This window comes from Burkholderia sp. AU33545 (assembly GCF_020419685.1).
Taxonomy (GTDB): domain Bacteria; phylum Pseudomonadota; class Gammaproteobacteria; order Burkholderiales; family Burkholderiaceae; genus Burkholderia; species Burkholderia diffusa.
Genome location: NZ_JAIZRQ010000007.1, coordinates 228,061 through 343,403, shown reverse-complemented (window position 1 = coordinate 343,403; position 115,343 = coordinate 228,061). Strand labels below are relative to the sequence as shown.

Annotated in this window: 101 protein-coding genes and 5 pseudogenes (1 of these 106 running past the window's edge); 58 read left to right on the top strand and 48 right to left on the bottom strand. The window is 66.7% G+C overall.

The features are described from left to right. Nucleotides 1-5,576: the 3' portion of an excinuclease ABC subunit UvrA gene (uvrA, locus tag LGM71_RS24390; protein WP_226116856.1), read on the top strand. 319 nt of this gene lie to the left of the window's left edge; 5,576 of the gene's 5,895 nt are visible here — the last part of the coding sequence; the start codon falls outside the window, past its left edge; it ends in the stop codon at nt 5,574-5,576. A gap of 86 nt (nt 5,577-5,662) precedes the next feature. On the opposite strand, the gene LGM71_RS24385 is transcribed toward uvrA, so the two are convergent. The 3 genes from LGM71_RS24385 to LGM71_RS24375 all read right to left on the bottom strand — a co-directional run bounded on the left by LGM71_RS24385 (nt 5,663) and on the right by LGM71_RS24375 (nt 9,436). Next, nucleotides 5,663-6,604: an amino acid ABC transporter substrate-binding protein gene (locus LGM71_RS24385; RefSeq protein WP_226116855.1), complete on the bottom strand. Its 942-nt coding sequence runs from the start codon at nt 6,602-6,604 to the stop codon at nt 5,663-5,665. Between the two features lie 13 nt (nt 6,605-6,617). Continuing rightward, nucleotides 6,618-7,925 (bottom strand): dicarboxylate/amino acid:cation symporter, encoded by a 1,308-nt coding sequence (locus LGM71_RS24380; protein WP_059605468.1) that lies wholly within the window; start codon nt 7,923-7,925, stop codon nt 6,618-6,620. A 572-nt stretch (nt 7,926-8,497) separates the two neighbouring features. Further along, complete coding sequence (locus LGM71_RS24375; RefSeq protein ID WP_226116854.1) at nt 8,498-9,436, bottom strand: LysR family transcriptional regulator; 939 nt, start codon at nt 9,434-9,436, stop codon at nt 8,498-8,500. A gap of 129 nt (nt 9,437-9,565) precedes the next feature. On the opposite strand from LGM71_RS24375, the gene LGM71_RS24370 reads away from it, so the two are divergent. Further along, a complete protein-coding gene (locus LGM71_RS24370; RefSeq protein ID WP_124627359.1) occupies nt 9,566-9,964 on the top strand; it encodes a RidA family protein in 399 nt (132 codons plus the stop codon). A gap of 169 nt (nt 9,965-10,133) precedes the next feature. On the opposite strand, the gene LGM71_RS24365 is transcribed toward LGM71_RS24370, so the two are convergent. The 3 genes from LGM71_RS24365 to LGM71_RS24355 form a co-directional block, all read right to left on the bottom strand. Further along, nucleotides 10,134-10,577, bottom strand: coding sequence for a hypothetical protein (locus LGM71_RS24365; protein ID WP_151050040.1), 444 nt, complete (start codon nt 10,575-10,577; stop codon nt 10,134-10,136). Between the two features lie 30 nt (nt 10,578-10,607). Beyond that, on the bottom strand, nt 10,608-11,060 hold the full coding sequence (locus LGM71_RS24360) for a pyridoxamine 5'-phosphate oxidase family protein (protein ID WP_124627363.1): 453 nt from the start codon (nt 11,058-11,060) through the stop codon (nt 10,608-10,610). Nucleotides 11,061-11,394: 334 nt separating this feature from the next. Then, entirely contained in the window at nt 11,395-12,300 is a 906-nt protein-coding gene (locus tag LGM71_RS24355) for a LysR family transcriptional regulator (protein ID WP_226116852.1), read from the bottom strand. 118 nt (nt 12,301-12,418) lie between these two features. Here LGM71_RS24355 and LGM71_RS24350 point away from each other — a divergent pair, with 118 nt between their 5' ends. The 3 genes from LGM71_RS24350 to LGM71_RS24340 all read left to right on the top strand — a co-directional run bounded on the left by LGM71_RS24350 (nt 12,419) and on the right by LGM71_RS24340 (nt 15,706). Continuing rightward, nucleotides 12,419-13,009: a flavodoxin family protein gene (locus LGM71_RS24350; RefSeq protein ID WP_226117064.1), complete on the top strand. Its 591-nt coding sequence runs from the start codon at nt 12,419-12,421 to the stop codon at nt 13,007-13,009. A gap of 70 nt (nt 13,010-13,079) precedes the next feature. Further along, the gene (locus tag LGM71_RS24345; RefSeq protein WP_226116850.1) at nt 13,080-14,135 is read left to right on the top strand and encodes an aldo/keto reductase; all 1,056 of its coding nucleotides are present in this window, start codon (nt 13,080-13,082) and stop codon (nt 14,133-14,135) included. A gap of 131 nt (nt 14,136-14,266) precedes the next feature. Beyond that, nucleotides 14,267-15,706: a DEAD/DEAH box helicase gene (locus LGM71_RS24340; RefSeq protein WP_226116848.1), complete on the top strand. Its 1,440-nt coding sequence runs from the start codon at nt 14,267-14,269 to the stop codon at nt 15,704-15,706. A gap of 381 nt (nt 15,707-16,087) precedes the next feature. Here LGM71_RS24340 and LGM71_RS24335 read toward each other — a convergent pair whose 3' ends face one another. From LGM71_RS24335 to LGM71_RS24310, 6 genes are all read right to left on the bottom strand, one after another. Continuing rightward, nucleotides 16,088-16,372, bottom strand: coding sequence for a hypothetical protein (locus LGM71_RS24335; protein WP_059605444.1), 285 nt, complete (start codon nt 16,370-16,372; stop codon nt 16,088-16,090). 89 nt (nt 16,373-16,461) lie between these two features. Next, nucleotides 16,462-16,677, bottom strand: coding sequence for a hypothetical protein (locus LGM71_RS24330; RefSeq protein ID WP_226116846.1), 216 nt, complete (start codon nt 16,675-16,677; stop codon nt 16,462-16,464). Between the two features lie 637 nt (nt 16,678-17,314). Then, nucleotides 17,315-17,527, bottom strand: a complete 213-nt coding sequence (gene rpsU / locus LGM71_RS24325) for a 30S ribosomal protein S21 (RefSeq protein WP_082728854.1) — start codon at nt 17,525-17,527, stop codon at nt 17,315-17,317. A 279-nt stretch (nt 17,528-17,806) separates the two neighbouring features. After that, nucleotides 17,807-18,091 (bottom strand): hypothetical protein, encoded by a 285-nt coding sequence (locus tag LGM71_RS24320; RefSeq protein ID WP_124627369.1) that lies wholly within the window; start codon nt 18,089-18,091, stop codon nt 17,807-17,809. Nucleotides 18,092-18,305: 214 nt separating this feature from the next. Further along, nucleotides 18,306-18,647: a hypothetical protein gene (locus LGM71_RS24315; RefSeq protein ID WP_159086616.1), complete on the bottom strand. Its 342-nt coding sequence runs from the start codon at nt 18,645-18,647 to the stop codon at nt 18,306-18,308. Between the two features lie 145 nt (nt 18,648-18,792). Continuing rightward, nucleotides 18,793-18,996 (bottom strand): cold-shock protein, encoded by a 204-nt coding sequence (locus tag LGM71_RS24310; RefSeq protein WP_124627371.1) that lies wholly within the window; start codon nt 18,994-18,996, stop codon nt 18,793-18,795. A gap of 1,099 nt (nt 18,997-20,095) precedes the next feature. Here LGM71_RS24310 and LGM71_RS24300 point away from each other — a divergent pair. Beyond that, nucleotides 20,096-20,320 carry a hypothetical protein gene (locus LGM71_RS24300; protein ID WP_124627374.1) on the top strand — a complete coding sequence of 75 codons (225 nt, stop codon included), beginning with the start codon at nt 20,096-20,098 and terminating at the stop codon, nt 20,318-20,320. A gap of 271 nt (nt 20,321-20,591) precedes the next feature. Here the strand turns inward: LGM71_RS24300 and LGM71_RS24295 are convergent, their stop codons facing one another. Next, nucleotides 20,592-20,906, bottom strand: a complete 315-nt coding sequence (locus LGM71_RS24295) for a hypothetical protein (RefSeq protein WP_174909728.1) — start codon at nt 20,904-20,906, stop codon at nt 20,592-20,594. A gap of 914 nt (nt 20,907-21,820) precedes the next feature. On the opposite strand from LGM71_RS24295, the gene LGM71_RS24290 reads away from it, so the two are divergent. Beyond that, nucleotides 21,821-22,108 (top strand): hypothetical protein, encoded by a 288-nt coding sequence (locus LGM71_RS24290; RefSeq protein WP_059599691.1) that lies wholly within the window; start codon nt 21,821-21,823, stop codon nt 22,106-22,108. Between the two features lie 131 nt (nt 22,109-22,239). Here LGM71_RS24290 and LGM71_RS24285 read toward each other — a convergent pair whose 3' ends face one another. The 10 genes and pseudogenes from LGM71_RS24285 to LGM71_RS24240 all read right to left on the bottom strand — a co-directional run. Then, on the bottom strand, nt 22,240-22,581 hold the full coding sequence (locus tag LGM71_RS24285) for a cytochrome C oxidase subunit IV family protein (protein WP_059599690.1): 342 nt from the start codon (nt 22,579-22,581) through the stop codon (nt 22,240-22,242). 8 nt (nt 22,582-22,589) lie between these two features. After that, on the bottom strand, nt 22,590-23,297 hold the full coding sequence (locus LGM71_RS24280) for a heme-copper oxidase subunit III family protein (RefSeq protein WP_124627380.1): 708 nt from the start codon (nt 23,295-23,297) through the stop codon (nt 22,590-22,592). Next, on the bottom strand, nt 23,294-23,908 hold the full coding sequence (locus LGM71_RS24275; protein ID WP_226116844.1) for a cytochrome c oxidase subunit 3: 615 nt from the start codon (nt 23,906-23,908) through the stop codon (nt 23,294-23,296). The genes LGM71_RS24280 and LGM71_RS24275 overlap by 4 nt, the downstream gene beginning before the upstream one ends. Then, nucleotides 23,905-25,665 carry a cytochrome c oxidase subunit I gene (gene ctaD, locus LGM71_RS24270; protein ID WP_226116842.1) on the bottom strand — a complete coding sequence of 587 codons (1,761 nt, stop codon included), beginning with the start codon at nt 25,663-25,665 and terminating at the stop codon, nt 23,905-23,907. The genes LGM71_RS24275 and ctaD overlap by 4 nt, the downstream gene beginning before the upstream one ends. A 13-nt stretch (nt 25,666-25,678) precedes the next feature. Beyond that, complete coding sequence (locus tag LGM71_RS24265) at nt 25,679-26,833, bottom strand: c-type cytochrome (RefSeq protein WP_124901852.1); 1,155 nt, start codon at nt 26,831-26,833, stop codon at nt 25,679-25,681. Between the two features lie 316 nt (nt 26,834-27,149). Continuing rightward, complete coding sequence (locus tag LGM71_RS24260) at nt 27,150-27,662, bottom strand: hypothetical protein (RefSeq protein ID WP_044846926.1); 513 nt, start codon at nt 27,660-27,662, stop codon at nt 27,150-27,152. A gap of 56 nt (nt 27,663-27,718) precedes the next feature. Then, a complete protein-coding gene (locus LGM71_RS24255) occupies nt 27,719-28,228 on the bottom strand; it encodes a DUF1269 domain-containing protein (protein WP_124627389.1) in 510 nt (169 codons plus the stop codon). A 446-nt stretch (nt 28,229-28,674) separates the two neighbouring features. After that, nucleotides 28,675-29,359: pseudogene (locus LGM71_RS24250) on the bottom strand (CoA transferase); the annotation flags it as partial. Between the two features lie 90 nt (nt 29,360-29,449). After that, nucleotides 29,450-29,752, bottom strand: a pseudogene (locus LGM71_RS24245) (acyl-CoA dehydrogenase family protein); the annotation flags it as partial. 46 nt (nt 29,753-29,798) lie between these two features. Further along, nucleotides 29,799-30,200, bottom strand: a pseudogene (locus LGM71_RS24240) (acyl-CoA dehydrogenase); the annotation flags it as partial. On the opposite strand from LGM71_RS24240, the gene LGM71_RS24235 reads away from it, so the two are divergent. The 14 genes from LGM71_RS24235 (at nt 30,124) to LGM71_RS24170 (ending at nt 48,106) form a co-directional block, all read left to right on the top strand. Further along, on the top strand, nt 30,124-30,294 hold the full coding sequence (locus LGM71_RS24235; protein ID WP_226117079.1) for a hypothetical protein: 171 nt from the start codon (nt 30,124-30,126) through the stop codon (nt 30,292-30,294). The pseudogene LGM71_RS24240 and the gene LGM71_RS24235 overlap by 77 nt on opposite strands. A 503-nt stretch (nt 30,295-30,797) precedes the next feature. After that, on the top strand, nt 30,798-31,760 hold the full coding sequence (locus LGM71_RS24230; protein WP_226116840.1) for a sigma-54 interaction domain-containing protein: 963 nt from the start codon (nt 30,798-30,800) through the stop codon (nt 31,758-31,760). 161 nt (nt 31,761-31,921) lie between these two features. Next, complete coding sequence (locus tag LGM71_RS24225; RefSeq protein ID WP_124627392.1) at nt 31,922-32,320, top strand: DUF3467 domain-containing protein; 399 nt, start codon at nt 31,922-31,924, stop codon at nt 32,318-32,320. A 9-nt stretch (nt 32,321-32,329) separates the two neighbouring features. Next, entirely contained in the window at nt 32,330-36,112 is a 3,783-nt protein-coding gene (locus LGM71_RS24220; protein ID WP_226116838.1) for an N-acetylmuramoyl-L-alanine amidase, read from the top strand. Between the two features lie 19 nt (nt 36,113-36,131). Beyond that, nucleotides 36,132-37,292, top strand: a complete 1,161-nt coding sequence (locus LGM71_RS24215) for a hypothetical protein (protein WP_226116828.1) — start codon at nt 36,132-36,134, stop codon at nt 37,290-37,292. Beyond that, on the top strand, nt 37,289-37,552 hold the full coding sequence (locus LGM71_RS24210; RefSeq protein WP_226116825.1) for a hypothetical protein: 264 nt from the start codon (nt 37,289-37,291) through the stop codon (nt 37,550-37,552). Before LGM71_RS24215 ends, LGM71_RS24210 begins: the two co-directional genes overlap by 4 nt. A gap of 41 nt (nt 37,553-37,593) precedes the next feature. Next, nucleotides 37,594-38,370, top strand: coding sequence for a hypothetical protein (locus LGM71_RS24205; protein ID WP_226116824.1), 777 nt, complete (start codon nt 37,594-37,596; stop codon nt 38,368-38,370). Next, on the top strand, nt 38,367-39,839 hold the full coding sequence (locus LGM71_RS24200; RefSeq protein ID WP_226116821.1) for a S8 family peptidase: 1,473 nt from the start codon (nt 38,367-38,369) through the stop codon (nt 39,837-39,839). The genes LGM71_RS24205 and LGM71_RS24200 overlap by 4 nt, the downstream gene beginning before the upstream one ends. Before the next feature lie 58 nt (nt 39,840-39,897). Next, nucleotides 39,898-41,691, top strand: coding sequence for a hypothetical protein (locus LGM71_RS24195; RefSeq protein ID WP_226116819.1), 1,794 nt, complete (start codon nt 39,898-39,900; stop codon nt 41,689-41,691). Between the two features lie 11 nt (nt 41,692-41,702). Continuing rightward, on the top strand, nt 41,703-42,794 hold the full coding sequence (locus LGM71_RS24190) for a hypothetical protein (RefSeq protein ID WP_226116818.1): 1,092 nt from the start codon (nt 41,703-41,705) through the stop codon (nt 42,792-42,794). A gap of 33 nt (nt 42,795-42,827) precedes the next feature. Continuing rightward, the gene (locus LGM71_RS24185) at nt 42,828-44,210 is read left to right on the top strand and encodes a hypothetical protein (protein ID WP_226116815.1); all 1,383 of its coding nucleotides are present in this window, start codon (nt 42,828-42,830) and stop codon (nt 44,208-44,210) included. 3 nt (nt 44,211-44,213) lie between these two features. After that, nucleotides 44,214-45,515 (top strand): hypothetical protein, encoded by a 1,302-nt coding sequence (locus tag LGM71_RS24180; RefSeq protein ID WP_226116807.1) that lies wholly within the window; start codon nt 44,214-44,216, stop codon nt 45,513-45,515. Between the two features lie 3 nt (nt 45,516-45,518). Next, on the top strand, nt 45,519-46,514 hold the full coding sequence (locus LGM71_RS24175) for a hypothetical protein (RefSeq protein WP_226116806.1): 996 nt from the start codon (nt 45,519-45,521) through the stop codon (nt 46,512-46,514). A gap of 113 nt (nt 46,515-46,627) precedes the next feature. Beyond that, entirely contained in the window at nt 46,628-48,106 is a 1,479-nt protein-coding gene (locus tag LGM71_RS24170) for a hypothetical protein (RefSeq protein ID WP_226116805.1), read from the top strand. Between the two features lie 170 nt (nt 48,107-48,276). On the opposite strand, the gene LGM71_RS24165 is transcribed toward LGM71_RS24170, so the two are convergent. Together LGM71_RS24165 and LGM71_RS24160 are read right to left on the bottom strand one after the other, a co-directional pair. Beyond that, nucleotides 48,277-49,011: an ABC transporter substrate-binding protein gene (locus LGM71_RS24165; RefSeq protein WP_059599684.1), complete on the bottom strand. Its 735-nt coding sequence runs from the start codon at nt 49,009-49,011 to the stop codon at nt 48,277-48,279. 111 nt (nt 49,012-49,122) lie between these two features. Next, on the bottom strand, nt 49,123-49,416 hold the full coding sequence (locus tag LGM71_RS24160) for an antibiotic biosynthesis monooxygenase family protein (protein ID WP_226116804.1): 294 nt from the start codon (nt 49,414-49,416) through the stop codon (nt 49,123-49,125). A gap of 229 nt (nt 49,417-49,645) precedes the next feature. Here LGM71_RS24160 and LGM71_RS24155 point away from each other — a divergent pair, with 229 nt between their 5' ends. Further along, a complete protein-coding gene (locus LGM71_RS24155) occupies nt 49,646-51,052 on the top strand; it encodes an HD domain-containing phosphohydrolase (RefSeq protein WP_174909716.1) in 1,407 nt (468 codons plus the stop codon). Nucleotides 51,053-51,134: 82 nt separating this feature from the next. Continuing rightward, nucleotides 51,135-52,907: a histidine kinase gene (locus LGM71_RS24150; RefSeq protein WP_226116803.1), complete on the top strand. Its 1,773-nt coding sequence runs from the start codon at nt 51,135-51,137 to the stop codon at nt 52,905-52,907. A gap of 18 nt (nt 52,908-52,925) precedes the next feature. On the opposite strand, the gene LGM71_RS24145 is transcribed toward LGM71_RS24150, so the two are convergent. The 5 genes from LGM71_RS24145 to LGM71_RS24125 all read right to left on the bottom strand — a co-directional run bounded on the left by LGM71_RS24145 (nt 52,926) and on the right by LGM71_RS24125 (nt 58,438). Continuing rightward, complete coding sequence (locus LGM71_RS24145; RefSeq protein WP_226117062.1) at nt 52,926-54,008, bottom strand: PHB depolymerase family esterase; 1,083 nt, start codon at nt 54,006-54,008, stop codon at nt 52,926-52,928. Between the two features lie 345 nt (nt 54,009-54,353). Then, nucleotides 54,354-54,737 (bottom strand): GtrA family protein, encoded by a 384-nt coding sequence (locus LGM71_RS24140; protein ID WP_124627419.1) that lies wholly within the window; start codon nt 54,735-54,737, stop codon nt 54,354-54,356. 15 nt (nt 54,738-54,752) lie between these two features. Then, entirely contained in the window at nt 54,753-55,796 is a 1,044-nt protein-coding gene (locus LGM71_RS24135; protein WP_059599679.1) for a glycosyltransferase family 2 protein, read from the bottom strand. 27 nt (nt 55,797-55,823) lie between these two features. Next, the gene (locus LGM71_RS24130) at nt 55,824-57,203 is read right to left on the bottom strand and encodes a glycosyltransferase family 87 protein (RefSeq protein ID WP_226116802.1); all 1,380 of its coding nucleotides are present in this window, start codon (nt 57,201-57,203) and stop codon (nt 55,824-55,826) included. Next, nucleotides 57,200-58,438 (bottom strand): glycosyltransferase family 87 protein, encoded by a 1,239-nt coding sequence (locus LGM71_RS24125; RefSeq protein ID WP_124627571.1) that lies wholly within the window; start codon nt 58,436-58,438, stop codon nt 57,200-57,202. The genes LGM71_RS24130 and LGM71_RS24125 overlap by 4 nt, the downstream gene beginning before the upstream one ends. Nucleotides 58,439-59,149: 711 nt before the next feature. Here LGM71_RS24125 and LGM71_RS24120 point away from each other — a divergent pair. The 19 genes from LGM71_RS24120 (at nt 59,150) to LGM71_RS24030 (ending at nt 77,378) form a co-directional block, all read left to right on the top strand. Then, the gene (locus LGM71_RS24120) at nt 59,150-59,377 is read left to right on the top strand and encodes a hypothetical protein (protein ID WP_151051307.1); all 228 of its coding nucleotides are present in this window, start codon (nt 59,150-59,152) and stop codon (nt 59,375-59,377) included. Nucleotides 59,378-59,474: 97 nt separating this feature from the next. Next, nucleotides 59,475-59,657, top strand: coding sequence for a Flp family type IVb pilin (locus tag LGM71_RS24115; RefSeq protein WP_059599676.1), 183 nt, complete (start codon nt 59,475-59,477; stop codon nt 59,655-59,657). Nucleotides 59,658-59,824: 167 nt separating this feature from the next. After that, nucleotides 59,825-60,031, top strand: a complete 207-nt coding sequence (locus LGM71_RS24110) for a Flp family type IVb pilin (RefSeq protein ID WP_059599675.1) — start codon at nt 59,825-59,827, stop codon at nt 60,029-60,031. Nucleotides 60,032-60,062: 31 nt separating this feature from the next. Further along, nucleotides 60,063-60,602, top strand: coding sequence for a prepilin peptidase (locus tag LGM71_RS24105; protein ID WP_226116800.1), 540 nt, complete (start codon nt 60,063-60,065; stop codon nt 60,600-60,602). A gap of 32 nt (nt 60,603-60,634) precedes the next feature. Next, nucleotides 60,635-62,035, top strand: coding sequence for an ATP-binding protein (locus LGM71_RS24100; protein WP_124627428.1), 1,401 nt, complete (start codon nt 60,635-60,637; stop codon nt 62,033-62,035). A 35-nt stretch (nt 62,036-62,070) separates the two neighbouring features. Next, complete coding sequence (gene cpaB / locus LGM71_RS24095; protein ID WP_124901871.1) at nt 62,071-62,916, top strand: Flp pilus assembly protein CpaB; 846 nt, start codon at nt 62,071-62,073, stop codon at nt 62,914-62,916. A 115-nt stretch (nt 62,917-63,031) separates the two neighbouring features. Beyond that, the gene (locus tag LGM71_RS24090) at nt 63,032-64,993 is read left to right on the top strand and encodes a type II and III secretion system protein family protein (protein ID WP_226116798.1); all 1,962 of its coding nucleotides are present in this window, start codon (nt 63,032-63,034) and stop codon (nt 64,991-64,993) included. Between the two features lie 20 nt (nt 64,994-65,013). After that, nucleotides 65,014-65,313 carry a hypothetical protein gene (locus tag LGM71_RS24085; RefSeq protein ID WP_059599670.1) on the top strand — a complete coding sequence of 100 codons (300 nt, stop codon included), beginning with the start codon at nt 65,014-65,016 and terminating at the stop codon, nt 65,311-65,313. Between the two features lie 25 nt (nt 65,314-65,338). Next, nucleotides 65,339-66,610, top strand: a complete 1,272-nt coding sequence (locus tag LGM71_RS24080) for a pilus assembly protein TadG-related protein (RefSeq protein ID WP_226116796.1) — start codon at nt 65,339-65,341, stop codon at nt 66,608-66,610. Nucleotides 66,611-66,623: 13 nt separating this feature from the next. Then, nucleotides 66,624-67,157, top strand: coding sequence for a TadE/TadG family type IV pilus assembly protein (locus LGM71_RS24075; RefSeq protein WP_124627436.1), 534 nt, complete (start codon nt 66,624-66,626; stop codon nt 67,155-67,157). Beyond that, nucleotides 67,154-67,597, top strand: coding sequence for a TadE/TadG family type IV pilus assembly protein (locus LGM71_RS24070; protein WP_059599667.1), 444 nt, complete (start codon nt 67,154-67,156; stop codon nt 67,595-67,597). Before LGM71_RS24075 ends, LGM71_RS24070 begins: the two co-directional genes overlap by 4 nt. 21 nt (nt 67,598-67,618) lie before the next feature. Further along, on the top strand, nt 67,619-68,827 hold the full coding sequence (locus LGM71_RS24065) for an AAA family ATPase (protein WP_226116795.1): 1,209 nt from the start codon (nt 67,619-67,621) through the stop codon (nt 68,825-68,827). A 19-nt stretch (nt 68,828-68,846) separates the two neighbouring features. Continuing rightward, nucleotides 68,847-70,214, top strand: a complete 1,368-nt coding sequence (locus LGM71_RS24060) for a CpaF family protein (RefSeq protein ID WP_226116794.1) — start codon at nt 68,847-68,849, stop codon at nt 70,212-70,214. A gap of 33 nt (nt 70,215-70,247) precedes the next feature. Then, nucleotides 70,248-71,225: a type II secretion system F family protein gene (locus tag LGM71_RS24055; protein WP_124627442.1), complete on the top strand. Its 978-nt coding sequence runs from the start codon at nt 70,248-70,250 to the stop codon at nt 71,223-71,225. A 38-nt stretch (nt 71,226-71,263) separates the two neighbouring features. Further along, nucleotides 71,264-72,238 (top strand): type II secretion system F family protein, encoded by a 975-nt coding sequence (locus tag LGM71_RS24050; RefSeq protein ID WP_124627444.1) that lies wholly within the window; start codon nt 71,264-71,266, stop codon nt 72,236-72,238. A 311-nt stretch (nt 72,239-72,549) separates the two neighbouring features. After that, nucleotides 72,550-72,801: a hypothetical protein gene (locus tag LGM71_RS24045; RefSeq protein WP_226116793.1), complete on the top strand. Its 252-nt coding sequence runs from the start codon at nt 72,550-72,552 to the stop codon at nt 72,799-72,801. Between the two features lie 424 nt (nt 72,802-73,225). After that, nucleotides 73,226-75,874 carry a xanthine dehydrogenase family protein molybdopterin-binding subunit gene (locus LGM71_RS24040; RefSeq protein WP_226116792.1) on the top strand — a complete coding sequence of 883 codons (2,649 nt, stop codon included), beginning with the start codon at nt 73,226-73,228 and terminating at the stop codon, nt 75,872-75,874. Further along, nucleotides 75,871-76,389 carry a (2Fe-2S)-binding protein gene (locus LGM71_RS24035; protein WP_226116791.1) on the top strand — a complete coding sequence of 173 codons (519 nt, stop codon included), beginning with the start codon at nt 75,871-75,873 and terminating at the stop codon, nt 76,387-76,389. The genes LGM71_RS24040 and LGM71_RS24035 overlap by 4 nt, the downstream gene beginning before the upstream one ends. Next, the gene (locus tag LGM71_RS24030; protein ID WP_226116790.1) at nt 76,386-77,378 is read left to right on the top strand and encodes a hypothetical protein; all 993 of its coding nucleotides are present in this window, start codon (nt 76,386-76,388) and stop codon (nt 77,376-77,378) included. Before LGM71_RS24035 ends, LGM71_RS24030 begins: the two co-directional genes overlap by 4 nt. Nucleotides 77,379-77,601: 223 nt before the next feature. Here LGM71_RS24030 and LGM71_RS24025 read toward each other — a convergent pair whose 3' ends face one another. From LGM71_RS24025 to LGM71_RS24005, 5 genes are all read right to left on the bottom strand, one after another. Next, nucleotides 77,602-78,561: a transporter gene (locus LGM71_RS24025; protein ID WP_226116787.1), complete on the bottom strand. Its 960-nt coding sequence runs from the start codon at nt 78,559-78,561 to the stop codon at nt 77,602-77,604. A gap of 33 nt (nt 78,562-78,594) precedes the next feature. Then, entirely contained in the window at nt 78,595-79,122 is a 528-nt protein-coding gene (locus LGM71_RS24020) for a flavin reductase family protein (protein ID WP_226116786.1), read from the bottom strand. A gap of 5 nt (nt 79,123-79,127) precedes the next feature. Continuing rightward, nucleotides 79,128-80,366 carry a styrene monooxygenase/indole monooxygenase family protein gene (locus tag LGM71_RS24015; protein ID WP_175815434.1) on the bottom strand — a complete coding sequence of 413 codons (1,239 nt, stop codon included), beginning with the start codon at nt 80,364-80,366 and terminating at the stop codon, nt 79,128-79,130. 63 nt (nt 80,367-80,429) lie between these two features. Further along, the gene (locus LGM71_RS24010; RefSeq protein ID WP_226116784.1) at nt 80,430-81,215 is read right to left on the bottom strand and encodes an SDR family oxidoreductase; all 786 of its coding nucleotides are present in this window, start codon (nt 81,213-81,215) and stop codon (nt 80,430-80,432) included. A gap of 67 nt (nt 81,216-81,282) precedes the next feature. Further along, complete coding sequence (locus LGM71_RS24005) at nt 81,283-82,512, bottom strand: dienelactone hydrolase family protein (protein WP_226116782.1); 1,230 nt, start codon at nt 82,510-82,512, stop codon at nt 81,283-81,285. A 354-nt stretch (nt 82,513-82,866) separates the two neighbouring features. Here LGM71_RS24005 and LGM71_RS24000 point away from each other — a divergent pair, with 354 nt between their 5' ends. Together LGM71_RS24000 and LGM71_RS23995 are read left to right on the top strand one after the other, a co-directional pair. Then, a complete protein-coding gene (locus LGM71_RS24000) occupies nt 82,867-83,892 on the top strand; it encodes an AraC family transcriptional regulator (RefSeq protein ID WP_226116780.1) in 1,026 nt (341 codons plus the stop codon). 176 nt (nt 83,893-84,068) lie between these two features. After that, nucleotides 84,069-85,262 carry an NnrS family protein gene (locus LGM71_RS23995; protein WP_226116778.1) on the top strand — a complete coding sequence of 398 codons (1,194 nt, stop codon included), beginning with the start codon at nt 84,069-84,071 and terminating at the stop codon, nt 85,260-85,262. A gap of 207 nt (nt 85,263-85,469) precedes the next feature. On the opposite strand, the gene LGM71_RS23990 is transcribed toward LGM71_RS23995, so the two are convergent. The 3 genes and pseudogenes from LGM71_RS23990 to LGM71_RS23980 all read right to left on the bottom strand — a co-directional run. Next, nucleotides 85,470-86,579, bottom strand: a complete 1,110-nt coding sequence (locus LGM71_RS23990) for an S-(hydroxymethyl)glutathione dehydrogenase/class III alcohol dehydrogenase (protein ID WP_059599651.1) — start codon at nt 86,577-86,579, stop codon at nt 85,470-85,472. A gap of 55 nt (nt 86,580-86,634) precedes the next feature. Next, the gene (gene frmR, locus LGM71_RS23985) at nt 86,635-86,910 is read right to left on the bottom strand and encodes a formaldehyde-responsive transcriptional repressor FrmR (protein ID WP_059599650.1); all 276 of its coding nucleotides are present in this window, start codon (nt 86,908-86,910) and stop codon (nt 86,635-86,637) included. A gap of 83 nt (nt 86,911-86,993) precedes the next feature. Next, nucleotides 86,994-87,152: pseudogene (locus LGM71_RS23980) on the bottom strand (LysR family transcriptional regulator); the annotation flags it as partial. Here LGM71_RS23980 and LGM71_RS33335 point away from each other — a divergent pair. Beyond that, nucleotides 87,148-87,246 (top strand): annotated as a pseudogene (locus LGM71_RS33335) (porin); the annotation flags it as partial. The pseudogenes LGM71_RS23980 and LGM71_RS33335 overlap by 5 nt on opposite strands. A 205-nt stretch (nt 87,247-87,451) precedes the next feature. On the opposite strand, the gene LGM71_RS23970 reads toward LGM71_RS33335, so the two are convergent. Further along, the gene (locus LGM71_RS23970) at nt 87,452-88,465 is read right to left on the bottom strand and encodes a LacI family DNA-binding transcriptional regulator (protein WP_226116774.1); all 1,014 of its coding nucleotides are present in this window, start codon (nt 88,463-88,465) and stop codon (nt 87,452-87,454) included. A gap of 234 nt (nt 88,466-88,699) precedes the next feature. Here LGM71_RS23970 and LGM71_RS23965 point away from each other — a divergent pair, with 234 nt between their 5' ends. The 6 genes from LGM71_RS23965 (at nt 88,700) to LGM71_RS23940 (ending at nt 96,344) form a co-directional block, all read left to right on the top strand. Continuing rightward, a complete protein-coding gene (locus LGM71_RS23965) occupies nt 88,700-89,854 on the top strand; it encodes an ABC transporter ATP-binding protein (RefSeq protein WP_226116772.1) in 1,155 nt (384 codons plus the stop codon). Nucleotides 89,855-89,917: 63 nt separating this feature from the next. Continuing rightward, nucleotides 89,918-91,156 carry an ABC transporter substrate-binding protein gene (locus LGM71_RS23960; protein WP_226116770.1) on the top strand — a complete coding sequence of 413 codons (1,239 nt, stop codon included), beginning with the start codon at nt 89,918-89,920 and terminating at the stop codon, nt 91,154-91,156. A 97-nt stretch (nt 91,157-91,253) separates the two neighbouring features. Continuing rightward, complete coding sequence (locus tag LGM71_RS23955) at nt 91,254-92,171, top strand: carbohydrate ABC transporter permease (RefSeq protein WP_059679901.1); 918 nt, start codon at nt 91,254-91,256, stop codon at nt 92,169-92,171. An 11-nt stretch (nt 92,172-92,182) separates the two neighbouring features. Continuing rightward, on the top strand, nt 92,183-93,034 hold the full coding sequence (locus tag LGM71_RS23950) for a carbohydrate ABC transporter permease (protein WP_226116768.1): 852 nt from the start codon (nt 92,183-92,185) through the stop codon (nt 93,032-93,034). Between the two features lie 36 nt (nt 93,035-93,070). Beyond that, nucleotides 93,071-95,041, top strand: a complete 1,971-nt coding sequence (locus LGM71_RS23945) for a beta-galactosidase (RefSeq protein ID WP_226116766.1) — start codon at nt 93,071-93,073, stop codon at nt 95,039-95,041. 4 nt (nt 95,042-95,045) lie between these two features. After that, nucleotides 95,046-96,344: a sugar efflux transporter gene (locus LGM71_RS23940; protein ID WP_226116764.1), complete on the top strand. Its 1,299-nt coding sequence runs from the start codon at nt 95,046-95,048 to the stop codon at nt 96,342-96,344. A 44-nt stretch (nt 96,345-96,388) separates the two neighbouring features. On the opposite strand, the gene LGM71_RS23935 is transcribed toward LGM71_RS23940, so the two are convergent. From LGM71_RS23935 to LGM71_RS23925, 3 genes are all read right to left on the bottom strand, one after another. Then, nucleotides 96,389-97,549, bottom strand: coding sequence for an arabinogalactan endo-beta-1,4-galactanase (locus LGM71_RS23935; RefSeq protein ID WP_226116762.1), 1,161 nt, complete (start codon nt 97,547-97,549; stop codon nt 96,389-96,391). Between the two features lie 170 nt (nt 97,550-97,719). Further along, nucleotides 97,720-98,808, bottom strand: a complete 1,089-nt coding sequence (locus tag LGM71_RS23930; RefSeq protein WP_226116760.1) for an aldose epimerase family protein — start codon at nt 98,806-98,808, stop codon at nt 97,720-97,722. 27 nt (nt 98,809-98,835) lie between these two features. Then, the gene (locus LGM71_RS23925) at nt 98,836-100,029 is read right to left on the bottom strand and encodes a XylR family transcriptional regulator (RefSeq protein WP_226116758.1); all 1,194 of its coding nucleotides are present in this window, start codon (nt 100,027-100,029) and stop codon (nt 98,836-98,838) included. A 266-nt stretch (nt 100,030-100,295) separates the two neighbouring features. Here LGM71_RS23925 and xylA point away from each other — a divergent pair, with 266 nt between their 5' ends. From xylA to LGM71_RS23900, 5 genes are all read left to right on the top strand, one after another. Further along, complete coding sequence (xylA, locus tag LGM71_RS23920) at nt 100,296-101,618, top strand: xylose isomerase (RefSeq protein ID WP_124901890.1); 1,323 nt, start codon at nt 100,296-100,298, stop codon at nt 101,616-101,618. A 4-nt stretch (nt 101,619-101,622) separates the two neighbouring features. Further along, nucleotides 101,623-103,101: a xylulokinase gene (xylB, locus tag LGM71_RS23915; RefSeq protein ID WP_226116756.1), complete on the top strand. Its 1,479-nt coding sequence runs from the start codon at nt 101,623-101,625 to the stop codon at nt 103,099-103,101. Nucleotides 103,102-103,210: 109 nt separating this feature from the next. Continuing rightward, nucleotides 103,211-104,239 (top strand): D-xylose ABC transporter substrate-binding protein, encoded by a 1,029-nt coding sequence (xylF, locus tag LGM71_RS23910; RefSeq protein ID WP_059599639.1) that lies wholly within the window; start codon nt 103,211-103,213, stop codon nt 104,237-104,239. Between the two features lie 73 nt (nt 104,240-104,312). After that, on the top strand, nt 104,313-105,872 hold the full coding sequence (gene xylG, locus LGM71_RS23905; RefSeq protein WP_059599638.1) for a D-xylose ABC transporter ATP-binding protein: 1,560 nt from the start codon (nt 104,313-104,315) through the stop codon (nt 105,870-105,872). Then, nucleotides 105,869-107,068, top strand: a complete 1,200-nt coding sequence (locus LGM71_RS23900) for a sugar ABC transporter permease (protein WP_226116754.1) — start codon at nt 105,869-105,871, stop codon at nt 107,066-107,068. Before xylG ends, LGM71_RS23900 begins: the two co-directional genes overlap by 4 nt. 58 nt (nt 107,069-107,126) lie before the next feature. Here LGM71_RS23900 and LGM71_RS23895 read toward each other — a convergent pair whose 3' ends face one another. Next, the gene (locus LGM71_RS23895) at nt 107,127-108,029 is read right to left on the bottom strand and encodes a LysR family transcriptional regulator (protein WP_226116752.1); all 903 of its coding nucleotides are present in this window, start codon (nt 108,027-108,029) and stop codon (nt 107,127-107,129) included. A 99-nt stretch (nt 108,030-108,128) separates the two neighbouring features. Between LGM71_RS23895 and LGM71_RS23890 the strand changes: the two genes are divergently transcribed. Further along, on the top strand, nt 108,129-109,004 hold the full coding sequence (locus LGM71_RS23890; RefSeq protein WP_226116750.1) for an aldo/keto reductase family oxidoreductase: 876 nt from the start codon (nt 108,129-108,131) through the stop codon (nt 109,002-109,004). A 14-nt stretch (nt 109,005-109,018) separates the two neighbouring features. Here LGM71_RS23890 and LGM71_RS23885 read toward each other — a convergent pair whose 3' ends face one another. The 4 genes from LGM71_RS23885 to LGM71_RS23870 form a co-directional block, all read right to left on the bottom strand. Beyond that, on the bottom strand, nt 109,019-109,417 hold the full coding sequence (locus LGM71_RS23885) for a cupin domain-containing protein (protein WP_226116748.1): 399 nt from the start codon (nt 109,415-109,417) through the stop codon (nt 109,019-109,021). A gap of 106 nt (nt 109,418-109,523) precedes the next feature. Further along, complete coding sequence (locus LGM71_RS23880; RefSeq protein WP_185633809.1) at nt 109,524-109,694, bottom strand: hypothetical protein; 171 nt, start codon at nt 109,692-109,694, stop codon at nt 109,524-109,526. Nucleotides 109,695-109,954: 260 nt separating this feature from the next. Then, nucleotides 109,955-112,054 (bottom strand): acetate--CoA ligase family protein, encoded by a 2,100-nt coding sequence (locus tag LGM71_RS23875; protein WP_226116746.1) that lies wholly within the window; start codon nt 112,052-112,054, stop codon nt 109,955-109,957. A gap of 19 nt (nt 112,055-112,073) precedes the next feature. Next, nucleotides 112,074-112,850, bottom strand: coding sequence for an enoyl-CoA hydratase/isomerase family protein (locus tag LGM71_RS23870; protein WP_124627493.1), 777 nt, complete (start codon nt 112,848-112,850; stop codon nt 112,074-112,076). A 268-nt stretch (nt 112,851-113,118) separates the two neighbouring features. Here LGM71_RS23870 and LGM71_RS23865 point away from each other — a divergent pair, with 268 nt between their 5' ends. After that, complete coding sequence (locus LGM71_RS23865; protein WP_124901897.1) at nt 113,119-114,450, top strand: MFS transporter; 1,332 nt, start codon at nt 113,119-113,121, stop codon at nt 114,448-114,450. Nucleotides 114,451-114,475: 25 nt separating this feature from the next. Here LGM71_RS23865 and LGM71_RS23860 read toward each other — a convergent pair whose 3' ends face one another. Then, nucleotides 114,476-115,282: an IclR family transcriptional regulator gene (locus tag LGM71_RS23860; RefSeq protein WP_226116744.1), complete on the bottom strand. Its 807-nt coding sequence runs from the start codon at nt 115,280-115,282 to the stop codon at nt 114,476-114,478. Nucleotides 115,283-115,343: the final 61 nt, after the last annotated feature.

Here is a 115,343-nt window from a genome sequence, read left to right as displayed (position 1 = left end):
TCAACGATCACCTGAAGCTGCTGTACGCGCGCGCGGCCGAGCTGTTCGACCGCCAGACCGCGCGGCAGGTGCGGCATGACACGCCCGAGACGATCTACGCGGAACTCGTCGAGCGCACGCGCGCCGACGACCCGCGTGTCGTCGTCACGTTCCCGGTCGAGCTGCCGGAAAGCGCGTCCGAAGAAGAAGTCACGCAGTGGCTGTCCGCGAGCGGCTACACGCGCGTGCAGGCGCAGCGTGAAGTCGCGTCGCCCACGGGCCCGCGCAAGCTGCTCGACGTGGTGGCCGACCGCTTCCGCGTGCAGCAGGCCGACAAGGTGCGCGTGGTCGAGGCGATCGAGGCGTCGCTCAAGCGCGGCGGCGGCCGCGTGAACGTCTACGTGCTCGTGCCGGAAGCGGAAAACGCGCTCGCCGAGCCGCAGGTGTGGCGTTTCTCCACCGGGCTGCACGACCCTGACAGCGACCTGCGCTACGCGGAGCCGCAGGCGGCGCTGTTCTCGTTCAACTCGGCCTACGGCGCATGCGAGACCTGCCGCGGCTTCGGGCGCGTGATCGGCGTCGATCTCGGCCTCGTGATCCCCGACGCGCGCAAGACGCTGCGCGGCGGCGCGATCAAGCCGATGCAGACGCCCGCCTGGAAGGAGTGCCAGGACGACCTGATGCGCTACGCGGCGAAGGCGGACATCCGCCGCGACACGCCGTGGTCCGACCTGGCCGACGCCGAGCGCGACTGGGTGATCAACGGCTCGCCGGACTGGAACGGCAAGTGGCAGAGCCAGTGGTACGGCGTGAAACGCTTCTTCGGCTATCTCGAATCGAAAGCGTACAAGATGCATATCCGCGTGCTGCTGTCGAAGTACCGCAGCTACACGCCGTGCGAGGTCTGCGGCGGCGCGCGCCTGAAGACGGAATCGCTGCAGTGGCGGCTCGGCTCGAAGGCGAACGCCGATGCGGTGCTGGCGCCCGCGAATCGCTTCATGCCGCGCGGCGTCGACTGGACGCGCACGCAGCTCGAGGCGCTGCCGGGCCTGACGGTGCATGACCTGATGCTGCTGCCGATCGAGCGCATTCGCCGCTTCTTCGACGAGATCACGCTGCCGAGCGCGCTGCTCGACGATGCATTGAAGCTGCTGCTCGCCGAGGTGCGCACGCGCCTCAAATACCTGTGCGACGTGGGGCTCGGCTACCTGACGCTCGACCGGCAGAGCCGCACGCTGTCCGGCGGCGAGGTGCAGCGGATCAACCTGACCACGGCGCTCGGTACGTCGCTGACAAAAACGCTGTTCGTGCTCGACGAGCCGAGCATCGGCCTGCATCCGCGCGACCTCACGCGGATCGTCGAGGCGATGCAGCGGCTGCGCGACGCGGGCAATACGCTGGTCGTCGTCGAGCACGATCCGTCGGTGATGCTCGCGGCAGACCGGCTGATCGACATGGGTCCGGGCCCCGGCGAGCGCGGCGGCACGATCGTCTACGACGGCACGCCGGGCGACATCCGTTCCGCGCACACGCTGACGGGCGAGTATCTCGGCGGCCGCAAGCACGTCGCGCATGCGTCGAACTGGGCGCGCCGCCCGGTGGACGCGAACACGCCGCGCATCGTGCTCGAAGGCGCGACCGAGCACAACCTGCGCGACGTGACGGTCGAGATTCCGCTGCAGCGGCTCGTGTGCGTGACGGGCGTGTCGGGTTCCGGCAAGTCGACGCTGCTGCAGGACGTGCTTTATCCGGCGATGGCGCGCCATCACGGCAAGGCGACCGAGTCGCCCGGTGCGTTCCGCAATCTCACGGGCGCCGACCAGGTCGGCGACGTCGTGTTCGTCGATCAATCGCCGATCGGCAAGACCACGCGCTCGAACCCGGCCAGCTACGTCGGCGCGTTCGACGAGATCCGCAAGCTGTTCGCGAAGGCGCCGCTCGCGCTGCAACGCGGCTACGGCGCCGGTACGTTCAGCTTCAACTCGGGCGACGGTCGTTGCCCGACCTGCGGCGGATCGGGCTTCGAGCACATCGAGATGCAGTTCCTGAGCGACGTCTATCTGCGCTGCCCGGATTGCGACGGCAGCCGCTACCGCGCCGAGATTCTCGAAGTGCGCATCGAGCGCGACGGCCGCGCGCTGAACATCGCCGACGTGCTCGACCTGACCGTCAGCGAAGCGGCCGCGTTCTTCGCGGCCGATGCCGAGGTGCTGCGTGTGCTGCAGCCGATCGTCGACGTTGGCCTCGAATACGTGAAGCTCGGCCAGCCGGTGCCGACGTTGTCGGGCGGCGAAGCGCAGCGGCTGAAGCTGGCCGGCTTCCTCGCCGAATCGGCGGCCGCCGCGGGCGGGCGCCGGGTCGCGAGCGAGGAGGCGCGCGTCGCGCGCGCGAAGCTGTTCATGTTTGACGAGCCGACCACCGGGCTGCACTTCGACGACATCGCGAAGCTGATGCAGGCGTTCGGCAAGCTGCTCGCTGCCGGACATTCGCTGATCGTGATCGAGCACAACCTCGACGTGATCCGCGCGGCCGACTGGCTGATCGATCTCGGGCCGGAAGGCGGCGACGGCGGCGGCCTCGTGCTGTGCGCGGGCACGCCCGACGACGTGAAGGCGTGCGCGCAATCGCATACCGGCGTCGCGCTGCTGCAGTACGACCGCGCGATGGACGGCGAAACCGCGCTCGCCGACGAAGGCGTGCCGCTGCAGGCCGTGCTGAACGCCGCCCGCGAGCGACGCGCGATCGAGGGCGAGGACGTCGTGCGGATCGTCAACGCGCGCGAGCACAACCTGAAGGCACTCGACGTCGACATCCCGCACGGCAAGTTCAACGTTATCACCGGCGTGTCGGGGTCCGGCAAGTCGACGCTCGCGTTCGACATCCTGTTCCACGAAGGCCAGCGCCGCTACCTCGAATCGCTGAACGCGTATGCACGCTCGATCGTGCAGCCGGCCGGGCGGCCTGAAGTCGATGCGGTGTACGGCATTCCGCCGACGGTGGCGATCGAGCAGCGGCTGTCGCGTGGCGGCCGCAAGAGCACGGTCGCGACCACGTCCGAAGTCTGGCACTTCCTGCGGCTGCTGTACGTGAAGCTCGGCCTGCAGCATTGCATCCACGACGGCACGCCCGTCACGTCGCAAACCGTCGAATCGATCGCCGCGCAGCTGCTGCGCGACCATCGCGGCGAGCACGTCGGGCTGCTCGCGCCGCTCGTCGTCAACCGCAAGGGCGTCTATACCGATCTCGCGAAGTGGGCGAAGGCGCGCGGCAGCACGCATCTGCGCGTGGACGGCGAGTTCGTGACGGTCGATCCGTGGCCGAAGCTCGATCGCTTCCGCGAGCACACGATCGAATTGCCGGTGGCCGACATCGTCGTGTCGCCGGACGACGAGGCCGAGTTGCGGCGCGTGCTCGACGAGACGCTCGAGCTCGGCAAGGGCGTGATGCACCTGCTCGCGCCGCTCGACGGGCTGCACCAGGCGATGCAGAACGATCATTCGACCGCGCGCGTCGGCGAGATCAAGGTGCTGTCGGTCAAGCGCGCGTGCCCGGTGTGCGGCACGAGCTACCCGGAACTCGATCCGCGGATGTTCTCGTACAACAGCAAGCACGGCTGGTGCACGACCTGCGTCGGCACCGGGGTCACGCTCACGCGCGAACAGCGCGCGGCATACGACGATACCGTGCTCGCCGGGGACGATCGCGGCCGCGAGCAGACTTTGCCGTCGGACGAGCAGGAACCGGAAGGCGTCGGCAACGAGCCGTGTCCGGATTGCGGCGGCACGCGCCTGAATCCGTCCGCGCGCGCGGTCAAGTTCGACGCGCATCCGATCGTCGAGGTCGCGCAGTGGACGGTGTCCGATACGCGCCGCTGGATCGACGCGCTGGAACTGACCGGCCGCGACGCGCAGATCGCGCGCGACATCGTCAGCGAGATCGGCAGCCGCCTCGCGTTTCTCGAGGAAGTCGGGCTCGGCTACCTGAGCCTCGATCGCGCGGCGCCGAGCCTGTCGGGCGGCGAAGCGCAGCGCATCCGGCTCGCGGCGCAGCTCGGCAGCAACCTGCAGGGCGTGTGCTATGTGCTCGACGAGCCGACGATCGGCCTGCATCCGCGCGACAACCAGATCCTGCTGGACGCGCTGCGCAAGCTCGGCGACAAGGGCAACACGCTCGTCGTCGTCGAGCATGACGAGGACACGATTCGCCGCGCCGATCACATCATCGACGTGGGCCCGGGCGCCGGCAAGCGCGGCGGCACGCTGGTCGCCGAAGGGGCGGTCGCCGATCTGGCCGCACAGCACGATTCGGTCACGGGCCGCCTGCTCGCGCACCCGATGACGCACCCGCTGCAACCGCGCCGTGCGGTGAGCCTCGCGGGCAAGAAGGGCGCACCGGCGGTGCCGGAGGGCTGGCTGACCGTGCACGGCGCGACGCTGCACAACTTGCACGACGTCACGGTCGGGATTCCGCTCGCGCGGCTCGTCGCGGTGACGGGCGTCAGCGGTTCGGGCAAGTCGACGCTCGCGCGCGATGTGCTGATGACGAACCTGCTCGATGCGGTCGGCCGCTCGGTGCTGTCGTCGCCGGCCACGCGGCGCGCGCGCAAGGCCGCGCAGCAGGATGCGCCGGCTACCAACCGCCGCTCGAGCGTGCTCGCACGCAGCGCGCCGCGGCCGTCGCTGAACGTCACGCATGCGTGGCAAGGCTGCGAGTCGCTGAGCGGCTGGGAGCAGATCGACCGCGTGCTCGAAGTCGACCAGACGCCGATCGGCAAGACGCCGCGCTCGTGCCCGGCCACCTACATCGGCGTGTGGGACACGATCCGCAAGCTGTTCGCCGATACGCTGGAAGCGCGCGCGCGCGGCTACACGGCGTCGCGTTTCTCGTTCAACACCGGCGACGGGCGGTGCCCGGCTTGCGAAGGGCAAGGCGTGCGCACGATCGGGATGAGCTTCCTGCCCGACGTGAAGGTGCCGTGCGACGTGTGCCACGGGCAGCGCTTCAATCCGGAGACGCTCGCGGTCACGTGGCGCGGCCGGAACATCGGCGACGTGCTGACGATGGAAATCGACGAAGCGGTGGAGTTCTTCGCGCCGATTTCGAACATCGCGCATCCGCTGCAGCTGATGAAGGACGTCGGCCTTGGCTATCTGACGCTCGGCCAGCCGTCGCCGACGCTGTCCGGCGGCGAGGCGCAGCGGATCAAGCTCGTCACGGAGCTCACGAAGGTGCGCGACGACATCACGCGGCGCGGCCAGAAAGCGCCGCATACGCTGTACGTGCTCGACGAGCCGACGGTTGGTCTGCATATGGCCGACGTCGCGAAACTGATCCGTGTGCTGCACCGGCTGGTCGACGGAGGGCATAGCGTCGTCGTGATCGAGCACGACCTCGACGTGATCGCGGAAGCCGACTGGATCATCGATCTCGGCCCGGAAGGCGGCGTGGGCGGCGGCACGATCGTCGCGGCGGCGCCGCCGGAAGGGCTCGCGCAGGTGAAGGCGAGCCATACCGGGCAGGCGCTCAAGCCCGTGCTGGCGCGAACGGCGACGGAAGACGATGAGACGGCGCGGCAGGGAGAAGCGCGGGTCGGTTGAACGCGGTGCATCATGTGAGCGGCCCCGGTGTCTGATCAGGCACCGGGGCCGCTTTTACGTTCGTCCGTGCGGTCAGCCGCGCAATCTCATTCACCCTTGACGCCGATCGTCTCGATGATGGTCTCGAGTTGCGGGCTCATCGGCAGGTTGAGGCTCATGCCCGACGGAAGCGGACGCAGGAACCAGCGCTTGTACTGACGCGTGATCTCGCCGTCGACGGCCAGTTCCTCGAACGTGCTCTTCACGACCTGCGCCAGCTGCGGATCGTCCTTGCGGAACATGATTCCGTACGGGTCGTATGACAGGAAATCGCCAACCACGTCGTACTGGCCACCCTTGCCCGCATTCTCGGCAATCAGGCCGTACAGCAGCACGTCGTCCGTCGCGAACGCATCGGCCTGACCATTCGCGACGAGCGCGAAGCCCTGCGCGTGGTCCGGCACCACCTGCAGCTGGATCCCGAGCCTGAACCGCGCGTCCAGGTCGCGCAGCGCCTTCTCGTTGGTCGTGCCGGCCGTCACCGCGACCTTCTTGCCCGCGAGATCGCGGAACGAGCGAATCGGCGAGCCTCGCTTCACCATCACCTTCGTGCCGGCCACGAAGATGATCGGCGAGAACGCCACGCGCTTCTGGCGCTCCAGGTTGCTCGTCGTGGAGCCGCATTCCAGATCGACCGTGCCGTTGACCACCGCGTCGATGCGGTTGTCGGAAGTGACCGGCACCCAGCGGATCGTCAGGCTCCTGTTGACCGCATCCTCGATCGACGACACGAGCGCCTTGCAGAGCTCGATCGAATAACCGATCGGCTGTTTGCGCGCATTCAGGTACGAGAACGGGATCGACGCGTCGCGATAGCCGAGCGCGATCGTGCCGCTGCTGCGCACCTTCGCGAGCGTGCCGGTCAGTTGGGCCGGCGCGAACGGCTCGACGCGCGGCGTCGGGGACGGCGCATCTTCCGCGTGCGCGGCTGCGCCCGCGGCAAGCAGGCCTGCGAGCGCGAGCGCACGCCAGAATCGCTGCATCTTCATCGTCGGGCCTCCGTCAGACATCCGCCGGATGCGCGATCGTCCCTTCCTGCTCCGCGTCGATGCGCGCCAGGTTGGCCTCGGCTTCCGCCTCGGACATGAGCTGGCCTTCCCACTTCGCGACCACGGCGCTGGCGATCGAGTTGCCGACCGCGTTGGTGGCCGAGCGGCCCATGTCGAGGAACGTGTCGACGCCGAGGATCAGCAGCAGCCCGGCTTCCGGAAGCCCGAACTGGTGCAGCGTGGCGGCGATCACGACGAGCGATGCGCGCGGCACGCCGGCCATCCCCTTCGACGTCAGCATCAGGACCAGCAGCATCGTGATCTGCGTGCCGAGCGACAGGTGGATGTTGTACGCCTGCGCGATGAACAGCGCCGCGAAGGTACAGTACATCATCGAGCCGTCGAGATTGAACGAATAGCCCATCGGCATCACGAAGCTCGAAATTTTGCGGCGCACGCCGAACCGGTCGAGCGCATCGAGGATCTTCGGATACGCGGCTTCGGAGCTGGCGGTCGCGAACGACAGCATGAACGCTTCCCTGATCAGCACCAGCAGCTTGAAGACGCGGCGGCCGAGGAACAGCAGCCCCGCACACACGAGCAATGTCCAGAGCAGGAACAGGCTGACGTAGAAGTCGCCCATGAACACCGCGAACTTCAGCAACACCGACAGCCCGTTGACGGCGACGGTCGCGGCCATCGCGGCCAGCACCGCGAGCGGCGCGAGCTTCATCACGTAGCCGGTGATCTTGAGCATCACGTGCGACAGCTGGTCGATCGCGGCCACGAGGATCTTGCCGCGTTCGCCGAGCGCCGCGAGTGCCACGCCGAAGAACATCGAGAACACGACGATCTGCAGGATCTCGTTGTTGCTCATCGCCTCGGCGAACGATCTCGGCACCATGTGGCCGACGAAATCCTTGAGCGTGAACTTGGAGGTCGCGAGATTCGCCGATGCGCCGATGTCCGGCAGCGGCAGGCCGAGGTTGTCGCCGGGGCGAAGCAGGTTCGCCATGAACAGCCCGAGCAGCAGCGAGATCAGCGACGCGGTGACGAACCAGCCGATGGATTTCGCGAATACGCGCCCGACCGATGCCGCGTCGCCCATGTGCGCGATGCCGACGACCAGCGTGGAGAACACCAGCGGCCCGATCACCATCTTGATCAGGCGCAGGAACACATCGGAGATGAGCGAGATGTATCCGGCGATCTCGGCGGTGGCCTTTTTGTCAGGAAAGCTCATGAAGATCATGTAGCCGATCAGGATGCCTGCCACCATCGCGATCAGGATCCAGACGGCTGCAGCATTTTTTTTCTGCATCGTGAGCCTCCCATGCACCGGTTCCGCAACCGGGGATGGAAGGACGATACAGGACGCGAACGACGATGAACAGTGCAACCGGGGGCGGGTTTGCGCTAGCGCCGCGTCGCGACCGATTGCCTCCCCGAAGATTGCACCGGTGGCGCTGCGATGCCAGGGGCCGGCGCAACCCGGTATCGGATTTGTGCGGAGCAGCACGCCGCCGGTTCGATGGTCGTTGAATCCCGACGGCGGTCTCGCCGTGGGGCACGCGCGCCGCGCCGGCATCCGGCTGCGGGAGATGGGCCTCGCGGCACACATCGAGTCGCCGTGCGGGTGAGCGCCGCCACTCATGCAGCGCACAACATTCGGAAGCAGACAGGTGCAACGCAGCGCAGCAGTGCCCGTGGCGGAATTTTTCCCGGCGCTGAAAGGCGCGCGGCGCAATTGGTTCGGGCTATGCCCGGCAGAGCCGATCGACACTTGTCACCTGGCCTGGCGGGTTTCCGCGTGTAATGGCCTGCGAAGCCGCATGAGGCGGGCCGCGCATGACAAAGAGCGATCTTGCCGTCATCGGGACGGATGCGGGTCGCTCATGGTGACGCCGCATACGTTCGTTGCCGGTCCACCGGAGCCGGTTCATTCATCAGTTCGACAACCCAGTCGATAAACACACGCAGTTTTGCGCTGACGTGACGGTTCGGTGGATACGCGATGTATAGCGGCATTGGATCGAGTTGCCAGTCCTCGAACAGCGTGACGAGTTCACCCCGTGCCACAGGGGTTTTCGACATATAGCGTGGCAGCCACATGATGCCGAGGCCCGCCACACCGGCCGCGAGATAGGCATTGCCGTCGTCTACGGCAAGTGCGTAACGGCCTTGCACCTTGACCGTCTCGTCGCCGCGATGCATGTCGAGCGGATAGAGTCGGCCAGCGCGCCCCCATGAGAACCCGACGATGCGGTGATGCGAGTTGTCGAGTTCCGCGGGATGCGAAGGCGTGCCCGCCAACGCGAGATATCCGGGCGACGCGAAGACACCGAGTGAAAGATCGGCCACCCGTCGGGCGACCATCGATTGATCGGTCGGCTCGCCACCGCGCACGACGCAATCCACGTTCTCTCCGATGATATCGACGGTGCGGTCGCTCACGCCCATGTCGAGCTGGATGTCGGGATAGCGGGCGAGGAATGCCGGCAGCGCCGGGATCAGGATCAGGCGCGCGAACGGGCTCGGCACGTCCACGCGCAGGCGGCCGCGCGGCGCAGCCGATGCGCTCGACAGGCTCGTCTCGGCGTCGTCCATATCGGCGAGCAGCCGGATCACGCGCTCGTAATACGCGACGCCGTCAGGCGTGACGTTGATTCTGCGCGTCGTCCGGTTCAGGAGCCGGACACGCAAGCGCGCCTCGAGCTGCTGGACCAGCTGCGTGACCGTGGTCTTGCTCATGCGCAGCGTTTCGGCCGCCTTCGTGAAGCTGCCTGACTCGACTACCCGGACGAAAGCGCGCATCGCGTCGAAGCGATCCATGCGTGTCTGCCTCGCGATTGAATTGTTTGCATTTTACAAATAGTCATGGACAGGGTTGGCGGTTTATCGCGTGTGCGTCGGTGCGTAAAGTGAGGCGATCGAAACCAATGATCGTCAATGGAGGTGAAGATGGGCAAGCGCGATGTGGTGTTTCCGCCGGGACGTCAGGCGCTGTATGAGCGCAACAGATACGCTCCGGCCGTACGGGCGGGCGGCTTGCTGTTCGTATCCGGGCAGGTCGGCAGTCGCGAGGACGGAACGCCCGAGCCGGATCTGCAGGAACAGGTGCGGCTCGCGTTTCGCAATCTGAATGCGATCCTGCACGAAGCGGGTTGCTCGTTCGACGATGTGGTCGACGTCACGGTGTTCATGGTCGATCCGCAATCGACGTTCGAGCGCATCTGGCAGGTCGTGCCTGAATTCTGGGGCGACGCGCCGCATCCGACGCTCACCGCGGTTGGTGTGACATGGCTTTACGGCTTCGACTTCGAGATCAAGGTCGTTGCGAAACTTCGGATCGACAGCTGACGCTTCAGTCGGGCGACTATGAGGCGATGGTCGGGACCGCGCTGGCGTTCAGCCGGATTGCCAGGTCGTGCAAACGATCATGTTGGGGAAATTCGGTGGATCTGGTCGGAAGCGACGTCGGCCCTCGCATGTGCGAGCACGGCGTTTCGACATGACGCTGCAATCGCGGTCACGTGATCGATTCGGTTCGATGACTGATCGCCTGCAGAAATGGAAAGCCTGCAAAGCAAAGTTGGCTTGCGAGGCCGATCGCGCCGGGCACAGACCAGAAGCCGGCAAAGTACTCGAGCACCGTCCTTCTGAACAGGAGCCCGTTAATGCACAACTCCGCAAGCATCAATATGGCGAGGGCGATTGCGCCCATCAGCAACGCCTCGTTGGTATCTGTCAGCATGTCGTGCTTTTTCGCGCTCCAGTGCGACAGGTACCAACTTGCGGCAAGCATGAATGGCGCTTCGAGCGATACGGCCGCCGTCTCTCCCAGGAGCTGCACAAGCAGCAGGACGCGAATCGCTCCGAAGGCGAAGCCGATCACAAAAACGGTCAATGCATAAACGCAGCCCGCTTCGGCGCAGGTTGCCCACCTGGGGCTACGATGCGAGCAGCGCGTCACGGCGTTTCACGTGTTTGACGGGGAGGGACGCTAGCAAGTGTACAGATCGGTGTGCCCGAAGCCCTGCGAGTAATCGAGCACCGAAATGACTGTCGGAATCACGCGAAATATCCGGACTTCGTCAGGAGACGGCATTGGCATTGGCGGCGCTTGCATATCCGGATACTTCAGTGGAAGCATGCGCAAGACCTTCTCTGCTTCGGCACGATCCGTCACGGGTCGTGCGTGCGCCGCCATCGACAAACCTGTAATCGCCATCAGATCTGACGTGTCGTGATCGATCGTGAGCGATACCCGGTCGTCTCGGGCCAGATTGGCCGCCTTCTGGCTTTCCAGTCCGCAAAGGAAGTAAAGCGTCAGTCCCTGGCTCACGTACCCGACGGTGGTCGCCTGGGGCCAGCCGTCCGGCCGCAGCGTGGCGATCGTCATGATTCGATGCTGATCCAGCAGTGACAGGATCTTTTGCTTGATCTGCTCGTCCATGGATCACCTTCCCCTTCGTGAAATCCGATCCTGTACCACCGGGTCATTCGGCGCTTGATGCAAATCAAATTCCGAACACGACGATGCACACAGTCGTCAGTGAATGCGGAAAATCGCGGCACGCGCGCAGCGGCGGAAGGCCGGATTGGTGTGCGAAAGAAGCCGGGGTTTGAAGTGCGTGAATGGCCGTTTCGGACAGAGGCGAGTGGCCGGAGCGGATCGCGGACGATCAATGGTCCGCACCATGGCGTCCCGTCGCCGACAATCCGTGCGTCGGCGCTACCTCAGCGGCCACTCCGCCTCGCAAGCCGGTTCGTTACCCGCCACACCGCCCTCAATCGAAATAAGGCTGCAGCACCCCCTCGATCCAGTCCATGAACGCCCGGACGCGCGGCGACAGATTGCGTCGATGCGCCACGACGAGCGACGCCGCGAGGGGTTCGGGACGCAGATCGGGCAGCACCTCGACCAGCGCGCCGCTTTCGATGTGATTCGCGACCCCGGAATACCCGGCCTGGATCAACCCGATGCCCGCAAGCCCGGCTGCGTGATAGGTCTGCACGTTGTTGACCTGCATCGCGCTCGGCAATGCAAGCGTCGCATAGCCGTCGCCGCTCGGATATTCCCACCCTGGATGCCGGTCGCCGAGTGTCAGCGCGTAGTGGACCATGCGGTGTCCCTGATCGAGGAGATCGTCGAGCGTTTGCGGCACACCATATCGCGCCAGATAGCCGGGACTCGCCGCATTGATCATGCGCAGGCGGCCCAACGGTCGGGCAATCAGCGTCTCGTCCACGATCGGCCCCAGCCGGATCACGCAATCGAATCCTTCCTGGACGAGATCGACACGTCGATCGGTGCTCGAAAGTTCCAGTTCCAGCTCCGGATGCATCGCCATCAGTTGCGGCAGCGCGGGAACCACGACACTGCGCGCGAGCTCGGTGGGCATGTCGACGCGCAATCGTCCGCGCAGGCGCGTGCCATTGCCGGAAAACATCGACTGCAGCTCCTGTACTTCGGCCAGCAGGTCCCGTGCGCGCGCGTGAAAGGCGCGTCCGTCTTCGGTCAGTTGCACGCTCCGCGTCGTCCGATGCAGGAGCGCGACGCCCATGTCGCGCTCTAGCGCGCGGATCACCATCGACACACGTCCTTTCTGGATGCCCAGGCTTTCGGCTGCGCGCGTGAAGCTCGTCATCTCGGCGACACGGGCGAAGATCAAGAGCGCATCGAGGTTTTGCATTGTTCACCCTGGGAGTAACAGAACGTTCAATCGGTCGTCATTTATAACTCAATTTCGACTCAGTAAAGTGCTGTCCGATGTCGTCCCCCGACGACCACCTGAACGAAAGGGCGCAACCATGACACAGCACATCTCTCCGGTTAAAACGATCGTCGTCTATCACTCCGGCTACGGGCATACCGAACGCATGGCGACGGCTGTCGCCGAGGGCGCCGGCGGCGTTCTCGTCGGAATCGACGCCGATGGCAACATCGCACAGGACGCGTGGGACGCGCTTGCCGGCGCGGACGCGATCCTGTTCGGCTCGCCGACCTACATGGGCGGTCCCAGCTGGCAGTTCAAGAAGTTCGCCGATGCATCGTCGAAGGCCTGGTTCGAAGGCGCATGGCGCAACAAGATCTTCGGCGGCTTTACCAACAGCGCAAGCATCAACGGCGACAAGCTCAATACGCTCGAATACTTCGTTCTGCTTGCCGGGCAGCACGGCGGCATCTGGGTGAGCATGGACATCAAGCCGGCGAACCTGAAGGCGTCGATGCGTGACGACCTGAACCGCATGGGTTCCTATATCGCGCCGATGGCGCAGACGCCAGCCGATGCGTCGCCCGATGAAATGTCGGCAGGGGACCTCGAGACGGCTCGCCGCTATGGCGCGCGGGTCGCAACGATCGCCGCACAATTCCGGGCAGGACACGCTCGCATCAGCTGAAATCCGGTGTGCGGGGCGCCCGGAACGGGCGCCGCTGCACTCTTTCCCGCCGATCTCGAAGGAAACGGCCATGAAATACAAGCAACTGGGCCGCACCGGCCTGTACGTCTCCGAGCTGTGTCTCGGCACGATGACGCTGGGCGGCAATGCCGATGCCGGCATGTGGGCTGCGATCGGCGCGGTCGGCCAGAACGATGCGACCCGACTGATCTCCCGCGCACTGGACGAGGGAATCAACTTCATCGATACCGCCGACATTTACTCCTTCGGTGAATCCGAACGACTCGTCGGACAGGCACTTCGGGACCTGGGCGTCGCACGCAGCGACATCGTGCTGGCGACGAAGACCGCGGGCGTGATGGGCACGAAGCCCAACGATCAGGGCGCGTCGCGCGGCCACATCATGGATTCCGTGCAGCGAAGCCTGGAACGGCTGCAGGTGGACCATATCGACCTCTACCAGATCCACGCGAACGATCCCGTGACACCGATCGACGAGACGCTGCGGGCGCTCGACGATCTGACGCGTCAGGGGCTGGTTCGCCATGTCGGCGTCTCGAACTGGCGCGCCGGAAAGATCGGCAAGGCGCTCGGGCTCAGCGCAGCGCTCCATGCGACGCGCTTCGAGACGCTGCAGGCGTACTATTCGATCGCCGGACGCGACGTGGAGCGCGAGCTGGTGCCGCTCGCGATCGATGAACAGATGTCGCTCCTCGTCTGGTCGCCGCTCGCCGGCGGACTGCTTTCGGGGAAGTTCGGCCCTGGGGCGCCGACCGCAGACGGTTCGCGACGCAGCCATTTCGATTTTCCGCCGGTCGATCTCGAGCGCGCCTGGCCATGCATTGCAGCGATGCGCGCGATCGCGGACGCGCGAGGCGTGTCGGTCGCCCGGATCGCGCTCGCGTGGCTGCTCGGCAAGACGCATGTCACGAGCGTCATCGTCGGCGCGAAACGCGTCGAACAGCTCGAAGACAATCTCGGCGCGGTCGACGTCGTCCTGACGGAGACCGAGCTTGCGCATCTCGATGCCGTGAGCGCGTTGCCTCCCGACTATCCCGGCTGGATGATCGATCGTCAGGCGGCTGGCAGGCTGCCGCGGCCTTTCGCGCGTGCCGTGTCGAAATAGGGCGGCCGACGGCGATCCTTGCCATACTCGAAGGAATCGCCCGACGCTGAACGCGGCCCCGCACCGGGCATCCGTGCACCGCGATCATCGCGGCAACCGCTAGAATTGCGGTTTTAGCCCGGAACACGTCCATGTCTTTTGCTTCGCTAGGCCTGATCGATCCCTTGCTGCGTAATCTGCAGGGCCTCAATTACCAGACACCCACGCCGGTGCAGGCCAAGGCGATTCCCGCTGTGCTCGGCGGCAAGGACGTCATGGCTGCGGCACAGACCGGCACCGGCAAGACGGCGGGTTTCGCGCTGCCGCTGCTGCAACGGCTGGTTCAGCACGGGCCGGCGGTGTCCAGCAACCGTGCGCGCGTTCTGGTGCTGGTGCCCACGCGCGAACTGGCTGAACAGGTGCACCAGAGTTTCGTGGAGTACGGCAAGGGCCTCGACTTGCGGTTTCTGGCCGCCTATGGCGGCGTGAGCATCAATCCGCAGATGATGAAGTTGCGCAAGGGCGTGGATGTGCTCGTCGCCACGCCGGGCCGTCTGCTGGACCTCAATCGCCAGAACGCCGTGCAATTCGATCAAGTCCAGACGCTGGTGCTCGATGAAGCCGACCGCATGCTGGATCTGGGCTTCGCACGCGAACTCAACGCCGTGTTTGCCGCGTTGCCCGTGCAGCGCCAGACGCTGCTGTTCTCCGCGACGTTTACCGACGACATCCGCGCGATGGCGGCGAGCATTCTGCGCAGTCCGGTCGATATCAGCGTCAGCCCGCCCAATGTAACGGCCAGCAAGATCAAGCAGTGGGTGGTGCCGGTGGACAAGCGGAACAAGCCTGACCTCTTCATGCACCTGGTGGCCGAGAACAACTGGGACCACGCGCTGGTGTTCGTCAAGACCCGCAATGGCGTGGATTATCTGGCGGCCATGCTGAACGATGCGGGTTATGCGGTCGACACCATTCATGGCGACAAGCCGCAACCTGCGCGCCTGCGTGCGCTCGAGCGCTTCAAGACGGGCGAAGTGCAGATGCTCGTCGCGACCGATGTGGCCGCGCGCGGGCTGGATATCGACGACCTGCCGCTCGTGATCAACGTCGATCTGCCGATCGTCGCGCAAGACTACGTGCACCGTATCGGCCGCACCGGTCGCGCGGGTGCAAGCGGCGTGGCGGTGTCGCTCGTGTGTGCCGATGAAGCACCGCAACTGGCCGCGATCGAAGCGCTGATCCGGCAGACACTGCGCCGTGAGGAAGAGCCGGGTTTCGAAGCCGAACACCGCGTGCCGGAAACCAGCGCGACGGGGCAGATCATCAAGAAACCCAAAAAGCCGAAGAAGCCCAAGGTGCCGCAAGCGGGGGTGGGCGCAATGCCGGTGGCTGGCAAGAAGCCGCGACCGAAAGGTGGAGAAGGCAAGCGCAAGCCCTCGGGGCAGCGCGCCGCGGCTGCGGGCAAGGGGGCGAGCCTGTCGAGCGGTAGCCCGTTCAGCGTGCAAAAGCCGCGCGGCAAACCCGCCGGCAAGACGGCGGCGGGCTCGCGGAAGCCGGCTGGCAAGCCCGTGGGTGGTCGCGGTACGCGCTGATGCTGACGGTGGGGCGAGCCACGCTGGCCGCATTTCTACCTGTCGCCGTCTCGTGGGTTGCCCCAGAACAAGACGACGATTACACAGAACAACAATGCGCCCACCAAAACAAAATTCATGCTGCACCTTGCCTGAAGTGGACGGAATGGTTCGATCTCGGGCGGCCCGTCTGATGAAAGCCCAGTGGCCCGCTTTTAGTTAACGGGCAATGGCGCGGTTGGTCTACGTCAAGCAGCGTAGTTTTTTGATGCACGTCAGACAAATTCGGGAGCCGGGCGCCCCGTCCGAATGCATTTCCCTTGGAGACTGCGCCGGTGTCGTCTTCGCGCTTCGGCATCTTGCAGTAGTACGGGACGTCATGCGCCATCCGGAACGGCGGTCTCAGAGAATGGCAAGGAGCCGCAGCTGATGCTCGGTCTCGGTTCCTGTTATCAGTGTGTAGAACCGTGCCTCCCGACGTTCGAGCACTGAGAGATTCTGTGCGTCGGAAAACATGTTCCATTCGTCACCGTCGATACGCTCGAGTTTTCCATGAGTCCGTGCAAAAGCAAGCAACAACCGACTTGCTTCGCGTCGGATAACGATGCGTTCCATATTCAACACATAGGGGCGCCAGCCGCCCAGAAGAACGACGTAGTGAGGTATAGCGCTTTGGTTGATTGTCATCGCCGGCGTTGCCTTTTTCTCGAGATGGCGTCAGCTGATCGGAGCCCGTCGGCCATGTGCTTCGCGTTCGCGCGTTGACATGCCCGTCTTCAACCGAACTGTGAAGTCAGCCATCCTTCCGCCCATTTGGTTGCGTACGCAACTGCATCATCGCGATGCTCGAAAGCAGCCATATCCCCGCTAGCGTGCACCTCTCGCTCCGCTCCGTCCACAAGTATCGTGATAATCCGCACGTGTGCCACGTACTGCCGATCGGCCCTGCGTGGTGTCGGATCGATTCGGAACCGAGTCGAATCGAAGAGCATAAGTGCCCCCACATTCATGGTTGTCGCGAGTTGTGCTGTCGAGGGCACAGCGCGAAAGAGAGCCAGCCGCAATGAAAAATCATCCGACCCTCGACAATCGAGCTTGCCATGAACGCTTCGTTTCGCTGGCTTGCTGCTGCCCGATGCTTATCCTCATGCTTTTGCGGTTACTGCCAGACATGCTTCCGAAGGTATCGGATGCACGTCAGTCGCAGGCTCAACCGATTCGCGAGCGCGCCTCGCGGGCGGGCTGTCGAGTCGCCTTCCACGTCAGGAAGCCGTTCCGAGCGCGCGGAGTCGTCCATGGAGCCGGCGGACTTCACTATCTGGAGAGTGGCGTGACCTGTCCAGACACGATCGCGCCACGCGCATTTCGCGCGATGGACGTCAAGCCTTGCCTGCAGTGATTCGACGAGCTAGAAAGGCGACAGCCACTCACGAGTTTTCCTTTGGGTGACGAGTTGCAGGGCAATGCGTCATGACCGGTCAGGAAGATGCGGCTGGCGCACTCACATCCGAACGCATGGAAGTTCGGCAGTAGCGTCACCCCGTCCTTCTTCCGATCGAAATCTGCGTCGCGTTTCGTCAGCGTGAAAAACGGAGGGACGTTGGCCGGCAGGCCGAACACGATGTTCCCCTAGTACATTTTCCGAGGCGGTAACATGCGCTTCGCCCGTAGGCGCTGCCGTGCGACGGCGCTGGCCTTCTTTCGCTTGCGTTCTGTCGTGGGCTTTTCGTAGCTGGTTCGACTGCGCAACTCGCGAATCAACCCTATTTTCTCGATGCTGCGACGGAATCGCCGCAGCGCGACGTCGATCGGTTCGTTGACTTTCAATGTTACGGTCGTCACGGATGTCCTGTTTGTGAGTGTTCGAATGAAAAATTGACGGATCGTGCCATGACGACGCTCGGACTCGACATTCCGAATGTCCGGCGCCAATCGAAAGAGCACGTACCGCTATGTACATCTGCACGCTTGCCGACGACACAGCGCCGCACGCGAGATTCCGGCGAGCGAGATCGTGTCGGTCCACGCGATCTCGTGCCGTCTGTTCAATTCGAGCAGTGTGCGTCGGCGATCATTTCGTTATCCTGGTCGATGCAGATCGCATCGACATGGCGAGCTGCCTCAACCTGCGTTTGAAAGGAACGCGTGTGTTTCGCGATTGTCGTCGATGATGGTCTCGGCATAGCGTAGCGATGCGCGACGTGCGTCACCGGCGGTATCGAACGGCGCATTGTCGCGAAGCCTGAAAGTCTGGCTTTGCGTCATCGTGTCGGTGGCATCGCGAAGACAAATCCTGACTGCCGCATCGAAGCCGGCATCATGGCTGTGCGGGGCGCCACTCGTCGCCGGAACATGCTGGTAAATCAGTGGATGAATTTCGAATCCACGGTAGAAATGTGTGCTCATGACATGCTCCTGACGTTCGGCCACAGCGAATGCTGCGGCCGAACTCGTCCGGCCGATCGCCGTCCATCGTAGGGCGGGCCGACGGGTTGAAGAGGATAACGTTGCAGCGCGGAGGCGGGGCGGTGCCGCAAGCGGGAAGCGGTGGAGGGGGAGCGCTCGGAGGGCGGGTGATCGCTCGGATGAGCCCATCATACGCGCATCGTTTGTCGGGCGTTCAACTGATTCCGTATTGCATCCAACAGCGCACGATGGTGATGCCACAGGCGTGTGATGTCGGGCTGCGAAGCCAGCTTCGCTTCACGCCGAAACCGCATTTCACGACCGCAGCGGCTGCTTGTGCAGCGGCGATCTCGATTGCTATCGCGGAGACGTCGTGCGCTTCTTTTGATGCGATTTCGCGACTGAAGACTGTTTGGGCGGCACCCAGTTCAACGCCGTGCCGAGCCTCGGCAACATCGCTGGTTGTTTGGCGCGTGGAGGCGCCTTGCGCGACCTGATGTGCATGGTTTTCCGATCGCGTCTGAACACGCGCATTGTGACGGGCATTGGGTTGCACGCAGATCCAGTGTCTCGATGCGAAACGGACGGCCCGGTCGGGCCTGCATCGAAACGTGTCGTGTCCGCGACGGAGGTGCGTGATGCAAAGGAGCGACGACAGTGACGCGCCGCTCCGTGAGCGAGGCTGTGAGGGCTTAAGAAGGTTACAGCGGGGTGATGTTCGCTGCTTGCAGGCCTTTGGGGCCGGTCTTGGTCTCGTAGCTGACTTTCTGTCCTTCGGCAAGACTCTTGAAACCATCGCCACGAATCTCGGAGAAGTGAGCGAACAGATCGTCACCACCACTGTCGGGCGTGATGAAGCCAAAACCCTTGCTATCGTTGAACCACTTGACGGTACCGGTATCCATGTTAGATCTCCTGAGAATGAACGAGCGTATGCGCCAACGATGGGCGCCGAAAATAATCAAGGAGGGAAAGGACAACGAGTACCGCGGGCCGCGGTCAATGATGGGCAGCAATCGCGCTTCTTGAATACTTCATCGCCGACAGTACGCGCCGTCAGGAAGGGTGTCAAGCGCTTTCGGTCGAGGGGATGAACATGGCCCTTGTCCGTTTCTGGTTGATTTCGAGCCGGATTGAGCGTTGCCGGTCGAGTCGAGGCACAAGCGCGGCACACATTTTTGCGAAGACGGATTTGCCTCGAATGGACGACGCGCGCGGCCTGGATAGCGGAATCGTGATTTGCACCATCCACTGCGGCCGTCTTTTTGCTGCGACCTGCGGTGCGCCACGCCAAGCGGGGCAACATCGTCTCGACCGTCGAACTGACTGGCTGACGAAACAGTTACAAGATACCTGTTGACCTGGGTGCTACCCGGCGGTTAGTGTGTCGTCCGAAGTTCAAGAAGTTCGATTGCTGTTCATCAATTGCTCGTCCCTCAACGGTATCGTTGTCCTCCCCCTCCTTGACGCTTCGCGCCCTCTTTAGCAGGGCAGATATTCGTATTTCTCTCTCAAGGATTATTCATGGATACCGGTACGGTCGAGTGGTTCAACCGATAGCAACGGCTTTGGCTTCATCCCCCCCGACGAGGTCGGCGACGACCTGCACGTTCAGCCTCCCCAGGCTGGAGCAGCGGGCTTCAAGACTCCGGCTGGAAATAGGACGGCGCGTTTCGGAACGAAGCAAGACCGACAGGGTCTGCTAGCGCCGAACATCAAGCCTCCGTGAGGTCTGGAGCTCCGGCTTCCCGTGAGGGACGCCGTGTCGCAGCGACATGCACGCGAAGCTTTGCCCCTCCCCAGTTGGAGCGAGCGCTCCTGCTGCATCGATGCTCGTTGCGCAGCGTGCCGAACGCCATACACCTCGTTGCACAATTCTCCCTGGCTGCAACGCCTTTTTGTCACTTCCCGCTTGCTTTGGATTCGGCGCGAAATGACTTTGAATCAGTGCGCCCGTGCGCGTCTCGCGCGGAACGCACCTACTCGAACATCACTAAAACTAAAATGCACGACAAACAAGTTCATCTATACAACGGCTATGCGGTTCAACCTTCGGCGCATCGCTTGCCCGATGGAACCTTTTCATCCAATCTGCTGCTCGACCGCACCGGTTGCGCGCGTACAGAAGGCCGCTACCAGTTCTACTCGCTCGATTACTTCGCGAGTGAAGAGCAGGCGCTTCTGCATTCGGCACGCTGGGCACGCAACTGGGTCGATACACGCGGTTGATCCCCGCATGAGGAACCGGTGCTGGTCAGGATGGTGTGGGCGGTTTGATTCGCGATCGAGCCGCTTGCTTTTCAGCGACCGATAGACCGCTACGCAGCGGTAACGGTCGAGCTGCCGGTCGTCTCGATGTCATCCTGAGGACCGCAAAATTTCGCGAACGGATCGGGCAGTGTTGCCGTTTGTCGCGTTCGTCGACGAGCGCTTATTCAGGCGGCATTCGCTCGTGATCGTCAAGTCGCGGGTGTGGCATGTTGGCGCCGCTAAGGCACCATCATCGAGGATGCTTCATTTCCTCGGATTCCACCGCGGCGATTCGCTCTTCGCTTGCGGAAACAGAGTCCATGGCATCGTCGATCGATGCCAATGCATACTCGCAGGCCAGTTTCGTTTCTTCGACCGCAGGCTCTGGCTCCTCGTCTTCGCTGGGCGGAGGGGAAAGCATGTCTTCAAGCATCATCGCAAGTTCAGGGGTGTCCCATTCCTCGCCTCTTTGTTCCTTCTTCTTTATATAGTGTCGGATTTCCGCGTCCTGATCCGGCGAGAGTGGAAGGTGTCGAAACGTGTTGCTCGGGTTGGCGTCGATCATGATATTGCTCCGAAGGTTCAGCGATGACGGTGACGGAACAGTTTGCTATTTGCCGCAGCGCGCATCCTGAATTCGCTCGAGGCGGGAAAAAAGCTCGTCAACCTGGAGCGTGAGGACCCTGTTTTGGCCGGATTGCGTGCGGAGCTTGCCGAGCCTGACTCTCCAATACGCAGGATCACTTACAGACGATTTGTTGACGAACGCATGTTGTGCGTGCTCGAGCAGTCCGATCGCTCGCCTGATATGGACCAATTCGCGTTCCGCTTCACAGTACCAGCTCATGTTTGCCGCCGTTGATTATGAATTGCATCTTGTTTTTCTGTCCTGCAGGAACTCTCGAGTTCACTCAAAAGGCGGTGCAGGAGCCGATTCCGGGCTGTGCGGCTGTCGCACGGCTCGACGGTGTGGTGAGAGGGGAAAATGTGGTGCGCAAGCAAAGGCACGACACCATCTGGAGCGGGCGAGCAGTCGATCTGCAAACGGGGCTCGGATGAGTCCATCATACGCGCATCGCCGGTCGGACAACCGCTTTATTTCGGCTGCGACGAAGCACGCTTGTCCGATGTCGCCGTTGCACGCCGGCGCGCGAATCTCGAGGGCGCGGCGGAATAGGGCGAAGGCCGTCGAGCGACCATGCCGGAAGCTCGCGAGGAATTGAATTTTGCGCCATATGACGTGATAACGCTCTTCGAGAGGAGGCACGCAGAGGGAAACGCAATCGCGGATCCGGATCATGCGTGTGCCGAGTTCGATGGCGGATAGCCGCTGTCATGTGCGGGCAGCGATCCGCTGGCAAACCCGGTGATCGCGATACGCGCGAGGGCACCGTCAGTCGCTCCAGTTCGAAAAAAATCGGGGCGTCCTGCGTTGCCGGTTCCCGTGTATAGTGGGCTTCCCCGTGTGGAGTGACCAACATGCCGACCTATCCGTTTCTTCTCTACAAGGGGTACGAACTTCATCCTCTTGTCTTCCCCCGCACGTTCGATCGCTTTGACAGGCATTCCCGTTACGCCGAAGGGTATGACATTGCGGTACGAATATGTCGTCCGGCCTCGATCGAAAGCTCACCTGCCAGCCGCGTTTTCAGGCTGAACCAGCCCGATACTTTCTCCGATTTTGGCGTGGCGAGGCGCGCCGCCCGGCAGCAGGGAAAGGACATCATCGACGGGAAAGTGAGCGGGGCTTCAGTCGTCGACTTGTGAAAGTGCGACGTGCATTCAGGGCGAGCCCTCTCCTGCGCATGTTCGCGAGCGCCCGGTGAGCTGTTATCGATGTGCTTCCTGGAATGATTTCGCGGACGGTTGCCCGATCGCGTGACAGCAGTCGGGCGTCGTCAACGAAAGAACAGTTCCCGCATGCCAAATGTGTGATGCGCTTCGGCCGCCATGAGCACCATGAGCACCAGCAGGCACAGCGGCGGTATCAGGATCGCGTACACCAGCGCCAGCCGCTCCCACATCATGTGCATGAAGATCGATACGATCAGCCCGGCCTTGGCGATCATCAGCACGACGATCAGCACCCATCGCAACAGGCCCTGCACGTGGAAGTAATCCACGAGATACGACAACGTGCTCAGGACGAACAGCAGGCCCCAGATCTTCAGGTAGATGCCGATCGGGTGCTGCTGGCCGTGCGCGGCGTCGGGTCGATCGGCGGGATTGGTGTGGTCCATGATCTGCCTCACCACAAATAGAACAGCGCGAAGATGAACACCCACACCAGGTCGACGAAGTGCCAGTACAGGCCGGCGATCTCGACGATCTGGAAGTTGCCGTGCTCGGTGAACCCCGGCTGCAGGATCTTGCGCGCGATCAGCAGCAGGTAGACCACCCCGCAGGTCACGTGAAAGCCGTGGAATCCGGTGATCATGAAGAAGCAGGCGCCGAACTGCGTGGCGCCCAGCGGGTTGCCCCACGGGCGAATACCTTCATGGACGATCAGCTTGGTCCATTCGAAGGCCTGCATCGACACGAAGGTCACGCCGAGCAGCGCGGTCGCGAGCAACAGTGCGGCGGCGCGCCTCGCATTGCGCCGGTAGCCGAAATTGACTGCCATCGCCATGGTGCCGCTGCTGGTGATCAGCGTGAACGTCATGATGGCGATCAGCAGCAACGGCACGTCGACGCCCGCCACGGTGAGCCCGAACACCTTGGACGTGTCGGGCCACGGCGCCGTGGTCGACATGCGCACCGTCATGTAGCCGATCAGGAAGCTGCTGAAGACGAAGGTGTCCGACAGCAGGAAGATCCACATCATCGCCTTGCCCCACGGCACCTTGAAGGCTTCGCGGTCGGCCGACCAATCCGTGACGATGCCGCGCCAGCCGTCAGGGCCGGCGTCGGCGGGTGGTGGGGCAGCGGATTCGGGCGGCAGCGTGGGCGAGGTCATGGCGCGGCTCCGTATAGCGGCCCGCAGATGGCGGCGACAATCGCGGGGGTGAGCCACCACATCGCCGCCAGCAGCACGAGCCAGACGGCCAGCAGGAAATGCCAGTAGAGGGCGCACAGGGAAATGGCGCGTTGAGCCCGGAACGGGTCCATATGCCGGCGTTGCGCGATCGTCACGGCCCAGGCCGCCAGCCCGCCGAGCACGTGCAATCCGTGCAGGCCGGTGAGCAGGTAGAGGAAGCTGTTGGAAGGATTGGCGATGAGGGTCTGCCCGGCCGCCGACATCATGCGCCACGCGGTCAGTTGCCCGATCACGAACACGGCGGCCAGCACGCCGCCGCACACCAGCCACGCCACGCGGTGCACGTTCAACTGCCTGGCACGCTGCATGGCCACGCTTGCCAGCGCGAGCGCGCCGGTGTTCCACCACAGCAGCGCGGGATGCGGGATCGGCTGCCAGTCGGGCTCGCGCATGCGCATGCCGTAAGCGAGCAGCAGCAGTGAAAACAATGCCGTTGCCACGGCCATGAACACGATCAGGCCGATGCGGCTCGCATTCGGCACGACGGGCGGCGACGTGTCGGGAACGAAGGTGCGCGGCAGCGTGGTCATTTGCGTGCCTCGCCGGGTTGAAGCGTCGGGGGGGCCGGTTCCGGTTCCGGTGCCGTCGCGGGCGGCTGGTTTTGCGGGACGAAGTCTTCCGTTTGTCCCGGCGGGCTGTATTCGTACGCCCAACGGTAGACGACGGGTTGCGCGGCGCCCCAGTTGCCGTGCGTCGGCGGCGTTTGCGGCGTTTGCCATTCCAGCGTGGTGGCCCGCCAGGGGTTGCCGTCGGCACGCTTGCCGCGCACGAGGCTCCACGCCAGGTTGTACAGGAACAGCAACTGCGCCACCGCCACGATCAGCGCGACGACGGTGATGAAGGTGTTGAGCGTCTGAGCCGAGTGCGGAATGAAGCTGTAACCCTCGTACGCGTAATACCGCCGAGGCATGCCGAGGATGCCGAGATAGTGCATCGGGAAGTAGATCGCGTAGGTGCCGACGAAGGTGGCCCAGAAGTGCGCGCGCCCGAGCGTGTCGTCGAGCATGCGGCCCGTCACCTTCGGATACCAGTGGTAGATACCGCCGAACACCACCAGGATCGGCGACACGGCCATCACCATATGGAAGTGCGCCACCACGAAGTACGTGTTCGACAGCGGAATGTCCACGCTCACGTTGCCGAGATAGAGCCCGGTCAGCCCGCCCAGCACGAAGGTGCTGATGAAGCCGATGGCAAACAGCATCGGCACGGTCAGGTGGATATCGCCACGCCACAGCGTCAGCACCCAGTTGTAGACCTTGAGGGCGGTCGGGATGGCGATGATGAGCGTGGTGGTGGCGAAGAAGAAGCCGAAGTACGGATCCATGCCGGCGATGAACATGTGGTGCGCCCAGACCACGAAGCTCAGTGCGCCGATGATGACGATGGCCCATACCATCATCCGGTAGCCGAAGATGCTCTTGCGCGCATGGGTGCTGATGAGGTCCGACGCGATGCCGAAGGCCGGCAGCGCGACGATGTAGACCTCCGGATGCCCGAAGAACCAGAACAGGTGCTGGAACAGCAGCGGGCTGCCGCCGGCATGCTTGAGCGATTGCCCCATCGACACCACGGCCGGTATGAAGAAACTGGTGCCGAGCGTTCGATCGAGCAGCATCATCACCGCCGACACGAACAGCGCAGGAAACGCGAGCAGCGCCATGATGGTTGCAATGAAGATGCCCCACACCGTGAGCGGCATGCGCATGAGCGTCATGCCGCGGGTGCGGGCCTGCAGCGTGGTGGTCACGTAATTCAGGCCGCCCATGGTTGCCGCGACGATGAAGATCGCGAGCGATACGAGCATCAGCACGATGCCCCATTCGACGCCCGGCGTGCCGGGCAGGATGGCCTGGGGCGGATAGAGCGTCCAGCCCGCGCCGGTCGGCCCGCCCGGCACGAAGAAGCTCGCCACCAGCACCAGCACGGCCAGCAGGTAGACCCAGTAGCTCAGCATGTTGAGAAACGGGAACACCATGTCGCGCGCGCCCAGCATCAGCGGGATCAGGTAGTTGCCGAAGCCGCCCAGGAACAGCGCGGTCAGCAGGTAGATCACCATGATCATCCCGTGCATGGTGACGAACTGGTAGTAGTGGTTGGCGTCGATGAAGCTGAACTTGCCGGGAAAGCCGAGCTGCAACCGCATCAGGTCCGACAGGACGAGGCCGACCAGACCGATGGCGATGGCCGTCAGCGAATACTGCACGGCGATGACCTTGTGGTCCTGGCTCCAGACATAGCGGGTCCAGAAGCTTTTCGGGACGTGATCGATGTGCGCGTAGGGCATTGCGTCTGCTCCGCTAGGGCTGGCGGTTGGCCGCGGTGCTGGCGGCCGGGCCGCCTTGCGATTCGATGTAGGTCACGAGCGCGGTCAGCTCCTGCTCGCTCAGGTCGAAATGCGGCATGATCGGTGCGTACCCCTTCACGACGCGGGCCGTCGGGTTGCGGATGAACGCGCGCAGATAGGCTTCGTCCACCTTCGCGGTGCTGCCGTCGGCCATCGTTTCGGTCTTGCCGTACAGGCCCTTCCAGGTCGGGCCCACGCGCGGACTGCCGTCCACGGTATGGCACGCGAAACAGCCCTTGGCTGCCGCGAGCGCCTTGCCCTGGTCGGCGAGCGCCTGGGCGCTGCCGCCTGCTGTGGCGGCAGCGGCCTGCACGCCGGCCTGCTGCCGCTGCGCGAAGGTGGTCTGCTGCGCCAGCCATCGCGAGAACGATGCTTCGTCTTCCACCACCACCACGCCGCGCATGTTCGAGTGCCCGATGCCGCACAGCTGCGCGCACAGGATGTCGTAACGTCCCGCCTTGGTCGGTGTGAACCAGAAGGTCGTCACCATGCCGGGCACCATGTTCATGCGCGCACGGAACGGCGGCACATAGAAGTCGTGCAGTACGTCGAGCGACCGTGTCAGAACCTGGATCGGCCGGTTCAGCGGGAGGTGGACCTCGGGCGTCTCGATCAGGTAGTTGTCGCGGCCGTTGGGGTCGGCGGGGTTCAGGCCGAACGGGTTGTCGTTGCTGACGTAGCGCGCGTCCGTCGTGCCCAGCTTGCCGCCGGTGCCGGCGAAGCGGAAGCGCCATTGCCATTGCCGGCCGAGCACTTCCATCTGCAGGACGTTGCGTGGCGGCCGGATGTAGTCCGCGTAGACGAAGAGACCGGGTGCCAGCAACGCCGCCACGCCGACGGCGGTCAGGCCGATCAGCCACCATTCCAGCCGCCGGTTGTGCGGCTCGTAGGCCGCGCGATGCCCGCCGCGGTGGCGGTAGCGGATCAGTGCGATCGCGATGAACAGGTTGATCGCGATGAAGAATGCGCCGGTGATGACGAGCGTGATCGTCAGCATGTCGTCCATGCGCACCCAGTTCGACGCGATCGGCGTGATCCACCAGGGACTGGCAAAGTGAAACCCCACCGCCAATGCGATGATCACGATCAGGGCAATCGCAAGCGCCATGGGCCGCCTCGCCGCGCCTCACTCGCCGGAGCCGCCAACCCGCGCTCCTGGCACCGTCGTGCCGCCTTGCCGGATTTCGTATTACATTTTGCCGGCAGTCCACCCAGACCGATTCGCCAAGCGTCGTCGGCGGCTCTAAAGAAAAGGTAGTCCGCGCCTTTGCATCGTGCAAGGCAGCGCAAGGGGGGAAGCACGCTCCCATACCCGGATGCATCGCACGACAGACGATGCCGCCCGCCGCGACGACGAGCAAAACGGCCGCCTTCTGCATGGATTGTCGAGGCGGCCGTCTCGCGCGGCGCGACGAACCGGCGTGTCAGTGCATCGCGTTCTGTTTGCGCCGTTCGAGCATGCCGTAGACAACGGCGGTCACCACACCGAACAGCAGGTTGGCCAACAAGGGTCCGGATCCCCGCTCCGAGATGAACCACGGGAACACGGCGGTCATCACGTAGAAGTTCCATACGTACGCGACGATCCCGAAAGCCAGGCCGATGACGGCCTCCATGCCGACGCTCGAATCGAAGCGGAACGGGGCCATGATCGCGGCGAGGATCATCCCCATGATGGCGCCGAGCACATAGTGCAGCAGCAGCGCCATTCCCACGATGCTGAAGCTGAACACCGACATCTGTTCGAGCGCACCGCGGCCCATCACCATTGCCGCGATCTTGTGGGTCGGTTGCCACGGGCTTTCATCGAGCACCATGGTCGACCAGAAGAATTCGAGCACGATCACCAGGGCGCCACCCGCAAGACCGGCTACGGCAGCGGCGAGCCAGTCCGGCATGCGCCGTTGCCAATGGTGTGATTGAATGTGCAGTTCCATAGAACCTCCTTGCTGAAGGATCAACCTCAGCACTCAGGCAGGCCGGTTTTCGGGTGTCAGGGGAAAACCGGTGACGTGGGTTCGCCGCCTTCCAGATCCGCATTCGGAAAATGTCGCGCGATCATCTGCTCGATTTCCTGCTCTCGCAATGCCGGCACGTCGGCCATGATCAGGATCTGGCCTTCCTTGATCGCTTCACGAAACCGCTCGAGTCGCGCGTTCGGCTCGGCGATGCCGATCATCCCGGCCGTCCACGCGCCGAAGCCCGCTCCCACCATCGTCAATGCGACGACGGCGCCGCCCGCGATCACGAGCTCTGCAGGGGGGTATACGAGCGCGACGAGACCGATGAGCGCGCCCGTCGCGCCGCCGAGTGCGACACCACGCTCGAGCGCATGCACGACATCGCTGCTCTGCAGCAAAGACGCTTCGGGTAACTCATCAAGCGTGACACTGTGATCGGCGAGGACGTGGATATGGCGCCAGATAATGCGCGCGCGGAGCAAGTCATCCACGACCGCCTTGGCCATCCGCGTGTCGGGTACGAGGAAATAGAGGCGCCTCATGTCGGCCCCCTTTTTCAGTCTGGAGTACGTTCTATTTTATGTCACCATCGGCAGCGTGGTACCTGTGCGCGCGTACGTGGTTACACGCGATCACGCTTCAGTGCAGTCGGTCATCGTGCGAGTGCGCTGTAGATGGAGCGAACAACACATCAGCGGAAATCCACACTGAACCCATTTTCTCGAACCCTTCGCGCGTCGGCTCGCTGCTGCCGCCTGACCGCGAACATTGAATGTCCGTCGCGGCCGGTACGCCGGTAACCAGGCCCGCGTGACGCCAGGGTTCACCGCCGCGCCATCCGCGTCGCGCGCCCCCGGCGCGACTTCCTCAAGCGCCTGCTGCCGCGTTTCGACACGCGGCAGCCCGATCGCGACGCACGGGACGCCGAGCGTCGCGCGCTTCGATATGACGATGAAGGGCGCGTTTCGCTCAGCGCGGAAAGGCCCGGTCAGACCGCACCGGTGACGTGCAACGTGTGAGTCTTTTCATCGGCATAGCCGAGTTCGCGCGGCACGGCATCGGTATGCTGGCCGAGCGCCGGCACCGGATCCATGCGTGGCTCATCGCTCGGTGCGAAACCGGGCGGCAACAGGGCAGGGATCTCGCCAGCAGGCGTATCAACGCGGGTCCAGCAATGTGCGCGGCGAGCTGTTCGTGCGTCCAGACGCCGTGCATGTCGTTCATTCGCGCGTTCGCGATGCCGGCTTGCTCGAGCCGTCGATCACGTCGGCGGCCGTCAGCGTCGAGAACGCGCGGACGATGACGGCCGCGAGTTCGTCACGATTCGGGGCGCGGCGGCTGTTCGACCCGAAGCGCTCGTCGGCCGCCAACTCGGGCATGCGGATCACGGTCTCGCAAAAGCGCTTCCATTCGCGCTCGTTCTGCAGCCCGAGCAGCACGGTCTTCCCGTCGCCGGCCGTGAACGGACCGTACGGAAAGATCGTCGCGTGCGATGCGCCGGCTTGCCGCGGCGGTGGCTATCCGTCGACCGCGTAGTAGGGCGGATAGCTCATCCACTCGACCATGCTTTCGAGCATCGATACATCGATGTGCCGGCCGCGTCCGGTGCGGCTGCGTTCGATGAGCGCGGCGAGGATGTTCGTGAACGCATACATGCCCGCCGCGATGGCGGCGGCGAGCAGCTTCGCCATGTTCGCCTGCGCGCCGCATGGCTCACGCGCGTCGAACCGGCGCTCGGCCTCGAAGCGCATCAGGCTCGCGGCCTCAACCGAAGCATGGCGCAGCAGCGTGCCCATGTTGTACACCTGGCCGTGACACGCGCCGGAATTGCCGCCCGCGCGGTTGATTTCCTCCATGATCGCTGATGCCTCGGTCAGGCCGAGGCCCGAGCCGCCGTATTCCTGCGGAATCAGTGCGGCGAGCCAGCCAGCTTTCGTCAGCGTGCCGACGAACGCTTCGGGATAGCCGCGTTCCGCGTCGATCTTGCGGAAATATTCGGCGGGAAACTCGCCACACATGTCGCGAGCGGCTTCGCGAATGTCCTGGGACGCGTCGGCATGATTCATGTTTCGGATCCCGTAATGTCAGGCGAGGATCGCGCTCGAGGACGTGGTCGGCGAGGCGGCCGCACACGCTGAAGGTGTTGCCGAGGAAAGTCGGCCGTGCCGCGCGATAGGCGTATTCGACGATCGTCGCGCCGGACAGCGCGCGCGTCACGAGTTCGAGCAGCAGCGTCGCGATCAGTGGGCCGTGCACGGCGAGGTCCGGATAGCCTTCGACGTCGCGCACGTAGGTGCGGTCGTAGTGAATGCGATGCCCGTTGAAGGTCAGCGCGTAATAGTGGAACAGCATGACTTCATCCGGCGTGATGTCGCGCTGCCATTGCGCATCGTCGGGTGCGGCCTTCGGCTGAGGCGCGGCCGGGCCGCGATAGACGATGTCGTGTTCCTCGCGGATCGCGATTTCGCCCGCGGATTCGATCAAGTGCTCGACAGTGACGAAGCCGAGCGTGCCGCGGCAAACGATCGTCGAGCTGATCGGCGAACTGGTCGCGAGTGGCGCGTGGACGGGCATCACGTTGCGCGAGGGCGAATCCGCGCCGTCGTGACGGGCGGGATGCGCGGGACGCGCGGGCTCAGTCCGCGAGCCAGTGCGCGGACGGCCAGTCGCCGCGTTCGGCTGCCGCGGATGCGGCGTGCGATGTCCTGCCGCGTGAACGATACGCATTCACCAATGCCGCGATCGGTCTTTCGTTCGTCATGCTGATTGCGGACGGAACGATGAACATGCATGAAATGACACATTCGCCATTGCGCCCGAGCATGCCCGCGTCGATCGGCTCGCCCTCGCACCGGCGGCCGGCCGGTCGCGCGCAGACATCGCCCGTCGGCAGGTTGTACGAAGCTCGATATTGAAACTACACTGATTATCGGCCGGCGCCGAGACACGCGGCTCATCCATTCAACACGCATCACAGTACTAATTAAACGCGTGCCGACAATCGCCATAGAGGATGCTTGCCTTGTTCCTCAACATCCAGCGGGGGAAGTGGCGATGAAATTCGGGGTTGCGCGTCATCCGTCAACGGTTTGCTAGCCGAACGGCGCGCGCATGAGCACGACCGCAGGCATTCACGCGACGTCACTCGGGCTGCACGGCTCGAGCCCGGCGATCGCCGACCTGCGCCGCTATCTGGCGAAGGTCGCGCAGACCGATACGACGGTGCTCGTGACCGGTGAAACCGGCACTGGCAAGGAGCGTGTCGCCACCGCCGTCCACCGCCTCAGCACCCGGACCGACAAGCCGTTCATCGCGGTGAACTGCGCCGCGGTGCCCGACAGCCTGTTCGAGTCCGAGATGTTCGGTCACGAGCGCGGCGCCTTCACCAGCGCCCAGAACGCGTTTCCCGGCCGCTTCGTCGAGGCCGACGGCGGCACGCTGTTCCTCGACGAAATCAGCGAGATGCCGCCCGCCGTTCAGGCCAAGCTGCTGCGCCTGCTCGAGGACCGCACGGTGACGCCGGTTGGCTCGCTGCGCCGGCGCCCGGTCGATGTCCGGATCGTGGCCGCCAGCAACGAAAGTCTGGAGGACCTGGTCGCGGAACGCCGTTTCCGCGCCGACCTGTTCTATCGGTTGAACGTCGCGCGCATCGAGATACCGCCGCTGCGGGAGCGGCCGGAGGACATCGCGTCGATCGTCGATCACTTCGTCGCCGAACATAACGAGCGGCGCGCGATGCGGGTGGGGCGGCCCGATCCGGCGCTGCTCGAGTGCATGCGGCACTACCGGTGGCCGGGCAACGTGCGTGAGCTGCGCAACCTGGTCGAGGCGTTGTTCGTCGATGCGCCGGAAGGGCGTCCGTTCGGGCTGGGCGACCTGCCGCCGGCATTCCGCCGCCTCTTCCTGCAGGACTTTTCGGCCGGTGAGCACGAGCGCGAGCGACTGGTCTCGGTACTGCGCCAGACCAACTGGAACAAGATGGAAGCGGCGCGCCAGATGAACTGGTCGCGCATGACGCTGTACCGCAAGCTGGCCAAGTACAACCTGGACGCCGGCAACACTGCCTCGGTGTGACAGCCGGGCTGTCACATGGTACAGCCCCGCAGCTTTCGCGAATCCCGCTCCGGTCGGGAAATTTCACGGCAAATCATGCGCTTGCGTCAGCGCACACGCGTTGGCCCGCTCCTTGCGAAGCAACACGGACAGACCGCCCGTCGCCATGCAAGGAGGCCGTCGTGCACGTCATCGAGCCACTCCAGGACGCCCCGCCGGAACCGGCGCAGCCGGCCGGCCCGCCACGGCCGCTGCTCGCCAGCTATGCAAACTATTTCGAGGTCGGGCACAACGCGTTCGAGTTCCTGATCGATGCCGGACAGGTCGAGCCGCAGACCGGCAACGTCCAGTTGATGAGCCGCGTCGCGGTCAGCCCGGTGCACGCCAAGCTGCTCGCGCAACTGCTGGCGAGCGCGATCGCCCAGTTCGAGGCGGCCCACCACGCAATCCCCGACATCGGCGAACCGGAAACGGATCTGGCGATTCTTCCCCCGCAGGAATTCGAGCGGCGCGCGATCGATGCGCGCAGCAAGCCGATGCTCGGCGGCCGTCGCGACGAGCCCGATCAAAACCAGAGCTGAGGACACGACATGGCAGCGCAACTCCATCCCAACCGCATGGTCCTGACCGACCGTTTCCCGATGCTGGGCTTCACGATTCGCGTCGGCCACGCGCCGTGCGTCGCGGAACTGGTGATCGCCACCGATCCCGCGCTGTTCACGCGCAAGGACGGGCGCACCTCGTCGACGTTCTACACCAGCCGCGAGGACGGCCTGCTGGCGATCCCGCGCGGCGAAGCGGTGTTCATGGTGCCGCCGGCGGTGCTGGCTCGCTTCGTGGGCGCTAACCGCCTGTGGTTCGGTCTCGCCACCGCCGCGTCGCCCGATGCCGACGCGTGGACGATCGACGTGTTGCCGAATGCCGACAGCCCTTACGTGTCGCTGTCGGGGCTCAGCGATCGCGGGTTGCGCAGGGTCCGCGTGTTTCCGACGCGCGGTGGCGCCGCCGTCAGGAGTCCGATGTTGAACTGGGCGGGCGACGGCAGCCGGCCGGGCGCGACCGCCGTACCGGCGCCTGCCGCGCCGGGAGCCGTCTCCGCCGCGCCGCAGCCGGCCGTCGAACCCGTTGCGCCGCATCATGATGTTCACTACGACGACGGCTTCGGTCCGCTTCCGCCGCTGAATGCCGCAACGCCTGTCGCGGCGAAGCCCCCCGCAACGGCACCGGTGCCGGCCGCGCACCCGGCGTCCGCCGCCGCGCCGGCGCCCGTCTCGCAGGGGATGAGCGACGATGTCGAATTCCGCATCGCTGGCGAGCGACGCAGTTTCACCTGGCCGCGGCCGCGCAAGCTATCGACCGTCGAGCGGGCCGCGCTGCGCGCGATCCTGAGCGCGAATCCGGCCACCGCGTCGCTGATGCTGCTGTTGCCGGTCGCGATGCGCAACGGCCTGTCGGTGTCGATCGGCGCGGGCGCGGGCGCCGGGATGGAATCCGGGGCCGAGGGCGCGGTCGGCGTCATCTTCGACGCCAATGGCGACGACATCGGCGTGTTCGTGTCGGGCGAGCTCGACTTTGGCTACATCGTGTCGGCGAGCCTCACCGGCCAGATCAGCCTGCTGCGCGGTCATATCGACGATTTCTCGGGCACCGGCACGACCGCCGGCGTGATGGTCGGCGAAAGCGCGGCTGGCGGCATTTCGGCGCTGTTCAACGCCCGCGGCGAATTCGTCGGCGTCACGCTGTCGGCCGGCGTCAGCGTCGGCAGCCCGGTGAGTATCTTCGTCGGTGTTTCGCGCGCCGCGGCGGGCACGATTGCCACCTCGTCGTCGCTCGCGTGGTCGCACGCCCTGAGCGACGACCCGGAGGCCTACGGCATCGATGCGCCGCCGTACAGCGACGACGATGCGGCCGCCGAGCCGCCCGCGACGGCCAGCGCGCTCGCGCTGGGCGCGCGCGAGAACAGCCTCGTCACGCGCACCGCGGCCAGCCCGAATTTCGACGAGGGGCGCGGCAGCAAGACGATCGACCGCATCATCATCCACATCGCCGACGTACCCACCGTCCAGCGGGTGGTGAATACCTTCACTAATGCCGCGTCCAAGGTGAGTTCGCATTATCTGGTCGGGCAGGAGGGCGAAGTCGTCCAGTTCGTCTCCGAGGCCGACACGGCGTGGCACTGCAAGGGCTCGAACCAGCGCAGCATCGGCATCGAACACATTGCGGTGAAGCGCGGCGGCGCCGACTACCCGCGTCGCAACGGCACCGTCCAGCATTTCGACGCGCTGGCGCCGACCCAGATCCAGTACGAAACCTCGGCCGCGCTGGTCGCGTCGCTATGCGACAAGTATCAACTGCCGATCAATCGCACGACGATCATGGGCCATCGCGAGGCCGACACCTCGACCGGCCATACCGCCTGCCCCGACGGCAACTGGGACTGGGACTACTTCATGCGGCTGGTCAACAGCCGCACCTGCCAGCCGCAAGCGGCCGGCCAGGCTCTGTGGCTCGCCGCCCGCGGCCTCGGCGACGACATTCCGCTCGATCCCGGCGTCGGCGGCCTGTCGATCGGCACCGATGCACTGGAGATCGGCGACATCATTCTCAGCACCACCGGCAATCCCGGCTCCGGCGTCATTCGTGCCGGCTCCGGCGCCGAGGTCAGCCACGCGATGCTCTACGTCGGCCAGGGCGGGCAGGTGATCGAGGCGATTCCCGGCGGGGTCCAGCTGCGCCCGCTCGCGGATGCGCTGGCCGATGCGCGCCTCGCGGTCGCGTTTCGGGTGCCGGGCCTGACCGATACGCAGCAGCGGCAGGTCGCCGATGCCGCCGCGCGCTACCTCGATCGCGGTTTCAACTACGTCGGGCTGGTCCGCTGCGGGAGCTATCTGATCGACCGCCGCGCGTGCGACCTGCTGTCGGGCGACGCGGCGGAGCGCTGCCGCCGCTTCGTCGGCCGCATCGAACTCGGAGACGGCGCCGACACCGACAACTTCTTCTGCTCGCAATTGGTCGCCCAGTCCTTCCAGGACGCAGGCAGGCCGATCGTCACCGTGCCGCCTCACTGGGTGCCGCCGGGCGATCTCGCCAGCCTGTCGACCGGCACGATGGCTCCTGGAACGCTCGCATACGTCGGCCACCTGAAGGCGCCGATCCCGAGCCGCGGCTTCTTCGGCGTGAGTCAGGCGCTGGCGGTCGCGCCGGGCGCCGCGCGCGCGCTGGGGGCCGACGACTGGACGGTCAACTGGGACGACGTGCAGATGACCCCGCAGCCCACCGACATGGGGTGCTGGGCGACGGCCGCATCGATGGTGCTCGGCTGGCGCGACAACCAAAGCGTCGATCCGGCGCTGCTGGCGCGCTGCATCAGCCTCGAGCGCCAGATGCGGGACGGCCTGGCGCCGGCCGAGGTCGCGGGGTTCGCCGGTGCGTCGACCCTCACGGTCGAGCCCAACGCGTGCTTCGCGCCCGAAGGCTTTCGGCGGCTGCTGGAGGCGAACGGGCCGATCTGGGTCGCCGAAGTCGTGCGTGCGCCGGTCAACTTCTTCCATGCGGTGGTGGTGACGGGCATGTATCGCAGCGGCGACGCGTATTTCGTGCGGATCACCGATCCGCTGGACCGCGTGGTCGGCACGCCGGGCCATCCCGGCGCGCGGACCCTGCCGCCGACCCATGCGACCGGCAGCCGCTACATCATGACCTACGAGGATTTCGTGTCCGAATACGAGGCGGCGGCCGGCATCGGCGTAATCCAGCTCATGCATTCGGGCGGCACGTTCGGCCACACGATCAATCGCGGCAGCGCGGCGGGCGCAGGCTACGCGCTCGGCATCGAGCCGCCGGCCGCGGGCGGCGAATTCGGCTTCGGCGTGACCCTGACCCGGCGTACCGAGAGCCGCGACGGGCGCAGCTACGATCTCGCGCAGCTGGCGGGGCTGGTCCAGCCCGCCAATGCGCTGGCGGGTGGCGCGGGGCAGCCGCGCGTGCAGGGCCAGCGCATCACGCTCGACGACTGGCCGTACATCGACGGGCCGAGCGGCCGCACGTCGGCGCCGGTGTCGATCGACTGGGCGTGGCAGGACGGAGCGGTCGGCGACGTGACGATTGCCGCGGACCAGGGGCAGATGCTCGACGGCTGGACCGCGTTCGTGCGCGCCGATATCGGCCGCGGTACGGGAACCCCCGAGCGGGCGAGTGTCAAGCTGCGCATCACCACCACGTTCCGGCATGCCGGCGAGGAGGATCAGGTCGGGGTGACGGAGGTGGCGCTGAACGGCGACGGCCGCTACCAGACCGTGCACGGCGCCGACGGCGCGCCGCCGCTTCCGGCAAGCGGCACGCAGCCCGCGCCGCGCGAACCGCAACCTGCCTGACCCTCGAGGGACACGCGCGATGACCCGCCTCATCCCCCCTCCGCCACCACGCGGCGCGGTAACGCCCGCGGTGGCACTTGCTCGCGACGCGTTCGGTCGCGAGATCGTCGACGGCTCCGGATCGAGCGACCCGGGCAGGCAGGACGGCGCGCTGCCGCAAGCGGCGCCGGCCGGCGGCGGGGTGTCCGGCGCCCCGGGCGCGTCGGCGCCGCCCAAGGAGAAGGCGACGGACGCCATCGGCCGGCGTGCGGCGGCGCTGGCCGATGCGATCGACTTTCCGACCTTCGTCGCGAGCCTGGTGCATGGCACGTACGATGCGATCGTCGACAGCTCGATCAAGCAAGTGGAGAGTTTCGCCGACCTGGTCGGCGCGGTGGCCAAGCCGCTGGACCAGTTCACGCAGGAGAACGTGACCGACGGACAGGCGCGCGCGTGGCTGGTCGAGCAATATCCGCACGACGTGACGCTGGTGCAGGACGGCGGCGAATACCGCCTCGCGCCGGTAGCCCGGCCAGGCGACGACGACACGACCCCCGCGCCCGCGTGGCTCACCGATTTCGGTGCGGCCGACGGCGCGTTCGACACCCAGACGCTCGAATCGGTGGTGCTGCCCCGCGCCCGCGAGCGCGTCGCGCAGCATCGGCTGTCGACGCTGTCGACGATGGTGCTGCTGGGCATGCAGCGGGTCGTGGTCAAGGACGGCACGATCGCGGCCAGTCTCAATTTCCAGGCCAAGGCGCGCGACCGGGCCGCCGTGCAGTATGCGACGTCGAACGACCCGTCGTCGGGACAGACGACCTGGGGCGGACGCGGAACGTCGGGCGATGTCGTCACCACGGTCTCGACCGTTGCGGTCAATGCGCAGACCGACACCGATCTCAAGGCGACACTGACCGGGAAGGTGAGCATCAATTTCGCATCGGAGACGCTGCCGCTCGACCGTTTCGTCGACGAGGCGTCGCGCAATCTGCTGGAGCGCCACAGCCGGCCCGCGGCGCGGATCGCGCCGCCGGCGGCAACGGGCGCCCAGCCCGCAGCACCGGTCGCAGCGCCCGCTTCGGTCGCGACGCATGCGCCTGCGGCGGTACCGGCGGTGCCAGCGGTGCCCGCCTCGTCCACCGCGCCGGTGACCCCGGCGGCCCCGGCTGCACCCGTATCCGCCCGGGGAGAACCGACATGATTTCGCCGCGGCCGCTGGGCGAGACGCTGGGCGCGTTCGCCGACGTTGCCGAACAGCTGGGCGCGAGCGCGGCGCAGGGGTTGCGGGTGCGCTCGGTGGCCATGGAGCTGCCGCTCGACCTTCGCGTCGCGCGGGGCACCGACGGCATCGAGCTGGTCGGCGACCTGCCGCAGTTCCTGACCCGCACGGCCTTCGATCCGGAGCCGGCGCGGCTCGCGATCGTCCTCGAAGCCGTGCCGGTCGACGGAGCGGGGCAATGAACAGCAACGCCAGCCTGCGCCTCGAGGATTTCATCCAGGCCGTGCAGAGCCAGCTCGACAACGCGCAGGCGGCGATGGCGATCAAGGCACGCAACCTCAACCTGCCGCTGACCTTCGCGATCAAGGACGTCAACCTCGACTTGCGTGCCCATGTCGAATTCGTCGAAAGCGAGGTTTGGATTCGCCCCGCCGGCCCGGGCGACACCGACAGCAGCACGTTCCATCTCGTCTTCACGACCATCACGCGGCCGGCGATCGAGGAGAACGCGATCGCGCTTTCCGAGGACAGCAAGGACCAGCCGCTCGACGCGCTGGGCGACGAGCTCTCGGCCGAGGACCGCAAACGGCTGGAATGGGCCGGCGTGCGCACGGTCCGGCAATTTCGGCAGGCCGAGCAGCGCGACATGGTGCATGCGATCGGTCGCGTCACCAACCTGTCCGTGGACCGGCTGCGCCGGGCGCTCGACCGGGCGTCCGCGCCGAGTGTCGAGCGGGTCGAGCCCGTGGCGCCCGCCACCGATGCGCAGCCCGATGCGTCGCCGCTGCTGCGCGTGATCGGGCGCAACCTCGTCAACGGCACGCACGCGCCGCTGGTGCGGATCGGCAATCGCCCGGTCGCGGTGCTGCAATCGACGGACGACGAGCTGCTGCTCGCGCCCGGTCGTGACCAGTGGGCCGGCGAACTCGCCGTCTCGCCGACGAGCCGGCATGCGGCCGCGCTGGCGTTCGACCTGAGCGCATTCGCGCCGCCGCCGGCGCCCGCGGCCAGGCCCATGACGCTGGCCGCCGTTCCCGGTCAGGAGGAGGCGCGGCCATGACGATCCATGCACTCGGCACGCCCTGGGCATCGCCCGGCGAGCGTCAGTTCAGCCTGCCGACCAGCCTGCTCGTCAAGCTGGCGCTCGGCGAAGCGCCCGAGCACGTGCCGTCGATCCGCGACGTGACGCGCGGCGCGCTGGCCGCCGCGCAATGCATCGACGGCGGCCCGGTCGACCGCATCGTGGTCGCGTTCGCCGGGCGCTTTCTCGCGGTGCGCCCGTTCAGCGCGGCAGCCGGGCGCTGGGTGCCCGGGCACGCGCACCTCGGATACGACGCGATCGAACAGATGACCGGCATGGCCCGCACGCTGCTGTTGCGCGTGCCGGCCGGCACGCCGATCGGCGAGCTGTGCGACTCGCTCGCCCAGCTCGCGACCGTGGAAAGCGTGACGCCCAACTACGTGGCGACGGTCCCGATGGACGCGCCCGGCCGCTTGGCACCCGTGCCGCCGGCCGCGCGGTTTGCGCAGGATGCGCGCGCGCTGGTGCGCATGGCCGAGGCGCACGCGATCGAGCCGGGCGACAGCGGCGTCACGGTCGGTCTCATCGACAGCGGCATCGCTCGCCAGCATCCCGAATTCGCCCATGCATTTCGCGCGGGCGCCGATACGGTGCGGCTGGAGCCCGGCGATCTGTCGCCGGGCGTGCAACTGCTGAGCGGTCACGGTCATCGCGGCGATTTTCCCGAGGACCGCTTCGTCGGTCACGGCATGGGCTGCGCGGGCATCATCGCCGCGGAGGGCGTGGCGATGCCGCGCGGGCTCGGCGGCGACTGCCGCATCCTGCCGATGCGCGCGCTGGCGGCAGCCCGCTTGCCGGGCAAGGTGCATGCGATCGGGCTCGGCGCGATCGCCGACCTCGATCGCGCGCTCAAGCTCGCGGTCGACCTCGGCGCGAAGATCATCAACATGAGCTTCGGCACCGACGATGCGACGATCGCCGCCAACCGCCCGAAACCGCATGCCGACACGGTCGCGTATGCCGCCGCGCGCGGCTGCATCCTCGTTGCCGCGAGCGGCAACAACGGCAGCGTGACCCGCTACTGGCCCGCCGCCTACCCGCAGGTGATCGCGGTTGGCGCCGTGGGCGACGACGGACGGCCGACCCCGTTCTCGACGCGCGGCCCGCACGTCGCGCTATGCGCACCGGGCGAACGGGTGCTGACGAGCGCCATCGAGGCTTATCAGCTTGCGACCGGCACCAGTTTCGCCGCGCCGTTCGTCGCGGGGGCCGCCGCGCTGCTCGTCGCTTACGCGCAGCGCCGCGCCTATCCGCTCGACGGCGCGACGGTGCGCGATCTGCTCGTTGCCACCGCGCGCCCGTTCGCGCCCGGCGCGGCCGACGGGTGCGGCGCCGGCATTCTCGACGCGGCGGCGGCGCTGCAGGGGCTGTCCGGCCGTATCGACGCGTATGAAGCGGCGGGCGACGACGGTTGCACGGGCAAGGAGGGCCGTGCCGACGACGGCTGACTTGCGCACCGGATCCCGTTCACTCCCCCGAACCGACCGGATTTCAAGGAGAAGTTAAATGTTTCATGTCAACAATCAAGTCCGCTTCCTCGACCTCGTCGACCTCGAGACCCGGGCACGCGACGGGCTGGTCGATATCGTCAACCGGCTCGAGTCGCTGAAGCGGCCGCCGGTCGCCGCCGAGCGGGAGCAGCTCGCGCTGTGCAAGGCCATCCTCGCGGTCGTCTACGACACGAAGCCGTCCGACGGCGTTCCGGAGGTGTGCGATCCGCTGTTCGTCTCCACCCGCGAACTGCTGGCCAGCAAGTCGCTGGTCAACCCGCCATTGCTCTCCGAGATCAACGGCCAGCTGGTGTTCGGCACGGGCGACGCGAGCGGTGCCAATGGCGCGAACGGTGCGGACCCCGAGCCCGCGTCGATCACGCTCGTCGCGCTGGTGCTGGGCATCCTCTCGGTGGACGGAGCCACGCCGCCGCCCGTGAAAGTCGACGGCGGCAAGACCGTGCCGGACGACGACAACGTGCTGATGAACACCTTCACCCGCCAGTTTTTCGCGGCGGTGGGCGAGGCCAATTCGTATGGCGCGCTGGCGCAGCGGGTGCTGGCGCTGCTGTGCATCGAGGGCGATCCCGACGGCCGCGGCGGCGAGCAGCCGGGGGTGGTCACCACCGAATTCGCGCGCGTGATGCGCGGCCTGCAGGCGCGCAAGATCCAGGTCGACGAGCCGCAGTTGCGTCGCCGCATCAACGAGGAGCTGAACACCGTCCAGAACATCGGCGGCGAGGACGCGATCGCCGATCTCGGCATCGACCTGCCGAACCTCGAGGATCTGGAGGACGCGAACATCGTCGCCGACAACGTGCGCGTGATGGGCCCGATGATCGTTGCCGCGATGTTCGACGAGCTCAAGGTGTTCCAGGTGGTCGACCGCATCGTCGAGCAGTTCCAGCACGGCACGCTGCCGATCGGTCCGGGCAATGCGGGCAAGCTGCTCTATCGCTACTGGCGCGAAACGCCGAACCGCATCTCCGAGCAGGAGCGCAAGAACTTCGCGGCCATCACGCTCGGCGTGCCCGGCGGCGATCCGAATACTGCCGGCAACCGCGAATTCAACGATTTGTGGATCCGTTTCGTGTCGTCGGTTTCGTCGTTCGTGCGCCAGACCGAAGTCGACTCGTTGCTGCGTGCGAGCGTGCCGAACCCGATCAACCACCAGCAGGTGCGCAAGGCCGCCCGCGATCTCGCCGGCAACCTGTCGTTGCATGGCTACGGCATGGCGCATTACGCCGCGCGCGAGATCCAGTCGCAGGTCAAGTTCATGATCGACCTGCTGCAAGACCCCGAGATCCGCGGCTGCTACGGCGCCAAGGACATGTGGCAGGTGATCGACCAGGTCGCGACCTACGATCTGGGCGGCGCGCGCACCAGCTCGCGCTATCGCACGCTGGCGACCTGCGGCACGATCATCACCGCGTGGCTGGCCAACAACGTCGATCGCGTCAACAAGGCGACCGGCCCGCTGCTCAGCATCGACCAGATCGCCAACCCCGACGTCTCGTCGAACCACAAGTCGACCGTCGACCCGACCGACTACGACCTGGTCAACGCGTGCGAGCTGTGGCTGGCCGATACCGCGACCACCGATACGCAGATCGAGCAGTTCTCGCAGCCGCGCGAGGCGCCGCAGATGACGTCGAAGCCCGTGCCGATCCCGGCGATGGCGCGCGAGATGCTGGACGGTGTCGGTGATATCGGCGCCGGCATCGGCCTGGGTGCGGGCGTGCCGGTGAAGGCGGGCTACGGCGTCGGCACGCATAACGGGGCGAGCTACTACTCGAACCGTCCGCACTAAACCGGCGTTGCGTGCGCTGCGCCATTCCCGAACCCTGCCGGAGCCGAGCCATGCCCATGACCACATCCCGCGAACCGGTCGTCGCCCGGGTCGAACGACGCCTGAGAAGCGCCGCGCGAAGCCTTGGCACCGCCGATCCATTCGCGCCGTCGCGCGACCTGTTCCTGCGCACGTTCGGCGACGACGCCGACGATCTGCGGTTCCGCGACAACGCCCTGATGCCGATGGCGGTACCGTTCGAGCCCAGCTTCTCGGAAAGCCAGCCGGGCAAGCTGCGCTTCACGATCGAGCCGTTGCCGCCGGAGGCGTCTGCGATCGACCGGCGCGACGAGTCGACCCGCGAAATGCGCAAGCTGATCCGGGACTTCATCGGCCGCGAAGCGCTGCACTGGTTCGACCAGGCGAGCGAGCCGTTCCGGGGCTTCGCGCGGCCGGGCGGCAACCTCGATTACGGCGCGTTCTTCGGCTCCAGCTACGACCGCGACGGGCTCTATGCGTCCAAGGTGTACTACGAGCTGCCCGGCGACGCCGGCACGATCGAGAACCTGCCCCGCGACCTGGCCGGCATCGTCCAGGCCGCGCTGCGGATGGTGCCCGGGCTCAAGCCGCTCTTTACCACGATGGCGGCCCAGCGCGATCTCGGCGGCCAGCGGCTCACGTTCGCGTGCACCCGGGCGCTGCGGCTCGCCGATCTGCAGCCGGTCATGGATGCACTCGGCATCGGCCATCGGCTTCCCGGCATCATGCAGCTTCTGGGGCTGGTGCTCGGCGGGCGGTTCGACCTGCCGCCGCATGGTGCGTTGCTCGCGTTCGGGCTCGGGCCGGACGGGCCGGATTTCGAGCTCTACGTGCTGCTCTCGGCGATCCCCGACGTGCCGCCGGCGTTCCTCAGCCTGCTGACGATGGGGCTCGCCGAGCGTCCGCGCGGGCTGCAGGCGCTCGAGCGATGGATGGGCGCGTTCACGCCGGAGGATGCGCATTGGCCGGGCCGCTTCTCGATCATCAGCCTGCGCACGGACGCGGTCTGCCCGGCACGGGTAAGTCTCTACCTGCGCCCGGTCGAGTTCGAACTGCCTGTGGACGCGCCTGCCCAGGCCAACTGAATCGCTTCGTCACGCGTTTCCCGCGAGGTCGCCATGTTCCCGCAAGCTGCCCGTCTCACGCCGATCGCGCCACCGCCTCGAGCCGCTGCGGCCGCACCGCGCCATACGCCGCCGGTGCCGGCCGACGAAGTGCGCCACGGCGTCGCGCAGATGCTGACCCGGTCGCAGGCATACAACGCGATGCCCGACGCCGATCGCCGCGACATCGCGCGCAACACCGCGTTGATCGCCGACTATCTGGCCCGGCCGGAAGGGTTTGCCGGCCATGAAATCCCGGGCGGGCTGGGCACCGCCACGGCGCGCGCGCTCGACGACAACACGGATCATTCGGCGCACGAGCAGGATTTCAATGTCCACAACAAGGCAGTCGAGGACATCGGCAAGTCCAAGTTCACCGCGTCGGCCGCGCGCGAGGGCGCTGCGGTCGCCGGCGAGCTGCTGAACCAGGTCAAGTTTCCGACATTCGTCGCCAGCCTGATCAGCGGCGTGTTCCAGTCGATCACGCACAGCTCGATCGAGCAGATGAAGGCCTATCAGGAAATGATCGCGCAGGTGGCGAAATCGCTCGGCCAGTTCGCCGACGAACATGTGACCGAGAACCAGGCGCGCGATCATATGGTCGGCCAGTTTCCCGACCTGTTCGAGATCGGCATGGACGACAGCGGCGATACGCCGAGCCCGCGCGTGCAGGTGCGCGACGGAGTCGACCCCGACGAGGCGTCGAAGACCGTGCGTGCCCGCCTGCAGATGGGCGACGGCGATACCTTCGACCTGTCGGACGAGGCCTCCGAGCTGGCCATCGTCAACCGCTTCAAGATGCAGCTCGCCAAGCAGCGCCAGCAGATGCTGGCGTCGATCGTGCTGATGGGCATCAACCGCATCGTCGTCACCGACGGCAAGATCTCGGCGAAGATCATCTACGACGTGCGCGCGCAGGACACGCTCACCAAGCAGCGCAGCGCCACCGCCGTCGACCTCGCCCGCGACAAGGACGGCAACGTCCAGTCGACCTACGCGGGCAAGGGCACCTACGATCGCGGCGGCAAGTACGACTCCAGCAACGACAAGGACAACGGCCGCCAGTACAGCGCCGACTACTACGCGAAGGGCGACTACGAATACGAGAACAAGCCGATCATCACCGCGTCGACTGCCGCGTCCGAAACCAGCAACGCGGCGATGCAGACCAAGATCCAGATGTCCGGCGCGGTCGACGTCAATTTCAAGAGCGACTACCTGCCGCTCGACAAGATGGCGACGCCGCAGATGATCGCCACCATCACCGGCAACGCGACGCCGGCCGATCCCAACGTGCTGCCCGGTCCGAAAACGCCGCCGGCCGCGGCCGCACCCGCTGCGACTTCAGCACCGGCCGCAGCGGCAGCTTCGGCGCCGGCGCCGGCCAAGGGAAACTGAGCCATGCGCCCGCCCGCTTCTCCCGACGCGCTTCACCCGGTGCGGCCGCCCACGAGCGCCGCCGCGTTCGACGCGACGCGGCCCGAGGTACGCCGCCTGCTGACCGCGATTCCGTCGTTCCTCGACCTGCCCGACGACGAGCGCCGCCGCATCGCCGCGGATACGGTGCGCGTGCTCGCTTACCTGGCCGATCCGAACGGCGTGCATGCCGAGATCGCGGAGCGCGAGGCGAACGGCGAACTGCCGCCCACCGGGCTCGCGCACCCCGTCGCACCGCCGCAGCCGGCGCTGGCCGCCGCGACGCTGGCAGACGATCCCGTCACCGCGACCAAGCGCCAGCTCGCGCAGGATCCCGGCTTCGCCGGCAAGGACTTCCAGGCCGGCGCGGTGAAGCAGGGCGTCGAGCAGTTCGGCCAGATGGTGCAGAAGGTCGATTTCCCGAAGTTCGTAGGAGGGCTGATCAAGAATGTGTTCCAGGCGATCGTGGAAAGCTCGATCGAGCAGATGCGTGCGTATGGCGAGCTGATTGCCAATGTCGCCAAGACCACCGCCCAGTTCATGAGCGACAACATCAGCGAGGGCGCCGGCCGCGACTATCTTGCCGATTCGTTCCCGGACGTGCTGTCGGTGCAGGCGCAGGACGGCGCCGACGCGTTCGACGCGGACAGCGCCGGTGCGGCTGCGGCGGCGGCTCCGACGCGGCTGGTGGCGCAGGGCGACAACGCGCAGCAGCGGCTTGCCGAGATCAGCCGGAACTACAACCTCGATCCGCCGGTGACGGACTTGTCGGACGACAAATCCGAGCTGCGCCTCGTCACCGCGGCGCGCCTGCAGATGGCGAAGCAGCGCCAGCAGCTGCTGTCGTCGATGGTCATGCTCGGCATCAATCGCATCGTCGTCACCGACGGGTCGATCAACGCCAAGGTGGTATTCGACATGCGCGCGAGCGATACCGCGAAACGCACCTACACAGCGTCGATGCACGACCGCGAAAGCCAGAAATACAAGGAATCGCTCAACGCCCATTACGGAAGCTGGTATACGCCGTATTCCGCCGACGCCGCCTTCGAGGGGCAGCAGGAACATGTGGCCACCGTCGGGTCGGCGCTCGACGACACGAGCGAATCGAAGGCCGAGGTGAAAGCGAAGCTCTCGGGCGAGGTGCGCGTCAACTTCAAGAGCGACTACCTGCCGCTCGACAAGATGGCGACGCCCGAGATGATGTCGGTGATCCAGGGCAACTCGACGCCGTACAACCCCAACAAACCGGCCCCCGCCGCCGGTTTGCCCGCCGGGCAGCACTGAATCATGGCGCGCATGCTCATCGTCCCGCCGGCGGATGCCGGACTCGCGGCGGCCATCCGGTCGGGGGAGCGGCTCGTCGAGCGTGCGACCGCGTACGGCCTCGCGTTCGCACTCGACGAACTCGGCGACATCGCGATCCCCGATCCCGTTGCAGCACGCGTCGACAAGGCGCAGTTGCGGGCGCTCGCGTCGCTCTATCTGGCGGCCGACCTCGAGTCCGCGGGTGTGATCCCCGCGGTCGAGGCGCTCGCGGGCCTGTCCGCGAGCGGTGCCGTCGGCGTCGATCTCGGAGGCGCGGAGCCGCTGGTCGTCAACTGGTGGTGCCACCGCGCCGAAAAGCTGGCGGCCGGCGAACGCGCTGCGTTTTATTCGCGGTTGTTCGGGACTGCGTACGGCCCGGCCGCGGCGGATGCCGAGCGCAATGTTCCGTTCGAGGAGTGCATGCTCGAGCTTTGCGAGGCGCTCTACAAGCTCGACGAGACGCCGGGCGCCGACCCGCGCGGGGATCTCGGGCAGCAGGCGCGGGTCCGCAACGCCGCCCGCTCCCTCGCGCAGAACCTCGGCGCCGCCTGTACCGGCGTGACCGCGTTCATGGCCGGCGAGATCGTCGGCATGCTCAGGGACGCGTTCGCGATCCTCGGCCATGCCGACCTGCGTCAAGGCTTCGCCGCGCGCGACATCTGGGGCGTGGTCGCCGGCATCGACCGGCTCGCGCGCCAGCCGTCGCGTTCGCCCGCCGCCTATGTGCGGCGCGGCAAAGCGGGGATGACCGTGATCGCGTGGCTGGCGGACGTCGCGGACGTGCTGGGCGCCGCGTCGCCGCTGCTGAGCACGGACAATCCGGTGATCGCCTCGGCCGCCGACTGGATCGAGGCGACGCTCAGTCTTGGCGAGAAACCCGACGGCCCGGCGCGTTCCGTCCCGGACGATGGCCGCGCCGTGCCGCAGGCGTCGCGCCCGGCCGCGCCGGGAAACCCGTGGGCGGCACTCGGATCCTGACATGAAACCACGCTGCTCAGGCCGTCGCGCTACGGGCGGCGCAATCCGGGTACCGACGGCGGCGGACGTGCCGCCGCCATCCCGGCCGCATGCCACGCGGCGGAGCAGTTGAGATGGCGGCAAGCGCACATCTTGCGCGTTCGCCGGTGCCGCGGCCCGACGTTCGACACCATGTCCGCGACCTGCTGTCCGCGCAGCAGGGCTTCGGCGCGCTCGATCCGGCCATGCGCCGCGATCTTGCGTCCGGACTGGCACGGATCGGCTCGTTCGCGCTCGACCACCACGAACTCGCGGCGCGCCCCCGCACGGCACTGGCCGTTGCGCAGAACGCGGGCGCGGAGTATTCGGGCACCGCCATCGACCGGATGGCCGGCACGACCCGGGCAGTGCTCAACGCGGTGTCGTTCCCGCGCTTCGTGACCGAGCTGATCACGGGCGTCTTCAAGGCGATGAACGATTCGAACCAGCAGCAGCTGACCGCGTTCGTCGACCTGATCCGCAATGTCGCGCAGACCACCGAAGGCTTCGCGGACAGCAACGTCGGCATCGCCGGCGCGCGGCAGTGGCTGGCCGAGCATTTCCCCACCGCCTACGAGGTCACCGGCGACGACGAGGCCGCGGACGATGCGGACGAACTGGCAGGCCTGCCACCGGACGAGCGCCGCCAGCGCCAGCAGGAACTGCAGGCCGAGCGCGATGCCGCGACGCGGCTGGCGTTGCGCCCGGGCGCGACCCCGCCCGCCGAAGCCGCGCTGCGCAGTGCGCTGGGATTGGGGCCGGGCGATGCGGTTTCGGCCTCCGATCCCGAGCGCCTGGTGCCGCTTGCCCAGCAGGTGCTGGCCCGCAACCGCCAGCAATTGCTCGCAACAATGGTGCAGATGGGGTTGCAGCGTATCGTCATCGAGAGCGGACGGCTCAACGCCGCGATGAATTTTCATATCGACGCGAGCAGCGCCGCCGCCAACGACCGTGGCTCGCAATTCGACACGCGCAACACGGTGGGGGTGAGCGGGGGCGCCCGCTTCGGGCCGTGGGGCGCGGAGGCCAATGTGCAGAGCACGATCGGCTACGTGTCGACCGACCGAACCCAGACGACCGAGAGTTCGCATGCCGACGTCAACTTGAGCAGCGGCGTCGAACTGGTGTTTCGTACCGACTACGTACCGTTGAACCGGCTGGCGGGCGTGGGCGACATCGAACGCATCCGTGTCAACACGATCAATCCGGATGCCGAAGCGGCGCGTCTGTCCGCCGATCGCACCGCCCAGCGCAGCGCCGAACAGGCCGACACGGCCGCGCGCCGGACCTCGCTGGACGGCGGGCTGCGCGCGCCGCCGCCCGTCGGTCCTGCGGCTTCGGGTTCCGCGGCGTCGGGTTCGGCAGGAGGCGCGCACGCGAGCCAGCCGGGCTCGTCGGCCTCTTCAGCCTCTTCAGCCTCGTCGCCGAATTCGGCGTCTGCTCCTGCTACCGCTCCCGCGCCGACGCCGCCGGCCGGGTCGGGCGCCGCAGCGTCCTCGTCGCCCGCGCAGCCCACGATGGCCTCACCTCGATCGCCTGCCGGCACAACGGCGGCGGGACACCGCGCAGCGTGATGAACGTGCGCGCCGGCGGCCGTTGGCGACACACCGTGCCGCGCCGGATCCCGTCGATGACGACGTTCAGCCGCGCGAGCGACGTGTCGAGCACGAAGTGGCGCTGGGGGCGACTGCCAGCGCCGATCTGACGCGCCGGCATCGTGACGATGACTTCACGTGTGCGTCGATCAGGCACGCGGTGCGACCGACGCACCGACGATTCCATGCCGCCGCAGCGAATCCGCGACGAAGCCCGACGCCTTCATCTCCTCGACGAACGTGCCGAGCAACGCGGCGGCCGCTTCGCCGCGGCTCTTCGGCACGCCCATCGCCTGGCGGATCACCATGAAGCGCTCGTCGAGCAGGCGCAGGCCCGTCGTCTTCGCCGCGTCGGCCTCGAGCTGTTGCTTCACGCCCGCCGCGACTTCGAGCTGCTGCTCGACGAACGTCGACACCACGGCCTGCGATGTCGGCGCGCGCACGATCTGCGCGGCTTTCAGTTCGCGCGTGAGGAACAGGTCGTACGCGCTGCCCTTGCCGACGGCCACGCGGTTGTGCGGCTGGTCGACGTCCGCGTTGCCGCGGATCGGCGAATCGTCGCGCACCAGATAGAAGCCTTCGATCAGCACGTACGGTGCGGTGAACGCGACCGTTTCGCCGCGCAGCGGATCGACCGCGAAGAAGCCGAAATCGGCGCGCTCTTCGGTCAGCGCCTGCACCGACTTGCCGGCGGCGTCGAACACGACGAGTTCGAGCTCGGCCGACAGCCGCTCGGCAAACGCACGCGCGAGGTCGATCGATACGCCGAACGGCTCGCCCGTGGCTGGGTCGCGGTTCGCGAGGATCGGATTGCCGAGATTGATCGACGCGCGCAGCTTGCCGGTCGGGGTGAATGCGGAGAGGACGGAGGGGTCGACGGTCATGAAAGGGCTCGTAAGGAATCGGATGTGCGGGAACGGCGAACGGTCAGCGCGCCGAGGCAGCATCATCCGTGACGGATCGGTTGGCTCGTTGCTGCGGTTGCTTCGTCTCGACTACTTCACCGCGACTTCCGTATGCACGACTTGCGGCGGGCTCTTGAAGAACGGCCCGGCCAGCTGACGCCACGCCTGGAAGTCGTCCGATTGCCGGAAACGCACCATGTGATCGTCGACGGTGTCCCATTTGACGACGAGCAGGTAGCCGCCGCTGCGCTCGATCACGAGGTGCAGCTCGGCGCCGCCGCAGCCGTGCGCGCGGGCGAACAGCGGGAGTGCCTGGCGAACCGCCGCTTCAAATTGCTCGGCCAGCGACGGATCGATTTCGAGCGATGCCATTTCCAGAATCATGAATGCTCCATGCGGGGTGAATGATGCAACAGGGCGCGCCATGATCGACGCGTCCCGCAACGATACCGGAAGTCCGCATCACGTGTTCCGGATGGCCGGCTCGCGCGCGGCCTACCGTGCGATGGGTGCCGCTGATCGGCTCATCCGCGTCAGCGTTTTCCCTAATGTGGAATACGCGGCACGAGCCGATGTCACAGAGGTAGTGAAGATAAACAATCCGAGGACAGCCATGACGACATCCGCGATAAACGGAACGAATGATGCACCACCCGAAACGATCGCCGAGGCCGCATCCGACATCCCCGCGGCCGCCCCGTCGATCCTGCTGGTCGACGACGAGCCGAGCGTGCTGTCCGCGCTCAAGCGCGTGCTGCGGCCCGCGCGCTACACCATCCTGACCGCCGAAAGCGGAGAGGCCGCGCTCGACATCCTGGCGTCGACCGAAGTCGACCTGATCGTGTCGGACATGCGCATGCCGAACCTGAGCGGCGCGGCGTTTCTCGCCCGCGCTCGCGCGCTTTACCCGGACACGATGCGCATCCTGCTGACCGGCTATTCCGACATCGCGTCGATCGTGGAGGCCGTCAACGAAGGCGGCGTGTATCGCTACCTGAACAAGCCGTGGGACGATCATGACCTGCTGATGACCATCGAGCAGGCGCTCGAACAGCGGCGCCTTCGGGGCGAGGCCGCGCGGCTGGCCGCGCTGACCGAAGCGCAGAACGAAACGCTGCGCCGCTTCAATACGGAACTCGAAACACAGGTTCGCGCGCGCACCGAGGAGCTCGGGCAAACCGTGATGTTTCTCGAAGCGGCGCAGCACGACCTGAAAAGCAGTTTCACCGCGATGGTGCAGGTCTGCGCGAGCATGATCGAGATGCGCTGCGGGTCGGCGAGCGGGCATGCGATGCGCGTCGGCGAGATCGCGCGCCGTCTCGCGCTGTCGGCGGGGATGAGCAGCCTGCACGCGCAGGACGTGTATTTCGCGGGACTGCTGCACGGCATCGGCAAGCTGTCGTTGCCCGACGAGCTGTTGCACAAGCCGCTCGTGAAGATGACGACGGACGAACACAGCCTGTTCCAGCAGCACCCGCTGCGTGCGCAGATGGTGCTCACGCCGGTTGCGCAATTGCACAAGGTCGCGTCGATCGTGCTGCACCAGTACGAGCGATTCAATGGACGCGGCACGCCGGACGGGCTCGCGGGCGACGCGATTCCGCTCGGCTCGCGGATCGTCGCGATCGCGCGCGATTTCGAAGGGTTGCGCAACGGCGAGATCGGTTCGCCGCATTCGGTCGAGCAGGCGATCGACGTGCTGCACTCTCAGGCCGGCGTGCGTTACGACCCGCTGCTCGTCGCGCGCTTCATCGAACTGATGCGGGATCCGGCAAGCCTGCGCATCGCGGCGTCCGTCGCGGAGATCCGGTCCGAGCAACTGCGCGAGGGGATGCAGCTCGCGGACGATCTGCGCACGCATCGCGGGGTGCTGTTGATGACGAAGGGCAGCGTGATGTCGGCGCACCAGATCGAGCTCGTGCGCCGTTTCGAGGCACGCGAAGGCACGACGTTCGACATTCTCGTGATGACCGGCGCCGCCGCGTCGACGCAGGCGCCGGCCGGCACGTCGCCTGCCTGACGTTGCGCAGGACGGCCGGGCCGTGGCGCGCGAGCGGTCGCGCGTCGCCGCAACGCGTTCATTTCGACTGGGGCGCTCGATCATGCATGGCACCTACAACCTGCTGCTTGTCCTGCTGTCGCTCGTCATCGCGACGCTGGCGTCCTATACGGCGCTCGACCTGGCCGCGTTCATTTCGCTGCTCGACAACCCGACGCTCAAGCGGGCGTGGCTGGCCGGCGGCGCGGCCGCGATGGGCACCGGAATCTGGTCGATGCATTTCGTCGGCATGCTGGCGCTGTCGCTGCCGATTCCGCTCGGCTATGCGCTGCCGGATACCGGCGCGTCGCTGGCGATCGCGGTGCTCGTGTCGTATTTCGCGCTGAACGTCGTCACGCGCGCGCGGTTGAGCCGCCGGCGCCTGCTGGCGGGCGGCGTGCTGATGGGCGCCGGAATCGTCGGCATGCATTACACGGGCATGGCCGCGATGCGCATGGCGCCCGGCATCCGCTACGATCCCGCGCTGTTCGCGGCGTCGATCGGCGTCGCGGTGATCGCATCGACCGTCGCGCTCTGGATGGCGCAGACGTTGCGCGCGCAACAAGCGCGCCATGCGACCGCGCAACGCATCGGCGCCGCGCTGATCATGGGCATCGCCATCACGGGCATGCACTACACCGCGATGGCGGCCGCGCATTTCGCGCCGGATGCGCGCTGCGGCGCCGCCAACGGCATCGATGCGCCGTGGCTCGCGACCACCATCGCGCTGTTCACGATGGCGACGCTGATCGTCACGCTGCTCGTCTGCCGCTTCGATGCGCGCACGACCTTTCTGCGCGGCATGACGGACACGCTCGAACGGCTGGTGCGATTGCGGACCGCGGAACTCGAAACGGCGTTGCGGCGCTACGAGCAGACGACGGCGATGCTGCAACGCACGCGCGAGAACATGGCGACCGAAATCGACGAGCGCCGGGCGGCGCAGAGTCGGCTCGAACAGGAGAAGGACGAACAGCGGCGCCTGCTGCGGGCGCTCGAGGAAACCCACGTGCAGTTGCTGCAATCGGAAAAACTCGCGTCGATCGGCCAGCTCGCGGCCGGCGTCGCGCACGAGATCAACAATCCGATCGGCTTCATCAGCGCGAACCTCAATACGCTCAGGACGTGGGTGCGAAGCCTGCTCGACGTGATCGCCGCGCATGACGCCGCACTCACGCAGCTGGAACCGGCGACGCGCGATGCGCTGACGGCGATGCGCGGCGAGGCCGATCTGGACTACGTGCGCGACGAGATCGTGACGCTGATCGACGAATCGATCGACGGCGCGGTGCGGGTGCGCCGCATCGTGCAGGACCTGCGCGATTTCTCGCGGCCGGGCAGCGGCGAGTGGAGCGTGGTGGATATCCACGCGGGCCTCGAGAGCACGCTCAACGTCGTACACAACGAACTCAAGTACAAGGCCGACATCGTCCGGGAGTACGGTGACGTGCCGCAGGTCGAATGTCTTCCGTCGCAGTTGAACCAGGTATTCATGAACCTGCTCGTCAACGCGGCACATGCGATTCCGGCGCGCGGCGTGATCACGATCCGTACGTCGAGCGACGGCGAACAGGTGTCGATCGCGATCAGCGATACCGGCACCGGCATGACGCCCGACGTCGTTCGGCGGATCTTCGATCCGTTCTTCACGACGAAGCCGGTCGGGCAGGGCACGGGGCTGGGGCTGTCGGTGTCGCACGGCATCGTCGAGCGCCATCGCGGGGCGATCGACGTGACGAGCGAGCCGGGGCGCGGCACGACGTTCTGCGTTCGACTGCCGATCCGGCGCGCCGAAGGCAGCGCGGACGCGGCGGCGGCAGTCGAGCAACGGGCATAAGCGACAGGCGACGCGTCGTCACCGCACCCGCTTGCGCCGCCGCCTGCGAAAGAAATTCCAGAACATCGCAGTCGCGTCCGGCCCCGTCGCGGAGTGGAACGCTTCGCGCGGATCGCCGCCGCTCCACGCGTGCGCCAGGCGGCGGACGATGCAGACCCGGACGATCAGCCGGCCGCCGCGCAGATAGTCGGTGTAATCGGCATCGTCATGCGCGTAGGTATGTTGCTCGCCGACACGCAGTTCGCCCTGTTCGTCGACGAGCCGATTGATCCGCGCGAACGCGACGCCGAGCTGCCGCGCGTTTTGATCGGCGACGACCGTATCGAGTCCGCCATGCACGACGAGCGCGGGCATGCCCGGATAAGCACCCACGTCGACGCAGGCGTCGACGACGCTTATCGGATCGTCGCGCAGGCCGCGGCGCATCAGGCTCATCGCGGCCATCGTCGACAAGGGCGGCGCGATGGCCGGACCGGAGTGCAGGCCGACGGCCGCGAACAGATCGGGAGACTCGATCGCCAGCCGTGCCGCCAGTCCCGCGCCGGCCGACATGCCGGCCAGGTAGATCCGGTCGCGGTCGAACCCGCGCGCCCGCACGATCGCGTCGATCAGTGACGCGATCGCCGGGGCCTCCGACTGCGACGCATCGCCATGCCAGTTCCAGCAGCGATGCGAATGGGCTGTCTTCGCCTGTTCGGGAAACAGCACGGCAAACCCGGCGCGCTCGGCGATGCGGCAGATGCGCGTGCCCGCGGCAAACGACTCGGCCGACTGCTTGCAGCCGTGCAGCATCACGACGACGGGCATGCCGTCACTCGCCGCCGAAGCGGCGGGCAGGTACAGCGCGTAGGCGAGATGGTTGACGAGGCGGCCGGCGGTCGGGCGCGCGGAATGAAACGAGCGCAGCCACGTGCCGGGTGCCTGGTGTGGCGATGTCCGTGCGGGCGGCGCCGGCGCGCGCACGCGACGCGTGGTTCGGACGGTGGCCGCGCGCTGGGTGGACGGCGCCGGTTTGGCCGTCTTCCTTTTGGGGCGCGTAGTCGCCGCGGCGGAAAGCAGATCGAACGGCCGCAGCCAGAGGCTGGATTTTTTCCTGGGCATGGACGGATCTCGTGCCGGCAGCTCGCGCGACAGCATGCGGCGAGCCCGGCCGCTGGATGGACGGCGAATGCGGGCGGCAGCGCACGATGCGTGCCGCGGGAAGCGTCCGCGTCGGCGTGCCTCGGCACGGCCGATACGGGGAGCGACTGACCGACAGAACACCACGCCGCGCGACATCAATCCGGCAGCGTCCCGATTCTGGTCGGCCACGCACCATGCTAACAGGCGTCGCTCGCCTCGGGTGCGATGGTTCCGTGACCAATCGGTGAATGCTTTGACCCCACTGCCGACGGATGTCGGTTGCGTGCGACGGATGTCGGTTGCGTGCGAGCGGATGCCGACGCTTCACCGATACGTCCACAACCGGTGCATCACGAACATGGTCGGCGGGATCAGCAGTGCGATCGCGACGATGGCCCAGCCGCGAGGCACGTCGAGCAGTTCGGCGGTGCGGGCGAGCAGCATCGTTTCGGCGAAGCCGGCCAGCGCGGCGGTCAGATAGCGCAGCAGGTTGCGCGAACGCACGGTCGACGAGAAGCTCCACAGCGTGTTCGCGAGATACGAGAACGCCGTCGCGCAGACGAACGCGACGGCGTTGGCGATCACCTGAGTCGCATCGAACAGCGCGTACATCGCGGATGCGATCAGCACGTGCAGCGCAGTCGAGCCGAGCCCGGACAGGCCGAAGCGCGCCAGCCGCACGCGCTCGGCATAAAGCAGCTCGAACATCGCTACCTCCGCGCTTCAGCGCTCACCCACCCGCACGCGGGCCGGCTGCGCGCGGCGGCGTGCGTTCGGGCGCCGCGCATCGCGCGCGACCGGCAGTTCGATCACCTTGGCGTGCGTCTGGTAGCGACGGCGAATCAGATAGACGGGGCGTTGCTTCGACTCGTCGTAGATGCGTCCGATGTACTCGCCGACCACGCCGATGCCGACGAGCTCGATCCCGCCGATGAACAACGTCACCGACAGCAGCGACGGATAGCCGAGCACCGGGTTGCCGAACAGCAGCGTGCGGCCCACGATGAACGCGCCGTACAGGAATGCGAGCGCGGCGATACCGAGGCCGATGTAGGTCCAGCTGCGCAGCGGCACGGTGCTGAAGCTTGTGATTCCCTCGAGCGCGAAGTTCCACAGCTTCCAGCCGGAGAACTTCGAGTGCCCGGCGCTGCGCGCTTCGCGCTGATACTCGATGATCACGGTCTGGTAGCCGACCCACGCGAACAGCCCCTTCATGAAGCGATGACGCTCGGGCAGGCTGCGCAGCGCGTTCACGACCTTGCGGTCCATCAGCCGGAAGTCGCCGACGTTCTCCGGCAGCTTCACGTCCGACAGCAGGTTGTGCACGCGGTAGTAGATCGCGGCGGCGGTGCGCTTCGAGAACGAATCGCATGCGCGATTGCTGCGCTTCGCGGCGACGACTTCCACACCGTTGCGCCAGTGCTCGAGCATCACCGGAATCAGGCTCGGTGGATCCTGCAGGTCGGCGTCGAGCGGAATCACCGCGTCGCCGCCCGCCTCGTCGAGGCCGGCCGTCAGCGCCGCTTCCTTGCCGAAGTTGCGGGTGAGATCGATGACGCGCACGCGGCGGTCGGTCATGCTGACCCGGATCAGGCGTTCGAGCGTGTCGTCGCGGCTACCGTCGTTTACGCAGACGATCTCGAAGCGGATCGCATCGAGACCGGCCATCAGCGGAATCACGACGTCGAAGAAGCGTTCGACGGCCTCGCCTTCGTTGTAGAACGGTACGACCAGCGAGACGAGCGGTGTGTAGAGTGGTTCGCGCATGATGAGTTCCCCTGTAAGACGTGCGTATCAGCGGCCGGCACCGAAGGTGGGGCGGCCGGCGCGGCGCAGTCCGTGCGCCGGGCGGTGGTGTGAGCGGACCGGATGCGGGAACCCGGTCTCGGTCGAGTTGTCGTGTGCGTCGGGCATCGACGGCACGTCGTGTCTTTCCTGTGCAATCCGGCTGACGAGCAGCGCCAGCGACGCAAGCGTGACGAGCGGCATGAACTGGAACGACAGATGCGTGACGATCGCGAGACCGGCGAGCGGCGTCGCCCACATCAGCATCAGCCATTCGCGATCGAAGCGTCGCCAGCCGTGCGTCCACGCATAGCGCGCATACCACGCGATCACGAGCCCGTACCAGGTCAGGTCGTAGTCGTACAGGTACGGGCTGACGATCAGGCATGCGCAGGCGAGCGTGGCGGCGCGCAGCGCGTACGAACACGCGCCACGCCACGCGTATACGACGGCGATCGCGGCGGCCGCGGCCGACAGCAGCTGCAGACCGCGCGCGACATAGGCGGGCCAGCCGGCGAGGGTGGCGAGCGCGAACACGGTCGGCATGCGCGCGAGCTTGACGTGGCCCGCGTCGACCGTCTGATACGCGTCGTTGATGCCGTGCACGAATGCGATCCACGACTCGATCCCGAACGCAAGCGTCGTCAGTACGACGCCGACGGCGATCGTCGCGGCCCATGCGGCCAGTGCGCGCCATTGTCCGGCGCAAAGCAGCGCGAGCGGGAACAGGACCGCCATCTGCGGTTTCATCGTCAGCAAACCGAAGCAGATGCCGGCGACAACGGGGCGGCGATTCAGCGTCAACAGTCCGACGCCGGCGAGCGTCGCGGTCAGCAGGCTCGTCTGCCCGACGATCACCGTGAGGAATGCGCCGGGGAACGCGAGCGCGCAGAGCAGTGCGGCATCGCGCTGCACGGTGGCGCGGATCGTCACCACGAACAGCGTGTAGGTAACACCGAGCCACAGCACCAGCGCGAGCAGGTAAGGCATCCAGCCGAGCGGCAGCACCAACAGCAGCATGGTCGGCGGATAAAGCCACGGCAGCGAGCCGTCCGCGGCATTCATCATCGGGATCGCGAGTTTCTCGATCGCGAAGAGCGAGGAGAACTGCCATGCGTCCACCGCGTGCCCGAGCGCGGCGAGCCGTGCGGCGCTCCAGATCGGCGCGAGATCCTGCGCGAGCGGTTCGGGCACGGACGTATGCGACCCATGCACGCGTGCGAGATAGATGCAGATGAACAGCAACTCGGTGAACAGTACCGCTGCCGCATAGAGGCGCACCCGATCACGATTGAGCCAATGCGGGAACCGGCGCGGGCCGGCGATCGGCAGTTCCGGATGGGCGTCGATGGCCGAATCGACATGCAGAAGGGAGAGCGGCGATTTCATTGCGCATTCCGCGACGCGAGGGTCGAGCGACGCACGACGACGAACAGGACGGCGAGCAGCACGACCGGGCCGATCTGCGGCAGCCTCGTGATCCGGTTGAACACCTCGAATATCGGCAGCAGCCACGCGAGCACGATCACGATCTGATCTCCCGGCAGCCAGCCTTCGTCGAGACCGTGGGCGATCAGGCAGAACACCGCGATGCCGAGCCAGGCCAGCTCGTAATGCCACAGATAGGGTGTCGACAACAGTGTGGCGACCGCCAGCGCCGCGCCGCGCAGCCGCATGTCGTTCGTGCGACGCCAGACTTGAACGGCGGCGGCGATTGCGAGCAGCCCCACGGCGGCTTGTGCGGCAAGCGAGACCGGAATCGATGCACCCGCGAGGCGGAGCGCCGCGAACGGCGTTGGGGAAACGAACCAGTAGGCCGGCAGGGTGAAATGCATGCCGCGCACGATCGACATCGCATGGGCCAGGCCGTTCAGGGAGCCCGTGCCGGTCAGCGCGATGCCGGCCACCGTGAACAGCGTGGTCGTGATCGCTGCCGACATGAAGGTTCGCCACGAGCGCGTCGCGATCAGCACGAACGGAAACACCAGTGCCATCTGCGGCTTGATGGCGAGCAACCCGATCAGCATGCCGGCGACGACCGGGCGTCGGCCGAGGAAATGCAGCGCGAGTGCGGCGATGCCGGCGGTCAGGATGCTGTTCTGCCCGTACAGGACGCACGCGAACACGCCCGAATAGGCAAGCACGGCGAGCGCGGCGGCGCGCGGAACGGGCAGGTGCGCACGCAGGCCCGACAGTCGCAGGACGGCATACGCATAGCATAAAAGGCTGCCCGCAAAAAAGAGGAAATACGCGGGCAGGAAAGGCACGAGGGCAACCGGCGCGATGAACAGCAGCATCGTCGGCGGATAGAGCCAGGGCAGCGATTGGTGACCGATATAGGAACCGAACCGCGCTACCTCGGCATGGGAGAAGAAGACCGGATCATAGGTCGCTGCGGCATGGCCTTGCAGCACGAGCTGCGACGCGGTCCAGAAGACGGAGAAGTCGACACCCGGTCGGGCAGTCGTCTGTGACGTGAAGGTGTCCGTAACGACGCCCCAGGTGATCAGAAAGGCCACGCAAAGCAGCAGCATGACGCAGCTGTACGGAACGATCCGGTCAGCTGTCAGCCATTGAGCACAGCGTTTGGCGCGATAGCGCACTCCACGATTGGCTGTGTACATGATGCCCCGTTTGCAGTGAAGGCTGCCTGGTCTTGCGCAGCCATTTTGTGTTGTCGTGTGTCCGGATCGAATCGCGTTCGATGGCGCTGTCCGGTGAGTGCATTGTTGGAGAAAAAATCGTGTGACGCAAACCGCGGGCTGAATCGCGAAATGGCGATTCGACGGCGACATGGCTCAAAAGCGGCTTTTCACGTCTGAGAAATCCGTACCGGCGCAAATGATGTTTCTCGCTTGAAACATTCCGTGTTTTTCACCGGTCCCGCGGTGTGCGGAATGCACGTCGGGCGACGCGCGACCCGGATTCGGGAAAATCCCGAGAAAATTTTTTGGGGCCCTTGCACAGCACGACGGCGCCCTGCCGGCACGCGGCGCCGGCCGGCACGCGTATATCAAATCTGAAACATTTTGTGCGGCGCGCCGAAACCCGATCGACGGATGAATCGATGGAACCCTTGCTGCGCCTCGTTTTCCCTCCGGCTGGCCTGCTCTTTGCGTCAAGGTCCGCACGACAGTCGACGACGTGATGAACGACCGGTTGAAGCAACAGGCTGACAAGACCGGACTCAATCACCTGCGGAAAGCAACGGATCGAGGGCGCGTCGGGGAATACGCCGCCCAGGCCTTGAAAACCGCCGGAAACGTCGACCGGGCGAATAGGCGACGGCATCGTCCGCGCAAAAAGAATCACATGACAGCATTTGGGGAATAAAAATGAAAGACCAGAGCACGTCGCGGCTCGCATGCCGCGAAGAAGACCCGCAGTGGAATCGACGCGTCAGCGTCATCCGTTCAATCCGTATTCATGCCCGGGACGGTTATTTCGCCGTTCTGCTCGATCGCGCCATTCGCCAGATCGCAGCGCGCATGCATATCGCACGCATCAGCTCACCGACAATCGTTCGCCCGGCCAGGCTCGTACCCTGCCGTGTGCGTCGCTGAGCGCAGCATCCGAATCCTTGAGTTGTTCCGGCAGTACCCGCTCCCCGCGTCGATCCCCGACAACGGGTTTTTATAGTAGTGCGAAAGGAGAGTAGCCATGTCCACGTTCATCACGAAGATCCGCGGTTTCGTTCAAGACGAACAAGGCGTGACGGCCATCGAATACGGCCTGATTGCCGCACTTATCGCAGTCGGCCTCGTTGCAGCGCTGACGTTGGTCGGAAACGACCTCAAGACCGTCTTCAACACGATTGCAGACGATCTCAACGCAGCGATCTGAATGGCGGGGCGGCGAACGGTGGGTCCGGCCCGTTCGTCGCCATCCCGTCACTCGTGCAGGGCCGGACACTCAACCAACAGATGTCGAACGGAGCGAACGGCGGATGACTCGGCCGGTGCACTGCGCGAGTCTCCCCGCTCTCTCGATCAACCGAATCGGAGGCTGTCATGCGGACCAGCGGACGTGCGGTAGCGGTATCGCGATGGATCGGCGACGAGCAGGGGGTGACGTCGATCGAGTACGCGCTGATCGCGGCAGTGTTCGCCACCATCGTGCTGGGAAGCGTGGTTACCCTGAAGGGTTCGGTTCAAGACGCGTACAACATGATCGCGGCAATCGTGACCGCGGCGGTCAATACCGCACTGGGTCAGTGATTCCGACTATTACAGCCAATCGAGGTTCGCCATGTTGCCTGCCGCACTGCCTCACCCGGTTCCGTTGTGCGTGACGCTGCTCGTCGTCGTCGCGGCCAGCACGGACATTACGAGCCGACGCATCCCGAACCGGCTCGTCGCGATCGGGCTGGCCGGTGCGCTGATCGCCCAGTGCGCGCTGCACGGGGTCCAGGCGGGCGCACTCGCGTGGCTTGCCGGCGCGGCGACCGGCTTCGGCATGCTGCTGCCGTTCTATCTGATGCGCGGAATGGCTGCAGGCGACGTGAAGCTGATGCTGGCGATCGGCGCATGGGTCGGCGCACAGATGGCGTTCTACATCGTGCTGGCCACGTTTGTGGCCGGCGGGATCGGCGCGATCGGCCTTGTGCTGCTGCGCGGGCGCATGCGCCAGATGTGCGCGAACGTCCGGGCGCTGATCGCGCATCGCTCGATCCGCGCGTATGCAGGGGCAACCGACGGCCCCATCGAAGTTGCGTCGGTCGGCGCGTTGCCGTATGGCGTGGCAATTGCCGCCGGCACGCTGGGCATGCTGTTCGCTTCGTGCGTCTAGCGCGACGAACCCGCAACGAGGATGAAACGCACATGAACACGATCCCCACCGAACCGAAGCGCGACGCGCAGGTTGCACACCTGCCGCATCCGTCGCCGTTGCGGGAGGCGCATGCGAAGCCGGGCACGCAGTTGCCTGCCGCGCCGCGCTCGCTCGAGGAAACCGGACTGAGCCAGGCGTTCGTCGCAGGGCTCGTGCTGAAGTCGACGCTGGTGCTCGGCCGTCCGTCCTACGGCGACCTCATCGAGCGCCACTGCCTGCCGCTCGCGGTGCTCGACGACGTCTTCGCGTTCCTGGTGCGCGAGCATCTGGTCGAACTCACCCATCGCGGCAAGACGGATCTCGACGTGACGTTCCGCCTGACCGACGCGGGCCGCGTGGCCGCACTCGAGGAGTGTGCGCGCAGCACGTACAGCGGGCCCGCGCCGGTGACGCTCGACGCGTATCTCGACTGCGTGTCCACCCATTCGGTGCGCAAGCTGCACGTGGCTCAGAACGACGTGTGGGCCGTATTCGAAGGCATCGTGATGGACACGTCGGTACTCGACTCGGCGGCGGCCGCGCTGAACTCCGGCCGTCCGTTGCTGATCTACGGCCCCGCCGGCAGCGGCAAGACCTTCCTCGCCGAGCGGCTCGGCGCGTTGATGGGCGGCCACGTACCGGTGCCGTATGCGATCTATGCGGCCGGGGAAGTCATCCAGATCCACGATCCGCTCGTGCATGTCGACGCGCCGTTGCAAACGGAGGGCCAGTCGGTCGATCGCCGCTGGCGCCTGTGCGAGCGGCCGGTCGTGATGTCCGGCGGCGAGTTGACGCTTGACGAACTCGACCTGCGCCGCGATGACGCGGCGGGCTTCTACCAGGCGCCGCCGCACATGAAGGCGAACATGGGCATGTACATCATCGACGATCTCGGCCGCCAGCGTGTCGAGCCGCGCGACCTGCTCAACCGCTGGCTGCGTCCGCTCGATCGAGGCGTGGATTTCCTGACGCTCGAATCCGGCAATCGATTCGTGCTGCCGTTCGACGTCTGGCCGGTGTTCTCGAGCAACCTGGCGCCGGAACAGTTCGCCGACGACGCATTCCTGCGCCGGCTCGGTTCCAAGCTTCACGTCGGCGCGCTGTCGATCGACCACTACCGCGCGGTGTTCGACGCCGCATGCGAGTCGCTCGGACTGGTGTCGAGTCAGGACGCCTTCGACTATCTGCTGCACCGGCTGCACCTGCCGACCGGCAAGGCATATCTCGCATGCTTCCCGATGGATCTGCTGCGCCTCGTCGCCGCCGGCGCGCGGTATCGCGGCGATCCGCTCGAGGTGACGCACGACGCGCTGCATGACGCATGGGCCAGTTATTTCGGCACTGCGCCCGAGCGCGACGGCGGATATCTGCCGCCTGCCGAGCACGGCGGTCACACGTACATAACCGGTTGAGCCGTTTCTTTCACGATTCGTTGAGGAGCATTGCCATGAAAAACAGTCGAGCGCTCATGATGCTGATCGTCGCGATGGTCGCGGGCCTTGCCGCGGTCGTGTTCGCGTCCCGCTGGTTGATGAATACATCCAGCAGTTCGGTCACGTCGGTCGCGGTGGCGACCACCGACCTGAACCTGGGCGAGCCGCTCGGGCCGAACCAGATCCGCATGGTGAGCTGGCCGTCGGGCAGCGTGCCAACCGGCGCGTTCACCGACACGAAGGAACTCGAAGGGCGCGTCGTGCGCACGAGCCTCGCACGCGGCGAACCGGTGATCGAGTCGAAACTCGCGCCGGTCGGCACGAAGGGCGGGTTGTCCGCCGTGATCGCCGACGGCAGCCGTGCGATCACCGTGCGGGTGAACGACGTGGTGGGCGTCGCGGGCTTCGCGCTGCCGGGCAACTACGTCGACGTGATCGTCAACACGCAGGAACAGCAGGGCAAGACCGACGGGCAGAGCATCTCCAAGATCGTGCTCGAGCACATCCTGGTGCTGGCCGTCGCGCAGCAGGTCAGCCGCGACGACACCGCACCGAAGGTCGTCAACGCGGTGACGCTCGAAGTCACGCCCGATCAGGCCGAACGCCTCGACCTCGCGCGCAGCGTCGGCACGCTGTCGCTCGTGCTGCGCAACCAGGTCGACCAGAAGACGCTGACGACCGATGGCGCGACCAAGCTGACGCTGCTCGGCAAGGCTCCGGTACCCGACGCGACGCCCGCACCGGTACACGAACGCGTACGGACCGTGCGCGTGCACGTAGCGTCGCACGCGGCACCGGACGCACGGCACGATTGTGTAGGCGTGCTGACCGGGGTACGGGGCAGTGTCGAATGCTTTTGAAACCGTAGAACACACATCCAGATAAACAGATTAACCAGATCGGCCGCCGTCAGGGCACGGCGGCCTTGGAAGTCGACAACCGGCCGCTCGCCGGTCACTCGGGGGATCAGACGAAATGAAGATCAATCCGCAATATTCAGGTACCGGCCCGGTGCGCACGCGTATCGCACGGGGCACGATGATGGCCGCGATCCTGTGTACGGGGTGGCTGACGGTGTACAGCGCGCTGGCCCAGGAAGGCGCGGAATCGGCTGCGCTGATGAAGGGCGGCGCGAGCGCGCCGGCTGCCGTCGCCAAGGGGCCGATGCAGATGACGATCAGCATGGCGCCGGCGCCTGCCGCCGCGGCTGCCGCATCGTCGGGCCCGCTGCGCGGACCGAATTGCGTGGGCGCGGTGCGCGAGTCGACCAGCGTCAGCGTGCCGCTCGGCAAGTCGCTGCTGGTGCCGATGCCGGAGCCGGTCCGCAACCGGACCATCGGCAACCCGGCCGTCGCGCAGGCGACGATGGTGTCGCCGCAGACGCTGTACATCCTCGGGCTGTCGGTCGGCACGACCAACATGATCGTGCAGGGTCGCAGCGGTGCATGCCGCGTGATCGACGTGGCGGTCGGCGCGGACGCCGGGGGCCTGCAGGCGTCGCTGATGCAGCTGATGCCGAGCGAGCGCGACATTCACGTATCGACCGCCGCCGGCACGATCGTGCTGGCCGGCACGGTGTCGAACTCGCTGGCCGCGCAGCAGGCGGTGCAGATCGCTCATGCGTACGGCGACAGCGCCGGTGACGGCGGCGGCAAGGGGGCCGGCGTGCTGAACATGCTGGCCGTCACGTCGCCGCAGCAGGTGATGCTCGAGGTGAAGGTCGCCGAAGTGTCGAAGACGCTGATCAACCAGATGGGCAGCGCATTCAACATCCAGGGCGGATTCGGCTCGTGGAGCGGCGCGCTCGTCAGCAACCTGCTCGCGGGTGTCGCGAGCGCCGGGATCTTCAACAAGGCGAACAACAAGCCGTTCAGCATCGCGGCCGATGCGCAGAACACCGACAACCTCGTCAAGATCCTCGCGGAGCCGAACCTCGTGACGATCAGCGGCCAGGAGGCGACATTCCTTGCCGGCGGCAAGATCTTCATCCCGGTGCCGCAGAGCAGCGGGACGGGCACGTCGTCGATCACGCTGCAGGAAGAGGAGTTCGGTGTCGCGCTGAAGTTCACGCCGACGGTGCTCGGGAACGGCCGGATCAGCCTGAAGGTTGCGCCGGAGGTGTCGGAGCTGTCGCAGACGGGCGTCACGCTGAGCGCGACCAACATCGGCGGCACCTCGATCCTGCCGCTGATCACGACACGGCGCGCGTCGACGACGGTCCAGATGGGCGACGGCGAATCGTTCGCGATCGGCGGGCTGATCAAGGACAACGCGAGCGGCGCGCTGAAGGCGATTCCCGGCGTCGGCGAGGTACCGGTGCTCGGCGCGCTGTTCCGCAGCACGTCGTTCCAGCAGGACCGCACCGAGCTGATCTTCGTGATCACGCCGCACCTGGTGAGGCCGCTGCAGACCGCCGACCTGCCGCTGCCGACCGACAGCTTCTCGAAGCCCAACGAAGCCGACGTGTATGCAACCGGCAACATGGAAGGGCGCAAGGGTGTCCGCAAGGCGGGCGCGCAACCGGCGAACGGCGCGATGGATGCACCGCAGACGCCGGCACCTGCTCCCGCGCCGCAATCGGCTGCACCGGCCGCACCGGCCGCCGCGCTGCCCGCTCCGCGTGCGCCGCAGCCCGCCGACACACCGGCACCGGTGCCGGCGCAGCCTGAGAAGCCGGCGGCTGCAGCTGCCGCCGCGGCAGGAGCGGTGAACGCCGAGCCGGCGCATGCCGCGCAGTCGCAGCCGAAACCGCAACCGCAGGCCGATGCGGCCAGCGCGGCACGGATCGCGCGCATCGAAGCCGCTGCCGCGCGTCTCGCGGCGGCTGGCTCCGACACGCCGGCCAAACCCGCGCCGCATTCGAAGAACAGTCTGCCGGCCGCCGCCCACGCGCAGATCGCGCGGGCGAATGCGGAACCCGCGTCCACCGATCGTTGAAGCCATCCAAGGGGAAGCTCATGAAATCCGCCTACCTCGTATTCGTGCGCCGTGCGGCGCTCGCCGTCCCGCTCGCGTTCGCGCTTGCCGGCTGCATGTCGTCGACGCCGGTGTGGGACAGTCGCTTCGGCGACTCGGTCCGCGCCGTCACGCAAGCCCAGATCATCGATCCGCATGCCGCCGAACACGCGGCCTCGCGCCCGGGGGTCGACGGCAGCGCCGCCGCGGCCGCGCTCGACAACTACGACAAGTCGTTCAGGCAGCCCGAGCCGAAAGCCAATGCATTCGTGATCGGGATCGGCAAGTCGTCGGGCCAATAACACAGGCACGCTCAGGGAGAACGCCATGTCCAGCGCAGCTCGTCATCCGAAACTCACGCGTCGAGGGTTGCATCGCCAGCAAGGCGCCGTCGCGATCATCGTCGGTCTCGCGCTGGCGGTGATGATCGGATTCGTCGGTCTCGCGCTGGACCTCGGCAAGCTGTACGTCACGCGCAGCGAACTTCAGAACAGCGCCGACTCATGCGCGCTGTCCGCTGCGCGCGACCTCACGTCGGCCATCAGCCTGCAGGTCGCGGAAGCGGACGGCATCGCCGCCGGCCACTCGAATTTCGCCTTCTTTCAGCAGAACGCGGTGCAGATGCAGACGGATTCGAACGTCACGTTCAGCGATTCGCTGACCAATCCGTTCCTGACGAAGACGGCGGTCGCCACGCCGGCGAACATCAAGTACGTGAAGTGCACGGCGCAGCTGACCAACATCGCGCACTGGTTCATCGAGGTGCTCAACACGATTCCCGGTGTGCAGGTCGCGAACGCGGCGCAGGTCTCGGCGAGCGCGATCGCGACGGTGGGCGCCGGGCAGACCACCTGTGCGATCCCGGTGTTCGTGTGCCGCGCGGCGTCCACCGCGCCGTACAAGGTCGGTGACTGGATCTCGTCGCCTTCCGGCTCGTCGTCGACGTACGGGCCCGGCAACTTCGGCTGGGCCGCGCTCGACGGTTCGACGAACGAAACGACGATCGCCAGCGAACTGTCCGGCAATACCTGCAACATCACGTCGCCGCCCACCCTCGGTTCGACGGGCCTGAAGTCCGCGTCGCTGCGCGCCTGGAATACCCGCTTCGGCATCTATACGAACGGCGCCAACGGCTCGAGCGGCCAGCCGGACTTCACCGGCTACGCGTACGTCGGCCCCAACTACGGGCCGCCGGGAACCGCGGGCATCGTCGGCGACGCGTACAAGCAGTTTGTGCTCGATCGCGCGAGCTTCAAGTCCTACCAGGGCGACGGTGCACCGCCCGCCGGCAGCGGCATCGCGACCAACGGAACCGCCACGGCAAGCAACTATCAGATGTTCGGCGGCGACCGCCGGGTCGCGCTCGCCCCCGAGGGCGACTGCTCGACGCTGCAGGGCGCAAGCAACCAGCTGACCGTCACGCAGTGGGACTGCGTGCTGATGCTGGATCCGCTGCCGTTCAGCCCGGGCGCCGGCGGGGTCGTCGCGCATCTCGAATACCTCGGCTCGGCGTCATCCGGCAGCACGCCTTGCGCGACGCACGGTTTGCCGGGCAGCGGCAGCTCGGTCGGCCTCAAAGTGCCGATGCTCGTTCAATAGAGGAGACGCGATCATGAAAAGGCTCCCGATTCGCCGGTCGCGCATGCGCGGTGTCGCCGCGGTCGAGTTCGCGCTCGTGCTGATGCCGATGATCGTGCTCGCGACCGGTGTGGCCGAGTTCGGCCGCGCGATCTATCAGTACGAGACCCTCACCAAGGCGACGCGCGACGCGGCGCGCTACCTGTCGGTCTATCTGCCGGCCGACAGCGCGTATCCGCTCGCGGCGGCGCAGTGCCTGGTCGTCTACGGCAACACGACCTGCGGGTCTGCCGGCACCGAGCTGGTGCCGGGGCTCACGACATCGATGGTGATCGTGTGCGACGCCGCGCATTCGAGCGATTGCGCCGACGCGTCCGATCCACCGCAGTTCGCGAACCTGCCGACCTACGACGCGACCAACAACGCGGCAAGCGGCACGGCGACCGGCAGCATCAACGTCGTCGAGGTGAAGGTGAAGGGCTATAAGTACCAGCCGATTCCGGCCTACCCGGGGCTGTCGTCGATCACTTTCGGCAACATCGTCACCGTGATGAGGCAAGTGTCATGAACCCGCGCTCCTGTCTGCCGTCGCGCCGTCGCGCCCAACGCGGCGCGACGATCGTCGAATTCGCGCTGATCGCATCGATCCTGATGATGCTGCTGATCGGCGTCTTCGAATTCGGGCGCGTGCTGTTTTACTGGAACACGGCGGCCGAGGCGATCCGGCTCGGCGCACGCACGGCGATCGTCTGCGACGTGAACGCCGCCGGCGTCGTGAAGCGCGTGAAGTCGCTGATGCCGATGGTGTCGAGTGCGAACGTGTCGGTGAGCTACACGCCGTCGGGCTGCGACGTGAGCTCCTGCTCGTTCGTGACCGTCAGCATGACCAACTTCACGGTCAAGACGATGATTCCGCTCGCGAGCGTCTCGATCACGATGCCGCCGTTCACCACGACGCTGTCGCGTGAAAGCCTGAATTCATCCACGGGCGGCACCGCCTGTCAATAATCGAACCGACGAGGCACAGTCATGATCAATATCCTCGTAGCTGCCGACGATACCGCCCGGCTCACGCAGATCGCGCGCCTGGTCACCGACAGCGGACACTATCGCGTGACACGCGCGCATGGACGATCGTCGCAGATCGAGAATCGAACGGACGGACTCGATTCATTCGACATCCTGCTGATCGACGGCGCGACGACCGATGCGACCGAGCTGTCGGCGCTCGAGCGCATCTGCCGGCTGCACCCGGGCCTGACCTGCATCCTGGTGACGGCCGACGCGGCGCCGAACGTGCTGCTGGACGCGATGCGCGCCGGCGCGCGCGACGTGCTGCAGTGGCCGATCGACCCCGCGGCGCTGGCCCGTGCGCTCGAGCGTGCCGCCGCGCAAAGCACGCGACGCGACACCGAAGATACGCGCTTCGTGTCGTTCATGTCGTGCAAGGGCGGCGCGGGCACGAGCTTCGCCGCGAGCAACGTCGCGTACGAGATCGCTGAAGGATATAAGCGCCGCGTGCTCCTGGTCGATCTGAACCAGCAGTTCGCGGATGCCGCGTTCCTCGTCAGCGACGAGACGCCGCCGTCGACGCTGCCGCAGCTGTGCGCGCAGATCGAGCGACTCGACGGCGCGTTTCTCGACGCGAGCGTCGCGCACGTGACGCCGACCTTCCACGTGCTGGCGGGCGCGGGCGACCCGGTCAAGGCCGCGGAGATGCGCGAGGATGCGCTCGAATGGATCCTCGGCGTCGCGGCGCCGCGCTACGACTTCGTGATCTTCGACATCGGCGTGAGCATCAATCCGCTGTCGATGATCGCGCTGGATCGCAGCGACCAGATCCAGCTCGTGCTGCAGCCCGCGATGCCGCACGTGCGCGCGGGCCGCCGGCTGCTCGAAATTCTCGTGTCGCTCGGCTACCCGACCGACCAGATGCGGCTGGTGGTGAACCGGATGACACGCGCGGGCGAACGGTCCCGCACCGCGCTCGAGGAAGTGCTCGGCCTGCATGCCAGCAGCACGATACCCGACGACGCCGATACCGTGCGCGAAGCGCTCGACCTGGGGCATCCGGTCTCGCGCGTCGCACGCAGCGCAGCGGTTACGCGTGCGTTACAGGCCTGTGCGAAGCAGATCGTCGAAGGGGACGTGCGCACCAGGCACGACGCGTCCAGCAGCGAACCGTTGATGTCCCGGCTGTTCGGCCGCAAGGCCACGCCGAAGCTCAAGTCCATGTGAATCTTTCGGGGAAACCATCATGTCATTGCGCGAACAGATGTCCTTGTACCGGACGCAGCCCCAGGCGACGAGCACCGATCCGGCGGGTGCGACGCATTCGTCGGTACGCGACGCGTACCAGAGGCTGCGCCGTGAAATTCACGCGGCGGTTCTTGAACGGGTCGAGCTGGAGCGTCTGTCACGCCTGCCGCAGGAACAGGTGCGGCAGGAAATCTCGGCGCTGATCTCGCGCATCCTCGACGAGGAGCGCCTGCTCGCGAACGACATCGAGCGGCGCCAGCTCGTGATCGACGTGTACGACGAAATGTTCGGCTTCGGCCCGCTGGAGGCGCTGCTGCGCGACCCCGGGATCTCCGACATCCTCGTGAACACGTACCGGCAGGTCTATGTCGAGCGCGCCGGCCAGCTCGAGCTGACCGACGTGACGTTCTACGACGACGCGCACCTGATGAAGGTGATCGAGAAGATCGTGTCGCGGGTCGGGCGGCGCATCGACGAATCGACCCCGATGGTCGATGCGCGTTTGCCGGACGGCTCGCGCGTGAACGCGATCATTCCACCGTCGGCGATCGACGGGCCGCTGATGTCGATCCGGCGTTTCGCGGTCAACCCGCTGAAGATGGACGACCTCGTGAGCTACCAGAGCCTCACGCCGCCGATGGCGGAGCTGCTCGATGCGCTGGCCAAGGCGAAAGTGAACGTGCTCGTGTCGGGGGGGACCGGCAGCGGCAAGACGACGCTGCTCAACATCCTGTCGGGCTTCATCCCGCGATCGGAGCGGATCGTGACGATCGAGGATGCGGCGGAGCTGCAACTGCAGCAGCCGCACGTGCTGCGGCTCGAAACGCGGCCGCCGAACATCGAGGGCAAGGGCGAGATCACGCAGCGCACGCTCGTGCGCAACGCGCTGCGGATGCGGCCGGACCGGATCATTCTCGGCGAAGTGCGCGGCGCGGAAGCGCTCGACATGCTCAACGCGATGAACACCGGCCACGAAGGCTCGCTCGCGACGATCCACGCAAACACGCCGCGCGACGCGCTCACGCGGCTCGAAAACATGATCAGCGTCGGCGGCCTGACGCTGCCGCCGAAGACGATGCGCCAGCAGATCGCGTCGGCGATTTCGGTGGTGGTCCAGGCGACGCGGCTTACCGACGGCAAGCGCAAGATCGTCAGCATCCAGGAGCTGACCGGGATGGAAGGCGACATCATCAACATGCAGGAGATCTTCACGTTCAAGCGCACCGGCATGGATCGCGACGGGACGGTGCGCGGACACTTCTGCGCGACCGGCGTGCGGCCGAAGTTCGCCGAGCGGCTGCAGTCGTTCGGCATCAACCTGCCGGATTCACTGTACGACCCGGCGCAGCGTTACGAGACGAAGTGACGACGCGCCGTCGTCTGATTCCGGGGAGGTCTCATGGACTCGATATTCTATGGTTTTGTGATTCTCACCTTCGTCGCGGTGGTGCTCGCGATCGAAGGTGTCTATCAATGGTGGAACTCACGCCACGGTGCCGCGGCACGCCGGATCGAGTCGCGCCTGCGCGCGATGTCGGCCGGCGGCAGCGTGCAGCAGGAGCGGCTGTCGATTCTCAAGAAGCGGATGCTCGACGAATCGAAACCGTTCGACCGGCTGTTGATGCGTATGCCGCGCGTGCAGTCGGTGGATTTGCTGCTGCAGCAATCGGGGCTCGACTGGACGGTGGCGAAGCTCGTCGTGTACACCGCGGTGTTGCCGGTGACGGCGATGCTCGTCCTGCTGTTCACTCCGTTGCCCCTGATCGCCATGTTGCCGATTGCGCTGCTGACCGCCTGCATGCCGGCAATGTACGTGATGCGGCATCGCAACCGGCGGATGCTCAAGCTCGAGCGCCAACTGCCGGATGTCTGCGACATGATCGCGCGCGCGCTGCGCTCCGGCCACTCCTTTACGAGCGCGCTCGGGATGGTCGGCGAGGAGTTTCCCGATCCGATGGGCGGTGAATTCCGGATCACGTTCGACGAGATCAATTACGGCGTATCGCTGCACGATGCGCTGGTGAACCTCGCGACACGCGTGCCGGCCCATGACCTGCGCTACTTCGTGATCGCGGTGCTGATCCAGCGCGAGACCGGTGGCAACCTGGCCGAGCTGCTCGACAGCATCGCATCGCTGGTTCGCGAGCGCTTCAAGCTGTTCGACAAGGTCCGCGTGCTGTCGGCGGAAGGGCGGCTATCGGCCTGGATCCTCGGGCTGCTGCCATTCGGCACGGCGGGCATGATGGCGGTGTTGAACCGGGAGTTTCTGTCGGTGCTCTGGCAGGATCCGGCCGGCATCAAGATGGTCGGAGTGATGCTGGGGTCGATGGCATTCGGCATGCTGTGGATCCGACGCATCATCCGGATTCGCGTCTGACGCGTGTCTCAGGCTTCACGAACCGATTCGAGGCTGTCATGCAAAACCTGAGCGTAGTACATACCGTGATGCTGGCCGGCTTGTTCATCTTCGTCGCCGGCGGCGTGCTGGTCGCGATGCTGCTGTTTGCGCCGCGCAACATGGAGCGCCGGATCCAGCAGGCGAGCGGAGCAAGTGTAGGCATCGGCGCCGGCGCCGGCGATGGCGGCGGGCAGCCATCGCGCTGGGTCGCGAAGCTCGTCGAGCTGTCGCAACCGATTTCCCGGCTGTCGGTGCCGCAGGAGGGCTGGGAGAATTCACCGCTGCGGATCCGGCTGATGAACGCCGGCTGGCGCGATCCGAACGCGGGCGCGCTTTACTTCGCGGCGAAGACGGTACTCGCGCTGGCGCTGCCGGGCGTCGCGCTGCTGGCGCTCGCCACGACCCGGCTCGCGGGTCAACGCATGCTGCTGTCGTTCATCCTCGTCGCGCTCGCCGGGATCGGCTACTACGTGCCGAACGTGATCCTCAGGCGGCGGATCGCGACGCGTCAGCGAGTGATTTTCGAGGACTTTCCGGATGCGCTCGACTTGATGACCGTCTGCGTCGAAGCAGGGCTCGGGCTCGACGCGGCGCTGATGCGGGTGAGCGAGGAACTGCGCTTTCGCAGCGAAGTGGTCGCGGGTGAACTCGACTTGCTGCTGCTCGAGATGCGTTCCGGGTTCACGAAGGAAACCGCGCTGCGCAATCTGGCACTGCGGACCGGCGTCGAGGATATCGAATCGTTCTGCGCGATGCTGATCCAGGCCGATCGCTTCGGCACCAGCATCGCCGAATCGCTGCGCGTGTTGTCCGACATGCTGCGCACGCGGCGGCGGATGCGCGCCGAGGAGCGCGCCGCGAAGATCGCGCTGAAGCTGCTGTTCCCGCTGATCTTCTGCATCTTCCCGGCGCTGATGTGCGTATTGCTCGGGCCGGCGATGATTCATGTGTATCGCGTGCTGCTGCCGACCTTCACCAGTATCGGGCAGTAAGCAGCGGCGCGGGACTGCCGCGCGAACCGGATGTACGTGCCGACCGGGCATTGCCGGCCGGCACGGTCACCGTCTTCATGGGAGGCTCCTTCTCCCCCCGGGCGGCGCCGCGAGACAGGTCGATCATAGCGGCGTCAATGCAACCCGGACCCATGGTCGACCATGGAGACAGCCGTAGTCCACTGCCCGCGCGGGTGGCCCCCTACGACTAACCTCGAACGCAGTCGCGGCGGCGCGCCGGCCGGACTGCAAGCCGATCCGACAGTTCCGATCGGCACGGCTGAATCCATCCGTGTCGATAACGCGAGCGATTGTTTACCGAATTGCCGGCCGGCGCAGGCAGTCGCCGCGCGGCCGCAGCGCCCTCGGGCCGCCAGAGGTGGCATGCGCCAACGACGCGGCACGTATCGACAGATGCCGCTGCCGATGCGCGCGTCATCGTGCCCGAAAATCTCCTTGAAATCGTCGATTCGAATTCCTACGATTATTCAAAATCAGGCTTGAATGGAGCTGCGAACGGGACGATCGCCCCGCGTCGCGGAAAGAACGAACACAACGCCTGAAATTGAAGCGGCTGCCCGACGATACGGGCAACAGGCCAGTCAAGCACGATCGGGGCCGGGGGAATCATGAACGAACACGCAGCGCGATGCACGCCGCCTGACGCTTCATCGAGCAGGCGCCCACCCGCGTGGACCGAACCCGCGATGCCGCCGGGCTACGGCGCGCGTCGTCTCCCTCCCGATTACTGACAGCCGGCGCGCGCAACCGCGCCCGGAACACCGCTTTCTCACCGACATCCTGTGCACCGACGCACACGCGTATCGGGCCGCTCGCGGCCGGCGTGGCGACGCACGTCGCGCACTCGACGACCGACATAACAATTCGAACGAGGGACGCAGCATGGCCATCCGTGTGCCAGTGACACGCCGGACTTTTCTGAAGCTCGCCGGCAGCGGCGCCGTTGTCGCCGTTTCGGTTACGCATTTGCCGGCACTCGTACTCGCCGCAGGCGAGACGCAGGCCGATGCGGACGGCCCGAGCTGGGCACCGGTGCCCGGAAAGGCGCGCTGGCGCATCGATGGCGTGCCGAAGGTAATGGGCCAGAAGATCTACGCGCGCGACTTCAAGTCCCGCGACTTCGTCGGCTGGCCGCAGCAGGAGAACTGGCTTTATGCGCTGCGCTGCGACCGGGTCGACGCGGTGTACCAGGGCTACGATCTCGGCGTGCTGCCGCACGAACTGCAGCCGATCGCCATTGTCGACAACGCGTTGCTGAGCGCGCGCAAGATCAATCTTGCACCGCGGCCCGATCCGATCGCGAACCAGGACATCTACTGGCTCGCGCGAGTGGGTTATCCGGCGGACTGCTACGGGCAACCGGCCGCGCTGTTGATCTTCGAGAACTTCGATATCTATCGTCGCGCGAGGAAGCTGCTCGATTTCAATCGCGGCGTGATCCGCTACGGCGCGCCGGTCGGCACCGGCCAGGCCGCACCGGTCGTGCCGTATTCGCCCGTGACCGTCTACGTGCGCGACGACGCACGGCGGTTCAACTACGTCGACAACTACGAGGCCGACAGCACCGGCAAGCCGACCGCGAAGTATCTGGAGGAACGCGAGGCGGCGGTCGCCAACATCGATGCGACGATTGCCCACCACGCGGCCGCCGGCACGTGGATCGGCATTCGGGCGACGGGCGATGACGGGTTCGAGACGCCGGCGATGGATCCGATGTTCATGGAGCCCGAAGCGGGACTCGCATGGTACGACGCGTCCGCCTCGAAGATCAGCCTCGTTCTCGGCACGCAGTCCGCGAACGACGATGCGATCGGTGCGTGTGCGCTGTTCGACGGCAGCAACGTCCCGGTCAAGGAGGCCCAGGTCATCGCGTGCTACCCGGGCGGTGGTTTCGGCGGACGCGACAAGTCCTATTTCCCGTTGTATCTGGCCCTTGCCGCGCCGTTCGCGAAGGGCGCGCTGCGTTGGCAGCAGTCACGCTACGAGCAATTCCAGGTTGGCCTGAAACGCTGCGAGACGCAGTTCTCCGAATCGCTGTGGTTCGACCGCCGCGGCAAGCTCGAAGCGATCACCTGCGATTTCCTGATGAACGGCGGCGGGAAGAAGAACCTGTCGCCGTACGTCGCGCAGCTTGCCGCGTTGAGCGCGATGAGCTGCTACGAGATTCCGCGGGCACGCGCGCAGGCCGCGTCGACCTACACGCGGGAAGTCTTCGGCGGTTCGCAGCGCGGCTTCGGCGGGCCGCAGGCGTTCATGGCGATCGAGACGCTGATGGACGAGGCTGCACGCCGGCTAGGGATGTCGCCGTTCGAGATCCGGCGCGCCAATCTGCTCGGCAAGGCGCCCGCTCTCGGCAAGGGCCGCGCGATCACGGGCGCGCCGATCCTGTTCGACCTGCAGCTGGACGCGCTGCTCGACCGGCTCGAACGTCATCCGTTATGGCTCGAGCGTGAGCAGATTCGTGCCGAGCGCAGCGCGCGCAGCCTCCGCTACGGTGTCGGCCTCGCGATGGCGAACGAAGCGTACGGCACCTCCGGCGACGGCATGTTCGGCATGGTGCAGATCCTGCCCGACGGCAACCTGCGCGTGGTCACGCCGTATACCGACATGGGCAACGGCGCGGCCACGACGCTCGGTCTCGCGCCGGCCGAGTTTCTCGGGCAAAACGCGCAAACGATTGCGATGAGCGAGATCGGACCGTTCAACTCGCTCGGGTTGCAGCGTTCGAGCAGTCCGCCTGACGACAGCAAGTACGTGTGCTACACGTACGGCTCGTCGAGCGCCTGTCTCGGTGCATTTCATCAGTACCACGCGGTCAAGGGCGCCGCGCAGGTGCTGTTTCTGCAGAGCGTGCTGCCGGCCGCGCGCGCATGGTGGGGCGTACCCGTGCGTGCGGAGGACGTGCACTGGACCGATCGCGCACTCGCCGCGAACGGCCTCGCACCGATTCCGTGGGCGACGCTGCTCGGCACGATCAGGAAGCTCGGCCTGCAGACGACCGCAGCCGTGCATGCGAGTTATGCCGGGTATTTCTGGAAGGGAACCTATCCGTTCGCGTCCGGCAGTGCGCAGATCGACTACGACTACGTGGCGGTCGGCCTCGATCCGTATCACCTGACGCCGTTGAAGCGCGTGCTGCAGCCGCCGCAGATCAACACGACACTTTACGGGCGCACGACCTATGCGCCGTCGGCGACGCTCGTTGCGGTGTCCGTCGATTCGGTGACCGGGCGCGTGAAGGTCGAACGCGTGGTGACGGCAGTGAGCGTCGGCCGGCAGTTGTCGCCGGAGCTCGTCGAAGGGCAGTCACAGGGCGCGGTCGCGATGGGTATCGGCAACGTGCTGACCGAAACGTGTCCGCTGGGGCCGGACGGGCCGGGCGGCGGCCGATGGAATCTGGATCGCTACGAGGTCACGCGGCTGCCGGACATCCCCGTGCAGGAGCTGATCGCCTTACCGCCGCCCGGCGGCGATCCCGCGAATGCACGCGGCATCGCGGAAGCGGTGATGTGTCCGATCGCGCCGGCGCTGCTCAATGCGCTCGCGATGGCGACGGGGCGGCGGTTCCGGGTGACGCCCGTGACGCCGGAGAAGATTCGGGAGGCACTGCAATGAGCAATCCGGTCCGGATGATCATCAACGGCAAGCCCGTCGAAGCGGACGCGGCCGACGCGGACATGAACCTCATCGACTTCCTGCACGAGCGGCAGGACCTGACGGGCACCAAGCTGTGCTGCGGCATCGGCGTGTGCCGCGCGTGCACGGTCGGCGTGCGCAATGCGCCCGATGCGCCGATGGAAAAGACACTGTCGTGCTCGACCCCGGTCAGCGCGATGGCGGACATGCACGTGTACACGATCGAGGGGCTCGCGCAGCGTGGCGCGCTGTCGCCGCTGCAGCAGAGTTTTCTCGAGTCGTTCGCGTTCCAGTGCGGCTACTGCGCGTCGGGTTTCCTGATGGCCGCGACCGCGATGCTCGATCATCTGCGCGCGCAGCCGGTGCACGAGCGCGATCTGGACGCAATGATCGAAACCTGGGTGGGCGGCAACATCTGTCGTTGTACCGGTTATGTGAAGTACATCGAGGCCATTCGCAAGGTGGCGATACGCTACACGAAGGGGGCGGCATGACGATGAGAAACTGCGTCGTCGCGCTGGCGACGATGCTGGCCGCACAGGTTGCACCGGGCGTGCCGGTTGCGCTCGCGGCGGCAAACGGCGATACGTCGCTGCACGAGTATGCGCAGCGGTGCACCGACGAGATCGGCGAGATTCCCGCGTTCGACTGCAATGACGGCACCGATGTGCCGATCACCGTCAACGGCCGCGTGCCCGTGCGCTACGCAGCACACATGACGTGCGATCGCCCGGCGCTGTTGCCCTATGACGCGCCGACATCCGGACAGTGCACACCGTATTCGAAGATCCTCGACCTCTCGCACGGCGACACGCAGATCTCGGCGTTTTGCCGCCGCAAGCAGATCCGTGCGAATCGGAGCCCGTATTACGACGAAGTCGACATCGTGCTGCATCATGCGGGCAACGGCAAGACCTGCTGGTTTCATGCGGAGCAGGGCGGCACCGCCGGCATGAACGCGGCGCGCGTGCCGCCGCCGAACGAGACGACGCCGCCGCCCGGCCATCCGTCCGCGGCGGAGTTCTGGTGGAAGCCGGCCGCGACCGCGACGAAGCGCTGCGTGTCGTGTCACGACGCGAGCCCGGTCATGTACAGCCCGTGGATCGGCCAGGTCTGGAGCAAGGTGCCGACCGATCCGTGGGGCAAGTACGTGAATCTCGGCGCCGACTTCGCGTCGTGGACGTCGCACGCGATCAGCACGCCGGGCAATACCTGCATCGGCTGTCACCGGATCGGCGATCAGAACAGCTGCAAGATCTACGTGCCGCTCGCGGCCGGTTTGCTGCCGCCGCCGAAGGGAAGCAACGCGCGTGCGAGCCGGTATCCGATGACGCACTGGATGCCGATCGACAACAACAAGAGCCTGTATGAATGGAATGCGGCGAACGCGAAGTCGGTGAGCGACCTGCTCGAATGCTGTTCGGCGCGCGGCAAGGACGATCCGAAGTGCAGTTTCACGCCGGCGGCGCAGGCGGCCAAATAGGTTGCGCGCGGGTTACGCGCCGGACCGCCACGGCGCCTCTCGCGCGCCGCATCCGCGGCCTTGCCGGGCTCGCCCATGACGATACGCGCGGATCGCCTCGGCCGGTGGAGCCACGGTCATGTGATGCGCCGGCCGATGAGCGATGCGCGAGAGAAACCGGGGTAGTAGAAGTTGCCATCCGTCATACGTACCCGCGGTGTGGCGTCACGCGTCGGCGTTTCGCCTACTGAAAGTGATGCACGTACCGCAGCACCATCCGCGAACCCTGCGGCCGGTTACGGGCATGGACTTCGAAGTACGCGTTGAACATCAGGTGATCCTGGGGCGAGAAGCTGTACATTGCACCGGGTCCGATCGCCAGCACGGCTTCCCGCGTGCCGGACACGTCCTGACCGTTCACCTTCATGTCGGTGGTCTGGCGCAGCCAGTAGCCATTGAGACCCAGCCGCAGCCCGGGCCGCACTTCATACTCGGTCGCAAAGTTCGCATGAACGGCCTGGCCGGCCTGCGTCGACGTCACGTCCGGCCCGAGCGCGGTCGCCGGCTCGTGATTGGTCGCATTCCACAAATAGTGCAGACGCCACGACACGGTCCACTTCGGCGTGATCCAGAACGTCGCGGCCCAGTACGGATCGAACGACCAGAAATGGCTGCCCGGATTGATCGCGCGCGTCGGATCGTATGCACCGGTTGGCGCAATGAACTGGAACTCCAGCCGCTGCGCGAAGCGCGGCCCCTGCGCGCCCATCACCGGATCAAACTGGATGAACGGTCCGACCAGCAGGTCGCCGAATCCGGCACGCGAATTCAGCGCGACGTTGCCAATTCCGTCGTTCGTATGCACGGAGGCCACCCACGGCAGGATCACGTCGAGCCCCGGATGCATGCCGCCGAACGTCAGCGGCGACTGGTAGACGAGCTGGCTCAGGCCCGCGAACAGGTCGATGTCCTGCTTCGGCAGCCCGACCTTGTTGCCGGCGTTGTCGTTGACGCGTCCAGCGGTGTAGTACGTCAGATACTGCGTGCCGTACCAGCCGGAGCCGGCAGGCGGCATCCCGTCGAGGAAGCTGGTCATCCCCAGGTTGACCGACGGCAGGTCGGTCGCATGCGCCGGCGCGGGGCCGGTCAGGCTGACTAACCCGAGACCTGCGATCGCAAGCAGGCGAGAGCCGCATTTCATCATCACCACCTCCTGAATATTTATTTGTATAACTAATCAAACGACGCGAGAAAGATCGGGATGTGCGGAGATCGCGCGATACTGGCCCGCATGGAACACGAGCGGCGCCTTTCCGAACGCATCGAACTGCTCGATCTGTCCGATGAACAGCAGATGGTCGCCGCCTTCGTAATGGCCCACGTTGCGGCACACGAAACGCGCGCTCGCGCCGTCGAGACAGGGTACGCCGCCCGCATCGGCCTCCACGTGCGACACGCCGTCGAACTTGTCGGCGCTCGGTGTCGCGAAACGACGCGACAGCTCGATTTGGTCGTGCGCGAGGATATTGATCGCGAAGTGCGTGGCCGCGACGAAGTCCGGGCGGCTCGGCGCGACCTTGCGCAGGCTCCACAGCACGAGCGGCGGGTCGAGCGACAGGGACGAGAACGAATTGGCGGTGAGGCCGACCTTGCGCCCGTCCGGCGAACGCGTCGTGATCACGGTGACGCCGGTCGGAAACTGCCCGAACGCGGCGCGCAGTTGCTGCGGGTCGAGGCCCGAAATGCAGGTCGCGGTGGTGTCCATGTCGCTTACTCCGAACGTGCGGCGTGTTCGCGGATCAGCGCCGCACAGGCCGACGGTTCGAACCACCACGGCGCGAACTGGCGCGGATCGTCGAAGCCATTGACGAGCGTCGCGGCCAGCGACGGCAACTGGCCAGCGGCACCGAGCAGTTCGAGGATGTGCGGTGGCGGGGGGGTGAGCAGCGAGTTGGTCCAGCGCACGACGTGCTGCGCATAGGACCAGTAGCGTTCGAACGTGTCGTGCATCCAGCCTTCGTCGAACGGCTGGCCTTCGCGTGCGAGGATGGCGTCGCCGTATACCTTCGCGCATTTCGCCGCATTGTTCGAACCCTGGCCGGTGATCGGATCGTTGACGACCACCGCATCGGCCATGCCGAATACGGTCCGGCCAGACGGCAGGCGAAAGAACGGCTTGCGCACGGTCGGCGTGAAGCGGCCGGACAGCGTGCCGTTCGGATCGGTGAGCTCGACGTCGCGGCAGCGCTCGAATTCCCACGGCACATATTGCTGCAGGAACGACAGGCTGCGGTCGAGATGCTGCTCGGGCGTCTTGACGTCGGCCCAGCAGTCGAGCGGGCCGCCGGGGATTCCTTCGAACACCATGATTTCGCACGGGCCCGTCGTCGTCAGTGCGGGAAAAACGAAGTATTCGCCGATGCCGGGCAGGAGGTTGAAGCGCACGCGCGAATACGGCTGGCTCGGCGTCATGCCTTTCACGTAGGTGAGCGCAAGCGCGCGTTGCGGGCGCTCGAATGCGCTGCGTGCGTCGTCGCGGCCCAGCAGGTGCACGATTTCGCCCTTTCCGGCCGCGAGCAGCACGAGATCGTGGCTGAGCGCGAGGTCCTCGAGTTCCGGCACGCCGACGTCGCAGATGCGCACGTCCGCGCCGCGGCGCCGGATCGCGTCGAGCCAGTCGGCCATCTTCACGCGCTGGTCGACCGATTGTGCGTAGCGGGTCAGCCGCGACGACCAGTCGATCGCCTTGCGGCCGTTGCCTTCCGGATGCGGCACCGCGATGCCGATGCCTTCGACGGTCGGGCACGCTTCTTCCCAGGTGTTCAGGCCGAGATCGCGTTCGATCTGCAGTGCGGTATGGAACATGCACTGGCTCGACATGACCTTGCCGGCGCGGATCTGTTCCGCGTCGCGGTTGGTCGCGAGCGTGACGTGATAGCCCTGGTCGAGCAGCGTGAAGGCGAGTTGCAGGCCGGCCTGGCCGGCGCCGACGATAGCGATGCGTTTCATGATGAAATCCTTGGTAGAACGAATTGCATGAGGCGAAGTATGGGCGGGAGAAGCGGCTGCCGGTTATTCGGCCAGCCGCGGAATCGCCGGCGCCGCCTGCTCGGGACCCATCGCGGAGTAGCCGCCGTCCACCGCGTAGTCGGCGCCCGTCACGAAGCTCGCCGCGTCGCTGCACAGGAACGTGACGACCTGCGCGACTTCCGACGGATCGCCCACGCGCCCAAGCAGATGAAACGGCGCGGCCACGCGATCGGTCTTCGCGCGGTCGCCGTGCGTGAGCTCGTCCATCACGCGAGACCACGTCCATCCCGGCGACACCGAGTTGACGCGAATCCGGTCGCCGGCGAGATCCATCGCCATGCTGCGCGTGAGCTGGCGCATCGCGGCCTTCGAGGTCGGATAGAGCCAGCGGCCGGTCTGTGCGCATTGCGCGGAGATGGAACTGAAGTTGACGATCGCGCCGCCGCGCCGCTTCAGGAACGGATGAACGGCCTTGACCAGCATCGCGGCCGACACGACGTTGACGTCCATCGCCGCCAGCCAGTCGTTGCGCGTGGCCTGGATCCCGTTGTCGACGTAGCTGCAGGCCAGGTTGATCAGCAGGTCGATCGCGCCGAAGCGTTCGGCGACCGCCGACACCGCTCGGTCGATCGCGCGGTCGTCGGTGATGTCGGTCGCGATGAACATCCCGCGTTCGCCGAGCGTGTCGGCGACGCGCGCGCCGTTTTCCGCATCGAGATCGAGGATCGCGACGCACGCGCCGGCGCGCCCGAGGTCCTGCGCGACGGCGGCGCCGATCAGCGTGGCGCCGCCGGTGACGATCGCGACTTTGCCAGCAAGGGCAGTCATGGTGTGTCTCCTGGAATGATTGAGTGAAGGCGGCGCGCGTTGCGCGCGCCGCATGCGTATCCGTCGATCACGCGCTGTCGTGCCAGCGCTGCATCAGCCTGTTCGACGGCACGGTTTCGTCGAGCAGCTTGCGCGCCGTTTCGACACCGGCAACGGGCAGCCCGGTCGCGTCGAGCAGGCCGATCTGCACGAGCACGCTCGCCTGGTCCCAGTAGATGTGTTCGTGATACAGCTTGTCGCCGCGGAACTTGACGATCGCGACGAGCGGAATCTCGACACGCTTGCCGGTCGGCGCGACGCCGGGCAGCATCCAGTCGATCTCGGTCGTGTGCGTGAAGCAGAACAGCAGTTCATCGACGATCTGGCTCGCGCCGACCGTGCGCGAGATCGGCGTGATCGTCGTGTCCGGCGGGTTCGCATGCACGAAGTGATGCGTGTAGAAGCGCTTGAGCTCGTCGTAGCCCACGCCGCCCGTCAGCGTCGGAATATGGTTCACGTAAGGCTGCGCGACCATCGTGGCCATCGTCGCGTCGACGTTGCGCGTGTCGAACTCGTGCCGGAGGTGCTCTTCCCACAGGGCGGACAGATCGTAGTGCGGGCCGAGCGCCGCGCGAAACGCGGCGATCGCGCGCTGGTGCGCCATGACCGCGGCGGCCTTGTCGAAATGATCGCCGCCGACGCGCGCGAACGCATGATCGACACCCGGGTAGACGTACACTTCGACGCCGTCGCGGCCGGCCATTGCAGCGGCGATGCGCTGCTGCGCGTCGGGCGGGCAGAAGCGGTCCTGCGCGGCGATCTGCAGCACGAGCCGGCCGCGCAGATGCGCGGCTTCGTCGAGCGCGTGCTCGATCCCCACGCCGTAATAGCTGACGGCGGCGGCCACGTCCGGCAGCCGGCACGCGGCGAGATACGCGAGCTTGCCGCCCAGGCAGTAGCCAAGCACGCCGGCCTGGCCCGTGCATTCTGGCCGTTGCATCAGCACGGCCAGCGCGGCGGCGATGTCCTCGACGCCCTTGTTTTCGTCGTACTCGCGGTACAACGCCATCGCGCGCTCGAAGTCGGCCGCCGTGTAACCGAGTTCGATGGCGGGCGCCTGGCGCCAGAACAGGTCGGGCACGAGCACCGTGTAGCCTTCCTCGGCGTAGTAATCGGCCACGTCGCGCATCGTCGCGTTCGCGCCGAAGATCTCGTGACACAGCACGATACCCGGCCCCGTGCCGCCGGCCGGCGTGCTCAGGTATGCGCGAAACGTCCCGCCGTCTGGCGACGGGATGTCGATGTGTCGTCCTTTCATGTGTCCCTCCGTTCTGTTCGTGACTGGCATGGGCCCAGTATTGGCGGACGAAACGCGCGCTTCTATCCGCTTTCTTCGGCCGGTATCCGCGAATTCCGGAAACCTGCGGATCGGCCCGCCGCGCCGGGGCCGGAACGCGGCGCACTGCGGGTATGTGCGGATGCGGAAGGTCCGCACAGTTTTCTACGATGCGCGAACGGTCCACTTCTTGCGTGATGTGCGCAGGGCTTGCGTAGTGTAACGAGGCGGACTGTCCGGATACTCCGGACGCTATCCGGATCGTGCGACGGGGTTCCCCGGAATCGGGAACGCGTGCACGGCGCAGGTGCAATCGAGCACGACGGGAGAATTTCGATGGGGCAATTTTGCGGAGCGGGCTGGCTGGGTGACGCTGCCTGTTTCAACCACGACACGCTGCTGCTGCAGTCAGATGACGTCGACGAGGTGCGCGCGCGGGTTGCGGACGTGTTCAAACCGCATCGGCTTACGCTGACCGGCGATTCGCGCGCGCTGCACGGCCGCATGCATCATGCGCGCTGGGGCAATCTGTCGCTGAATCTGCTCGACTACGGCGGCGAAGTGTCGATCGAACCGGGGCCGCTCGAGCACTTCTATCTGTTGCAGATTCCGCTGCGCGGCGACGCCGAGATCGAGTGCGGCGCGACGCGCTTCGTGTCGTCGCCCGACACCGCGTCGCTGCTGTCGCCGACGCTGCCGCTCCGGATGCGGTGGGGCGAGGCGTGCCCGCAAGTGATCCTGCGCATCGAGCGCGAGGTGATGGAGCGGCATGCGCAGCGGCATGTCGGCGATGACCGGCGCGTGCCGGTGGAGTTCGAGCCGGAATTCAGCCTGTCGTCGCAGCAGGGCGCGTGTCTCGCGCAAATGCTGCCGATGCTGGCCAACGCGATCGCGACGGACGGGCATCCGCTGCGCCATCCGCTCGCATTCGAGCAACTCGAATCGACGCTGCTCAACCTATTGCTGTACGGCCACCCGAACAGCGCACGCAACGGCACACGCCCCGCGCCGGCGCCGCTCGCGCCGTTCTACGTGCGGCGCGTCGAGGAATACATCCGTGCGCATCTCGACGAGCCGCTGACGATCGAACGGCTGGCCGAACTCGCGGGCGTCAGCCCGAGCACGCTGTTCGCCGGATTCCGCAATCGCCACGGCATCACGCCGATGGGATTCGTGCGCCAGTTGCGGCTGCAACATGTGCGCGACGAACTGCTCGACGACGCGACACCGGGGCTCGCATCGGTGACGGACGTCGCGCTGAAATGGGGCTTCGCGCACCTCGGGCGGTTCGCGATCGACTACAAGCGCGCGTTCGGGGAATCGCCGTCGGCCACGCTCCGGATGCGGCGTGCGCGGTGCTGACGGGAGGGCAGCCGCAACGCAGGCTCACTTTTTGAAGTCTGGCACATGCGTGAAGCGCGCGCTTGACGCATGTCATGAACGCGGGCGATGCCACTGCGCCGCGTAGGGGCACGCTCCCGTCTCGCGCCTCACCGCGCTAGGATGAATGACGTCATCCTCGATTGCCGGAGACGCACATGAAAATCAGCGAGCCGATGCGAGCCCCGTCGGCGCCCGATACGTCACCGCTGCTGCAGCTTGGCCTGCGGCCGTTCTATCTGACCGGCGCGCTGTTCGCGAGCGTCGCCATCATCTTGTGGCTTGCGGCCTGGCACGGCGTGCCTGTCGCCGGGCGTGCCGGTCCGATGACCGGGCTCATGTGGCATGTGCACGAGATGATCTTCGGCTTCGTCGCCGCGATCGTCGTCGGCTTCTTGCTGACCGCCACGCGGGCCTGGACTTCGCGCGAGACGCTGCGCGGCCCGGCGCTCGCGGCGCTGTGGCTGCTTTGGCTCGCCGGACGCGTGCTCGTCTGGTCGGGGCCGCCGATGCTCGCGGCCGTCGTCGATTCGTTGTTCTTGCCGGTGACGGCCATCGTGTTGTTGCGCGTGCTCATTTCGGCGAAGAACCGTCACAACGTGTTCCTGCCGGTCGCGCTGCTGCTGTTCGGCGCGCTGAATGCGCTGTTCCATGTATCGGTGACGACGGGTCGGGCCGATCTCGCGTTGCGTGCGGCCTACGCGGCGACGGGGCTGGTCGTGTTCTTCGTCGCCGTGATAACCGGACGCATCGTGCCGATGTTCACGATGAATGCGATTCCCGGCTTCAAGATTCACCGCTTCAGGATCGTGGACGCGCTCGCGGCCCCCGCGGTCGCGCTGACGTTGTTCGCGGACGCGCTCGGTGCACCCGATATGCTGTTGGTCGTCGCTGCGCTCGCGACCGCCGTGCTGCATGCGTGGCGCCTTGCCGGATGGCATTCATGGCGCGTCGGCAAGCGGCCTATCGTGTGGATCCTGCACGTGTCCTGTCTGTGGATTCCGGTCGGCTTCGTGCTGCTCGCGCTGTCGTTCGCTGGCGCGGTCGCGCACTCGCTCGCCGTGCACGCGTTGACCGTCGGCGCGATCGGCGGCGCGATCATCGCGATGATCACGCGCACGGCGCTCGGCCACACGGGACGCATGCTCGTCGCGGGCCCGTGGGAGCAGCTGTGTTACTGGCTGGTGATCGGTGCGGCAGTCATTCGCGTGTTTGGTCCGCTCGTGCCGGGTGTGCCGTACACGGTCTGGCTCGATGCGTCGGGCGCGTGCTGGATCGTCGCGTTCGCGGCGTATGCGGTTCACTACGCGCCGTTCCTGATGTCGCCGCGTGCGGACGGTCGCCAGGATTGACGCTCGCGCGTCGTCGGATCGCTGCAGGAAGCGTCGGGCGCAGCATCAGAGCCGCCTTGCGCGCCGGGCACGGCGTCATGAGACGTCGACCGTTGCCGGTCTGATAAGCGATGGTTCGGAGAATGCGTCGCGCCGGCAAGCATCGCGGCTTGCCGGCGGTATCGCGCAACGAGACCGGTTACTGCAGCCGATCGCGTTGCGCGTATTTCAGAAATGCACGACGGTCCGGATGGACTCGCCGTTGTGCATCAAGTCGAATGCCTCGTTGATGCCGGTGAGCGGCTTCGTGTGCGTGACGAACGGTGCCAACTGAATCGTGCCGGCCATCGCTTCCTCGACCATGCCCGGCAGTTCGGAGCGGCCCTTCACGCCGCCGAATGCCGTACCCAGCCAGCGGCGACCGGTGACGAGCTGGAACGGGCGCGTGGAGATTTCCTGGCCGGCGCCCGCGACGCCGATGATGACGGACTGGCCCCAGCCGCGGTGCGCGCATTCGAGCGCGGCACGCATCACGTTGACGTTGCCGATGCACTCGAAGCTGTGGTCGACGCCCCAGCCGGTCATTTCGACGATAACTTGCTGGATGGGCTTTTCGTGATCCTTCGGATTGACGCAGTCGGTTGCGCCGAACACGCGCGCAAGGTCGAACTTGCCGGGGTTGGTGTCGATCGCGATGATGCGGCCGGCCTTCGCGAGCTTGGCGCCCTGAATCACCGCGAGGCCGATGCCGCCGAGACCGAATACGGCCACCGTATCGCCTTCCTGCACCTTCGCGGTGTTCTTGACCGCACCGAGGCCGGTCGTGACGCCGCAGCCCAGCAGGCAGACCTGCTCGGGGTTCGCGTCCGGGTTGATCTTCGCGAGGGAGACTTCGGCGACGACCGTGTATTCGCTGAACGTCGAGCAGCCCATGTAGTGATAGATCGGCTGGCCGTTGTAGCTGAAACGCGTGGTGCCGTCGGGCATCACGCCCTTGCCCTGGGTGGCGCGCACCGACACGCACAGATTGGTCTTGCCGCTCTTGCAGAACAGGCACTCGCCGCATTCGGCGGTGTACAGCGGAATGACGTGGTCGCCGGGTTTCACGCTCGTCACGCCTTCGCCGACTTCCACAACGATGCCGGCGCCTTCATGGCCCAGCACGGCCGGAAAGATGCCTTCCGGATCGTCGCCCGACAACGTGAAGGCATCGGTGTGACAGACTCCGGTATGGGTGATCTTGATGAGCACTTCGCCCTTGCGGGGCGGTTCGACGTCGATTTCGACGATCTGGAGCGGCTTACCCGCCTCGAACGCAACTGCAGCACGTGATTTCATGGCAATCCTTTAAAAAATCATCGAATGGATCGATAGGTCGACGATTCCGCACCGGTCAGCGCAAGTAGGACCGAACGAGGGTCACGATATCGTCGATCGACCCGGAAGCGGGGCGCGATGCGTCCGCGAGCTGGGTGAATTCCTCGCGCAAATGGCTTTCGAGCACGCCGGCCATCACGCCATTGATCGCGCCGCGAATGGCAGCCAGTTGCTGAAGTATCGGGCCACAGTCCGCGCCCTCCTCAAGCGCTTGCTCGAGCGCATTCAGTTGCCCGCGAACACGGCGCACGCGGGTCAGGACGCGTTTCTTTTCTTCGGGGGAATGCGGCATGGGATCTGTGGGTTTCCGGATACTGGGGGGCAGTATAGAACAATGTGGCGCGGAGGTATACGGAATCGCTGCCGGGCACACCGTCAGATCAGCAGCGTGAGCGGGCGGGACAGCGCAAGATCCTCGTTGCGCGCCGACCGCGCATGCCGACGGATCATCGGCAGCAGGCAGTCGATGAAGCAGCGCGCGGCGCCGCTCAGCGTGCTGATGCGGCGCGTGACGATACCGAGTTCGCTCGGTTCGTCGCTCGACCGGGGATATGTGCCGGGGGCTGCTGATCTGTCGTCGACGTCGAAGCAACTGATGGTGCATGCGGGGATTCGGCACGAGTTCTGACCGGATCGGAATCGAAAACGGGACGGGCGGCCGGCTTGGCGTCACCCGCTCGCACAATCGGCGGATCCCGGCAACGCCAGCGACCATGCGCTGTACGGCAACCTGTCGTGGAAGTTCTGAGCGGGGAGCGGCAGCCATTTACGCTGACACGCGAACGCGAGAACGGCCGGCCGGAGCGCGACGTCGACGCGGCGCGCTCCGTGCGTCAATCCCGCGCCACCCCCGTCGATTCCCGCACCACGAGCTCCGGCGCCCCGATCGTATGAACGGCGGCAGCCGGCTCGACGCCGTCGATCATGTCGAGCGTCAGCGCGATCGCCCGCGCGGCGATCTGCGACGTCGGAAACCGCACCGTCGTCAGCGCGGGGCGGAACTGGTGGGCGAGCTGGATATCGGTCATGCCGACCACCGACAGATCGGCCGGCACGCGCAGCCCGAGATCGGCGGCTGCCTGCATCGCGCCGATCGCCATCAGGTCATTGGTCGCGAACAGCGCGGTGAGGCCCGGCTTCTCCCGCAGCAGCGCGGCGGCCGCTTCGTAGCCACCTTCGATCGAATCATGAGCCGACACCGTCGTCAACGCCTCCGCCGGATGGCCGCATGCCGCGAGTTCGTCCGCGAACCCGCGCAAGCGCACCGATTGCGGACCGCCCGAGCCCTTGCCGACGAGCGCGCCGAACGCGCGATGCCGCAGCCCGGACAGATGCGCGGCTGCCAGCGCGCCCGCCGCCGCGAAATCGACGGTGACGCACGGCAGCGTGCGTGACGCATGCACGTGCTCCCACATGCACAGCACGATTGACGCGCCGTGGCGTGCGATGTCGGCGAGTTCGGCTTCCGCGAGGTCGGTGTTCATCACGATTGCGCCGGCGGCAAGCGTGCCGGCGATCCGCTCGAGGTAGTTGCGCGTGATCGCCGGATCGTCGTCGGTATTCGACACCAGCAGGTAATGGCCGCGCTTGCGTGCCTCGCGCTCGGCTGCCAGCACGAATTCCGGATAGAACGGATTCGTGATGTTCGACAGCATCAACGCAAGCGTGGACGTGCGGCCCTCGGCCAGTGCCCGCGCGGTCAGGTTAGGCCGATAGCCGAGCTCGCGGATCGCCGCCATCACGCGCTCGACGGTCGCCGGCTTCACCTTCTGCGGATTGCGCAGCACGTTCGAGACGGTCGCCGCGGTGACGTTCGCGCGCCGCGCGACTTGCGCGAGCGTCACCATGCACGGCCTCGGGCCGGGCGGGCAATGCTGCACGAGGGAAGGGAAGCGAGGGAGTGTCTGCTCATATTCTGGGAGTGCGTCCCACAAGTTGCACAAGGACAAGCGATACGCTAATTTCTCGACACATCAGATCAAGGAGACGACATGGTACGGCGAACAGGGCGAATCGCACCACCGGAATTTAAGCGGTTAAATTTCGCGTCCCGAAGCGCCTGACCAGGAGAGGAGAGCGCGATGACCGCCATTTCATTGAAGGACGTCTCGAAGCGCTACGGCGACCATGCGCCGGTGCTGCGCGACGTGAACCTCGAGATCGCGTCGCACGAGTTCTGCGTGTTTCTCGGTCCGTCGGGTTGTGGCAAGTCCACGCTGTTGCGGATGATCGCCGGGCTCGAGGACGTGACCGAAGGCGAGCTTCGGATCGGCGGCGCGCGCATGAACGACACGCCGCCCGCCGAGCGCGGTGTCGCGATGGTGTTCCAGAGCTATGCGCTGTTTCCGCACATGACCGTGTTCGACAACATCGGTTTCGGCCTGCGCATCGCCGGCACGCCGAAGGACGAGATCCGGCGCCGCGTGACCGAGGCCGCGCGTGTCCTGCAACTCGATGCGCTGCTCGATCGCAAGCCGAAGGCGTTGTCGGGCGGCCAGCGGCAGCGCGTCGCGATCGGCCGCGCGATCGTGCGCGAGCCGCGCGTGTTCCTGTTCGACGAGCCGCTGTCGAATCTCGACGCGACGCTGCGCGGCCAGACGCGCGTCGAAATCGCCCGCCTGCATGCACGCTTCACGCAATCGAGTTCCGTCTACGTGACGCATGACCAGATCGAGGCGATGACGCTTGCCGACCGGATTGTGCTGCTGCACGCGGGCGACGACGTCGCACGCTTCGGCAGCATCGCGCAGGCCGGCGCGCCGCTCGAGCTGTATCACCGGCCGGCCAACCGTTTCGTCGCGGGGTTTATCGGCTCGCCGCGGATGAACTTCCTGCCGGCGGTCGTCGACGCGGCCGATGCGCATGGCTGCCGGCTGCGGCTCGAGGGCACCGGCGAAACACTGACGCTGCGCGATCGCCCGCTGCCGCGCCACATCGGCAGCGGCGCGCGCGTGACGCTCGGGATTCGTCCCGAGCATCTGACGGTCGCCGCGTCGGGCGATGCCGACCCGCCCACGATCATCCGCGACATCGCGCTCGTCGAGCAACTCGGCGAAGCCGCCTACGTGCATCTCGACCAGCCCGGCGGCGTGCCGCTGCTCGCGAAACTGCCCGGCCAGGCCGCGATGCGGCGCGGCGAGCGGCATGCGTTCCACGTGCCGTCGTCGCGCTGTCACGTGTTCGACGAGGCCGGCATCGCGTTGCCGGCCATCCACGCCGAAGCGGCGTTCGCATAGCGGCGCAATGCCGACCCGCCGCGCGCGACGCGGCACCTATCACACCAATACCAGGAGACAACGATGAAACTTCGTGCGAGCCGACTGCTGCTTGCCCTGACGACTGCCGCCGCGCTCGCGGCGGGGACGGCCGACGCGGGCACGCTCAAGGTGAACGTCGCCGCGCGCGGCAACCAGCGCGCGACGTGGCAAGCCGTGTTCGACCAGTTCCACAAGGCGAATCCGGACGTCGACCTGAAGGTCAGCTACGTCGGCGAGGAGGCGTACAAGGTGCAGATGTCCGGCTGGCTCGCGACCGATCCGCCCGACGTGCTGAGCTGGAACAACGGCGAGCGGCTCGCGTATTTCGCGAAGCGCGGGCTGATCGAGGACCTGAGCGCGGACTGGCAGAAGAACGGCTGGAACGACACGTATGCGGCCGTCAAGCAGTCGTCGACCTACGGCGGCAAGCTTTACAGTTTGCCGCTCGGCTATGACGCGTATGGCCTCTTCTACCGCAAGGACCTGTTCGAGAAGGCCGGCATTCACGGTGAGCCGGCCGATTGGGCTCAGTTTCTGGATGCGTGCCGCAAGCTGAAGGCGGCCGGTATCGCGCCGATCGCGGTGGCCGCACGCGATGCGTGGACGCTGGCCGCGTGGTTCGACTACCTCGACTTGCGGATCAACGGCTACGCATTCCACCAGAAGCTGATGGCCGGCGACGTCGCCTACACCGATCCGCGCGTGCGGGCCGTGTACGCGGCATGGAAGAAGCTGATCGACGACAAGTATTTCATCGACAACGCACTGTCCTACGACGTCGATTCGCTGAGCCCGCTGATCGTCAACGGCCAGGCCGCGATGACGCTGATGGGCACCTGGTATGCGGCGGGCCTCTTGAGCGCGACGCGCAACCCGATCAGTTTCTTCCGCTTCCCGGTGATCGACGCGTCGGTGCCGCTTGCCGAAGACGGCCCGGTCAACGTGATGATCGTGCCGGCGAAGGCGCGCAACAAGGCGGATGCGCGTCGGCTGCTCGCGTTCATGGGGCAACCGGCGGTCAACGGTGAGTTCGCGAAGGGGATGGGGCAACTGCCGTCGAACAACAAGGCGCCCGAGCCGCAGGACCCGATCTCGAAGATCGGCTTCCGCACGCTCGCGACCACGCCGGGCGGCATCGCGCAGTTCTACGACCGCGACATGACGAAGGAAATGGCGGACGAGGGGATGAAGGCGATGCAGCAGTTCCTGTCCGACCCGACGCAGCTCGATGCGATCCTGCAGCGCCTCGAGCAGACCCGCAAGCGCATCTACCGGAAGTAACGCGCCGCGCGGCCGGGCCGGCCACGCCGGCCCGGTGCGTCGTTGCCGCCGTCGCGTCCGTTTCGTCAGTTACGTCCGTCTCGTCGAAGGTAATCTCATGTCAACCAGCCTGTCCGAAAGCACCGCGCGCCGCGCAGCCGGCCCGCGGCGGCATGCGCGTGCGTCGCTGGCGCGCCGCCGCAACCGCGCGGCCCTGCTGTTCGTGCTGCCGGGTTTCGCGCTCTTCACCGTGTTCGTGCTGTATCCGATCGTCAGCAGCATCTGGCTGAGCTTCCATCACTGGGACGGGATGACGCCGATGACGTACGCGGGGCTCGACAACTACCGCGAGCTGCTGCAGTCCGACACGTTCTACGTCGCGCTGAAGAACAACGTGCTGTGGCTCGTGCTGTTCCTCGCCGCACCGCCGCTCGGCCTTGCGCTCGCGCTGTACCTGAACCAGAACGTGTTCGGGATCCGGCTCGTGAAGTCGCTGTTCTTCGCGCCGTTCGTGTTGCCGGGCGTCGTCGTCGGCCTGGTGTTCTCGTGGTTCTACGACCCGACGTTCGGGCTGCTGAAGCTGATCGTCGGGCACGGGATCCCGGTGCTCGGCGATCCGCGTTATGCGACCTTCGGCGTGATCGCCGCCGCGCTGTGGCCGCAGATTCCGTTCTGCATGATCCTCTATCTGACCGGGCTCACGGGCATCAACGGCGAGATCGTCGAGGCGGCGCGCATGGAAGGCGCGCGCGGCTTCACGCTGCTGTGGCACGTGATCCTGCCGCAGCTGCGGCCCGCGACCTTCATGGCGGTGGTGCTGACCGTGATCGGCGCGCTGCGCAGCTTCGACCTGATCTCCGTGATGACGGGCGGCGGCCCGTTCGACAGTTCCACCGTGCTCGCGTACTTCATGGTCGACCAGGCGATCAAGTACTACCGCGAAGGCTATTCGGCCGCGATCGCGGTCGTGCTGTTCGCGATCATGCTCGTCTATATCGTGTGGCAGCTACGCAAGCTGGTGCGCGTCGAATCATAAGGATCACGAAAATGTATCCGATGCCCGTGTCCCGCTGGGGACGTCCCGCCCGCTGGTTGTACCGGCTGTCGCTGCCGTGCGCGCTCGCGCTGTGGCTCGTGCCGCTGCTCGCGGTGCTCGTCACGTCGGTCCGCTCGACCGACGAGATCATGGCCGGTCGTTACTGGGACTGGCCGAAGCAGTTCGCGCTGCTCGACAACTACGGCGCTGCGCTCACGCAGACGCCGATGCTGCATTACTTCTCGAACAGCATCCTGATCACGGTGCCGTCCGTCGCCGCATCGATCCTGCTCGCGTCGCTCGCGGGGCACGCGCTCGCGAACTACCGGTTCCGCGGCAATCTCGTGCTGCTCGGGCTGTTCGTCGCCGGCAACTTCGTGCCGATCCAGATCCTGATGATCCCGGTGCGGCAGATCATGCTCGGCGTCGGCCTCTACAACACCGTGTGGGCGCTCGTGCTGTTTCATACCGCGTTCCAGACCGGCTTCTGCGCGCTGTTCCTGCGCAACTTCATCCGCGAGCTGCCGTTCGAGCTGATCGAGGCCGCGCGCGTCGAAGGCGCGTCCGAGTGGGCGATCTACTGGCGCGTCGTGCTGCCGCTCGTGCGGCCGGCGCTCGCCGCCCTCGCGATCCTCGTGTTCACGTTCGTGTGGAACGACTACTTCTGGGCGCTGTGCCTCACGCAAGGCGACGACGCCGCGCCGATCACGGTCGGCGTCGCCGCGCTCAAGGGGCAGTGGACGACCGTATGGAACATCGTGTCGGCCGGCTCGGTGCTCGCCGCGCTGCCGTCGGTCCTGATGTTCTTCGCGATGCAGAAGCACTTCGTCGCGGGGCTCACGTTCGGCGCGACGAAAGGCTGATCCGTCACATCCATTTTCTTCTGCAAGGAACCCACGATGCACCTCGGCGTTTGCTACTACCCCGAACACTGGCCGCGCGAACAATGGGCCCGCGATGCGCGGCGGATGGCCGAACTGGGCCTGACCCGCGTGCGGATCGCCGAATTCGCGTGGAGCCGGATGGAGCCGGAGCCGGGCCGCTACGACTGGGCGTGGCTCGACGAAGCGATCGACACGCTCGCCAGCCAGCAGCTGAAGATCGTCCTCGGCACGCCGACCGCCGCGCCGCCGAAGTGGCTCGTCGATCGCCATCCGGAGATCCTGCCCGTCGGCGCGGACGGCGCGGTGTGGCAGTTCGGTTCGCGCCGCCATTACGACATCGCGAGCCCCGTGTATCGCGAGCACTGCGTGCGCATCGCGGACGCGATGGCACGACGCTACGGTGCGCATCCGGCGGTCATCGCATGGCAGACCGACAACGAGCTCGGCTGTCACAACACGCTGCCGAGCTACACGCGCGCGGCGCTCGAAGGCTTTCGCGCGTGGCTCGCGGTGCGCTACGGCGACATCGGCGCGCTGAACCGCGCGTGGGGCAACGTATTCTGGAGCATGGAGTATCGCGGTTTCGACGAGATCGAACTGCCGCGCCATACGCCGACCGATGCGAATCCCACGCATCTGCTCGACTTCCGCCGCTATCAGTCGGACGAGGTCGCGCGGTTCCACGCCGTGCAGGTCGATGCGATCCGTCCGCACGCGCCGGGCCGCGACGTGCTGCACAACTTCATGGGCTTTTTTACCGAGTTCGATCACTATGCGTTCGCGCATGGCGGCCTCGACGTCGCCGCGTGGGACAGCTACCCGGTGCCGCGCACCGAAGTGCTGCCGCTCGACGAAGCGGACAAGCGACGCTGGGCACGTACTGGCCACCCGGACGTGTCGGCGTTCTCGCACGACCTGTATCGCGGCGTCGGCAACGGGCGGATGTGGGTGATGGAGCAACAGGCGGGGCCCGTGAACTGGGGGCCGTACAACCCGGTGCCGCATGCCGGCGCGGTGCGGCTGTGGACGTGGGAAGCGTTCGCGCATGGCGCGGAACTCGTGTCGTATTTCCGCTGGCGACAGTATCCACATGCGCAGGAGCAACTGCACTCGGGGCTGAATGCGCCGGACGACCGGCTGTCGCCGGGCGGCCACGAAGTGGCGCGCGTCGCACGCGAACTGGCCGCGCTGGATATCGGGCTCGTCACCGGCACGCACGAGCCCGCACGCGTCGCGCTGCTGTTCGATTACGAGGCCGACTGGATGATCCGGATCCAGCCGCACGGCGCCGACTTCGACTACCAGCAGCACGCGTTCGACTGGTATCGCGCGTTGCGCGAACTGGGGCTCGACGTCGACATCGTCGCGGCCGACGCCGACGTGTCGCGTTATGCACTCGTCGTCGCGCCGACGCTGCCGGTTGTGCCGGATCGTGTCGTCGAGCAGGCGGCGTGCGGAGACGCGCACTGGCTGTTCGGGCCGCGCACGGGCTCGCGCACGGCGGAATTCGCAATCGCGCCGGGCCTCGCACCCGGCAAGCTGCGCGACGTGCTGCCGGTGCGAATCGGCCAGGTCGAGTCGCTGCGGCCGTCGCTCACACCGCGCGTCGCGTTCGACGGCATCGATGGCCATGCGCTGAAATGGCGCGATCACGTCGATATGGAATCGGCGACCGGCATCGACGTGCTTGCTGCCTGCGACGACGGCGTGCCCGCGCTCGTGCGGCGCGGCCGCGTGACGATGGCAACCGCCTGCTTCGACCACGCGCTGTTGCGTGCGATCGTCGCCCGCTGCGCGCGCGACGCCGGACTGCCGGTCCGCGCGTTGCCGGATGGCGTGCGCTTGCGCCGGCGCGGGCGTCTCGTGTTCGCGCTCAACTATGGCGACGCGCCATGCACGCTGCCGGCGCCGGACAGTGCGCGCTTCGTGCTCGGCGGCGCCGAACTCGGCGCGGTCGACGTCGCCGCATGGGTCGAGCCGGACTGACGCGATGCAGTCGCCGCGGTCGCTACGGTCGCATTTCGGGCGCCTCGCCGGGATCGCGCATTTCTTGCCGTTGTCCGCCGCCGCGCTGATGCTCGGCGTCGCGATGTCCTTTACGGCGCCGTACCTGTCGCTGTTCGGCGTGGAGGCGGCGGGGATGTCGCCGTTTCTCGCGGGCATCTTCATGACGCTGATCGCGGCGAGCGGTGTCGTCGCGAGCACGTGGGCCGGGCGCTGGTCGGATCGCCGCGACCGGCACAGGCCGTTGCTCGTGGTGTCGCTCGCGGCGGCCGCGCTCGGTTTCGCGCTGCTGTGCGTGCTGCGCGCGCACGGGCCGGTGATCGCGGCCGGCACGATCCTGCTCGGTGCGGGGGCCGTGTCGCTGTCACAGATCTTCGCGTTCGCGCGCGCGGTGCTGCCGGTCGACGACGAAGCGCAGCGCGATCTCGCGTCGGCGGCGCTGCGCACGATGCTGTCGGTTGCATGGGTGTTCGGTCCCGCGCTCGGCGCGCTGATCCTCGCGCAGACGGGTTTTGTCGGGCTTTTTCTCGCCGCTTCAGTGGGCTTCGTCGCATGCGCGGCGATCATCGCGCGGATTCCGGAGCCCGCGCGGCGGCCGGCGGCGGCTCATGTACGCGCAGTGGGCCATGCTGCGCCGCCGCCCGACGATGCACCGGCGGAGATCGTCGTCGCACCGCGCGCAAGCGTGCGGCGCACCCTCGTCGCGCTCACGCTGATGGGGCTCGCGGCGAACGCGACGATGATCGTGCTGCCGCTGTACATCGTGCGCGGGCTCGGCGGATCGCCGGGCAACGTGTCTGCCGCGCTGGGTCTCGCCGCGTTGCTCGAGATCCCGATGATGCTTTGGCTCGGCATCCGGTCGACGCGGCTCGACAAGGCGCGCTGGCTGACAGCGTGTGCGGCCGTGCATGCGGCGTATTTCATCGGACTCGCGGCGGTGACGCGGGTGGACATGATCCTGCCGCTACAACTGCTGAGCGCTTGCGTGGTCGCGATTACGTCGTGCCTCGGCATGACGCGCGTGTGCGACCTGATGCCGACGCGTCCCGGCACCGCGACCGCGATGTTCTTCAGCACCGCGCGCGTCGGCTCGATCGCATCGGGCGTGCTGTCGGGCGCGTGCGTCGACCTGTTCGGTTATCGCGCGACGTGCGCGGGGTGCTGCGTGCTCGCGCTCGTCGCATTCGCGCTGCTCGCCCGGGACGCGCACGGCGAGCGGGGCGGTGCGAGTGGCGCAGGTGGCACCACGGCATCTGCCGGAGGCCGCTTCGATGCACCGCACTGACGCGGGATGCGTCGGTGCGGTGATGCGGTGACGACGCGAATGCGTCAGCGTTGGCGATACGCGTCGAGCGACGACAGCGCGTTGCCGTGGAAGTCGAACAACGTGTTGTTGTCCCATTGATCGCCGGCGCCGAGCTTCCAGCCGACACCCGGCGTCGGGATCCATTCCGGTTCCCACCAGAACAGGCCCTTGCCGCGATTGCCCGGCACGCCCTTCACGATATCGACGACCGCTGCGAGGAACTGCGCCTGGCCGGCCGGCGACGGCGGGAACGCGGTCGAGCCGGTGTTCGTCATCGCGTTCGGTTCCGAGTCGCCGTCGCTGGTGGTCCATGGATACGCGGTCTCGACGACGATCAGTTCCTTGTCGTATCGCACTGCGAGGTCATTCGCGTTGTTGCGCAGGTCGTCGAGCGAGCCTTGCCACTGCGGGTAGTACGACAGGCCGATCACGTCGAACGCGACACCGCGCTGCGTCGCGCTGTCGAACCACCAGCGGCTTTTCGCGTTGTCGCCGCCGCTGTCGATGTGCAGCATCACCTTGATGCGCGGATCGACGGCCTTCACCGCATCGCGGCCCGTCTTCAGCAGCTGCGCGAGGTTGTCCCACTGGTCGTAGCGGCCGAGCGGCCACAGCATGCCGCCCGTGATCTCGTTGCCGATCTGCACCCACTCCGGCCGCACGCCGGCGCGCTGCAGTTGGCGCAGCACGTCGGTCGTATAGGCCGACAGCAGCGCGCACGTTTCGGCGAGATTCTTGCCGGCCCACGCATGCGGCGGGTATTGCTTGCCGGGGTCGGCCCACCAGTCGCTGTAGTGGAAATCGATCAGGATACGCATCCCGAGCGCGGCCGCGCGTTTCGCGAGTGCGACGACATGGGCCGCGTTGTTGTAGCCGGCCGCATCACTCTGGTTGGCCGGGAAGAATGCCGGATTGCCGGGATCGTTCCATACCTTGATGCGGATCGAGTCGACGCCGTGCGCGTGCAGGACCTTCAGGCAGTCGGTCGGGCGGCCGTGGTCGAAGTACCGCGCGCCGTGCGCCTCGAGCTCCGGCAGCGTCGACACGTCGGCGCCCATCGCGAACGGGATGCCACCCGCCGCGCGCGCGACGCCTTGCGCGACGGCCGGCAGCGCGCCGGCCAGATCGACGCATGCGAGCGCCGCGGTCGAGACACTCCAGCGCAACATCGATCGTCTGTTCATCGTCATCCTCCAGTATCGGGCCCGGTCGATCGATCGCAGGATCGCGGGCTTCGTCGGTTTAAGCGCTTAAATTTCAGCCTCGATGCGAGGCCGGATCGAGCGTAGCGCAGCCGCCGATGCCGATGCAAAGAACGCGTGCGTTGCCTACTATCTGGCGACCGGCATGTCCGCTACCCGCGCACCCCGACCCGATATCGCGTCGTCTGGCGATAGGTGTTGCCCGGATGAAGGATGGTTTCGTCGCGCAGTGCATCCATGTTGACCTGGTTCGGATAGAACCCGGCTTCGACGCACAGCGCCGCATGTCGCACGCACGGCATGCCGCCGCCCACGCGCACGCCATCCAGATAATTGCCCGTATAGAGCTGCAACCCGCGCTGATCCGTCGACACGGCAAGTTCCCGACCGCTTTCCGGATCGTAGATCGACGCGACGGGCCGCACGTTGCGCCCGTGGTCGCGCAGCACGTAGCAGTGGTCGAACCCGCGGCCGCGCGTGAGCTGCGCATGTGGCCAGTCGAGGCGAGCGCCGATCGGCGCGCTCTGCCGGAAATCGAACGCGCTGCCCGTCACGTCGGCGGTGCCGGTCGGGATCAGCGCATCGTCCACTTCGACGAACGCGTCGGCGTGGATCTGCAGCAGGTGGCCGCGCACGTCGCTGCCCGCGCGTCCGCTCAGGTTGAAGTAGCTGTGATTCGTCAGGTTCAGCGGCGTCGGCGCGTCGGTCACGCCCACGTAGTCGATCGTCAGCGTGCCGTCGTCGTCGAGCGTGTAGCGCACCTGCACGCTCACGTTGCCGGGGAAGCCCGCATCGCCTTCCGGCGAATCGAGCCGCAGCGTCAGGCCGCCGCGATCGTCGACCACGTCCCAGCGCGCGCGGTGAAAGCCGCTCGCGCCGCCGTGCAGCAGGTTGCCGTTCTCGTTGCGGTCGAGCGTGTAGTCGATGCCGTCGAGCGTGAAGCGCGCATTCGCGATCCGGTTCGCCCACCGGCCGACCGTCGCGCCGAGGTACGCACCCGATTCGACGTACTCGGCCGGCGTGTCGTGCGCCAGCACGATATCGGCGAAGCGCCCGGTGCGGTCGGGGGCGAGCCACGACACGACGGTCGCGCCGAGATCGCTGATGACGACGCGCATGCCGTGCGCGTTGCGCAGCGTGTAGCGCCGCACCGGATCGCCGCCGGGCAGGGCGCCCCACGGCTCGGACGGAATGCGGCCGACATCGGCTGACGGGCGGGAAGAGTCGGTATCGATATGCATGAGTGGGTTCGCTCGTGGGCGGTGAATTCAGTGAGCCGCCGCCGCGCGTTCCTGGTATTCGCGCGGGGTGCAGCCGAGTTCGCGGCGGAACACCGCGTACATGTATTGCAACGACGTGAAGCCGCAACGGATCGCAACTTCCGCGCTCGACGCATTGCGGGCCGCGAGCAACGCCTGCGCGGCCTCGAGCTTGTGACGCAGGATTTCCTGGTGCACGGTGCGCTGCAGTTCGCGCCGGAAGTGCTCTTCGAGCAGCGAGCGCGACACGCCGACATAGTCGGCGACCTGTTCGGTCTTGATCCCCTGGCACGCGTACTGCCGGATGAAATGCCGGGCGCGCATCACGTGCGGGCTCGCAAGCGGCTGGTGGCGCGTCGACTCGAGCACGTTGATGCCGACCGGCGGCACGAGGATGCGCTGCCCGGGAAACCTGGCGCCGCGCAGCATCCGGTGCAGCAGGTGCGCGGCGGTGCGGCCCATTTCCTCGGTGCCCTGGATCACCGACGACAACGGAATGCGCGTCAGCGTGCGCGTGAGCGGATCGTTGTCGATGCCGATGATCGCGACCTGTTCCGGCACCGCGATGCCGGCGAGCAGGCACGCCTGCAGCAGATGCCGCGCGCGCGCATCCGTGACAGCGATCACGCCGACGGGCTTCGGCAGCGCATGCAGCCAGCCGATCAGCTCCTCGATCGCGTGATTCCAGCCCGATGCGCTCGTCGACACGCCGCGGTAGATCGGCGCGTCGAGCCCGTCCGCGCGCGCGAGCCGGTCGAACGCGAGCTCACGCTGCTGCGCCCAGCGGTTCTCCTGCGCGACCGGCAGGCTGTACATCGCGAAATGCGCGAGCCCCGCGCCGATCAGGTGCGTGTAGGCGAGCGACACGAGCTTCGGGTTGTCCGTCGCAATATATGGGACACCGTCCGGGTACTGCGCCGGATCCTCGTACGACGAGCCGACCGCGACGATCGGCAGCGGCGAGCCGGCAAGCGCGTCGGCGACGGCCGGATCGTCGAAGTCCGCGATGATGCCGTCGCCGTCGAAGCGTTCGATGCCGGCGAGCCGGCAGCGAAAGTCGTCTTCGAGGAACAGGTCCCACACGACGCGCGTCGTGTGCAGGTACTGGCCGATGCCGCTGATGATCTCGCGGTCGTAGACCTTGTTCGCGTTGAACAACAGCGCGATGCGGTGCGGTGTCTGGGCGGAAGAGGCACGGGTCATGTCGGTCTCGGGGCGGGCGCCGCTCGGGCGTCTCGCCGTTGTCTCCGGGGCGCGCGGGCGGTGCCGCGCGGTTCTCTGGTGTCCGGCGATTGTAGGACGGAACGCACGCCGCGCGCAGCGGCTGGCAAGAAACGTTAAGCGTGCTGCGCAATTTCGCAATTGCCGGCCGGCAGGCGCGCGGGCACGATCCAGCCAACCGGATTCGGCCGCGTGCGTCGTCGTCGCGACGCGCGTTGCGCTGCACCAAGACCCAGCACGGAGACGCCATGTCGTATTTCGAACACATTCCCGCGATTCGCTACGAAGGTCCGCAGTCGGACAACCCGCTGGCGTACCACTATTACGACCCCGAGAAGCGCGTGCTCGGCAAGACACTCGCCGAGCATCTGCGGATTGCCGTCTGCTACTGGCACACCTTCGTCTGGCCGGGGCACGACATCTTCGGGCAGGGCGCGTTCCAGCGGCCGTGGCAGCAGCCTGGCGACGCGCTCGAACGTGCGCGAATGAAGGCCGACGCGGCATTCGAGTTCTTCACGAAGCTCGGCACGCCTTTCTATACGTTCCACGACACCGACGTCGCACCGGAGGGCGACAGCCTGCGCGAGTACGCAGCCAATTTCGCGCGGATGGTCGACTATCTCGGCGAGCGCCAGCAGGCGAGCGGCGTGCGGTTGCTGTGGGGCACGGCGAACCTGTTCTCGCACCCGCGCTTCGCGGCGGGCGCCGCGACGAATCCGAACCCCGACGTGTTCGCGTGGGCCGCGACCCAGGTGTGCCACGCGCTCGACGCGACACACCGGCTCGGCGGCGAGAACTACGTGCTGTGGGGCGGCCGCGAAGGGTACGAGACGCTGCTCAATACCGACCTGAAGCGCGAGCGCGAGCAGTTCGCGCGTTTCCTGTCGATGGTCGTCGAGCACAAGCACCGGATCGGCTTCAAGGGTGCGCTGCTGATCGAGCCGAAACCGCAGGAGCCGACCAAGCACCAGTACGATTACGACGTCGCGACCGTGCACGGATTTCTGGTGCAGTACGGACTGCAGAACGAGATTCGCGTGAACATCGAGGCGAACCATGCGACGCTCGCCGGCCACTCGTTCCACCACGAGATCGCGAACGCGTTCGCACTCGGCGTGTTCGGCAGCGTCGACGCGAACCGCGGCGATCAGCAGAACGGCTGGGACACCGACCAGTTCCCGAACAGCGTCGAGGAACTGACGCTTGCGTTCTACGAGATCCTGCGCCACGGCGGCTTCACGACCGGCGGGATGAACTTCGACGCGAAGGTGCGGCGCCAGAGCGTCGATGCGGAAGACCTGTTCTACGGCCATGTCGGCGCGATCGACGTGCTCGCGCTCGCGCTGGAACGTGCGGCCGTACTGGTCGAGAACGACCGGCTCGATGCGCTGCGCCGGCAGCGCTACGCGCAGTGGGACGACGCGTTCGGCCGCAAGATCCTGTCGGGCGGCTATACGCTGCAGTCGCTCGCGGACGACGCGCTCGCGCGCGGCGTGGACCCGCGGCATGCGAGCGGCGCGCAGGAGCGGCTGGAGAACATCGTGAACCAGGCGATCTACGGCCTGCGCTGACGCCATGTATATCGGACTCGATCTCGGTACGTCGGGCGTGAAAGCGGTGCTGCTCGACCGCGACGGCGCGGTGCGGGCGAGCGCGAGTCGCCCGCTGACGGTGAGCCGGCCGCGGCCGCGCTGGTCCGAACAGGCGCCGCGCGACTGGTGGGACGCCGCGTGCGGCGCACTGGCCGCGCTCGTCGATGAGGCACGCGCGGGCGGCATCGATCCGCGCGCCATCGACGCGCTGGGACTGACCGGGCAGATGCACGGCGCGACACTGCTCGATGCGCAGGGCGACGTGCTGCGTCCCGCGATCCTGTGGAACGACGGCCGCGCGGATGCGGAGTGCGCGGAACTCGAGCGGCTCGCACCCGCGCTGCGCGCGGTGACAGGCAATATCGCGATGCCGGGCTTCACCGCGCCGAAGCTGCTGTGGGTGCGCCGCCACGAGCCCGACGTGTTCGCGCGCATTGCACACGTGCTGCTGCCGAAGGATTACCTGCGCTACCGGCTGACCGGCGCGTTCGCGACCGATCCGTCGGATGCCGCCGGTACGCTCTGGCTCGACGTCGCGAAGCGCGACTACGACGACACGCTGCTCGCCGCGTGCGGGCTGTCGCGCACGCAGATGCCGGTTGTGTACGAGGGCAACCGCGTAACGGGCACGCTGCTGCCGGCCGTCGCGCGCTCGCTCGGGCTGCGCGAGATTCCGGTGGTGGCCGGCGGCGGCGACAACGCGGCCGGCGCGGTGGGCGTCGGGATCGTGCGGCCCGGTGACGCGTTGCTGTCGCTCGGCACGTCGGGTGTCTATTTCGCGGTGTCGGACGGGTTTCGCGCGAACCCCGAATCGGCGGTGCACAGCTTTTGCCACGCGCTGCCCGATACATGGCATCTGATGTCGGTGATGCTGAACGCGGCCGGCTGCATCGACTTCACCGCGCAACTGGCCGGTTACGACGGCGTCGCGGCGCTGCTCGCCGATGCCGAGGCGAACGCGCGCGCCAGCCGCCCGTGGTTCCTGCCTTACCTGAGCGGCGAGCGCACGCCGCACAACGACGTGAATGCGAAGGGCGTCTTCTACGGGCTCACGCCCGATACGCAGCGCGCGGATCTCGCGAACGCAACGCTCGAAGGCGTCGGCTTCGCGTTGCTCGACGGCATCGATGCGCTGCATGCGGCCGGACTGGCGCCCGACGGCATCACGGTGATCGGCGGCGGCTCGCGCAGCGCGTACTGGACGCAGATGCTCGCCGACCTGAGCGGACGCGCGCTGACGCTGCGCGCGGGCGGCGAGGTCGGCCCGGCGCTCGGTGCCGCACGGCTCGCGCATCTCGCGCTCGAACCGGATGCATCGCTCGACGACGTGTGCCCGCAGCCGCCGATCGTCGCGGTGCGCGAGCCCGATCCCGCGCGACACGCGTGGTATCGCGATGCGCGGCGGCCGACGTTTCGCGCGCTTTACCGCGCGCTCGAACCTGTGTTTGCAACGAGCGCGTGAGCGGCGCTTCGCCGGTGCGATCCCGTGCTGTGCAGTGACTCGATGCGGGCGGCGCATTCCCGCGGCCGCCCGGTGTTCGTGAGGTTGTCCAATAACAAGGAGTGGAGACATGAAATCCGTGACGCGCCGTACCGTATTGAGTTCCCTTGCCGGCGCAGCAGCGCTGGCGCTCTTCGCGCTCGGCGCTCCGCTCGCACATGCGAGCAAGGACAAGCCCGAGATCGGCTTCTGCATCGACGACCTGCGCGTCGAGCGCTGGTCGCGCGATCGCGATTATTTCGTCGCGGCCGCGACGAAGCTCGGCGCGAAGGTGTCGGTGCAGTCGGCCGACGCGAGCGAGGAGCGACAGATTTCCCAGATAGAGAACCTGATTTCGCGCGGCGTCGACGTGATCGTGATCGTGCCGTTCAATTCGAAGACGCTCGGCAACGTCGTCGCCGAAGCGAGGAAGGCCGGCATCAAGGTCGTGTCGTACGACCGTCTGATCCTCGATGCGGACGTCGATGCGTACATCTCGTTCGACAACGAGAAGGTCGGCGAACTGCAGGCGAAGGGCGTGTTCGACGCGAAGCCGAAGGGTAACTATTTCCTGCTCGGCGGCGCGCCGACCGACAACAACGCGAAGATGCTGCGCGAGGGCCAGTTGAAGGTGCTGAAGCCGGCGATCGATCGCGGCGACATCAAGGTCGTCGGCCAGCAGTGGGTGCCCGAATGGAGCGCATCGACCGCACTGCGCATCGTCGAGGATGCGCTCACCGCGAACAACAACCGGATCGACGCGATTGTCGCGTCGAACGACGGCACCGCGGGCGGCGCGATCCAGGCGCTCGCCGCGCAGCACCTGGCCGGCAAGGTGCCGGTGTCCGGGCAGGATGCGGACCTCGCGGCGGTCAGGCGCGTGATCGCCGGCACGCAGACGATGACCGTCTACAAGCCGCTGAAGCTGATCGCGAGCGAAGCCGCGAAGCTTGCGGTCGATCTCGCGAAGGGCACGAAGCCCGCGTTCAACGCGCAGTACGACAACGGGAAGAAGAAGGTCGACACGGTGCTGCTGCAGCCCACGCTGCTGACCAAGCGCAACGTCGACGTCGTCGTGAAGGACGGCTTCTATACCCAGGCCCAGCTCGCGAGCCAATAACGGCACGACGGGCAGGATGCATGTGGCCGGCCAGGTGCGGCCGGCCGCGTGCTCACTGCGAGGCAATCAACGTATGACGGAACCCTTGCTGACGATGCGCGGCATCGTCAAGGCATTCGACGGCGTGAAGGCGCTCGACGGAATCGATCTGACCGTGCGCCCCGGCGAGTGCGTCGGGCTGTGCGGCGAGAACGGCGCCGGCAAGTCGACGCTGATGAAGGTGCTGTCGGGCGTCTACCCGCACGGCACGTGGGATGGCGAGATCCGCTGGGAAGGCGCGCCGCTCGTCGCGTCCGGCGTGCGCGACACCGAACGCGCGGGCATCGTGATCATCCACCAGGAACTGATGCTGGTGCCCGAGCTGTCGGTCGCCGAGAATATCTTCCTCGGCAACGAGATCACGCTGCCCGGCGGGCGCATGCACTACGCGGAGATGGTGCGGCGTTCCGAGGCGCTGCTGCGCGAGCTGCGGATCGACGCGATCAACGTCGCGCAGCCGGTGATGAACTACGGCGGCGGCCACCAGCAGCTGATCGAGATCGCGAAGGCGCTGAACAAGCGCGCGAAGCTGCTGATCCTCGACGAGCCGTCGTCGTCGCTGAGCGCCGCCGAGACGCGTATCCTGCTCGACATCGTGCGCGACCTGAAGCGGCGCGGCGTCGCGTGCGTGTACATCTCGCACAAGCTCGACGAAGTCGACGCGGTGTGCGACACCGTGACCGTGATCCGCGACGGCCGCCACGTCGCGACCGAGCCGATGCGCGGAATGACCACCGACCGGATCATCGCGATGATGGTTGGCCGCGAGATCCGCAACCTGTATCCGCGCGAGCCGCACGAGATCGGCGACGTCGTGCTGGACGCGCGCAACGTGACCTGTCACGACGTGGCGAACCCGCGCCGCAAGCGCGTCGACGACGTGTCGTTCAGCGTGCGGCGCGGCGAGATCCTCGGTGTCGCGGGGCTTGTCGGCGCCGGCCGCACCGAGCTGATGCAGGCGATCTTCGGCGCGTATCCGGGCGCGAGCACGGCGACCGTGCGGATGAACGGCCGGCCGCTCGCGATCCGCTCGCCGGCCGATGCGATTCGCGCGGGCATCGCGATGGTGCCCGAGGACCGCAAGCGTCACGGGATCGTGCCGCAGCTTGGCGTCGGCCACAACATCACGTTGTCGGTGCTGCGCCGTTTCGCCGCCCACGGGCGGATCGACGCGGCCGCCGAACTCGACGCGATCCGCACCGAGATGCAGCGTCTGTCGGTGCGCGCCGCGCATCCGTTCCTGCCGATCGCGAGCCTGTCCGGCGGCAACCAGCAGAAGGCCGTGCTCGCCAGGATGCTGCTGGCCGATCCGCAGGTGCTGATCCTCGACGAGCCGACGCGCGGCGTCGACGTCGGCGCGAAGGCGGAAATCTACCGGCTGATCTTTGCGCTCGCGAAACGCGGCGTCGCGCTGATCGTCGTGTCGTCCGAGCTGCCGGAAGTGCTCGGGCTCGCCGATCGTGTGCTCGTGATCGGCGAAGGCGAGCTGCGCGGCGATTTCGTCAATGACGGTCTCACGCAGGAACAGATCCTCGGCGCCGCGCTGAAATCCGCGCGGCAGCCGGCCGAACCCATTGCAGCGAGTGCCCCATGAATACCGAACTGTCTTCCTCCACCGCCGTGCCGCCGGACACCGACGCGCGCCGCACGCACGGCCATCCGCTGCGCCAGGTCTTCGTGCGCTACAAGGTGCTCGCGCTGCTGTTCGCGGTCGCGGCGATCTGGGTGTTCTTCTCGGTGCTGACCGACGGTGCGTTCGTCACGCCGCGCAACGTGTCGAACCTGCTGCGGCAGATGTCGATCACCGGGATGCTCGCGTGCGGCATGGTGTTCGTGATCATCGCGGGCGAGATCGACCTGTCGGTCGGATCGCTGCTCGGGCTGCTCGGCGGTGTCGCGGCGATCCTCGACGTCAATCGCCACTGGCCCGTGGCCGCGACGGTGCCGGCCGTGCTCGCGCTCGGCGTGCTGGTCGGATTGTTCAACGGCTGGTGGTCGACCTACCGGCGCGTGCCGTCGTTCATCGTCGGGCTGGGCGGGATGCTCGCGTTCCGCGGCATCCTGCTCGGCGTGACGGGCGGCTCGACGATCGCGCCGGTGTCCGACGGCTTCGTGTTCATCGGGCAGGGCTATCTGCCGCGCGCGGTCGGCGACGGGCTCGCGGTCCTGCTGTTCGCGCTCGTCGCGCTGCTGGTCATCCGGCAGCGCGGTACGCGGCACCGTTACCGGCTTGCGGTCGTGCCGCTGTGGCAGGACGTCGCGAAAGTCGTCGGTGCCGGGGCCGTGCTGTTCGCGTTCGTCGCGACGCTCGATCGTTACGGCGGCATTCCCGTGCCCGTGCTGCTGCTGCTCGCGCTGCTCGGCGCGTTCTCGTGGATCGCGACGCAGACCGTGTTCGGCCGGCGCATCTATGCGGTGGGTTCGAACCTGGAAGCGACGCGGTTGTCGGGCGTCGACACCGATCGTGTGAAGCTCGCGATCTTCGCGCTGATGGGGCTGATGTGCGCGTTCGCGGGCATCGTCAACACCGCGCGGCTCGCGGCCGGTTCGCCGTCGGCCGGCACGATGGGCGAGCTCGACGCGATCGCCGCGTGCTTCATCGGCGGCACGTCGATGCGCGGCGGGTCGGGCACCGTCTATGGCGCGCTGATCGGCGCGCTCGTGATGGCGAGCCTCGACAACGGGATGTCGATGCTCGACGTCGACGCATACTGGCAGATGATCGTCAAGGGCGGGGTGTTGGTGCTGGCGGTGTGGATCGACGTGGTGTCGCGTTCGAACCGGCGGTGACGGGCGGTGCGGGCGCGATCGCCGCTTGCGCAGGCGCCGGGCGGCGGCGCCCGCCGTTCTACCTGGCATCCGCCTTGACGAAATCGACGAACGCGCGCAGCGGAGCCGGTACGAAACGCCGCCCCGGGTAATACAGATACGGGCCCGAGAACGGTCGCCACCATTCGCCGAGCACAGGCTCGAGCGCGCCGCTCGCGAGGTGCGGACGAAGCCAGTCTTCGAAAAGATGCACGATGCCGAGCCCGGCACAGGCGGCGTCCACGACGAGATCGACGGCGCCGCCGATCTGCACGACGAGCGGGCCCGACGGCTGCACCCGGACCACTTCGCCGTCGCGCTCGTACTCCCACGCCGGCATCGCGCCGCTCGCGAACCGGCCGCGCAGGCACGCGTGATCGAGCAGATCGCGTGGATGTGCCGGACGGCCGCGCCGCGCGAGATAGGCGGGCGCCGCGGCGGTGGCGAAGCGTTGCGTACGCGGGCCGATGGGCACGGCGATCATGTCCTGTTCGAGGCGCTCGTCGTAACGGATGCCCGCGTCGCAGCCGGCCGCGAGGATATCGACGAAGTTTTCGTCGGCCACGACCTCGAGCCGGATCTCCGGATACGCGTCGAGAAAGCGCGGAACGATGGACGGCAGCACGAGCCGCGCCGCGCTCATCGGCACATTGAGCTTCAGCGTGCCGACCGGTCGCTCGCGGAACGTGTTCACCACGTCGAGCGCCGCCTCCACCTCGCTCAGTGCCGGCGCGAGCCGCGCGAGCAGGCGCTCCCCGGCTTCGGTCGGCGACACGCTGCGCGTCGTGCGGTGCAGCAGCCGCACGCCGAGTTGCGCCTCCAGCCGGCGCACGGCTTCGCTGAGACCGGATGCGCTCGCGCCGACCATGCGCGCACCTTCGCGAAAGCCCTTCGCCCGTGCCACCGCCACGAACGCGTTCAGATCGCCCAGATCGACTTGCATTGTTCGCCTTTTCGTACAGGTCGTGCGGATTATGACCGGTTATCGCGCAGCGCGACACGGCGTAACCTGCGGCCACGCATTCGATACAGGAGCACGATCATGTCCCCCATTGTTCAGTCCGGCACGTATTCCGTCGCGGGCCGACGCGTTCACCGCATCGGCTATGGCGCGATGCAACTGGCCGGCCCCGGCGTGTTCGGTCCGCCGAAGGATCGCGACGCGGCGCTCGCCGTCTTGCGTGAAGCCGTCGCATCGGGCGTCGACCACATCGACACGAGCGACTTTTACGGCCCGCATGTGACGAACCAGCTGATTCGCGAAGCGTTGCATCCGTATCGCGACGACCTGCTGATCGTGACCAAGGTCGGCGCGAAGCGCGGCGACGACGGTTCCTGGCTGCCGGCGTTTTCCGGCGAAGCGCTCGCCGCAGCCGTGCAAGACAACCTGCGCAACCTCGGTCTCGACGTGCTCGACGTGGTCAACCTGCGGATCATGTTCGACACGCACGGCCCGGCAGAAGGCTCGATCGAGGCGCCGCTGTCCGCGCTGGCCGAACTGCAGCGGCAGGGCCTCGTGCGGCACATCGGGCTGAGCAACGTCACGGCCGCGCAGATCGCCGAAGGGCGCCGGATCTGCGACATCGTGTGCGTGCAGAACCATTACAACCTGGCGCACCGGGACGACGACGATCTCGTCGATGCGCTCGCGGGCGACGGCATCGCCTACGTCCCGTACTTTCCGCTCGGCGGCTTCAATCCGTTGCAGTCGTCCACGCTCGACGCGATCGCGGCCCGGCTCGGTGCGACGCCGATGCAGACCGCGCTCGCGTGGCTGCTGCAGCGCGCGCCGAACATCCTGCTGATTCCGGGGACGTCGTCCGTCGCGCATCTGCGCGAGAATCTCGCCGCCGGTGGGTTGGTGTTGCCGGAGGACGCCGTGCGCGAACTCGACGGTGTCGCGTCCGTCCGCGGTTGAGGCTGGCGCGTGACTCAGCGTGCCTGACCCAACTGTTCGTCGATTGTCCGGGTCAGCGGTGACTGGACATCGCCGGTGTGCTTCGTCTGCACGGGCTCGATCAGCACGATCCAGCATTCGTCGTTGGCGACGGGGTTGTGCCGTTTGCCGCGCGGTACGACATGCATCGAGCCGGCGGGCAAGTCGACGGCGCGCCCGCCTTCATACTCGATCCTGAGGTGCCCGCGCACGACGAAGAACAGCTCGTCTTCGAGCGCATGGTCGTGCCACACGAGCTGGCCACGGACCTTTGCGACTTTCACGTACTGATCGTTGACCTGCGCGACGACCTTGGGCGACCAGTATTCGGACACATCCGCGAAAGCAGCCTCGAGGTCGAACGATTCGGCAAACGGAACGGCGGGGAGGGACATCGCGTCTCCAGATGCGGTTGCGTGTATGCGGGAAGCGCTACTTTTCCGATTATCGATGCGTCGGGAAAGCCGATTATATTGGCGCTGCCGCGGCGCTGCGAGCGCGCTACGACCGGTCGCGGTTGCGCGCGCGTGTCGCCCCCGTGATCACGGCGATGCCGAGCAGAATGACGGCCACGATCTCGATGATGTGCTGCGACACATGCAGCGTCGTCAGTCCCCAGGCCACGCCGCCGATGAAAATGATCCATCCGGCCAGGTAGATAAGCAGGGTCATCGTTCTTCTCCTTGCGGTTCGAGTTCATCGCGCGGGCTGCTGTCGCGGGGGCGGCCGTCTTGTCCGGCGGCCGCATCGATGCTCGCAGTCCAGTGGATACCGTCGCGATGAGCAATGCACGTTCCCGCGCACGGCACGCGAATTGCTCCGGTGGCCGCTCGGCCGCTCGCGCCGGTGGCGAGCGAAATCGATGCGTTGCCGCCGGCCCCGCGCGCGGCGGCACCGGCGGGCCGCCTTGTGCCGCAGCGGCGCGCTCGCCGTCAGGCCAGCACGGCGACGCCGTCGGCTGCCCGCACGCCGTGGCCGGCATCGAGCACGAACAACGGATTGATTTCGGCTTCGACGAGCCGCGCGCCGAGCTGGCGCGCCATCCGCGAGAACGCGACGAGCGCGTCGGCGAGCGCGTCGACGTCCGCCTTCGGACGGCCGCGATATCCGTCCAGCAACGGCCACGTGCGAAGCGCGCGGATCATGTCGAGCGCGTCGTCGCGCGACAGCGGCGCGTCCTCCGGCAGCATCCGCAACACCGTGTCGTTGAATATCTCCGCGGTCACGCCGCCCATCCCGAGCAGGATCGCGATGCCGAGCGGGTCGCGATGCAGGCCGACGATCATCTCGACGCCGCCCGCAATCATTTCCTGCACGAGGAACGCGTCCGGCACGAACCCCGCGCCAGTCTCGACGTCGGCACGCATGCGTCCGAGCCGTTCGCCGATCGCATCGGCATGCACGCCGACCGCGACGCCGCCAATGTCGCTCTTGTGCGTGACGCGGTTCGACAGCAGTTTCAGCACCACGCGATCGCCGAGATGCCGTGCCGCCTGCTCGGCATCCTCGGCATTGCGCACGACGCGCTCGCGCACGGGCGTCACGCCGAAGCGTGCGAACAGCGCCTTCGCCTGCGCTTCGTCGAGCGGCCCGCGCGGCAGGTCCGGCACGTCGATGCCGGTTGCCGCGCCAACCGCATCGAGCGTGGGCGCGGCCGCCCGCGCGCGCCAGCGGCCGGCGTCCCGCATCGCGACCATCGCGCTCGCGACGCTCTCGGGCGACACGAACGCCGGCACGCCGAGGCGGTTCATCGCATGCGTGACGGCCGGCGCATGCGGGCTCACGAACGCGACCACCGGCTTGTCGGTGCCGGGCAACGCATCGCGCACGGCGCCGGCCATCAGCTCGGGCATGCCGATGCTCGACGAACCCGCGATCACGGCGACTGCGTCGTATGAAGGGCTGGCCGCGAGCGTCTCGATCGCGCGGCGCAGCAGCTCGGGCTGCAGGCCGGCGAGCGTCACGTCGATCGGATTGCGGTCGAGCACCGCGTGATCGCCGGACTGCAGCGCGCGTAGCGCGGCAGCCGTGTCCGCATCGGGCGCCGGCGTGTCGAAGCCGGCCAGCCCCAGGTTGTCCGCGACGAGCGTGCCCGCGCCGCCGGTCGACGTGAGAATCGCGACGCGCGTGCCGCGCAGCGTGCGGCCGGCCGCGAAGGCGTTCGGCATGTCGAGCAGATCGCCGAACGTCTGCGCGCGAATCACGCCCGCGTCGCGGAACAGCGCGTCGTACATCCGGTCCTCGCCGGCGAGCGCGCCGGTGTGCGAGACGGCCGAGCGCGCGCCGGACTCCGATCGTCCGATCTTGTACACGACGATCGGCTTGCCCGCACGCGCCGCGTGGCGCGCGGCCGCGCGAAACCGCGCGGGATCGCGCAGCCCTTCGAGGTACAGCGCGATCACGGAGGTTGCATCGTCGTCGATGAAGTAATCGATGAAGTCGCTCACGTCGAGATCGACTTCGTTGCTGGTCGACACGAGCTTCGACAGGCCGATGCCGCGATCGGCGGCGCGCGACAGCAGCGCACCCAGAATGCCGCCGCTCTGCGACACGACGCTCACGCCGCCGACGGCGAAGCCGTCGGTGTCCAGCGCGCCGCTCGCGGACAACGTGACGCGATCCGTGAGGTTGACGACGCCGATCGTGTTCGGCCCGAGCACCCGCATCGAGCCGGCCGCCTCTTTCAGTTGTGCCTGGCGGCGTGCGCCGGCTTCGCCGGTTTCGGCGTAGCCGCTCGCGAGCACGATCGCGGCGGCGGTCCCGCGTTTCGCAAGCGCCTCGACCGCGACGTGCGCGCGCTCGGCGCCGAGCAGCACGATGCCGACGTCGGGTGCGTGCGGCAGCGCTTCGACGTCCTCGTAGCAGCGCAGGCCGGCAATCGACGGATAGCGCGGATTGACCGGGTAGATGTCTCCCCCGAACCCGTGTTTTTGCAAGTAGGCGATGGGTCGGCCGGCGGTCTTCGCGGGATCGGCGGACGCGCCGATGACGGCGACGCGGGCCGGCCGCATCAATTTTTCGATGGCGTTCATCGGAGGCTCCTGTCGGCGCTCAGCGCACGTTGTCGAGGAATGCGCGCACGGCATCGCGGTGCTCGCGGCTCGTGTAGCAGATCGCTTGCGCCTGGCTGCCTTGCGACAGCACCTGCGCGGCCGACAGTTCGTAGCTCTGGTTCAGGATCGCCTTGCCGAGCGCGAGCGCGGTGGGCGAGCCCTGGATCAGCTCGCTCGCCCACGCGGTGGCGTCGGCGAGCAGCGTGTCGGGCGCGCTGATCCGGTCGGCGATGCCCAGCGCGTGCGCCTCGCGTGCGTCGACCTTGCGACCGCTGAAAATCAGGTCCTTGGCGGCCGCGAGCCCGACCCGCCGCGGCAGGAAATACAGGCCGCCGCCGTCGGGAATCAGTCCGCGCTTGATGTAGCTCCACACGAACGTCGCCGCTTCCGAGGCGATCACGAAATCGCACGACAGCGCCATGTCGGCGCCGAGCCCGGCCGCGGCACCATTGACGGCCGCGATCGTCGGCTTCGGCATCGCATGCAGCAGCGTGACCGCATGGTGGACGCGCTGCTGGCGAGACCAGCCGTTGAACGCGACCTCGTCGGCCGGCGCGTCCATGCGCTGCGCCATGCCGGTGATGTCGCCGCCCGCGCAGAAGCCCTTGCCGCTGCCGGTGACGATGACGGCGCGAACTTCCGGTGCGCGGGCGAGCGAATCGAGCGCTTCGATGAGCTCGGTGCGCATCGCGTCGCTGACGGCGTTACGCTTGTCGGGGCGATTCAGGGTAAGGGTCGCGATGTTCGATTGAATCGTGACGTCGATGGTTTGCATGGTTTCTTCCTGCGTCGAAAACGAGCGGTGCGATGAACCGGCGGTGCGGGGCACATGGCCGATCCGGGTGCTGCAAGCGTAGCGCGGCGCCATGCGGCTGCCATCGACCTGGTTTCACTGAATGAAACTGTCAGGTGATCCGTGGTTGTTTCATTCAGTGAAACAGCGCGGTTGCGGCTCGCCGCCAGCCGCCGATAATCGATTTCACCGCGACCGGATGAAAATACCGATTCGGTGTCGCGGGGCATTCAACAAGACTGGAGACAAGATGCAACACGCCATTGCAACGGAACCGCTCGAGCGAAGCGGCGCCGATCGGCCGGCACTCGACGCCGTATATGCGAAGGTCACGAAACGGCTGCTGCCGTTCCTGTTCGTCTGCTACGTGTTTGCGTATATCGATCGCGCCAACATCGGCTTCGCCCATCTGCAATTCTCGCGGGACATCGGGCTGACCGAAGCGGCGTTCGGCTTCGGCGTCGGCCTGTTCTACGTCGGTTACATGCTGTTCGAGGTGCCGAGCAACCTGTGGCTTGCGCGGGTCGGCGTGCGCAAGACGCTGATGCGGATCATGGCGCTGTGGGGGCTTGTATCGGCGGGGACAGCGTTCGTGCAGACGCCCACGCAGTTCTACATCGCGCGCGTGCTGCTCGGCGTCGCGGAGGCCGGCTTCTTCCCGGGCATCATCCTGTATTTCACGTACTGGTTCCCGTCGGCGCGCCGCGCACGCGTCACCGCGCTGTTCATGACGGCGATCTGCGTATCGGGCATCGTCAGCGGCCCGGTGTCCGGTTTCATCCTGAACAACCTGTCGGGCGCGCTTCACCTGAAGGGCTGGCAGTGGCTCTTCGTGATCGAGGGGTTGCCGTCGGTCGTGGCCGGCTTGTTCGCGTACCTGTATTTGACCGATCGTCCCGAGCAGGCGACATGGTTGAGCGCGGACGAGAAGGCGCTGCTGCTGCGCGAACTCGAACATGATGCGGCGCTGAAGGCATCGCAAGCGCACGGCTCGATCTGGGATGCACTGAAGGAGCCGAAATTCTATTTCCTGACGTTCGCGTATTTCAGCGTGCCGTGGGCGAGCATCGTCGTGCACGTGTGGGCGCCGAGCGTGATTCGCAAGAGCGGCATCACGAACTTCTGGTACATCGGGCTGCTGTCGGCGATCCCCTACGTGTTCGGCGCGGTCGCGATGTATCTGCTCGGCCGGCATTCCGACCGCAAGCTCGAACGGCGCTGGCATTTCATGGGCAGCGCCGTCATGGCGGCGCTCGGCGTCGCGCTGCTGCCCGCCGCGGCCGCGCAACCGGCTGCGCTCATCGTGCTGCTCTGCATCGCGACGGCCGGCTATCTCGGGATGCTGTCGCTGTTCTGGACGATTCCGCCCGCGTATCTGTCGAGCACCGTGGCCGCGAGCGGGATTGGCCTGATCAGCAGTCTGGGCCAGTTCGGCGGCATTGCGGCACCGTCGGTGATCGGCTACACGTCGACCCAATTCGGCAGCAGCGCGATCGGCCTCTACACGGTCGCGATCGTGTCGGTGCTCGGCGGGCTCGCCGTCGTGCTCGGCATCCCGGCGCGCGCGATTCGCGAACGCTGATGCAGGGGGGGAGCCGATCGTCGCGTCAGCTGTCGAGGCGCAGCGTCGCGACGACGATGTCGTCGCGCAATGCGAGCAATGCCGCCGACAGGCGGGCGGCGACGGCTGACGGGGCATCGAGCGTACGCACGCTGAAGTTGAGCGCGAGCGTGCGGTGGCCCGCAATCTCGAGCGGCGTCGCGAGCGCGACGACTTCCGGCTGCCAGCTCGCGACGCAGAATCCTTGCGCGCGCACCGCTGCGACGGCGTCGTCGATCTCGGCACGGATGCGCGGCCACGATGCGCGATGCGGTTCGAGTTCGGCGAGTTGACGCGCGTAATCGGCGCCCGGCAGCGACGCAAGAAACGCGCGGCCGAGCGACGTCAGCGCCATCGGCACGCGCTGGCCGCTGACGACGGTGCGAAGCGACGCACGCGGGCTGTAGCGGATCGATTCGAGGTAGACCATGTCGTCGCGGTCGGGGCCGGCGATGCCGACGTTGATGTGCAGCGCCTGGGCCGTCTCGCGCAGCCGCGGCGCGGCCGCCTGCAGCACCGTCGAACCGCTCCTGAGCGCATGTGCGAGGCCGAGCACCGGCAATCCGAGCCGGTAGCCGCGATGCACGGGATCGTGTTCGAGATAGCCGGCTTCGACGAGCGTGCGGGCGAGCCGGGTGACGGTGGCCTTCGGCAGGCCCGTGAGTTCGACGAGGTCGCCGTTGCCGAGCAGCGTCGCGCCGGAGCCGAACGCGCGCAGCACGTCGAGCCCGCGTTCGAGCGAGCGGTTCGAGACCGTCGACGACGGGCCGCGTTCGGTTGCGTCTGACGAGTGCGACGGGCGGGATTCACGCATGGTGCAGTGGCTCGCGAGGGTGGGGAGATGGGACAGCGTCGAATGCGTCGCCGCGCCGGCC

Coding starts and splice junctions, on each gene's coding strand:
- LGM71_RS24385 (WP_226116855.1), bottom strand. CDS start 6,604: ATGAAGATGCAGCGATTCTGGCGTGCGCTCGCGCTCGCAGGCCTGCTT.
- LGM71_RS24380 (WP_059605468.1), bottom strand. CDS start 7,925: ATGCAGAAAAAAAATGCTGCAGCCGTCTGGATCCTGATCGCGATGGTG.
- LGM71_RS24375 (WP_226116854.1), bottom strand. CDS start 9,436: ATGGATCGCTTCGACGCGATGCGCGCTTTCGTCCGGGTAGTCGAGTCA.
- LGM71_RS24370 (WP_124627359.1), top strand. CDS start 9,566: ATGGGCAAGCGCGATGTGGTGTTTCCGCCGGGACGTCAGGCGCTGTAT.
- LGM71_RS24360 (WP_124627363.1), bottom strand. CDS start 11,060: ATGGACGAGCAGATCAAGCAAAAGATCCTGTCACTGCTGGATCAGCAT.
- LGM71_RS24355 (WP_226116852.1), bottom strand. CDS start 12,300: ATGCAAAACCTCGATGCGCTCTTGATCTTCGCCCGTGTCGCCGAGATG.
- LGM71_RS24350 (WP_226117064.1), top strand. CDS start 12,419: ATGACACAGCACATCTCTCCGGTTAAAACGATCGTCGTCTATCACTCC.
- LGM71_RS24345 (WP_226116850.1), top strand. CDS start 13,080: ATGAAATACAAGCAACTGGGCCGCACCGGCCTGTACGTCTCCGAGCTG.
- LGM71_RS24340 (WP_226116848.1), top strand. CDS start 14,267: ATGTCTTTTGCTTCGCTAGGCCTGATCGATCCCTTGCTGCGTAATCTG.
- LGM71_RS24335 (WP_059605444.1), bottom strand. CDS start 16,372: ATGACAATCAACCAAAGCGCTATACCTCACTACGTCGTTCTTCTGGGC.
- LGM71_RS24330 (WP_226116846.1), bottom strand. CDS start 16,677: ATGCTCTTCGATTCGACTCGGTTCCGAATCGATCCGACACCACGCAGG.
- LGM71_RS24320 (WP_124627369.1), bottom strand. CDS start 18,091: ATGAGCACACATTTCTACCGTGGATTCGAAATTCATCCACTGATTTAC.
- LGM71_RS24310 (WP_124627371.1), bottom strand. CDS start 18,996: ATGGATACCGGTACCGTCAAGTGGTTCAACGATAGCAAGGGTTTTGGC.
- LGM71_RS24300 (WP_124627374.1), top strand. CDS start 20,096: ATGCACGACAAACAAGTTCATCTATACAACGGCTATGCGGTTCAACCT.
- LGM71_RS24295 (WP_174909728.1), bottom strand. CDS start 20,906: ATGATCGACGCCAACCCGAGCAACACGTTTCGACACCTTCCACTCTCG.
- LGM71_RS24290 (WP_059599691.1), top strand. CDS start 21,821: ATGCCGACCTATCCGTTTCTTCTCTACAAGGGGTACGAACTTCATCCT.
- LGM71_RS24285 (WP_059599690.1), bottom strand. CDS start 22,581: ATGGACCACACCAATCCCGCCGATCGACCCGACGCCGCGCACGGCCAG.
- LGM71_RS24280 (WP_124627380.1), bottom strand. CDS start 23,297: ATGACCTCGCCCACGCTGCCGCCCGAATCCGCTGCCCCACCACCCGCC.
- LGM71_RS24275 (WP_226116844.1), bottom strand. CDS start 23,908: ATGACCACGCTGCCGCGCACCTTCGTTCCCGACACGTCGCCGCCCGTC.
- ctaD (WP_226116842.1), bottom strand. CDS start 25,665: ATGCCCTACGCGCACATCGATCACGTCCCGAAAAGCTTCTGGACCCGC.
- LGM71_RS24265 (WP_124901852.1), bottom strand. CDS start 26,833: ATGGCGCTTGCGATTGCCCTGATCGTGATCATCGCATTGGCGGTGGGG.
- LGM71_RS24260 (WP_044846926.1), bottom strand. CDS start 27,662: ATGGAACTGCACATTCAATCACACCATTGGCAACGGCGCATGCCGGAC.
- LGM71_RS24255 (WP_124627389.1), bottom strand. CDS start 28,228: ATGAGGCGCCTCTATTTCCTCGTACCCGACACGCGGATGGCCAAGGCG.
- LGM71_RS24235 (WP_226117079.1), top strand. CDS start 30,124: ATGTCGTGTTCCTCGCGGATCGCGATTTCGCCCGCGGATTCGATCAAG.
- LGM71_RS24230 (WP_226116840.1), top strand. CDS start 30,798: ATGAGCACGACCGCAGGCATTCACGCGACGTCACTCGGGCTGCACGGC.
- LGM71_RS24220 (WP_226116838.1), top strand. CDS start 32,330: ATGGCAGCGCAACTCCATCCCAACCGCATGGTCCTGACCGACCGTTTC.
- LGM71_RS24215 (WP_226116828.1), top strand. CDS start 36,132: ATGACCCGCCTCATCCCCCCTCCGCCACCACGCGGCGCGGTAACGCCC.
- LGM71_RS24210 (WP_226116825.1), top strand. CDS start 37,289: ATGATTTCGCCGCGGCCGCTGGGCGAGACGCTGGGCGCGTTCGCCGAC.
- LGM71_RS24200 (WP_226116821.1), top strand. CDS start 38,367: ATGACGATCCATGCACTCGGCACGCCCTGGGCATCGCCCGGCGAGCGT.
- LGM71_RS24195 (WP_226116819.1), top strand. CDS start 39,898: ATGTTTCATGTCAACAATCAAGTCCGCTTCCTCGACCTCGTCGACCTC.
- LGM71_RS24185 (WP_226116815.1), top strand. CDS start 42,828: ATGTTCCCGCAAGCTGCCCGTCTCACGCCGATCGCGCCACCGCCTCGA.
- LGM71_RS24180 (WP_226116807.1), top strand. CDS start 44,214: ATGCGCCCGCCCGCTTCTCCCGACGCGCTTCACCCGGTGCGGCCGCCC.
- LGM71_RS24175 (WP_226116806.1), top strand. CDS start 45,519: ATGGCGCGCATGCTCATCGTCCCGCCGGCGGATGCCGGACTCGCGGCG.
- LGM71_RS24170 (WP_226116805.1), top strand. CDS start 46,628: ATGGCGGCAAGCGCACATCTTGCGCGTTCGCCGGTGCCGCGGCCCGAC.
- LGM71_RS24165 (WP_059599684.1), bottom strand. CDS start 49,011: ATGACCGTCGACCCCTCCGTCCTCTCCGCATTCACCCCGACCGGCAAG.
- LGM71_RS24160 (WP_226116804.1), bottom strand. CDS start 49,416: ATGATTCTGGAAATGGCATCGCTCGAAATCGATCCGTCGCTGGCCGAG.
- LGM71_RS24155 (WP_174909716.1), top strand. CDS start 49,646: ATGACGACATCCGCGATAAACGGAACGAATGATGCACCACCCGAAACG.
- LGM71_RS24150 (WP_226116803.1), top strand. CDS start 51,135: ATGCATGGCACCTACAACCTGCTGCTTGTCCTGCTGTCGCTCGTCATC.
- LGM71_RS24145 (WP_226117062.1), bottom strand. CDS start 54,008: ATGCCCAGGAAAAAATCCAGCCTCTGGCTGCGGCCGTTCGATCTGCTT.
- LGM71_RS24140 (WP_124627419.1), bottom strand. CDS start 54,737: ATGTTCGAGCTGCTTTATGCCGAGCGCGTGCGGCTGGCGCGCTTCGGC.
- LGM71_RS24135 (WP_059599679.1), bottom strand. CDS start 55,796: ATGCGCGAACCACTCTACACACCGCTCGTCTCGCTGGTCGTACCGTTC.
- LGM71_RS24130 (WP_226116802.1), bottom strand. CDS start 57,203: ATGAAATCGCCGCTCTCCCTTCTGCATGTCGATTCGGCCATCGACGCC.
- LGM71_RS24125 (WP_124627571.1), bottom strand. CDS start 58,438: ATGTACACAGCCAATCGTGGAGTGCGCTATCGCGCCAAACGCTGTGCT.
- LGM71_RS24120 (WP_151051307.1), top strand. CDS start 59,150: ATGAAAGACCAGAGCACGTCGCGGCTCGCATGCCGCGAAGAAGACCCG.
- LGM71_RS24115 (WP_059599676.1), top strand. CDS start 59,475: ATGTCCACGTTCATCACGAAGATCCGCGGTTTCGTTCAAGACGAACAA.
- LGM71_RS24110 (WP_059599675.1), top strand. CDS start 59,825: ATGCGGACCAGCGGACGTGCGGTAGCGGTATCGCGATGGATCGGCGAC.
- LGM71_RS24105 (WP_226116800.1), top strand. CDS start 60,063: ATGTTGCCTGCCGCACTGCCTCACCCGGTTCCGTTGTGCGTGACGCTG.
- LGM71_RS24100 (WP_124627428.1), top strand. CDS start 60,635: ATGAACACGATCCCCACCGAACCGAAGCGCGACGCGCAGGTTGCACAC.
- cpaB (WP_124901871.1), top strand. CDS start 62,071: ATGAAAAACAGTCGAGCGCTCATGATGCTGATCGTCGCGATGGTCGCG.
- LGM71_RS24090 (WP_226116798.1), top strand. CDS start 63,032: ATGAAGATCAATCCGCAATATTCAGGTACCGGCCCGGTGCGCACGCGT.
- LGM71_RS24085 (WP_059599670.1), top strand. CDS start 65,014: ATGAAATCCGCCTACCTCGTATTCGTGCGCCGTGCGGCGCTCGCCGTC.
- LGM71_RS24080 (WP_226116796.1), top strand. CDS start 65,339: ATGTCCAGCGCAGCTCGTCATCCGAAACTCACGCGTCGAGGGTTGCAT.
- LGM71_RS24075 (WP_124627436.1), top strand. CDS start 66,624: ATGAAAAGGCTCCCGATTCGCCGGTCGCGCATGCGCGGTGTCGCCGCG.
- LGM71_RS24070 (WP_059599667.1), top strand. CDS start 67,154: ATGAACCCGCGCTCCTGTCTGCCGTCGCGCCGTCGCGCCCAACGCGGC.
- LGM71_RS24065 (WP_226116795.1), top strand. CDS start 67,619: ATGATCAATATCCTCGTAGCTGCCGACGATACCGCCCGGCTCACGCAG.
- LGM71_RS24060 (WP_226116794.1), top strand. CDS start 68,847: ATGTCATTGCGCGAACAGATGTCCTTGTACCGGACGCAGCCCCAGGCG.
- LGM71_RS24055 (WP_124627442.1), top strand. CDS start 70,248: ATGGACTCGATATTCTATGGTTTTGTGATTCTCACCTTCGTCGCGGTG.
- LGM71_RS24050 (WP_124627444.1), top strand. CDS start 71,264: ATGCAAAACCTGAGCGTAGTACATACCGTGATGCTGGCCGGCTTGTTC.
- LGM71_RS24035 (WP_226116791.1), top strand. CDS start 75,871: ATGAGCAATCCGGTCCGGATGATCATCAACGGCAAGCCCGTCGAAGCG.
- LGM71_RS24030 (WP_226116790.1), top strand. CDS start 76,386: ATGACGATGAGAAACTGCGTCGTCGCGCTGGCGACGATGCTGGCCGCA.
- LGM71_RS24025 (WP_226116787.1), bottom strand. CDS start 78,561: ATGATGAAATGCGGCTCTCGCCTGCTTGCGATCGCAGGTCTCGGGTTA.
- LGM71_RS24020 (WP_226116786.1), bottom strand. CDS start 79,122: ATGGACACCACCGCGACCTGCATTTCGGGCCTCGACCCGCAGCAACTG.
- LGM71_RS24015 (WP_175815434.1), bottom strand. CDS start 80,366: ATGAAACGCATCGCTATCGTCGGCGCCGGCCAGGCCGGCCTGCAACTC.
- LGM71_RS24010 (WP_226116784.1), bottom strand. CDS start 81,215: ATGACTGCCCTTGCTGGCAAAGTCGCGATCGTCACCGGCGGCGCCACG.
- LGM71_RS24005 (WP_226116782.1), bottom strand. CDS start 82,512: ATGAAAGGACGACACATCGACATCCCGTCGCCAGACGGCGGGACGTTT.
- LGM71_RS24000 (WP_226116780.1), top strand. CDS start 82,867: ATGGGGCAATTTTGCGGAGCGGGCTGGCTGGGTGACGCTGCCTGTTTC.
- LGM71_RS23995 (WP_226116778.1), top strand. CDS start 84,069: ATGAAAATCAGCGAGCCGATGCGAGCCCCGTCGGCGCCCGATACGTCA.
- LGM71_RS23990 (WP_059599651.1), bottom strand. CDS start 86,579: ATGAAATCACGTGCTGCAGTTGCGTTCGAGGCGGGTAAGCCGCTCCAG.
- frmR (WP_059599650.1), bottom strand. CDS start 86,910: ATGCCGCATTCCCCCGAAGAAAAGAAACGCGTCCTGACCCGCGTGCGC.
- LGM71_RS23970 (WP_226116774.1), bottom strand. CDS start 88,465: ATGGTGACGCTCGCGCAAGTCGCGCGGCGCGCGAACGTCACCGCGGCG.
- LGM71_RS23965 (WP_226116772.1), top strand. CDS start 88,700: ATGACCGCCATTTCATTGAAGGACGTCTCGAAGCGCTACGGCGACCAT.
- LGM71_RS23960 (WP_226116770.1), top strand. CDS start 89,918: ATGAAACTTCGTGCGAGCCGACTGCTGCTTGCCCTGACGACTGCCGCC.
- LGM71_RS23955 (WP_059679901.1), top strand. CDS start 91,254: ATGTCAACCAGCCTGTCCGAAAGCACCGCGCGCCGCGCAGCCGGCCCG.
- LGM71_RS23950 (WP_226116768.1), top strand. CDS start 92,183: ATGTATCCGATGCCCGTGTCCCGCTGGGGACGTCCCGCCCGCTGGTTG.
- LGM71_RS23945 (WP_226116766.1), top strand. CDS start 93,071: ATGCACCTCGGCGTTTGCTACTACCCCGAACACTGGCCGCGCGAACAA.
- LGM71_RS23940 (WP_226116764.1), top strand. CDS start 95,046: ATGCAGTCGCCGCGGTCGCTACGGTCGCATTTCGGGCGCCTCGCCGGG.
- LGM71_RS23935 (WP_226116762.1), bottom strand. CDS start 97,549: ATGAACAGACGATCGATGTTGCGCTGGAGTGTCTCGACCGCGGCGCTC.
- LGM71_RS23930 (WP_226116760.1), bottom strand. CDS start 98,808: ATGCATATCGATACCGACTCTTCCCGCCCGTCAGCCGATGTCGGCCGC.
- LGM71_RS23925 (WP_226116758.1), bottom strand. CDS start 100,029: ATGACCCGTGCCTCTTCCGCCCAGACACCGCACCGCATCGCGCTGTTG.
- xylA (WP_124901890.1), top strand. CDS start 100,296: ATGTCGTATTTCGAACACATTCCCGCGATTCGCTACGAAGGTCCGCAG.
- xylB (WP_226116756.1), top strand. CDS start 101,623: ATGTATATCGGACTCGATCTCGGTACGTCGGGCGTGAAAGCGGTGCTG.
- xylF (WP_059599639.1), top strand. CDS start 103,211: ATGAAATCCGTGACGCGCCGTACCGTATTGAGTTCCCTTGCCGGCGCA.
- xylG (WP_059599638.1), top strand. CDS start 104,313: ATGACGGAACCCTTGCTGACGATGCGCGGCATCGTCAAGGCATTCGAC.
- LGM71_RS23900 (WP_226116754.1), top strand. CDS start 105,869: ATGAATACCGAACTGTCTTCCTCCACCGCCGTGCCGCCGGACACCGAC.
- LGM71_RS23895 (WP_226116752.1), bottom strand. CDS start 108,029: ATGCAAGTCGATCTGGGCGATCTGAACGCGTTCGTGGCGGTGGCACGG.
- LGM71_RS23890 (WP_226116750.1), top strand. CDS start 108,129: ATGTCCCCCATTGTTCAGTCCGGCACGTATTCCGTCGCGGGCCGACGC.
- LGM71_RS23885 (WP_226116748.1), bottom strand. CDS start 109,417: ATGTCCCTCCCCGCCGTTCCGTTTGCCGAATCGTTCGACCTCGAGGCT.
- LGM71_RS23880 (WP_185633809.1), bottom strand. CDS start 109,694: ATGACCCTGCTTATCTACCTGGCCGGATGGATCATTTTCATCGGCGGC.
- LGM71_RS23875 (WP_226116746.1), bottom strand. CDS start 112,054: ATGAACGCCATCGAAAAATTGATGCGGCCGGCCCGCGTCGCCGTCATC.
- LGM71_RS23870 (WP_124627493.1), bottom strand. CDS start 112,850: ATGCAAACCATCGACGTCACGATTCAATCGAACATCGCGACCCTTACC.
- LGM71_RS23865 (WP_124901897.1), top strand. CDS start 113,119: ATGCAACACGCCATTGCAACGGAACCGCTCGAGCGAAGCGGCGCCGAT.
- LGM71_RS23860 (WP_226116744.1), bottom strand. CDS start 115,282: ATGCGTGAATCCCGCCCGTCGCACTCGTCAGACGCAACCGAACGCGGC.